The sequence below is a fragment of the Paraburkholderia sp. BR14374 genome (genome assembly GCF_040948685.1).
GTDB lineage: Bacteria > Pseudomonadota > Gammaproteobacteria > Burkholderiales > Burkholderiaceae > Paraburkholderia > Paraburkholderia youngii.
Genome location: NZ_JBFPKF010000013.1, coordinates 113,086 through 195,400 on the forward strand (window position 1 = coordinate 113,086; position 82,315 = coordinate 195,400).

General features: G+C 63.7%; 80 protein-coding genes and 1 tRNA gene (1 of these 81 cut by a window edge). 55 read left to right on the top strand and 26 right to left on the bottom strand.

Annotated features, from left to right (window positions below; genetic code table 11):
• The 15 genes from AB3X86_RS26115 to AB3X86_RS26185 form a co-directional block, all read left to right on the top strand.
• Window positions 1-622: the 3' portion of an SDR family oxidoreductase gene (locus AB3X86_RS26115; protein ID WP_176109156.1), read on the top strand. 158 nt of this gene lie to the left of the window's left edge; 622 of the gene's 780 nt are visible here — the last part of the coding sequence; the start codon falls outside the window, past its left edge; its stop codon occupies window positions 620-622.
• An 86-nt stretch (window positions 623-708) separates the two neighbouring features.
• Window positions 709-1,098, top strand: a complete 390-nt coding sequence (locus AB3X86_RS26120) for a methylglyoxal synthase (RefSeq protein ID WP_013088898.1) — start codon at window positions 709-711, stop codon at window positions 1,096-1,098.
• A gap of 46 nt (window positions 1,099-1,144) precedes the next feature.
• Window positions 1,145-2,119, top strand: coding sequence for a quinone oxidoreductase (locus AB3X86_RS26125; RefSeq protein WP_368598293.1), 975 nt, complete (start codon window positions 1,145-1,147; stop codon window positions 2,117-2,119).
• A 177-nt stretch (window positions 2,120-2,296) separates the two neighbouring features.
• Window positions 2,297-2,407: a potassium ABC transporter ATPase gene (locus tag AB3X86_RS26130; protein WP_129959723.1), complete on the top strand. Its 111-nt coding sequence runs from the start codon at window positions 2,297-2,299 to the stop codon at window positions 2,405-2,407.
• Window positions 2,407-2,499, top strand: coding sequence for a K(+)-transporting ATPase subunit F (gene kdpF, locus AB3X86_RS26135; RefSeq protein WP_085484604.1), 93 nt, complete (start codon window positions 2,407-2,409; stop codon window positions 2,497-2,499). Before AB3X86_RS26130 ends, kdpF begins: the two co-directional genes overlap by 1 nt.
• Window positions 2,496-4,301 carry a potassium-transporting ATPase subunit KdpA gene (gene kdpA / locus AB3X86_RS26140; RefSeq protein ID WP_368598249.1) on the top strand — a complete coding sequence of 602 codons (1,806 nt, stop codon included), beginning with the start codon at window positions 2,496-2,498 and terminating at the stop codon, window positions 4,299-4,301. Before kdpF ends, kdpA begins: the two co-directional genes overlap by 4 nt.
• A 94-nt stretch (window positions 4,302-4,395) precedes the next feature.
• Window positions 4,396-6,480, top strand: a complete 2,085-nt coding sequence (kdpB, locus tag AB3X86_RS26145; protein ID WP_368598250.1) for a potassium-transporting ATPase subunit KdpB — start codon at window positions 4,396-4,398, stop codon at window positions 6,478-6,480.
• A 29-nt stretch (window positions 6,481-6,509) separates the two neighbouring features.
• Complete coding sequence (kdpC, locus tag AB3X86_RS26150) at window positions 6,510-7,088, top strand: potassium-transporting ATPase subunit KdpC (RefSeq protein WP_368598251.1); 579 nt, start codon at window positions 6,510-6,512, stop codon at window positions 7,086-7,088.
• Between the two features lie 151 nt (window positions 7,089-7,239).
• On the top strand, window positions 7,240-10,089 hold the full coding sequence (locus AB3X86_RS26155; RefSeq protein WP_368598252.1) for a DUF4118 domain-containing protein: 2,850 nt from the start codon (window positions 7,240-7,242) through the stop codon (window positions 10,087-10,089).
• Window positions 10,082-10,780, top strand: a complete 699-nt coding sequence (gene kdpE / locus AB3X86_RS26160; protein WP_176109149.1) for a two-component system response regulator KdpE — start codon at window positions 10,082-10,084, stop codon at window positions 10,778-10,780. The genes AB3X86_RS26155 and kdpE overlap by 8 nt, the downstream gene beginning before the upstream one ends.
• Before the next feature lie 102 nt (window positions 10,781-10,882).
• Window positions 10,883-11,203: a quaternary ammonium compound efflux SMR transporter SugE gene (gene sugE / locus AB3X86_RS26165; RefSeq protein ID WP_368598253.1), complete on the top strand. Its 321-nt coding sequence runs from the start codon at window positions 10,883-10,885 to the stop codon at window positions 11,201-11,203.
• A gap of 231 nt (window positions 11,204-11,434) precedes the next feature.
• Complete coding sequence (locus tag AB3X86_RS26170) at window positions 11,435-12,046, top strand: DUF4126 domain-containing protein (RefSeq protein WP_368598254.1); 612 nt, start codon at window positions 11,435-11,437, stop codon at window positions 12,044-12,046.
• A gap of 101 nt (window positions 12,047-12,147) precedes the next feature.
• Window positions 12,148-14,637 (top strand): ABC transporter permease, encoded by a 2,490-nt coding sequence (locus AB3X86_RS26175; RefSeq protein WP_368598294.1) that lies wholly within the window; start codon window positions 12,148-12,150, stop codon window positions 14,635-14,637.
• 37 nt (window positions 14,638-14,674) lie between these two features.
• Window positions 14,675-15,088 (top strand): group II truncated hemoglobin, encoded by a 414-nt coding sequence (locus AB3X86_RS26180; protein ID WP_176109145.1) that lies wholly within the window; start codon window positions 14,675-14,677, stop codon window positions 15,086-15,088.
• Entirely contained in the window at window positions 15,081-15,725 is a 645-nt protein-coding gene (locus AB3X86_RS26185) for a DUF924 family protein (RefSeq protein ID WP_368598255.1), read from the top strand. The genes AB3X86_RS26180 and AB3X86_RS26185 overlap by 8 nt, the downstream gene beginning before the upstream one ends.
• Before the next feature lie 52 nt (window positions 15,726-15,777).
• Here the strand turns inward: AB3X86_RS26185 and AB3X86_RS26190 are convergent, their stop codons facing one another.
• From AB3X86_RS26190 to AB3X86_RS26240, 11 genes are all read right to left on the bottom strand, one after another.
• Window positions 15,778-17,829, bottom strand: a complete 2,052-nt coding sequence (locus AB3X86_RS26190; protein WP_368598256.1) for an ArnT family glycosyltransferase — start codon at window positions 17,827-17,829, stop codon at window positions 15,778-15,780.
• Between the two features lie 283 nt (window positions 17,830-18,112).
• On the bottom strand, window positions 18,113-18,859 hold the full coding sequence (locus tag AB3X86_RS26195; RefSeq protein WP_368598257.1) for an SDR family oxidoreductase: 747 nt from the start codon (window positions 18,857-18,859) through the stop codon (window positions 18,113-18,115).
• Window positions 18,860-18,928: 69 nt separating this feature from the next.
• Window positions 18,929-19,516 (bottom strand): TIGR00730 family Rossman fold protein, encoded by a 588-nt coding sequence (locus AB3X86_RS26200; protein WP_368598258.1) that lies wholly within the window; start codon window positions 19,514-19,516, stop codon window positions 18,929-18,931.
• A 2-nt stretch (window positions 19,517-19,518) separates the two neighbouring features.
• Window positions 19,519-20,244, bottom strand: coding sequence for a TetR/AcrR family transcriptional regulator (locus AB3X86_RS26205; RefSeq protein ID WP_013088915.1), 726 nt, complete (start codon window positions 20,242-20,244; stop codon window positions 19,519-19,521).
• Between the two features lie 282 nt (window positions 20,245-20,526).
• The gene (locus AB3X86_RS26210; protein ID WP_368598259.1) at window positions 20,527-21,210 is read right to left on the bottom strand and encodes a diacylglycerol kinase; all 684 of its coding nucleotides are present in this window, start codon (window positions 21,208-21,210) and stop codon (window positions 20,527-20,529) included.
• A 20-nt stretch (window positions 21,211-21,230) separates the two neighbouring features.
• Window positions 21,231-22,262 (bottom strand): glycosyltransferase family 1 protein, encoded by a 1,032-nt coding sequence (locus tag AB3X86_RS26215; RefSeq protein ID WP_176380857.1) that lies wholly within the window; start codon window positions 22,260-22,262, stop codon window positions 21,231-21,233.
• Between the two features lie 48 nt (window positions 22,263-22,310).
• Window positions 22,311-23,252 carry a UDP-2,3-diacylglucosamine diphosphatase gene (locus AB3X86_RS26220; RefSeq protein WP_176380815.1) on the bottom strand — a complete coding sequence of 314 codons (942 nt, stop codon included), beginning with the start codon at window positions 23,250-23,252 and terminating at the stop codon, window positions 22,311-22,313.
• 754 nt (window positions 23,253-24,006) lie between these two features.
• Window positions 24,007-24,531, bottom strand: coding sequence for an RDD family protein (locus tag AB3X86_RS26225; RefSeq protein ID WP_368598260.1), 525 nt, complete (start codon window positions 24,529-24,531; stop codon window positions 24,007-24,009).
• Window positions 24,532-24,552: 21 nt separating this feature from the next.
• Window positions 24,553-25,326: a DUF3106 domain-containing protein gene (locus tag AB3X86_RS26230; RefSeq protein WP_368598261.1), complete on the bottom strand. Its 774-nt coding sequence runs from the start codon at window positions 25,324-25,326 to the stop codon at window positions 24,553-24,555.
• Between the two features lie 16 nt (window positions 25,327-25,342).
• Entirely contained in the window at window positions 25,343-25,765 is a 423-nt protein-coding gene (locus AB3X86_RS26235; RefSeq protein WP_176109136.1) for a DUF3619 family protein, read from the bottom strand.
• On the bottom strand, window positions 25,762-26,325 hold the full coding sequence (locus tag AB3X86_RS26240) for an RNA polymerase sigma factor (RefSeq protein WP_008920621.1): 564 nt from the start codon (window positions 26,323-26,325) through the stop codon (window positions 25,762-25,764). Before AB3X86_RS26240 ends, AB3X86_RS26235 begins: the two co-directional genes overlap by 4 nt.
• A 356-nt stretch (window positions 26,326-26,681) precedes the next feature.
• On the opposite strand from AB3X86_RS26240, the gene AB3X86_RS26245 reads away from it, so the two are divergent.
• From AB3X86_RS26245 to AB3X86_RS26270, 6 genes are all read left to right on the top strand, one after another.
• Window positions 26,682-28,445 carry an acetolactate synthase 3 catalytic subunit gene (locus tag AB3X86_RS26245; RefSeq protein ID WP_368598262.1) on the top strand — a complete coding sequence of 588 codons (1,764 nt, stop codon included), beginning with the start codon at window positions 26,682-26,684 and terminating at the stop codon, window positions 28,443-28,445.
• Between the two features lie 124 nt (window positions 28,446-28,569).
• Window positions 28,570-29,061: an acetolactate synthase small subunit gene (gene ilvN, locus AB3X86_RS26250; RefSeq protein WP_018420000.1), complete on the top strand. Its 492-nt coding sequence runs from the start codon at window positions 28,570-28,572 to the stop codon at window positions 29,059-29,061.
• A 104-nt stretch (window positions 29,062-29,165) separates the two neighbouring features.
• Window positions 29,166-30,182: a ketol-acid reductoisomerase gene (gene ilvC / locus AB3X86_RS26255; RefSeq protein ID WP_008920617.1), complete on the top strand. Its 1,017-nt coding sequence runs from the start codon at window positions 29,166-29,168 to the stop codon at window positions 30,180-30,182.
• Between the two features lie 133 nt (window positions 30,183-30,315).
• Complete coding sequence (locus AB3X86_RS26260) at window positions 30,316-30,954, top strand: phosphatidylserine decarboxylase (RefSeq protein WP_115102455.1); 639 nt, start codon at window positions 30,316-30,318, stop codon at window positions 30,952-30,954.
• Between the two features lie 24 nt (window positions 30,955-30,978).
• Complete coding sequence (gene pssA / locus AB3X86_RS26265; protein WP_176109134.1) at window positions 30,979-31,848, top strand: CDP-diacylglycerol--serine O-phosphatidyltransferase; 870 nt, start codon at window positions 30,979-30,981, stop codon at window positions 31,846-31,848.
• Window positions 31,849-32,215: 367 nt separating this feature from the next.
• Window positions 32,216-33,763: a 2-isopropylmalate synthase gene (locus AB3X86_RS26270; protein WP_176121303.1), complete on the top strand. Its 1,548-nt coding sequence runs from the start codon at window positions 32,216-32,218 to the stop codon at window positions 33,761-33,763.
• Between the two features lie 126 nt (window positions 33,764-33,889).
• Here AB3X86_RS26270 and AB3X86_RS26275 read toward each other — a convergent pair whose 3' ends face one another.
• The 3 genes from AB3X86_RS26275 to AB3X86_RS26285 form a co-directional block, all read right to left on the bottom strand.
• Window positions 33,890-35,452 carry a SulP family inorganic anion transporter gene (locus tag AB3X86_RS26275; protein ID WP_368598263.1) on the bottom strand — a complete coding sequence of 521 codons (1,563 nt, stop codon included), beginning with the start codon at window positions 35,450-35,452 and terminating at the stop codon, window positions 33,890-33,892.
• Between the two features lie 109 nt (window positions 35,453-35,561).
• Entirely contained in the window at window positions 35,562-36,197 is a 636-nt protein-coding gene (locus AB3X86_RS26280) for a carbonic anhydrase (protein ID WP_368598264.1), read from the bottom strand.
• A gap of 228 nt (window positions 36,198-36,425) precedes the next feature.
• Window positions 36,426-36,977 carry a hypothetical protein gene (locus tag AB3X86_RS26285; protein WP_176380822.1) on the bottom strand — a complete coding sequence of 184 codons (552 nt, stop codon included), beginning with the start codon at window positions 36,975-36,977 and terminating at the stop codon, window positions 36,426-36,428.
• A 187-nt stretch (window positions 36,978-37,164) separates the two neighbouring features.
• Between AB3X86_RS26285 and AB3X86_RS26290 the strand changes: the two genes are divergently transcribed.
• From AB3X86_RS26290 to AB3X86_RS26435, 30 genes are all read left to right on the top strand, one after another.
• The gene (locus AB3X86_RS26290; protein WP_368598295.1) at window positions 37,165-38,472 is read left to right on the top strand and encodes a branched-chain amino acid ABC transporter substrate-binding protein; all 1,308 of its coding nucleotides are present in this window, start codon (window positions 37,165-37,167) and stop codon (window positions 38,470-38,472) included.
• 195 nt (window positions 38,473-38,667) lie between these two features.
• Window positions 38,668-38,940 carry a 30S ribosomal protein S15 gene (gene rpsO, locus AB3X86_RS26295; RefSeq protein WP_008920609.1) on the top strand — a complete coding sequence of 91 codons (273 nt, stop codon included), beginning with the start codon at window positions 38,668-38,670 and terminating at the stop codon, window positions 38,938-38,940.
• Between the two features lie 342 nt (window positions 38,941-39,282).
• Window positions 39,283-41,418 carry a polyribonucleotide nucleotidyltransferase gene (pnp, locus tag AB3X86_RS26300; RefSeq protein WP_176109129.1) on the top strand — a complete coding sequence of 712 codons (2,136 nt, stop codon included), beginning with the start codon at window positions 39,283-39,285 and terminating at the stop codon, window positions 41,416-41,418.
• Between the two features lie 145 nt (window positions 41,419-41,563).
• Window positions 41,564-42,580, top strand: coding sequence for an NAD(P)H-quinone oxidoreductase (locus tag AB3X86_RS26305; RefSeq protein WP_368598265.1), 1,017 nt, complete (start codon window positions 41,564-41,566; stop codon window positions 42,578-42,580).
• Between the two features lie 97 nt (window positions 42,581-42,677).
• Entirely contained in the window at window positions 42,678-43,454 is a 777-nt protein-coding gene (tpiA, locus tag AB3X86_RS26310; RefSeq protein WP_368598266.1) for a triose-phosphate isomerase, read from the top strand.
• A gap of 82 nt (window positions 43,455-43,536) precedes the next feature.
• Window positions 43,537-43,932 (top strand): preprotein translocase subunit SecG, encoded by a 396-nt coding sequence (secG, locus tag AB3X86_RS26315; RefSeq protein ID WP_368598267.1) that lies wholly within the window; start codon window positions 43,537-43,539, stop codon window positions 43,930-43,932.
• A gap of 112 nt (window positions 43,933-44,044) precedes the next feature.
• A tRNA-Leu gene (locus AB3X86_RS26320) sits at window positions 44,045-44,129 on the top strand.
• 158 nt (window positions 44,130-44,287) lie between these two features.
• The gene (locus AB3X86_RS26325) at window positions 44,288-44,647 is read left to right on the top strand and encodes an NADH-quinone oxidoreductase subunit A (RefSeq protein WP_018420012.1); all 360 of its coding nucleotides are present in this window, start codon (window positions 44,288-44,290) and stop codon (window positions 44,645-44,647) included.
• Between the two features lie 62 nt (window positions 44,648-44,709).
• Window positions 44,710-45,189, top strand: coding sequence for an NADH-quinone oxidoreductase subunit B family protein (locus AB3X86_RS26330; RefSeq protein ID WP_006052903.1), 480 nt, complete (start codon window positions 44,710-44,712; stop codon window positions 45,187-45,189).
• Between the two features lie 20 nt (window positions 45,190-45,209).
• On the top strand, window positions 45,210-45,812 hold the full coding sequence (locus AB3X86_RS26335) for an NADH-quinone oxidoreductase subunit C (protein WP_176109125.1): 603 nt from the start codon (window positions 45,210-45,212) through the stop codon (window positions 45,810-45,812).
• A 9-nt stretch (window positions 45,813-45,821) separates the two neighbouring features.
• The gene (locus AB3X86_RS26340) at window positions 45,822-47,075 is read left to right on the top strand and encodes an NADH-quinone oxidoreductase subunit D (protein WP_176121309.1); all 1,254 of its coding nucleotides are present in this window, start codon (window positions 45,822-45,824) and stop codon (window positions 47,073-47,075) included.
• 133 nt (window positions 47,076-47,208) lie between these two features.
• Complete coding sequence (gene nuoE, locus AB3X86_RS26345) at window positions 47,209-47,694, top strand: NADH-quinone oxidoreductase subunit NuoE (protein ID WP_013088938.1); 486 nt, start codon at window positions 47,209-47,211, stop codon at window positions 47,692-47,694.
• Window positions 47,691-49,019 carry an NADH-quinone oxidoreductase subunit NuoF gene (gene nuoF, locus AB3X86_RS26350; protein ID WP_176109123.1) on the top strand — a complete coding sequence of 443 codons (1,329 nt, stop codon included), beginning with the start codon at window positions 47,691-47,693 and terminating at the stop codon, window positions 49,017-49,019. Before nuoE ends, nuoF begins: the two co-directional genes overlap by 4 nt.
• A 128-nt stretch (window positions 49,020-49,147) precedes the next feature.
• Entirely contained in the window at window positions 49,148-51,481 is a 2,334-nt protein-coding gene (gene nuoG, locus AB3X86_RS26355; RefSeq protein ID WP_368598268.1) for an NADH-quinone oxidoreductase subunit NuoG, read from the top strand.
• On the top strand, window positions 51,482-52,546 hold the full coding sequence (gene nuoH, locus AB3X86_RS26360) for an NADH-quinone oxidoreductase subunit NuoH (protein WP_176121312.1): 1,065 nt from the start codon (window positions 51,482-51,484) through the stop codon (window positions 52,544-52,546). It begins immediately after the preceding gene.
• 15 nt (window positions 52,547-52,561) lie between these two features.
• Window positions 52,562-53,050, top strand: a complete 489-nt coding sequence (gene nuoI, locus AB3X86_RS26365; RefSeq protein ID WP_013088942.1) for an NADH-quinone oxidoreductase subunit NuoI — start codon at window positions 52,562-52,564, stop codon at window positions 53,048-53,050.
• Window positions 53,051-53,242: 192 nt separating this feature from the next.
• Window positions 53,243-53,935: an NADH-quinone oxidoreductase subunit J gene (locus AB3X86_RS26370; RefSeq protein WP_176109120.1), complete on the top strand. Its 693-nt coding sequence runs from the start codon at window positions 53,243-53,245 to the stop codon at window positions 53,933-53,935.
• A 20-nt stretch (window positions 53,936-53,955) separates the two neighbouring features.
• Window positions 53,956-54,261, top strand: a complete 306-nt coding sequence (gene nuoK, locus AB3X86_RS26375; RefSeq protein WP_176109119.1) for an NADH-quinone oxidoreductase subunit NuoK — start codon at window positions 53,956-53,958, stop codon at window positions 54,259-54,261.
• A gap of 17 nt (window positions 54,262-54,278) precedes the next feature.
• The gene (gene nuoL / locus AB3X86_RS26380; protein ID WP_368598269.1) at window positions 54,279-56,345 is read left to right on the top strand and encodes an NADH-quinone oxidoreductase subunit L; all 2,067 of its coding nucleotides are present in this window, start codon (window positions 54,279-54,281) and stop codon (window positions 56,343-56,345) included.
• A gap of 14 nt (window positions 56,346-56,359) precedes the next feature.
• A complete protein-coding gene (locus AB3X86_RS26385; protein WP_368598270.1) occupies window positions 56,360-57,850 on the top strand; it encodes an NADH-quinone oxidoreductase subunit M in 1,491 nt (496 codons plus the stop codon).
• A 24-nt stretch (window positions 57,851-57,874) separates the two neighbouring features.
• Window positions 57,875-59,347: an NADH-quinone oxidoreductase subunit NuoN gene (gene nuoN / locus AB3X86_RS26390; protein ID WP_368598271.1), complete on the top strand. Its 1,473-nt coding sequence runs from the start codon at window positions 57,875-57,877 to the stop codon at window positions 59,345-59,347.
• A complete protein-coding gene (locus AB3X86_RS26395; RefSeq protein WP_018420024.1) occupies window positions 59,347-59,643 on the top strand; it encodes a DUF2818 family protein in 297 nt (98 codons plus the stop codon). The genes nuoN and AB3X86_RS26395 overlap by 1 nt, the downstream gene beginning before the upstream one ends.
• A gap of 45 nt (window positions 59,644-59,688) precedes the next feature.
• Complete coding sequence (locus AB3X86_RS26400; RefSeq protein WP_184227623.1) at window positions 59,689-60,279, top strand: NUDIX domain-containing protein; 591 nt, start codon at window positions 59,689-59,691, stop codon at window positions 60,277-60,279.
• A gap of 294 nt (window positions 60,280-60,573) precedes the next feature.
• Window positions 60,574-60,819, top strand: a complete 246-nt coding sequence (locus AB3X86_RS26405; RefSeq protein ID WP_368598272.1) for a hypothetical protein — start codon at window positions 60,574-60,576, stop codon at window positions 60,817-60,819.
• A gap of 63 nt (window positions 60,820-60,882) precedes the next feature.
• A complete protein-coding gene (locus AB3X86_RS26410; RefSeq protein ID WP_368598273.1) occupies window positions 60,883-61,407 on the top strand; it encodes a helix-turn-helix transcriptional regulator in 525 nt (174 codons plus the stop codon).
• Between the two features lie 216 nt (window positions 61,408-61,623).
• Window positions 61,624-62,049 carry a DUF1178 family protein gene (locus tag AB3X86_RS26415; RefSeq protein ID WP_176121318.1) on the top strand — a complete coding sequence of 142 codons (426 nt, stop codon included), beginning with the start codon at window positions 61,624-61,626 and terminating at the stop codon, window positions 62,047-62,049.
• A gap of 48 nt (window positions 62,050-62,097) precedes the next feature.
• Window positions 62,098-63,294 carry an acyl-CoA dehydrogenase family protein gene (locus AB3X86_RS26420; protein WP_368598274.1) on the top strand — a complete coding sequence of 399 codons (1,197 nt, stop codon included), beginning with the start codon at window positions 62,098-62,100 and terminating at the stop codon, window positions 63,292-63,294.
• A gap of 10 nt (window positions 63,295-63,304) precedes the next feature.
• Window positions 63,305-64,432 carry an acyl-CoA dehydrogenase family protein gene (locus tag AB3X86_RS26425; RefSeq protein ID WP_368598275.1) on the top strand — a complete coding sequence of 376 codons (1,128 nt, stop codon included), beginning with the start codon at window positions 63,305-63,307 and terminating at the stop codon, window positions 64,430-64,432.
• A 34-nt stretch (window positions 64,433-64,466) separates the two neighbouring features.
• Window positions 64,467-64,925, top strand: coding sequence for a MaoC family dehydratase (locus AB3X86_RS26430; RefSeq protein WP_368598276.1), 459 nt, complete (start codon window positions 64,467-64,469; stop codon window positions 64,923-64,925).
• Entirely contained in the window at window positions 64,922-65,398 is a 477-nt protein-coding gene (locus tag AB3X86_RS26435) for a MaoC family dehydratase (protein ID WP_368598277.1), read from the top strand. Before AB3X86_RS26430 ends, AB3X86_RS26435 begins: the two co-directional genes overlap by 4 nt.
• A 99-nt stretch (window positions 65,399-65,497) precedes the next feature.
• On the opposite strand, the gene AB3X86_RS26440 is transcribed toward AB3X86_RS26435, so the two are convergent.
• From AB3X86_RS26440 to AB3X86_RS26465, 6 genes are all read right to left on the bottom strand, one after another.
• On the bottom strand, window positions 65,498-66,199 hold the full coding sequence (locus AB3X86_RS26440) for a glutathione binding-like protein (RefSeq protein WP_176121323.1): 702 nt from the start codon (window positions 66,197-66,199) through the stop codon (window positions 65,498-65,500).
• A gap of 126 nt (window positions 66,200-66,325) precedes the next feature.
• On the bottom strand, window positions 66,326-67,585 hold the full coding sequence (locus tag AB3X86_RS26445) for an acyl-CoA dehydrogenase family protein (RefSeq protein WP_368598278.1): 1,260 nt from the start codon (window positions 67,583-67,585) through the stop codon (window positions 66,326-66,328).
• A gap of 57 nt (window positions 67,586-67,642) precedes the next feature.
• A complete protein-coding gene (locus tag AB3X86_RS26450) occupies window positions 67,643-68,749 on the bottom strand; it encodes a phosphotransferase (protein ID WP_368598279.1) in 1,107 nt (368 codons plus the stop codon).
• Window positions 68,750-68,769: 20 nt separating this feature from the next.
• Window positions 68,770-69,486, bottom strand: a complete 717-nt coding sequence (locus AB3X86_RS26455; RefSeq protein WP_368598280.1) for a histidine phosphatase family protein — start codon at window positions 69,484-69,486, stop codon at window positions 68,770-68,772.
• A gap of 21 nt (window positions 69,487-69,507) precedes the next feature.
• A complete protein-coding gene (locus AB3X86_RS26460) occupies window positions 69,508-70,296 on the bottom strand; it encodes an oxepin-CoA hydrolase, alternative type (RefSeq protein ID WP_368598281.1) in 789 nt (262 codons plus the stop codon).
• Window positions 70,293-71,849, bottom strand: coding sequence for a 3-hydroxyacyl-CoA dehydrogenase (locus tag AB3X86_RS26465; RefSeq protein WP_368598282.1), 1,557 nt, complete (start codon window positions 71,847-71,849; stop codon window positions 70,293-70,295). The genes AB3X86_RS26460 and AB3X86_RS26465 overlap by 4 nt, the downstream gene beginning before the upstream one ends.
• Before the next feature lie 127 nt (window positions 71,850-71,976).
• Here AB3X86_RS26465 and AB3X86_RS26470 point away from each other — a divergent pair, with 127 nt between their 5' ends.
• Window positions 71,977-72,624 (top strand): glutathione S-transferase family protein, encoded by a 648-nt coding sequence (locus tag AB3X86_RS26470; RefSeq protein ID WP_368598283.1) that lies wholly within the window; start codon window positions 71,977-71,979, stop codon window positions 72,622-72,624.
• Window positions 72,625-72,733: 109 nt separating this feature from the next.
• Here the strand turns inward: AB3X86_RS26470 and AB3X86_RS26475 are convergent, their stop codons facing one another.
• Together AB3X86_RS26475 and AB3X86_RS26480 are read right to left on the bottom strand one after the other, a co-directional pair.
• Window positions 72,734-73,906 (bottom strand): pyridoxal phosphate-dependent aminotransferase, encoded by a 1,173-nt coding sequence (locus tag AB3X86_RS26475; RefSeq protein WP_368598284.1) that lies wholly within the window; start codon window positions 73,904-73,906, stop codon window positions 72,734-72,736.
• Between the two features lie 137 nt (window positions 73,907-74,043).
• Window positions 74,044-74,559, bottom strand: coding sequence for a putative toxin-antitoxin system toxin component, PIN family (locus AB3X86_RS26480; RefSeq protein WP_368598285.1), 516 nt, complete (start codon window positions 74,557-74,559; stop codon window positions 74,044-74,046).
• A 57-nt stretch (window positions 74,560-74,616) separates the two neighbouring features.
• Here AB3X86_RS26480 and yaaA point away from each other — a divergent pair, with 57 nt between their 5' ends.
• Complete coding sequence (gene yaaA, locus AB3X86_RS26485; protein WP_368598286.1) at window positions 74,617-75,399, top strand: peroxide stress protein YaaA; 783 nt, start codon at window positions 74,617-74,619, stop codon at window positions 75,397-75,399.
• A 51-nt stretch (window positions 75,400-75,450) separates the two neighbouring features.
• Window positions 75,451-76,617, top strand: a complete 1,167-nt coding sequence (locus AB3X86_RS26490) for a M14-type cytosolic carboxypeptidase (RefSeq protein ID WP_368598287.1) — start codon at window positions 75,451-75,453, stop codon at window positions 76,615-76,617.
• Window positions 76,618-76,730: 113 nt separating this feature from the next.
• Here the strand turns inward: AB3X86_RS26490 and AB3X86_RS26495 are convergent, their stop codons facing one another.
• The 4 genes from AB3X86_RS26495 to AB3X86_RS26510 all read right to left on the bottom strand — a co-directional run bounded on the left by AB3X86_RS26495 (window position 76,731) and on the right by AB3X86_RS26510 (window position 80,630).
• A complete protein-coding gene (locus AB3X86_RS26495; protein ID WP_368598288.1) occupies window positions 76,731-77,345 on the bottom strand; it encodes a hypothetical protein in 615 nt (204 codons plus the stop codon).
• A 174-nt stretch (window positions 77,346-77,519) separates the two neighbouring features.
• Window positions 77,520-78,194 carry an energy-coupling factor ABC transporter permease gene (locus AB3X86_RS26500; RefSeq protein WP_176121335.1) on the bottom strand — a complete coding sequence of 225 codons (675 nt, stop codon included), beginning with the start codon at window positions 78,192-78,194 and terminating at the stop codon, window positions 77,520-77,522.
• Between the two features lie 126 nt (window positions 78,195-78,320).
• On the bottom strand, window positions 78,321-79,202 hold the full coding sequence (locus AB3X86_RS26505; protein ID WP_368598289.1) for a LuxR C-terminal-related transcriptional regulator: 882 nt from the start codon (window positions 79,200-79,202) through the stop codon (window positions 78,321-78,323).
• Window positions 79,203-79,415: 213 nt separating this feature from the next.
• Window positions 79,416-80,630 (bottom strand): DUF2863 family protein, encoded by a 1,215-nt coding sequence (locus AB3X86_RS26510; RefSeq protein ID WP_368598290.1) that lies wholly within the window; start codon window positions 80,628-80,630, stop codon window positions 79,416-79,418.
• Window positions 80,631-80,901: 271 nt separating this feature from the next.
• On the opposite strand from AB3X86_RS26510, the gene AB3X86_RS26515 reads away from it, so the two are divergent.
• Window positions 80,902-82,017: an AI-2E family transporter gene (locus AB3X86_RS26515; protein WP_368598296.1), complete on the top strand. Its 1,116-nt coding sequence runs from the start codon at window positions 80,902-80,904 to the stop codon at window positions 82,015-82,017.
• Window positions 82,018-82,315 lie beyond the last annotated feature (298 nt).

Below are 82,315 nucleotides of genomic sequence, written 5' to 3' on the forward strand. Positions count from 1 at the left end.
GCAGAGCGGCGTCGAGGTGAAGGCGGTCGCATGCGACATCACCACGCCCGAAGGGCGCGCCGCCGCGCTCGCCGCCTGCCCGCAGCCGGACATTCTCGTCAACAACGCGGGTGGCCCGCCGCCGGGCGATTTCCGCGACTTCACGCACGACGACTGGATCCGCGCGCTCGAAGCCAACATGCTGACCCCGATCGAGCTGATCCGTCAGACCATCGACACGATGAGCGCGCGCGGCTTCGGGCGCATCGTCAACATCACGAGCTCGGCGGTGAAGGCGCCGATCGACGTGCTGGGCCTGTCGAATGGCGCGCGCTCGGGGCTGACCGGTTTCGTCGCGGGTCTCGCGCGCAAGGTCGCGCCGACCGGCGTGACGATCAACAACCTGCTGCCGGGTCTGTTCGATACCGACCGCATCGCGGTCACGATCGAGGCGCAGGCGAAGACGCACAACATTTCCATCGACGAAGCGCGCAAGCAGCGCATGAAGACGATCCCCGCCGGGCGCTTCGGCAATCGCGAAGAATTCGGCCGGGCCTGCGCGTTCCTGTGCAGCACGCATGCCGGCTACATCACCGGGCAGAACTGGCTGATCGACGGCGGCGCTTATCCAGGTACGTACTGAGCACGCCCGTACCGAGCCGCCGCACACGAACGACAGCCGTCACATCACAACAACGATATTCACAACGGTTTGAGGAGTCTCAAGTCATGAGCACCCGCATTGCGCTGATCGCACACGATCACAAGAAGGACGACATCGTCAAACTGGCCGGCGAATACGTCGACACGCTCGCGCGCTGCGAGATCGTGGCGACCGGCACGACCGGCGGACGCATCAGCGACGCGCACGGCCTCACGGTCGAGCGCATGTTGTCGGGCCCGCACGGCGGCGATTTGCAGATCGGCGCGCAGCTCGCCGAAGGGCGCGTCGACATGGTGATTTTCCTGCGCGACCCGATGACGCCGCAGCCGCACGAGCCGGACATCAACGCGCTGGTGCGCGCGTGCGACGTGCACAACATTCCGTGCGCGACGAATATTTCGACCGCGCGCATGGTGCTCGACGTGCTGACGCTGCGCCTGTCCGGCGAGGCGTGACCGCGCGCGTGGCCGCACCCGCATTCGTACAGATCAAGGAGACATGATGGCCAAGGCAATCCGATTCGACAAAACCGGCGGCCCCGAAGTAATGAAATGGGTCGACGTCGAGGTGGGCGAGCCCGGTGCGGGCGAGATCCGCATTCGCCAGACGGCGGTCGGCCTCAATTACATCGACGTGTATTTCCGCACCGGCCTGTATCCGCTGCCGCTGCCGGGCGGGCTCGGCATGGAGGCGGCCGGCGAGGTCAGCGCGCTCGGCTCGGGCGTGAGCGGTCTGAAGGTCGGCGATCGCGTCGCGTATGTCGCGCGGCCGCCCGGCGCGTACGCGCAGGAGCGCGTGCTGCCGGCCGCGCAGGTCGTCAAGCTGCCCGATGCGGTCAGCGACGAGCAGGCCGCGTCGGTGATGCTGCAAGGCTTGACCGCGCAGTATCTGCTGCGCCGCACGTATCGGGTGAAGGCCGGCGACACGATCCTGATTCAGGCCGCGGCGGGCGGCGTCGGCCTGCTCGTGTGCCAGTGGGCGAAGGCGCTCGGCGCGACGGTGATCGGCACGGTCGGTTCCGACGAAAAAGCCGAGATCGCGAAAGCGCACGGCTGCGATCACGCGATCGTCTATACGCGCGAAAACTTCACGAAGCGCGTACGCGAGATCACCAACGGGGCGGGCGTGCCGGTCGTCTACGATTCGATCGGCAACGACACCTTCGAAAAGTCGCTCGACTGTCTCGCGCCGCTCGGCCTGTTCGTGAGCTTCGGCAACGCGTCGGGTCCGCTGCCGCTGATCGACTCGTCGGAATTCGCGGGACGCGGTTCGCTGTTCTTTACGCGCCCGACGCTTTTCACCTATATCGCGAAACGCGCCGATTACGAGGCGATGTCGGCCGAGTTGTTCGACGTGCTGAGTTCGGGCAGGGTCAAGACGAGCATCAATCAGCGCTATGCGCTGCCGGATGTCGGCCGGGCGCATGCGGAGCTCGAAGGGCGCCGCACGACGGGGTCGACGATCCTGCTGCCGTAAAAAACTTCGCGGCCTCCGGCTGCACTACCCGACCTCCACCAAGGCCGTTTCATCGCGAGATGAAACGGCCTTTTCCGTTTACGCGATTTTTACGCGCACCCCGCGATCTTTGACCAGCCCTTTAGGCGGATCGGCATACCGTTGCATCTATCCAAAATCCGTAAATGGGGAAACAAAATGGATGTGCTGTATGTCGGGGGCCTGGCGCTGTTTGCCGTGCTGACCTTTGGGCTGATTGGCGGCTGCGAGAAGCTGATGCAGTTCCGTCGCGGACAGGGAGCGCGCTGATGACCTGGATGCTTTGGCTGGCCGGCGCGTCCACCGCGCTGCTGTTCATTTATCTCGTGTATGCGCTGCTGCGCGCGGAGGACATTGAATGAACACGAACGATGTCCTGCAGGCGAGTCTTTTTATCGTCGTGCTACTGGCCGCCGCGGTGCCGGTGGCGAGCTATCTGGGCGCCGTGATGGACGGCAGCTCACGCGTGGTGCGCTTGTGCGCACCGCTCGAACGGCTGCTTTACCGTATCGCGGGCGTCGATCCAGCGGCGGAAATGGGCTGGAAGCACTACGCGATCGCCACGGTCGCGTTCAACGTGTTCGGCGTGGCATTCCTGTACGTGCTGCTGCGTGTGCAAGGATGGCTGCCGGGCAATCCGCAGCAGTTCGGCGCGATGTCGGTCGACAGCGCGTTCAATACCGCAGTCAGCTTCGTGTCGAACACCAACTGGCAGGACTACACGCCCGAGCAAACGGTCAGCTATCTGACGCAGATGCTCGGTCTGACCGTGCAGAACTTCCTGTCGGCGGCGACCGGCATCGTCGTCGTGATCGCGCTGATTCGCGGCTTCGCGCGGCATACCGCGCAGACCATCGGCAACTTCTGGGTCGATATCACACGGGTGACGATGTACGTGCTGCTGCCGATGGCGGCGATCGTCGCGGCACTGCTGATGAGCCAGGGCGTGATCCAGAACTTCAAGGCCTATCAGGACGTGCCGACGCTGCAGACCACCACGTACGCCGCGCCGAAGCTCGACGCGCAAGGTAATCCGGTCAAGGACGCAAAGGGCAATCCGGTGACGGTCGATACGCCCGTGAAGACGCAGACCATCGCGATGGGTCCGGTCGCGTCGCAGGAAGCGATCAAGATGCTCGGCACCAACGGCGGCGGCTTCTTCAACGGCAACTCCGCGCATCCGTACGAAAACCCGACGCCGTTCTCGAACTTCGTGCAGATCTTCTCGATGCTGATCATTCCGGCGGCGCTCGCGCTCGTGTTCGGCCGCGTGATCGGCGACCGCCGCCAGGGTGTCGCGGTGCTTGCGGCGATGACGATCGCATTCGGCGTCTGCGTGTTCGGCGAAATCAGCGCCGAGCAAAGCGGCAATCCGGCCTTCACCGCGCTCAACGTCGATCAGTCGGCGAACGCGCTGCAGGCGGGCGGCAATGCCGAAGGCAAGGAAACGCGCTTCGGTATCGCGCAGTCGGGCATCTTCACGGTCGCGACCACGGCGGCTTCGTGCGGCGCGGTCGCCAATACGCACGATTCGTTGACGCCGATCGGCGGCCTGTACCCGATGCTGTTGATGCAGCTAGGTGAAGTGATCTTCGGCGGTGTCGGTTCCGGCATGTACGGGATGCTCGTGTTCGCGCTGCTCGCGGTGTTCGTCGCGGGGCTGATGATCGGGCGTACTCCTGAATATGTCGGCAAGAAGATCGAGGCCTACGAGATGAAGATGGTGTCGATCGTGGTGCTGCTCACGCCGCTGCTCGTGCTCGTGGGCACCTCGATCGCGGTGCTCACCGATGCGGGCAAGGCCGGCATCGCGAACCCCGGCGCGCATGGCTTCTCCGAAATCCTTTACGCGTTCAGCTCGGCCGCAAACAACAACGGCAGCGCATTCGCGGGTCTGACGGTGAGTACGCCGTTCTACAACTGGCTCACCGCGATCGCGATGTGGTTCGGCCGCTTCGGCACGATCGTGCCGGTGCTCGCGATCGCCGGCTCGCTCGCCGCGAAGAAGCGCATCGGCGTTACCGGCGGCACGCTGCCGACGCACGGCCCGCTGTTCGTCGTGCTGCTGCTCGGCACGGTGCTGCTGGTCGGCGCGCTGACCTACGTCCCGGCGCTCGCGCTCGGTCCCGGCGTCGAGCATCTGATGATGATCGGCGTGCAGTGACGAGTGACGCGGGGCCTGATGAACGACGCCCAACGACCGAACAGGCGCTTGCACGCGGCAAGCCCGCAAGCGCACAAGGATATTCGAGGTTTCAATGACTGAACATAACGCTACGCGGTCCATGTTCGACCCGGCGCTGCTGCGCCCGGCGATCGTGGACTCCTTTAAAAAGCTCACGCCGCGCACGCAGTTTCGCAACCCGGTGATGTTCTGCGTGTACGTCGGCAGCATTCTGACCACCATTCTGTGGATCGCCGCGCTCGGCGGTCAGGCCGAGGCGCCCGCGGGCTTCATTCTCGCGGTCACGTTGTGGCTGTGGTTCACGGTGCTGTTCGCGAACTTCGCGGAGGCGCTCGCCGAAGGCCGCTCGAAAGCGCAGGCCGCGTCGCTGCGCAGCGCGAAGAAAGACGTGATGGCCAAGAAGCTCAACGAGCCGCATCCGAAGTCGCCGATCCGCATCACGACCGCGACCGATCTGCGCAAAGGCGACGTCGTGCTGGTCGAAACCGGCGACGTGATTCCGGCCGACGGCGAAGTGATCGACGGCGTCGCGTCGGTCGACGAATCGGCGATCACCGGCGAATCGGCGCCGGTGATCCGCGAGTCGGGCGGCGACTTTTCGTCGGTGACGGGCGGCACGCGCGTGCTGTCGGACTGGATCGTCGTGCGCGTCACGGCGAACCCGGGCGAGGCGTTTCTCGACCGCATGATCGCGATGGTCGAAGGCGCGAAGCGTCAGAAGACGCCGAACGAAATCGCGCTGACGATTCTGCTCGTCGCGCTGACGATCGTGATGCTGCTCGCCACCGCGACGCTGCTGCCGTTCTCGATGTTTTCCGTCGAGGCCGCCAAGGCGGGCCATGTGGTGACGATCACGGCGCTCGTCGCGCTGCTCGTGTGTCTGATCCCGACGACGATCGGCGGCCTGTTGTCGGCGATCGGCGTGGCCGGCATGAGCCGCATGATGCAGGCGAACGTGATCGCAACCTCGGGCCGCGCCGTCGAAGCGGCCGGCGACGTGGACGTGCTGCTGCTCGACAAGACCGGCACGATCACGCTCGGCAACCGCCAGGCGTCGCAGTTCCTGCCCGCGCCGGGTTTGAGCGAAGAGGCGCTTGCCGATGCCGCGCAGTTGTCGTCGCTGGCCGACGAAACGCCGGAAGGCCGCAGCATCGTCGTGCTCGCGAAGCAGCGCTTCAATATCCGTCAGCGCGACATGGCCTCGCTGCACGCGGTGTTTCTCGCGTTCACCGCTCAGACCCGCATGAGCGGGGTCGATCTGCCTGGCCGCGAAATCCGCAAGGGCGCGGCCGATGCGGTCAAGCAGTACGTCGAAACGCACGGCGGCCGCTTCCCGACCGAAGTCAGCAATGCGGTCGCGGACGTCGCGCGACGCGGCAGCACACCGCTCGTGGTCGCCGAGAAGGGCGAGCAGGGCGCGCGCGTGCTCGGCGTGATCGAGCTGAAGGACGTCGTGAAGGGCGGCATCAAGGAGCGCTTCGCCGAGCTGCGCAAGATGGGCATCAAGACCGTGATGGTGACGGGCGACAACCGTCTGACCGCCGCCGCGATCGCGGCCGAAGCAGGCGTCGACGACTTCCTCGCCGAAGCGACACCGGAGACGAAGCTCGCGACGATCCGCGCGCACCAGGCCGAAGGGCGTCTGGTCGCGATGACCGGCGACGGCACCAACGACGCGCCCGCGCTTGCGCAGGCCGACGTCGCGGTCGCGATGAACACCGGCACCCAGGCAGCCAAGGAAGCCGGCAACATGGTCGACCTCGATTCGAATCCGACCAAGCTGATCGAGATCGTCGAGATCGGCAAACAGATGCTGATGACGCGCGGTTCGCTAACCACGTTCTCGATCGCCAACGACGTCGCCAAGTACTTCGCGATCATCCCGGCCGCGTTCGCATCGACGTATCCGGCGCTGAATGCGCTGAACGTGATGCATCTCGCGACACCGACCTCGGCGATCATGTCGGCGGTGATCTTCAACGCGCTGATCATCGTGCTGCTGATTCCTCTTGCGCTTAAGGGCGTGCGCTACCGCGCGCTAGGAGCTGCGATCCTGCTGCGCCGCAATCTGCTGATCTATGGCCTCGGCGGGATCATCGTGCCGTTCATCGGCATCAAGCTGATCGATATGGTACTGGCCGCGTTCGGCTGGGTGTGAGATTGGATGAAAAGGGAAAGAGACTCATCATGAAAAATCTGTTCCGTCCGCTGATCGTGATCTTCGCGGTGCTGACCGTGGTCACCGGACTTGCTTATCCCGCCGTGATGACCGCGTTCGGCCAGGCGGCGTTCCACGACAAGGCCAACGGCAGCCTGATCGAGCAGAACGGCAAGGTGGTCGGCTCGCAGCTGATCGGCCAGCAGTTCGACGCGCCGCAGTATTTCTGGGGCCGGCTGTCGGCGACGAGCCCGATGCCGTACAACCCGCAGAACTCCGGCGGCTCGAACCTCGGGCCGAACAACCCGGCGCTGCTCGACGAGATCAAGGGCCGGCTCGCCGCGCTGAAGGACGCGGGCACCGACATGTCGAAGCCGGTGCCGGTCGATCTGGTGACGTCGTCGGGCAGCGGGCTCGATCCGGAGATCAGTCCGGCCGCGGCCGCGTACCAGCTCGAGCGGGTCGCGCAGGCGCGCCACCTCGCGCCGAGCGACGTGCAGGCGCTCGTCGAGCGCTACACGACGGGGCGCCAGTTCGGCGTGCTCGGCGAGCCGCGCGTGAACGTGCTGAAGCTCAATCTCGCGCTCGATGAAATGAAGCGCGGTTGACGCGAAACGCAACTACAACGCATCAGCCGCGCTTGCGGTTCATCGACCAAACAGCGGCGTCCGCGTGGCGCCGCTGCGCCATTTGCGGGCCGGCGCGGGCCGTGCCAACATGCAGGCACCGCCGCTCGCACGACTATGACAATCACTGAGCATGAACCGCCCCGATCCTGACGAACTGCTCGACAAGCTGCAGCGCGACGAAGAAAAGCGCCTGCGCGGCAGGCTGAAAATTTTCTTTGGCGCGTCGGCAGGAGTCGGCAAAACCTACGCGATGTTGCAGGCCGCGCGCCGCCGCAAGGAAGAGGGTGTCGACGTGCTGGTCGGCATCGCCGAAACGCACGGGCGCGGCGAAACCGCCGCGTTGCTCGCGGGGCTCGACGTGCTGCCGCTCGCGCATATCGAGTATCGCGGCCGCAAGCTCGGCGAGTTCGATCTCGACGCCGCGCTCGCGCGCAAGCCGCAACTGATCCTCGTCGACGAACTCGCGCATTCGAACGTGCAGGGCGCGCGCCATCTGAAGCGCTGGCAGGACGTCTACGAACTGCTCGACGCCGGCATCGACGTCTATACGACCGTCAACGTGCAGCACCTGGAGAGCTTGAACGACGTGGTCGGCCAGATCACCGGCATCCGCGTGTGGGAGACCGTGCCCGATCGCGTGTTCGATCATGCCGACGAAGTCACGCTCGTCGATCTGCCGGCCGAAGAGCTGCTCGACCGCATGCGCGACGGCAAGGTGTATATGGCGCAGCAGGCCGAGCGCGCGGTGCGCAACTTCTTTCGCAAGGGCAACCTGATCGCGCTGCGCGAACTGGCACTGCGCCGCACCGCCGATCGCGTCGATGCGCAGATGCGCGAGTACCGCGCCGATCGTTCGATCCAGCGCATCTGGCAGGCGCGCGAGCGGCTGCTGGTGTGCGTGGGTCCTGGTCCCGAAGCGCCGGCGCTGGTGCGCTCGGCGGCGCGCCTCGCCGCGAGCCTGAAGGCCGACTGGCTCGCAGTCTATGTCGAAACGCCCGCGTTGCAGCGTCTGCCCGACGCGCGCCGCGCACGCACGCTGAACGCGCTGAAGCTCGCCGCCGAACTCGGCGCCGAAACCGCGACGCTCGCCGCCACCGATGCGCTCGACGCGCTGATCGGTTACGCGCAGGCGCGCAACGTATCCAAGCTGGTGGCGGGCGCATCGTCGCGCACGGGCGTGAGCCGCTGGCTGCGCCGGCCGCTCGGCGAGCGCATCGCCGAGAAGAGCGGCGATCTCGATCTCACGCTGATTCGCGTGTCGTCGGAGCGCGACGGCGGCGAACAGCGCCATCTGTTGAACACGACCGCGAACGCGTGGCGCGAGGCATTGAGCGCGGCGCGCGAGCGTCGCTCGCCGCCGCGCGCGTATGCGGTCGCGCTCGCGATCGGCGCGGCGATCACGCTGCTGTCGAGCCAGCTGATCGACCGCATCGATCTGACCAACCTTGTGATGCTGTATCTGCTCGGCGTGATCTTCACCGCGGTGAAGCTCGGGCGCGGGCCGGGTGTCGTGCTGTCGTTCGCGAGCGTCGCCGCGTTCGATTTCTTCTTCGTGCCGCCGCGCATGTCACTGTCGGTGTCCGATACGCAGTACCTGCTGACGTTCTTCGGCATGCTGCTGACATCGCTCGTGATCAGCCATCTGACTTCGAGCCTGCGCCGCGAGGCGAGCGTCGCGCGACGCCGCGAGCAGCGCACCGGCGCGATGTACGAGATGGCGCGCGAGCTCGCCGCGGCGCTTGCGACCGAGCAGATCGTCGGCATCGGCACGCGGCACGTGAGCGAGGTGTTCGGCGCGCGTGTCGCGATCCTGCTGCCCGACAGCGCCGATCAGGTCAAACAGAAAATCGAGGACCCCGACCCGGCGATCACGCTCGAAGGCGACGCGCTCGACCTCGACGTCGGCCAGTGGGTCTACGATCAGCAGAAGCCGGCCGGCCACGGCACCGACACGCTGCCGGCCGCCGCGGCGCTGTATCTGCCGCTGAAGGCGCCGATGCGCACGCGCGGCGTGCTCGCGGTCGTCGTGCGTGACGAGCGCGAGCTGACCGTGCCGGAACAGCGGCGCATGCTCGATGCGTTCGCCGCGCAGATCGCGCTCGCGCTCGAACGCGTGCATTACGTCGATATCGCGCGCGATGCGCTCGTCAACATGGAGTCGGAACGGCTTCGCAATTCGCTGCTGTCGGCGATATCGCACGATCTGCGCACGCCGCTGACGACGATCGTCGGGTTTTCATCGATGCTCGCTCAGGGGCAGCGAGGGCAGGGGCCGACCGACCCGCAATCTGCAGCGCGTCGTAACGACGAACTCGTCGATGCAATCCACGAAGAAGCGCTGCGCATGACCGCCATCGTCACGAATCTGCTCGACATGGCGCGCCTGCAGGCCGGCAGCTTGCAGCTGAACCAGCAGTGGACGCTGCTCGAGGAGACCGTCGGCGCCGCGCTGCGCGCGTGCAAGCGCGTGCTCGCCGATCATCCGGTGCAGGTCACGCTGCCCGCCGATCTGCCGCTGCTGCATCTCGACGCGGTGCTGATGGAGCGGCTGTTCTCGAACCTGTTCGAGAACGCGGCCAAATACACGGCGTCCGGCACGCCGCTCATGATCGGGGCGCAGCAGATCGACGCGGATGGCGCGCCGTTCGTGCGCGTGACGATCGACGACAACGGCCCCGGCCTGCCCGCCGGCATGGAAGCGCGCGTGTTCGAGAAGTTCACGCGCGGCGAGAAGGAATCGGCGAAACCGGGCATCGGCCTTGGCCTCGCGATCTGCCGCGCGATCGTCGAGGCGCACGGCGGTACAATCGGCGCGCTCAACCGCACGGCCGCGGATGGCCACATCGAGGGCGCGCGCTTCTGGTTCACGCTGCCGGTCAAGACGCCGCCCGACGCGCCCGAGACGTTCGATACGCTCGAAGACGAAGGCGCCCCCGCCGACACCGCCCTCAACCCGCTCACCCGACCCGCCCATGAGTGACCTGAGCATCACCGTCGTTCTGATCGAAGACGAAAAGCAGATACGCCGCTTCGTGCGCACGGCGCTCGAAGGCGAGGGCATCGCCGTGTACGACGCCGAGACCGGCAAGCAAGGGCTCGTCGAAGCGGCGACGCGCAAGCCCGATCTCGTGATCGTCGATCTGGGTCTGCCCGACACCGATGGCCTCGACGTGATCCGGGAGCTGCGCGGCTGGAGCGAGCTGCCGGTAATTGTGCTATCCGCGCGCACCCAGGAAAGCGAAAAGGTCGCCGCGCTCGACGCCGGCGCCGACGACTACCTGACCAAGCCGTTCGGCGTGTCCGAGTTGCTCGCGCGCATCCGCGCGCATCTGCGGCGGCGCAATCACGGCGGCGCGAACGAATCGCCGCAGGTGCGCTTCGGCGCGGTCACCGTCGATCTCGCGCTGCGCCAGGTCACGCGCGACGGCGCCGCGGTCCATCTGACGCCGATCGAATACCGGCTGCTCGCGACGCTCGTGCGCCACGCCGGCCGCGTGCTCACGCACCGGCAGCTGCTGCGCGATGTATGGGGGCCGTCGCATGTCGAGAGTCACCACTATTTGCGCATCTACATGGCGCATCTGCGCGGCAAGCTCGAGCGCGATCCCGCGCAGCCGGAGCATATCGTCACGGAGACGGGCGTCGGGTATCGGCTGGTGGGCGCAGTGTGAGTTCGTCCGCGAAGCCGCTCCGTTATAATCTCCCGACGTAAGGACGACCTTACGCTTCTCTCAATCATCGGGGACGGCCCCATTTTTCATGGAGCTGTTTCGATGTCCTGGTTTCTTCTGTTGATCGCCGGGTTGCTCGAAGTCGCGTGGGCGGCCGGTCTCAAAACTTCCGAAAGTTTCACCCGTTTCTGGCCGTCCGTCTTCACGGTCGTGACCGCGCTCGGCAGCTTCGCGCTGCTCGCGCTGGCGATGCGGCAACTGCCGCTCGGCACGGCCTATGCGGTGTGGACAGGAATTGGCGCGGTCGGCGCGTTCATTTTCGGCGTCGTGATGATGGGCGACGCGCTGACGGTCGCGCGCGTCGCCAGTGCGTCGCTGATCGTGATCGGCCTCGTCGGGCTGAAGCTGTCGTCGGGGCACTGACCCTCGGCTACGTCCGCCCGGCGCGCGGCCGCCATTGCCTGTAAGCCACAGCGTGGCCTCGCCGCTCTACGTTCTGCGAATCATCGTAGCTATAATGAGACGGCAACAACGTTGAGATTGTCCGCGGCCTGGCTGGCGCGGCCGGCTTGGCAAGCCTGACGGCTTCGGCGCGGAACCCCCGCTGGTTCCCGTTCGCGGCGTCCGGCAAGCACAAAGCGCGTGGAGGCGGCCATGCTTGAATCACTTTCGCTTGCAGCGGGCCTTTCATGGGGCAGCGGTCTGCGCCTCTATCTAACGGTCCTTTTGGCCGGCGTATTAGAACGTCTTGGCCTGATTCACTTGCCGAACACATTGTCCGCGCTGTCATCGCCATGGGTGATCGGCGCGGCGGCCGTGCTGACGCTGGCCGAATTCCTCGCCGACAAGATCCCCGCGTTCGACTCGCTGTGGGACGCGATCCACACTTTCATCCGCATTCCGGCCGGCGCCGTGCTGGCCGCCGGCGCGCTCGGCCACGCCGATCCGACGCTGCTGACCGTCGCCGCGCTCGCGGGCGGCACGCTCGCCGGCACTGCGCATCTTGCGAAGGCGGGCACCCGCGCGCTGATCAATCTGTCGCCGGAACCGGTGTCGAACTTCGTCACGTCGACCGCCGAGGACGGCCTCGCGGTCGGCGGGGTACTGCTTGCGCTATTCGTGCCGCTCGCGTTTCTGGTCTTGATGGTAGGCTTTCTGCTACTCGCGGCGTGGGCATTGCCGCGATTGTGGCGTGGGGTGCAGGGCGGTTTTCGCGGCATGGCCACGCACATGGTGTCGCGATTGGCGAGGAGCAGGCACGATTGAGCGAAGCACTACCAGGATCTAAGGCGGGTTCAAGAACGCGCGCCGATACGAGACCGGCGCGCCGGCTCGGCGGCATCGATCTGTTGCGCCAGGCCATGCGGATGACGGCGCGCGACTGGCGCGCGGGCGAACTGACGATGTTGCTGCTCGCGCTCGTGCTGGCGGTCGCGGCGTTGTCGAGCGTCGGGTTTCTGGGCGACCGGCTGCATCAGGGGCTCGAGCGCGATGCGCGGCGCATGATCGCCGCCGACTTCATCGTGCGCGCCGATCATCCTGTCGATCCCCAATTCGCAGCCGAGGCGCACGCCTTGGGCCTGCGCACCGCCACCACGGCGATCTTTCCCAGCATGATCAACTCGACCGGCGCGCAGCCGGCGTCGCGGCTCGCCGCCGTCAAGGCGGTGTCGCCGGGCTATCCGTTGCGCGGCGCGCTGCGCATCGCGGCGGCGCCGGGTGCGGCCGATCATCCGGCGACGTCGATTCCGGCGCCGGCCACCGTGTGGGTCGACCAGGAATTGCTCGACGCCCTGAAGCTGAAGGTCGGCGATGCGGTGAAGGTCGGCAATCGCAGCTTCACGGTCGGCGCGCTCATCACGCGCGAGCTCGATCGCGGCTTCTCGTTCGTCAACTTTTCGCCGCGCCTGATGCTGCGCGCCGACGAAGTGCAATCGACCGGCCTGATCACGTACGGCAGCCGGGTCACGTACCGGTTGTTGGTCGCCGGGTCCGACGACGCGGTCGCGCGCTTCGCGCAGTTTGCGCATGAGCACGTCGACGCCGGCAAGATGCGCGGCGTCGCGCTCGAGTCGCTGCAGGACGGCCAGCCGCAGGTGCGTCAGACGCTCGATCGCGCGGGCCATTTCCTGACGCTCGTGTCGCTGTTGACCGCGCTGCTCGCGGCGGTCGCGATCGCGATGGCCGCGCACCGCTTCATGCGCCGGCATCTCGACGGCTGCGCGGCGATGCGCTGTCTGGGCGTGAGCCACTCCGCGCTACGGGCGTTGTTCACGCTCGAATTCGTCGGGCTCGGCGTGATCGGCGGGGTGCTCGGCGTGGCGCTCGGCTATCTGGGGCATCTCGCGCTGCTGACGTGGCTCGGCGGCCTGATCGACGTGGTGTTGCCGCAGCCGACGCTGTGGCCCGCGCTCGAAGGCGTCGCGGCCGGCCTCGTGCTGCTGCTCGGCTTCGCGCTGCCGCCGCTGGTGCCGCTCACGCGCGTGCCGCCGGTGCGTGTGCTGCGGCGTGAATGGGGCGAGGAGGGCCGCACCGCGTGGGCCGCCTACGCGTTCGGTATCGTGCTGTTCGCGGGGCTGCTGATCCTCGCCGCCGGCGAATTGAAGCTCGGCGGCATCGTCGCGGGTGGATTCGCGGGCGGGTTGCTGGTGTTCGGCGGCATCGCGCGGCTCGCGTTGTGGGGCGCGGCGCGCTTGGTGCGCAGCGAACGCGTCAATGCGGGCATCGGCTGGCGCTATGCGCTCGCGTCGCTCGAGCGGCGCAGCAGCACGAGCGCGCTGCAGATCACCGCGCTCGGCATCGGCCTGATGTGCCTGTTGCTGATCGCGATGACGCGCAACGACCTCGTGCAGGGGTGGCGTAAATCGACGCCGCCCGATGCATCCAACGAGTTCATCATCGACATCCAGCCCGATCAGCGCGACGCGGTCACGCAGTATCTGGACGCGCACGGCATCGCTGGTGTGGACTTGTCGCCGATGGTGCGTGGGCGGCTCGTCGCGATCAACGGCAAGGCAGTCAACCCGGACTCGTTCAAGGGCGCGGACGCGCGGCATCTGGTGGACCGCGAGTTCAACCTGTCGTACACGACGCAACTGCCCGACGACAACCGGATCGCCGCGGGCAGCTGGTTCGGCGATACGACGAAGCCGCAGATTTCGATCGAGCAGGGTCTCGCGAAGCTGATCAACGTGAAGCCCGGCGATGTGCTGCGCTTCGACGTGACGGGCCTGACTGTCGAGGCGCCGGTGACGAGCGTGCGCAAGCTCGATTGGGGGACGTTCAAGGTCAACTTCTTCGTGCTGATGCCGCCCGTCTCGTTGCAGGACTTCCCGGCGACGTTCATCACGAGCTTCCATCTGCCCGCGGATAAGCAGTCGACGATCGACGGCCTGATCGCCGCGTATCCCAATCTGACCGCGATCGACACCGGCCCGATCCTCGCGCAGGTGCAGCGCGTGTTGCAGCAGGTGATCGGCGCGGTGCAGTTCCTGTTCGCGTTCACGCTCGCGGCCGGCGTGCTGGTGCTGTACGCGGCGCTTGCCGGCACGCGCGACGAGCGTATGCGAGAATCCGCGCTGCTGCGCGCGCTGGGCGCATCGCATCGTCAGGTGCGGGCGGTGCAGGTGGCCGAGTTCGTCGCGGTCGGTGCGCTGGCCGGCCTGATGGCGGCGGCCGGCGCGCAGGTCATCGGCTCGCTGCTGGCCACGCACGTGTTCGAGTTTTATCTGGACTTCGATCCGTGGCTGCTGCCGGCGGGCATTGGCGCCGGTATCGCGTGTGCGGGCGTCGGCGGGTGGCTGAGTCTGCGGCATGTGTTGGCGCGGCCGGCGCTGCAATCGCTGCGCGACGCGTGAGTTTTCTTTGTGATGTTTATTCGCTGTTGAGCAGGGTATGAGCGATTTGAACGACGAAGTGTCCTCGGACAAGCCGACGGCCTTCGAACTGGTGGGCGGCGAGGCGCGCGTGCGCGAACTGGTCGACCGGTTTTACGACCTGATGGATCTCGAGGCGGATTTCGCCGGGATTCGCGCGCTGCATCCGGCATCGCTCGAGGGTTCGCGCGACAAGCTGTTCTGGTTTTTGTGCGGCTGGCTCGGCGGTCCCGATCATTACATCAGCCGCTTTGGCCATCCCCGTTTGCGCGCGCGGCATCTGCCCTTTGCGATCGCGTCGAGCGAGCGCGACCAGTGGTTGAGGTGCATGGCGTGGGCGATGGAGGACATCGGCTTGCCGGAGCCTCTGCGCGAGCGCCTGCTCGGTTCGTTCTTCGAAACCGCCGACTGGATGCGCAACCGCAATGGCTGACACGCCGCCGCACGCCACCTCGGCACCGTACTCGGTCGAAGCCGACTACGCGGCGCTCGAGCCGCGTGCGCGCGAGATTCTCGACTGCTGGTTCGGCGCGCCGGGCACGCCGGAGCACGGCACGGAGCGCAAGCTCTGGTTCAAGCGCAATGACGCCGTGGATGCGATGCTGCGCGAACGTTTCGGTAACCTGATCGATGCGGCCAACGCGGGTGAGCTCGACGCATGGCAGGCCACGCCGTTGGGCGCGTTGGCGCTCGTGATCGTGCTGGACCAGTTTTCCCGCAACTGCCATCGTGGGACGCCGCGCGCTTTCGCGACCGACAGCAAGGCGCTGCAAACCGCGCAACGAATGGTCGCGAGCGGCGCCGATCGGCTGTTGCCAGGCGTGCAGCATCGCGCGTTCGCGTATCTGCCGTTCGAGCACGATGAATCGCTCGCTAGCCAGCAGGAGTCGCTGCTGCTCTTCAAACAGCTTGCGCAGGAGCCGGGCGGTGAAGGCTACTATCAACACGCGCTGCGCCACGCGAAAGTGATCGAGCGGTTCGGCCGCTTTCCGCATCGCAACGCGTTGCTCGGACGTGAATCGAGCGACGAGGAAATCGCGTTTCTGCGCGAGCCCGGTTCGTCGTTTTGAATCAACGCGGACGCGCGCGAGGCACTCGGCCGGCGCGACGCGTTGCGCGGCTTTACTCGTCGCCGTGTATCTTGCCCGCCACCGGCGTACGCACGAACACGCGCAATAGCTCATCCGAATCACCCGGCCGCGCGCCGGACCAGAACAGCCGCCATTCGCCGGCCGGCGGCCGCGCGTTGTCGCGGCGGCTTTGCTCGATCAGCCACGTGCAGGCGGTCGTGCGCGGATCTTCGCTCGGCTGATGCACGATGCCCGTGTAGTAGAAGAGCATCGGCGCTTCGGATTCGCCGAGTCCGGAGCTCGCCATGCAGTCGCCGTCGTTCCATTCGATATCCATCTTCGCGCCGAGGTCGCGGAACACCGAGCGGTAGCTTTTCGCGTAATCGAGCCACGGGAGCAGCAGCGTGCTGACGAGCCCCCAGACGAGCATCGCGCCCGCGCACCAGCTGAGCGCGCCGCGCCATTTGCCCGCGTACTTGAACGACGGCAGCAGCCACAGCCAGCCGATCGTCAGCACCAGCGCGCCGATGATCAGCGCGGGCGAAATCGGCAGCACCCAGTCGAGCGGTAGCCAGCGGCCGAGCAGATGCAGCGACGCATGGTTGCTCGCCGGATTCGTCATGGTGGACCAGACCATCCACACCAGTGCGGCCGCGCTGCCGAACAGCACGCGGCTCGTCATATCCCAGCCGGTATGCAGGCGCGCCGGCAAGCGTTCGACGCCCTGCATCGCGACCAGCGCAAGCGGCGCGATGAACGGCAGGATGTAGAGTTCGCGGACCGTCGCCGAAGTTTGCAGCACCGCGAAACCGGTGCCCGCGAACAGCATCGGCAACGCCACGCGCGGATCGCGCCAGCGCCGCCATGCGCCACCGGCGAGCGCGGCCAGCGCGAGCGGCACGACCGGAAAACCGACGCTCAGCACGGTGCGCAGCACGAACAGGTGGCTCTCGTTTTCGGAGCCGAGCTCGGCGACCGAAAAACCGAAGAAGCGCCCGACGTTGTTATCCCACAGCCATACCTTGAAGAGCGTCTCGGAGCGCAGGTAGAAGCAGATTGGCCAGATCAGCGCGAACGGCGCGCAGACGAGCGCGGCGAGGCACAGGGCGCCCGCGAAGCCGCGGCTGCGGCATGCCGGATAGAGCAGCAGCGCCGCGCAGGTGGTGGCGCCGAACACGAGCGGCACGAACAGCCCCTTGGCAAGCAGCGACACGCCGACACCCGCGCCGAACATCGCCGCGCCGCTGAGGATCGCGTGACGCCGCGTGCGGGCATCGAGCGGTTTGATCTGCCGGGCGGCCTGAGCATGCATCGGGAAATACGAGGCCGCGCCCGGGTCGTCACGCAGATGCACGAGCACGAGTTCGAACAATCCGCAAAAGCCGAGCGCGGCGCCGGCCATCAGTGCGACGTCGGTCATCATGTCGTGCACGTGCTTGACGACGACGAGCGTGCCGCCGAACAGCGCGAGCGTGCCGATCACGCGCAGGTCGAACCAGCTCGGCGCAGCGACCGCGCGACGCGCGACCCGCGCGGTGTAGTACACCGTGAGGCCCGCGAACAGCGCGCTCGCGAGCCGTGCCGCATCGTGCAGCGGCAGATAGCGGCCGAACATCCACGCGAAGCCGGTGGCGACCCAGTCGTAGATGGGCGGCTTTTCGACGAAGGGCTGGCCGGCATTGGTCGGCACGACCAAATCGCCGGTATCGAGCATGTGCTGGACGATGCCGAATGTGTAGGTTTCGTCCTGCTTCCATGGCTCGTGGCCGAGAATGCCGGGGACGAGCCACGCGCAGAGGATCGCCAGCGCGACGAACCACAGCAGCGGACGGATCGCCGCGAGCGCGCGCCAACGCTGCAGGCCACGCGTGGCGCGGTCGGCGGAAACCGCTGAGCCCGATGCGTGCGCGGTGTCGACGCTGTGGATCGCGAGCGCCGAATCTGCGGCGTCTCCAATGGCGGGCTGGACCTGCGCGCCGGCAAACGGGTGCGCGGTGCTGGCGGTAAGCGCGGCCTCTTGCGCACGGCCCGCTTGAGCGGCCGAGGTCGTGGCCGTCGCGCTGGCATTGTGCGCGCGCCAGCGCGTGGACTGCTTGTCTTGCATGGATGTCTCTGGTCAGCGTACGCGTCGGCTTTGGCCTCGTACCTATGTTTTGCTTACGTCGCCTGCAAATGCATTCGATTCGGTCGATTGTAGCGCTGCATTATTACGGAAGGTTACAGCTGCGGGGAGGCGCTCGCATTCGATGAGCGGTTGTGTCGGTTTCACGACAAATCGACGGGGATACGTGGAACGAGAGGAGGTGTGGAGCGCGGAACAAGGTGCGGCCGTAGCGGACCGCGCTCTGCGTTCAAGGCTTGCGTGTCCACTTGCACGCGACGTTCGCTCACCGGCCGCCGGCAACGTCGAACAACGCGCCCGTCACGTACGACGACGCATCGCTGAGCAGCCATACGATGGCCTCGGCGACTTCGTCGGCGCGTCCGGGGCGGCCGAGCGGCGTGGTCGCGCCCAGTTGTGCGGCGCGTTCCGGCTTGCCGCCGCTCGCATGGATCTCGGTGTCGATCAGACCCGGACGCACCGCGTTCACGCGCACGCCCTGCGGGCCGAGTTCTTTTGCGAGGCCGATGGTCATCGTGTCGATGGCGCCTTTCGATCCCGCGTAGTCGACGTATTCGTTCGGCGAACCCAGCCGCGCCGCCGCCGAAGAAACATTGACGATTGCGCCACCCGCGCCGCCGCGCTGGGTCGACATGCGCCGCGCCGCTTCGCGTGCGCACAGATAGGCGCCGAGCACGTTGACGTCGAACACGCGTTTCAGACGCGCGAAGTCCATATCGGCGAGCTGGCTCGACGGCGCGACGATGCCGGCGTTGTTGACGAGCGCATCGATGCGGCCGAAGGATTGCTGCAGCGTATCGAACATGCCGGTCACGTCGGCTTCGTTCGCGACATCGCCGGCGATTGGCAGAGCGCGGCCGCCCGCGTGTTCGACCTCGGCGACCGTCTGCTGCGCGGCGGCGAGGTCACGCACGTAGTTCACGCCGACACACCAGCCGCGCGCGCCAAGCAGACGCGCGGTGGCGCGGCCAATGCCGCGGCTGCCGCCGGTGATCAGAACAGCTTTCGTCATCGCAACCTCGTCGTTGGGGTGATGCGTGCTCGGGGTCCGCCCTCGAGTTCGAGTTCGGCGGAACGGGATTCAGATCGCGTCGCTTTGCACTGCCGCCCATTTGTCGCGTGCGGGCGGCGCGTAACGTTGCAGCTTGCCAATCAACGCGAGCGGATCGGCGTCGATTTGCAGCATGTCGAGATAGGTCTTGCGCAGGAAGCCTTCGTCGACCGTGTGCCGAAGCAGGCGGATCAGCGGCTCGTAGAAGCCGTCGGTGTTCAGCAGCGCGACCGGCTTGCCGTGATAGCCGAGCTGCGCCCACGTGAAGACCTCGAACAGCTCCTCGAGCGTGCCCGCGCCGCCCGGCATCGCGACGAACGCATCGGATAGTTCGGCCATCATCTTCTTGCGATGATGCATGTCGGGCACCACGTGCAGCTCAGTCAGGCCGTTATGCCCCACCTCCTTGCTGACGAGCAGCTCGGGAATCACGCCGATCGCGCGGCCGCCTTCGGCCATCACGGTGTCGGCGATCACGCCCATCAGTCCGACCTTGCCGCCCCCAAACACGAGCGCGAGATCGGCCTCGACGAGGGCGCGGCCGAACGCGCGCGCCGCCTGCGCATACAACGGTTTGGCTCCCATAGAAGAGCCGCAATAGACACACACCGACTTCATGCTCAACTTTCCTTCGATTCGTTGCGAGGCGCGGCGCCTTCACGCGGCGGCAAGTAGTCGTAGAACTCGCGCTTGGGCAGTGTGCCCGATACGAGGTCGTCGAACAGCTGCCGCGAGCGGCCGCGCAGATAGGGCGCCATCAGCGAGACGATCTGCACGCTGACCTGATGCAGCTCCTCGCGGATCGCTTCCTGCTCGTTGTATTTGCGCGGATTCATCACGAACTGATATGACAGCCAGTACGTGCCGATCACACCGACGTTGGTCGCGATCACTTGCATTTCCTGCGGCGTCGCGACCATTTCGCCGTCAGCGACGAGTTGCTCGCAGAACTGGCTCGCGAAGCGCACCTTGTGGCTGATGATCTGCTTGAAATGCGTCTCGAGCGTGCGGTTGCGCGCGAGCAGGTCGTTGAGGTCGCGGTACAGGAAGCGGTAGCGCCAAGTGAAATCAACCATGTACTGCAGATACGACCACATTTCGTCGATGGTCGCACGATGGTCGTCGGGGAAACGCAGACGCTTCTCGATCTCCTGCTCGAACTGGCTGAAGATGCTGTTGATGATGTCGTCTTTGTTGCGGAAGTGGTAGTACAGGTTGCCTGGGCTGATTTCCATTTCCTCGGCGATCGTCGTCGTCGTGACGTTCGGCTCGCCGATTTCGTTGAACAGCTTCAACGACAGTTCGAGAATCCGTTCGCGCGTGCGGCGGGGAGGTTTGGCTTCCATGTCGTCCGGCCCTGGTTATGCCGGGCTGGGGCGCATGGCGGCGTGCCGCTGCTGCGTGTTCCACCCGGATGCGGTTGGTATATTGAGCTCTCCCGAACCCGCCGACACGCGGCAGGCCCCCCGAAAGGGCAGGATGAGGCGATGCGCGGATACGTTTGCGCGAGCGCTTTCCTGTGAGACCGTCAAACGATTATAAACCGAGCGTTCTAATACCCAACCGCCTGCGCGGATATTCAACCTGTTGGACATGGCCCAAGCGTGCGCTTCAACCCGCATCGAGACTCAAAGCCACGCGCGAACCCAGCCGACCGCAAGTGGCCCGACGATCACCCCCCACGTCATCACACACATGCCGAGCGCGACCATCACGGCCGCGCTGCCGAGATCCTTCGCGCGGCGGGAGAGCTCGTGACGTTCGAGCGAGATCCGGTCGATCGCCGCTTCGACGCTCGAATTGAGCAGCTCGACGATCAGCACGAGCAGCACCGAGCCGAGCAGCAGCACGCGCGACACGGGATCGACGGGCACCACGAGGCCGCACGGAATCAGGATCGCGGCCAGCGTGAGTTCCTGACGAAACGCGCTTTCCTCGCGAATCGCGACGCGAAAACCGGCCAGCGAGTTTTTCATCGCGTGCCATGCGCGCGTGAGGCCGCGGTTGCCTTTGTAGGGGTTGAAGGGCAGCGGGGCGAGCGGGTCGTCGGGGCTGAGCGGTTCGTTGGGTGCATCGTGGCCCGAGTCGCGGGCTGTGTCGTGGCTGGCGTCGCGTTGCACGCCGCCCAAGACGCTAGGGCCGCCGTTGCTGGACCTCTCGCCGTTCACCCGATGCACGGTATCCGCATGCCCGCTCACACCCGGCTCGCGGACATCGTCGAACGGTTCGATGCTCGTGGTGTCGCGGCTGGACTCGACGGCGCGCAGCGCGCCGTTCGACGCGCCTTCGGCGCTGGATCTACTGCTTCGCATGGATAGCTCCGCGCGCCGCATCACGCAGCGGCGCTTTCCTCACGATACGCCGTGGCGCGCAGTGGCTTCAAATGCGCGGCGAATTGTGCGGACGCCGCTGCCCACGAAAAGCGCTCGGCCCATGCGCGCGCATGCGATCGCTCGATCTTCAGCGCTTCGAGACAGGCCTCGCGCAGATCCTCGTGCATCGCACCGGCGCCGCCGTCGCCGAGCACGTCGATCGGGCCGGTGACCGGATACGCGGCCACCGGCGTGCCGCATGCGAGCGCTTCGAGCAGCACGAGCCCGAACGTGTCGGTGCGGCTCGGAAACACGAAGACGTCGGCGGCCGCGTAGACCTTCGCGAGTTCGGCCTGCGACAGCACGCCCAGATAGTTGACCTGCGGGTAGCGCGACTTCAGTTCGGCGAGCGCCGGACCTTCGCCCGCGACCCACTTCGAGCCGGGCAGATCGAGCTGCAAGAATGCCTCGACGTTCTTCTCGACCGCGACGCGTCCCACGTACAGGAAGATCGGCCGCGCGGTGTTGAGCACCTTCGAGTCCATCGGACGGAAGATCTCCAGATCGACGCCGCGCGTCCACAGCACGACATTGGTGAAGCCGAACTTTTCGAGGTCCTGCTTGACGACGGGCGTGGGCGCCATCACCGCGAGCGATGGCTTGTGGAACCAGTGCAGAAACTTGTAGGTCGCCGCGAGCGGGATGCGAAAGCGCGCCTGTACGTACTCGGGAAAGCGCGTGTGATACGCGGTAGTAAACGGCAGCTTGTGCTCGATTGCATATGCGCGCGCGGCCATGCCGAGCGGACCTTCGGTCGCAATGTGCAACGCATCGGGCGCGAAACGGTCGATGCGCTCGCGCAGCCGGCGGCGCGGCAGCAGCGACAGGCGTATCTCCGGATAAGTCGGGCACGGGATGGTGCGGAATTCGAGCGGTGTCAGCAGATCGACCTGATGGCCGAGCGCGGTGAGTTCGCGCCGGGTGTTCTTCAGCGTGCGCACGACGCCGTTGACCTGCGGCTCCCATGCGTCGGTGACGATCATGATCTTCATCGCGTTGTTCATCGCTGCGGGCCCTGTGGAATTGGAGAGTGGAACTGCTCAGGCAGTGGCGCGGGCTTTTTGCGTGCCCTTCTGGGGCGCGCGCAACGCGGTCCAGAAGATCACCTTGAGTTCGCCTTCATAGGTCTCGACGAGAGCCGACAGACTCTCGACCCAATCGCCATCGTTGCAATAGAGCACACCGTCGATCTCGCGCATTTCGGCCTTGTGGATGTGCCCACAGACGACGCCGTCACAGCCGCGGCGACGCGCTTCGTCGGTCATCACGGTTTCGAACGACGAGATGAAGTTGACCGCGTTCTTGACCTGATGCTTCAGGTATTGCGACAGCGACCAGTACGGGAAGCCGAGCTTGCTGCGAATCCGGTTGAACCAGCGGTTCAGCACGAGGATCATCGTGTACAGCGTGTCGCCGAGATAGGCGAGCCATTTCGCATGCTGGATCACGCCGTCGAACAAATCGCCGTGCACGATCCACAGCCGCTTGCCGGCGAGCGTCGTGTGGAACGCTTCGCCGCGCACGTGGATGTCGCCGAACGCGAGGTCGCAGAACTGGCGCGCGGCTTCGTCGTGATTGCCGGGCACGTAGATGACCTGGGTGCCTTTGCGCGCTTTGCGCAGCACTTTCTGCACGACGTCGTTGTGGGCCTGCGGCCAGTACCAGCCTTTCTTCAACTGCCAGCCGTCGATGATGTCGCCGACCAGGTACAGGTACTCCGATTCGTTGTGGCGCAGGAAGTCGAGCAGATAACCGGCCTGGCAGCCGCTCGAGCCGAGATGGATATCCGAGAGCCAGATCGTGCGATAGCGATGTGGATCGTCGTGGCCGTCGTCGGAATGATCGGCGTGGGCGTCGAGTGATGGCGTCGCCGGCAGCGGCAGGCCGTGATGAGTAGAACCCGGGGCGGGCCGGAACGCGACGGGATCGACGCTCGGACCGGTTTGACGAAACAGGGAAGTCGCGGACGTATTGGGGTCCATGGCTCACGCGTCGAGTGGCGGTGCCCGTATTGGGCCAGGCGCGAGTGACTCTGCCGTGACAGTCACGAGAAGTTCTTATTACGGAGCAGCCTTGGCGGGGCCTGTTTTTTCGTTGTTCTGGCTTTTTTGGCCTTTCCTTGCTGGCTTGTCGGTCTATTAGCGTTGCCCCTGTGCGGGGCGGTACCTACTTTCTTTGCTGCTGCAAAGAAAGTAGGCAAAGAAGACAGCTCAAACCGCCAGCTCATAAGCGGGTCCCCTGGCTTGGCAGGGGTAGTGGTGCATCTGGAATCCGTACCCCGCACATTCGACGGCAGTGACAAAGCCGTCATTCATCCCACTCCGCACTGCGTGCGTCGCGGACGGGTCAGCCGGGGAAACCGGCGGGCTTGCCCGCGCAGCGGGAGCCCTCGGCTGCGCCTCGGCGATGCGCCGAAACAACGAGTGGTTTTGGAGCGGGGATTCGGCGCGCGCAGCGCCGCCGGAAGAATGACTGCCGTGTCACGAACGCGGAATGTGCGGGAGCACGGATTCCAGATGCACCACTACCTCACGCGGACCGAGGGACCCGCTTAAGAGTTAGCGGTTTGAGCTGTCTTCTTTGCCTACTTTCTTTGCAGCAGCAAAGAAAGTAGGTGCCGCCCCGCACAGGGGCAACGCTAATAGACCGACAAGTCAGCAAGGAAAGGCCAACACCGCAAAGAACCAAGACAAAAAAGCCTCACCCCGCCAACCCGCAACGCATTCAGCACGCGCGCTAGCGCACAACCTGGACCACCCGCGTCCCCGCGAGCCGATCATGCAAAAACTGCCGCTGCGGATCGAACCGCCCACTCGCGGCCCAGACCACGAACCAGACGCCAGCAAAAACAAGCGTCTGCGGCACCCGCAAGCCAAGAAGCGGATGCACCGCCAACGGCGGCAAAAACCACAACCAGGCGAGCACATACCGCGCAATCGCCCGTCCAACGGAAACCGGCCCGCCATCAGCGCCAACAACCCGTAACCGCCAGGTTTTCATCGGCAGCGTCTGGCCACCATGCGTCCAGAACCAGACGAAATACACGCCAACCACCAAGCCAATCCAGCCGGCGAGCAGGTTGTGATGCGCGAGCCCGTTACGCTGCTGCGTCAGCGTGCTGAACAGATAGCCGGCGAGAAACACCACGCCGAAGAGAATGACCGCTTCGTAGAGCAGCGCCGCCAGCCGTCGCCGGACGGTGGGCGCCGTGCCGCCGGGCGGGGCGGCGGGCAGGCTGGGAGTGACGAGCGACTGGGACACGTAATGGGCTCGGGATCGGAATCAGGAGCCGTGGAAGATCGCCGGCGCTTCGGCCGGCGACACCGGCACCGGCGTCGCCGGCACGAAGCTGCCCGCCGCCGGAATCGCGGGGGTGGCCGGCAGCGAGGCCGCGGCCGGTGCCGAGGTGCCCGGCGCGGCGCTCGCCGCCGTGGCAGCGCTGGCGCCCGCGCCGTGCTCGCGCGCGTTCACGAACCGGTCGATGCCCTTGATCTCATTGCGAGCCGACGGCGGCGCGCTGACGACGCTGGGGCGACGCTTGCGCTCACTGGCGGCGAGCCGCTCCTTCGTTTCTTCGGGCAGTTGTTGGTACGCCTTCCACGCGTTCTGGCGCGCTTCGCGCGGCAATTCCTTCGAAACCTGGTAGTTCTCTCGCGCGACGCGGCGCTGATCGGGCGTCATGCGCACCCATTCGCTCATGTGCTCATGCAGACGCTTTTGCGCATCCGGCGACATCTTTGCGTATCGCGACGCGATCTTGATCCACTTTCGCTTGCGTTCGTCGCTGAACGAATCCCACTGCGATGCGAATGGTGCGAGAGCGACATGCTCAGCGGCGCTTAGACGCGACCACGCGAGCGGGCTGTTGCTGCCGGGCAGGCCGGGCAAGTCGACGGAAAGTGCAGGGGCGGGCGCGGGCGCGGCGACGTTGACGCCGGGCGACGGATGGCCCGCCGGGGACGGGCTCGGATGAAAGCGCGGATAGGTCGCGACGAACGACACCAGTGCCGCGATCGTGCATCCGAAAACAACGGCCAGGCCGCGCTTGTAACTCACCCGAGGAATCTCCCGCTCAGTGGGCGCGTGAAAGATACGCGTTGAAGCCGTGGTCGAGATAGGCATTGAGCGGCAGGTCGTCGCTAAGCATGGCGGCATCGATATCGGCGAGTTCGGCGGTGCGCTGCTGGTCTTCCCAGTACGCGATGCCGATCAGGCTCACCACCAGCGCGGCGAGCGGCCACGCGAGCGCGAAGCGGCGCAGCGACCAGCGGCGCCGCGGCTCGAAGCCTCTCTGCGGCAACCCGGCCGGCATGCCAGCGAACGCAGGCACGAACACCGGCGCGCTGACGGCTTCGGGCTTCTTGCGCGCCAACGCGGCGCGACGCGCGGCGGCGAGCCGGTCGACGGTGGCGGGAGGGAGGCTGGCGGTGTTTTCGTCGAGCGCGCGGCGCAGTCGACGCGCAAACTCGAGTTCTGTGTTTTCGAGGGAGCTCATAGCGTGATTCCTTTCGCCTTGAGCGCTTGTGCCAGCGTGTGGGTGGCCCGGGAGCAGTGCGTTTTCACACTGCCTTCGGAGCAGCCCATTGCGGCGGCAGTCTCGGCGACATCCATATCCTCCCAATAACGCATGAGAAACGCCTCCCGTTGACGTGCCGGTAATTTCTGGATCTCGTCGTCGATCAACTGCAGGACCTGCTCGCGCTCGAGCTTCTGCTCGTTGCTCTCGGCGCCAGCCGAACCCGCCTCGGCCTCGAAGGTTTCCAGCGGGTCGAATTCGTCGTCGTCGGCGTTGCCGAGCGACGAGAACAGACTAACCCAGGTATTGCGTACTTTGGCACGACGGAAGTAGTCGTGTGTCGCATTCTGCAGAATACGCTGAAATAGGAGGGGCAGTTCGGCCGCCGGGCGGTCGCCGTATTTCTCGGCGAGCTTGATCATCGCGTCCTGCACGATGTCGAGGGACGCATCGTCGTCCCGCACGGCGTAGACCGTCTGCTTGAACGCGCGCCTTTCGACGCCCGCCAGAAAATCGGCGAGTTCCTTGTCTGATGCCATCCGTGTGGGGGTCGGCGCAGCAAGCGTGCGCGTAATCGGTCGAAAAATGTCGTAAAACTCGCGGATGCTAACAAATTTTTGCTCGGATTGGGGTGAAACCTGCTGAACCTTGCAATTGCATGACAATCACATTCTGTCCGATCGCGCGCTCCTGCGCGGGTCCTAATGGCAATATTTTCTTGACCGCGAGCGCGCCAACAGCTATCGTCGCTGGTTCGCAACATAAGTGAGTTGTCTCAATTGAGGTGTGGCCCAAGAAGCCCGCCTGTCAACTGGACGCGCCGCTTGAACCCGAGCCACAAGCCCGGCAGAGAGCACCCGATCAATTTTTTGCCGAAAATTCGAAAGGTGAATCAATGAATATGCCCAGCGCGGAATTCTCCACGTCGGATACGACCCCCCCTCACGAAGCAGACTCTATCGGCGCCACCGTGCTCATGAAGGCACTGGCCGACGAAGACGTCGAATTCATCTGGGGCTATCCCGGCGGCTCGGTACTCTACATTTACGACGAGCTGTACAAGCAGGACAAGTTCCAGCACGTGCTGGTGCGCCACGAGCAGGCCGCCGTGCATGCTGCCGACGCCTATGCCCGCTCCACCGGCAAGGTCGGCGTTTGTCTCGTGACCTCCGGCCCCGGTGTCACCAATGCCGTGACCGGCATCGCCACCGCCTATATGGATTCGATCCCGATGGTCGTGATCAGCGGCCAGGTGCCGACTGCCGCGATCGGTCAGGACGCGTTCCAGGAATGCGACACGGTCGGCATCACGCGTCCCTGCGTGAAGCACAACTTCCTCGTGAAGGACGTGCGCGATCTCGCCGCCACCGTCAAGAAAGCTTTCTACATCGCCCGTACCGGCCGTCCCGGCCCTGTGCTGATCGACATTCCGAAGGACGTGTCGAAGGCGCCGTGCCAATACGAGCCGATCAAGAGCGTGTCGCTGCGCTCATACAACCCGGTCACGAAGGGCCACTCCGGTCAGATCCGCAAGGCGGTGTCGCTGCTGCTGTCGGCGAAGCGCCCCTATATCTATACCGGCGGCGGCATCGTGCTCGCGGACGCGTCGCGTGAACTGAATCAGTTTGCCGATCTGCTCGGTTATCCGGTCACCAATACGCTGATGGGCCTGGGCGGCTACCGCTCGAGCGACAAGAAATTCCTCGGCATGCTCGGCATGCACGGTACGTACGAAGCCAACATGGCGATGCAGCACTGCGACGTGCTGATCGCCGTCGGCGCGCGTTTCGACGACCGCGTGATCGGCGATCCGAATCACTTCGCGTCGCGGCCGCGCAAGATCATCCATATCGACATCGATCCTTCTTCCATTTCCAAGCGCGTCAAGGTCGACATTCCGATCGTCGGCGACGTGAAGGAAGTGCTGAAGGAACTGATCGAGCAGTTGCAGACGGCCGAGCATGGCCCCGACACCGCGGCGCTCGCCGAGTGGTGGAAGGACATCGAAGGCTGGCGCGCGAAAGACTGCCTGAAGTTCGACCGCAAGAGCGACATCATCAAGCCGCAGTACGTGGTCGAAAAGGCGTGGGAGCTGACCGACGGCAACGCGTTCGTGTGCTCCGACGTCGGCCAGCACCAGATGTGGGCCGCGCAGTTCTACAAGTTCAACAAGCCGCGTCGCTGGATCAACTCCGGTGGCCTCGGCACGATGGGCTTCGGCTTGCCGGCCGCGATGGGCGTGAAGATGGCCCATCCGGACGACGACGTGCTGTGCATCACGGGCGAAGGCTCGATCCAGATGTGCATCCAGGAGCTGTCGACCTGCAAGCAGTACGATCTGCCGATCAAGATTATTTCGCTGAATAACCGCTATCTGGGCATGGTGCGCCAGTGGCAGCAGATCGAGTACAGCAAGCGCTATTCGCATTCGTACATGGATGCGCTGCCGGACTTCGTGAAGCTCGCCGAAGCGTACGGTCACGTGGGCATGCGCATCGAGCGCACGGCCGATGTGGAACCGGCGCTGAAGGAAGCGCTGCGCCTGAAGGATCGCACGGTGTTTCTCGACTTCCAGACCGATCCGACCGAAAACGTCTGGCCGATGGTTCAGGCCGGCAAGGGCATCACCGAGATGCTCCTGGGTTCGGAAGATCTTTAACGACGGGGCGCACGGGTAACTCCAGCGCCGGCTTCGTGATGCGCGCCTTCACAAAGGGCGAAAGCAGACGAAGCGGCGCCGCTCCGCTCGCAGACATCGACACTACATCTGGAAGAAGCGAAACATGAGACACATCATTTCCGTCCTGCTGGAAAACGAACCGGGCGCGTTGTCGCGCGTGGTGGGGCTGTTCTCGGCACGCGGCTACAACATTGAAACCTTGACGGTGGCTCCGACCGAAGACCGTTCGCTGTCGCGCATGACCATCGTCTCCGTTGGCTCCGACGACGTGATCGAACAGATCACGAAGCATCTGAACCGCCTGATCGAGGTGGTGAAAGTGGTCGACCTTACCGAGGGCGCTCACATCGAACGCGAGCTGATGCTGATCAAGGTGAGGGCGGTCGGCAAGGAACGTGAGGAGATGAAGCGGATGGCGGACATTTTTCGCGGCCGCATCATCGACGTCACCGAAAAGACCTACACGATCGAACTGACGGGGGCGAGCGACAAGCTCGACGCCTTCATCGAGGGGCTCGACTCCACGGCGATTCTCGAGACGGTCCGCACGGGCAGCTCGGGCATCGGTCGCGGCGAGCGCATTCTGAAGGTCTGACGTCGCGTTTCGCAAGGGCGGGCAACGCCGCATCACCCGGCTGTAATAACAACATTCGCAGTACCTGAATTTTCTGAATCATTGAATCTAGCCAAGGAACCGACATGAAAGTTTTCTACGACAAGGACGCCGATCTCTCTCTCATCAAGGGCAAGCAGGTCACCATCATCGGCTATGGCTCGCAAGGCCATGCGCACGCGCTGAACCTGAAGGAAAGCGGCGTGAACATCACGGTCGGTCTGCGCAAGGGCGGCGCATCGTGGAGCAAGGCTGAAAACGCCGGCCTGCAAGTCAAGGAAGTCGCGGAAGCGGTGAAGGGCGCGGACGTCGTGATGATGCTGCTGCCGGACGAGCAGATCGCCGACGTGTACGCGAAGGAAGTCCACGCGAACATCAAGCAGGGCGCAGCGCTCGCGTTCGCGCACGGCTTCAACGTGCACTACGGCCAGGTGATCCCCCGTGCCGACCTCGACGTGATCATGATCGCGCCGAAGGCACCGGGCCACACGGTTCGCGGCACCTATTCGCAAGGTGGCGGCGTGCCGCACCTCATCGCGGTTGCGCAAGACAAATCGGGCGCGGCGCGCGACATCGCTTTGTCGTACGCAGCGGCTAACGGCGGCGGCCGTGCCGGCATCATCGAAACGAACTTCCGCGAAGAAACCGAAACCGACTTGTTCGGCGAGCAGGCTGTGCTGTGCGGCGGTACCGTCGACCTGATCAAGGCTGGCTTCGAAACGCTGGTCGAAGCGGGCTACGCGCCGGAAATGGCGTACTTCGAGTGCCTGCACGAACTGAAGCTGATCGTCGACCTGATCTACGAAGGCGGCATCGCGAACATGAACTACTCGATCTCGAACAACGCCGAGTACGGCGAGTACGTGACGGGTCCGCGCATCGTGACCGCTGAAACGAAGAAGGCGATGAAGGCCGTGCTGACCGACATCCAGACCGGCGAATACGCGAAGAGCTTCATCATCGAAAACAAGGCTGGCGCACCGACGCTGCAATCGCGTCGCCGTCTGACGGCCGAGCACCAGATCGAGCAGGTTGGCTCGAAGCTGCGCGCAATGATGCCGTGGATCGCGAAGAACAAGCTCGTCGACCAGTCGAAGAACTAAGCGTCTCGACGTCACGAGGTCCGGCGCGGCGCCTTCAGCGCGGCGGCCGGACCAGTCAAAAAGCCGTCCAAGGGTGCTGAACCCTGGGCGGCTTTTGCTATCCTACGGTTTTACAAAAACACAGAAGCCATCCATGAATTACCCTCATCCGATCATCGCGCGAGAAGGCTGGCCGTTCATCGCCATCGCGGCCGTCGTTGCACTACTGGTTCACGCCTTCGCGGGGTTCGGCTTTGCGTGGCTCTTCTGGCTGATCCTGATCTTCGTCGTGCAGTTCTTCCGCGACCCGGCGCGTCCGATTCCGACGCAGGCCAACGCGGTGCTGTGTCCCGCCGACGGTCGCATCGTCGCGGTAGAAACCGCCCATGACCCTTATGCGAATCGTGAAGCGCTGAAGATCAGCGTCTTCATGAACGTGTTCAACGTGCACTCGCAGCGCTCGCCGGTCGACGGCGCGATCTCGAAGGTCGAATACTTTCCCGGCGCGTATCTGAACGCCGCGGTCGATAAAGCCTCGCTCGAAAACGAACGCAACGCGGTCGTGATCGAGATGGCCGGCGGCCAGACGGTCACGTCGGTGCAGATCGCCGGGTTGATCGCACGGCGCATTCTTTGCTACGTCCGTGCCGGCGAGCCGCTGACCCGCGGGCAGCGCTACGGATTCATCCGTTTCGGTTCGCGCGTCGACGTGTATCTGCCGGTGGGCAGCCGCCCGCGCGTATCGATCGGCGAGAAGGTGTCGGCGTCGTCCACGATCCTCGCCGAGCTGTAAAGCGGCATACAGGAGGTTGTCCGAATGGCCGCATTCAAACCGCGTCGACCTCGCAGCAGCGGACCGCTGCCGCGTCCGTTTCGTCGCAACAAGCCGGTGGTCACGGAGTCGCCGGCCGTCGACAGCCGGCGCGCGCAGCGTCAGCAATTCCTCAGAAAGCGCGGCATCTACCTGCTGCCGAACGCGTTCACCACGGCCGCGCTGTTCTGCGGTTTCTTCGCCGTCGTGCAGGCGATGAACGTGCGCTTCGAGATCGCGGCGATCGCGATCTTCGTCGCTATGGTGCTCGATGGCATGGACGGCCGTGTCGCGCGCATGACGCATACGCAAAGCGCGTTCGGCGAGCAGTTCGACAGCCTGTCGGACATGGTGTCGTTCGGTGTTGCTCCCGCGCTCGTGATGTACGAGTGGATACTGAAAGACCTCGGCCGGTGGGGCTGGCTCGCGGCGTTCGTCTATTGCTCCGGCGCGGCGCTGCGGCTCGCGCGTTTCAATACGAACATCGGCGTGGTCGACAAGCGTTTTTTCCAGGGCATGCCGAGCCCGGCCGCGGCGGCGCTGATCGCCGGTTTCGTGTGGCTCGCCACCGACAACCGCGTGCCGCTGAAGCTCGTTTGGCTGCCGTGGGTCGCGTTCGTGCTGACCATCTATGCGGGCGTGACGATGGTGTCGAACGCACCGTTCTACAGCGGCAAGGCGCTCGACGTGCGGCATCGCGTGCCATTCGGCGTGATCCTGCTGGTGGTGGTCGCGTTCGTGCTGGTGTCGTCCGACCCGCCGCTGATGCTGTTCGGTCTGTTCGTGCTGTACGGTCTGTCCGGCTACGTGTTCTGGGCGTATCAGGCGATGCGCGGCCGGGCCAATCCCGCGCGTTCGATGTCGCACGACCGGTGACGATTCGAACTTCGCTGCATCGCAGCGATATACGAAAAACGGCAGCCACGTGCTGCCGTTTTTCGTTGGCTGATGCTGTTACGAGCCCGCTTCGGAGCGCGCCGCAGGCCGCCCAGGCGTGCATTGCGTGGTGGCTGGAATGCCGCTATAGTCGTCGGATCAGTGCGTTGGCGTGGCCGATTTTGCCGGGTCGGCGAGACCGTTCGCTGCGCCGCGCCATCATGCTTGGTTCTCGCCCTTATGCGTTTTTGCGTTCCGTCCGCGCCGGCCGCGATCATCGTGATCGCCCTACCTTGCCAGCGGTGGCGCCCATCGTCCTATTCCAAAACCAAGTCCCACATCTGAACGACTCCCGAGGAGGCCCGACATGTCCGACAAACTGATCATTTTCGACACCACGCTGCGTGACGGCGAGCAATCGCCCGGCGCATCGATGACGAAGGAAGAGAAGATCCGCATCGCCAAGCAACTCGAACGGATGAAAGTCGACGTGATCGAAGCGGGTTTCGCGGCCAGCTCGAACGGCGACTTCGACGCGATCCATACGATCGCCGGTCTGGTAAAGGACAGCACGATCTGCTCGCTTGCGCGCGCGAACGACAAGGACATTCAGAAGGCCGCCGACGCACTGAAACCGGCCGATCATTTCCGCATCCACACGTTCATCGCGACGTCGCCGCTTCACATGGAAAAGAAGCTGCGCATGACGCCCGAGCAGGTCTTCGAGCAGGCCAGGCTCGCGGTGCGTTTCGCGCGCAAGTTCACCGACGACGTCGAATTCTCGCCGGAAGACGGCAGCCGCTCGGATATGGACTTCCTGTGCCGTGTGCTGGAAGCGGTGATCGCCGAAGGCGCGACCACGATCAACATCGCGGACACGGTCGGCTACGGCGTGCCGGAGCTCTATGGCCAGCTCGTGAAGACGCTGCGCGAGCGCATTCCGAACTCGCACAAGGCGGTGTTCTCCGTGCATTGCCACAACGACCTCGGCATGGCGGTCGCGAATTCACTCGCCGGCGTGCAGATCGGCGGCGCGCGCCAGGTCGAATGCACGATCAACGGTCTGGGCGAGCGCGCGGGCAATACGTCGCTTGAAGAAATCGTGATGGCGGTGAAGACCCGCAAGGATTACTTCGGACTCGACGTCGGTCTCGATACGACTCAAATCGTGCCGGCCTCGAAGCTGGTGTCGCAGATCACTGGTTTCGTCGTGCAGCCGAACAAGGCCGTGGTCGGCGCGAACGCCTTCGCGCACGCGTCGGGCATCCATCAGGACGGCGTGCTGAAGGCGCGCGACACCTACGAAATCATGCGTGCGGAAGACGTGGGTTGGACCGCGAACAAGATCGTGCTCGGCAAGCTGTCGGGCCGCAATGCGTTCAAACAGCGTCTGCAGGAGCTCGGCATCGCGCTCGACAGTGAAGCCGAACTGAATACCGCGTTCGCGCGTTTCAAGGAACTTGCAGATCGCAAGGCGGAGATTTTCGACGAAGACATCATCGCGATCGTCAACGAGGAATCGGCCGAAGCGCACGAGAAGGAGCACTACAAATTCCTGTCGATGTCGCAGCATTCGGAAACCGGCGAGCAGCCGCACGCGAAGGTCGTGTTCTCGGTAGAGGGTAAAGAGATCACCGGCGAAGCACGCGGCAACGGCCCGGTCGACGCCACGCTCAACGCGATCGAAACGGAAGTGGGCAGCGGCTCCGAGCTGCTGCTGTACTCGGTCAACGCGATCACGACCGGCACCCAGGCACAAGGCGAAGTGACCGTGCGGTTGTCGAAGAGCGGACGCATCGTCAACGGCACCGGCACCGATCCGGATATCGTCGCGGCGTCCGCGAAGGCGTATTTCTCGGCGCTCAACAAACTCTATTCGAATGCGGACAAGTTGAATCCGCAGCGCTCGGAGTAACGGGAACATGGCGCGCCGGTAGCGCGCAATCTCGACGGTGAATCGAAGGAGAAGTCCCGCGATGCCTGGCACGCGGGGCTTTTTTTCGCGGTCATCGCGCGGGTGCGATGACCCGATACGCGGGGACTACTCCGCTGTCGTGCGCCGCAGCGACCAGCCGCTCGTTGCGCGCGCCTGCTCGCGGACCTGATATCTGAGGTCGACGGTGATTCCGCGGCGGGGCGCATCCGCGACGAACGCATCCAGCAGTTCGCGCACGTCGTGATCGACGAAATCGGCGCGTGTCGCGTCGACGAGGACGGTGGCGCCATCCGGAATCTGCTGCAGATAGTGCTTGAGCGGCACTTTGCCGAGAAACGATACGTCCTTGCGAAACGACAGCAGGTAGTGATCGCCATGCTGCGCGAGCACGATCGGGCCGCGCAGGTTTGCGTACAGCGCAAACAGCATGCTGCACAGTATGCCGAGCACGATACCGATCAGCAGATCGGTGACGAGCACACCGACGACCGTGACGATAAACGGTGCGAACGGCGCGAATCCCTGTCGCGCAAGCCCGGCGAACAACGACGGCTTGGCGAGTTTGAACCCGGTGAAGATCAGGATCGCGGCGAGGCAGGCGAGCGGGATCAGGTTGATCACGCTGGTGAGCGCGAACACGCTGACGAGAAGCAACACCCCATGAACGATCGCCGAGAGCCGGCTTTTTGCGCCGGCATGCACGTTTGCGGAGCTACGCACGATCACCGCGGTGATCGGCAGGCCACCGATCGCCCCCGCGATCAGATTGCCCACGCCCTGCGCCTTCAGTTCGCGATCGGGCGGTGCGCGGCGGCGTTCCGGATCGATCTGTTCGACCGCTTCGAGGCTCAGTAGCGTTTCGAGACTTGCGAGGATGGCGATCGTGATCGCAACGCGCCATATGTCTGGATTGATGAGCTGGGCGAACCGTGGTCCGAAGTGGGCCGACACGAGCACGGCTTGCAGTGCCGCGAACGATTCGAGCGACGGCAACGCAACCCGCCGTTCGGCGGGCGGTGCCAGCGATGGCGCGACGAGATCGAGAGCGAGCGTCGCGCCGATGCCGAGCAGCACCACCGCGAGCGGCGCCGGCATGATGCGCACGACAGCGAAGCGGCGCAGCGCGCGGGTTTCCCAGCCGGCGAGGATCGCAAGCGACAGCAGCGTGATCAGCACGGCGGTCAGCGAGATTGGGCCGAGCGGCGTTGCGAGCGCCGCCGCCGGGTGGCCGGAATGAGCGGTGCCGGACAGCCCCAGCGCTACGGGAAACTGCTTGAGGATCAACAGCACGCCGATGGCCGCGAGCATCCCCTTGATCACTGGCGACGGCACGTAGGCCGCGAACCGGCCAGCCCTGAGCATGCCGAAGCCGAACTGGATGACGCCCGACAGCAGTACGGCCAGCAGGAAAGCGGAAAAGCCGCCAAGCCGCGCGATGCCGTCGACGACGATCACGACGAGGCCCGCGGCCGGGCCGCTCACGCTCAGGCGCGAGCCGCTCAGCGCGGCAACCACGAGCCCGCCAATGATGCCCGACACCAGTCCGGCAAATGGGTCGACGCCCGATGCGTGAGCAATGCCGAGGCAAAGCGGCAGCGCCACCAGAAAAACGGCCGTTCCGGCGAGCACGTCGCGCTGGAGCGCGGAGAAGGGGGTTTGAGTATCCATGGAGTCCAAAAGCGAGAGGTGGGGCGGCGAGCGACGAACAGGGGTGGCTCGATGAGGATTCCGCTGTCGGCTTCGTCCGCGGTTCGAATGGCGGGTGCGACGCGCTTCGCTAGGCCGCGCTGTGCGCGGCGGTCGGGCAGGTCATCGCGTCGTCGGCGCTGTAGCCGGAGGTGAGAACCTTGAGGCGCCCGTCGTCGAGCGCAAAGATCCAGCCGTGCACGAGCGGCGCCGGATCAGCCTCGTGCACGATCGGGCTCGCCCGTAGGTGCCGCACCTGTTCGAGCACGTTCAGCTCGGCGAGGCGGTTGACGCGATCCGATTCGGTCGCCGCGCCGTCCAGTTCCGGGCGATGCGTTTGCGCGAGCGCGCAGAGCGGCGCGATACGCCGGTTTACATGGGGCAGCGCGGGGTCCGGGGGCAGCAGCGCGGCGCGCACGCCGCCGCAGCCATAGTGTCCGCAGACGATCACATGGCCGACCTTGAGCACTCGCACCGCGTATTCGAGGACGCTCGCGACGTTGTCGTCGCCGGGATCAAACAGGTTGGCGATGTTGCGATGGACGAACAGATCGCCGGGCTCGCAATGCGTGATCGTTTCGGCGGGCACTCGGCTGTCCGCACAGCCTATCCACAGAATGTGTGGATTCTGTCCGCGCATGAGGTCGCGAAAGAATGCCGGATTGCGCGTCGCGGTTTCATGGGCCCACGCGACATTGGCGACCAGCAGGTGTTTGGGGCGGTTCATCGTAGCAGCTCCGTAACAGAGGCAATTGACCTGGCACCGGACCGGAACCGCAGTTGCGCGGTCGATCATCACCCGGTGCACGAACGGTGTTTACAATAACCTTTCTTTTGCGGAGTTGTTGACGTGAACAGGATTAAATTCTTCTTTATGCCTAGAGAATAAAAAAGCTGCCTACGGAAGGCAGCTTTTTTGAGATACCGTTCTTCGTTCGAAGATCGCGCTCAGGACTCAGAACAGGCTGCGACGGTCGGGCTCGTGCAGCGGGTCGGGGGTCTTCTGCGTGAGGCGCAAGATGCCCTGGTCATCGAAGTAGAAGCTGTACAGCATGTACCAGACGTTGTCCTCGAGATAGCGATAGGTCCAGACTTCGCGCCTCATCATCGGGAAGTACGACGTTTCGACCGGACGGCCGAAGTTCACCAGTACGTCGCTGCGCGTCCATTTGCCGATCTCGGCGCGGTAGAACTCGTTGGGTTGCAACACCTGGCGCATGTTGACGATTTTGCCGGCCGCGTCGATGTCGGCGGCGGTGGTGGTTTCGCCCATCGGTTGGGTCGGCCACATCAGGCGCTTGCCGCCGTCGGGGAGGTCGTAGGTTTCGCGCGGCGGTCCGAGCCGCGCGATCACCGTCGATGCATCCGCTCCCTGTTGATACTGCTGCCACGGCTGGGCGCAGCCGGCGAGCGCGAGCACGCTCAGGCAAACGAACGCGGCGCGCCGCAGACTCGCGCCGGCCGGGGTTGTGATAGAGGCCGCCGTGCGGTGATGGCGGTTCGACATGTATTCCTCCGATGGCGTTTGAATAGCGGTTCTTATCATCGAGACCCACCATTTTGACACGCGCCGTGGCGAAAGAATGGCGCTGCCCGAACGTGGGTCGCCTCCAAAGGAGAACGGATGCGCCGGCTTGCCTATTCCGTGCGCGTGGTTCTATGATCCGCGCTTCGAAGATTCAGGCGGGACGACCATGACGGCGGTGTGGCAACGGGCGGCGGCGATTGCGCTGACGGCGATCTCAATGGCGGCGGTGGGCGTTGGCGTGGCTCAGGCGACGAGTTCGGGGGTGAATCCGACCGGCAAACCCACGGGCGCCCCGATCCGGCTCGCGCTGATCGAAGGCATGTCCGGCCCGTTCGCGAACGCGGGCGCGGCGGTCGAGCGCAATCTGCGCTTCGGCGTCGAGCAGGTCAACGCGCGCGGCGGCGTGAAGCTCGCGGACGGCGCGCATCCGTTCGAACTCGTCGTGCTCGACAGCAAGGGCAGCGCGGAAGAAGCGCTGACGCAGATGCGCGCAGCCGCGGATCGCCATATCGGCTACATCCTGCAGGGCAATAGCTCGGCGGTCGCCGCGGCGCTCATCGGCGCGATCGACAAGCAGAACAGCCGCGAGCCGGACAACCGCGAACTGTTCCTGAACTACTCGGCCGACGACCCCGCGCTCACCAACGCGAACTGCAGCTTCTGGCACTTCCGCTTCGACGCGCACGCGGGCATGCGGATGGCCGCGCTCGCCGAGGTGATCGAGCGCGACAAGACGGTGAAAAAGGTTTACCTGCTGAACCAGGACTACAGCTTCGGCCACGACGTGAGCAGCCTCGCGCGCTCGACGCTCACGGCGAAGCGCCCTGACATCGCGGTGGTCGGCGACGAATTTCACCCGATCGGCCGAGTGAAGGACTTTGCGCCGTACATCGCGAAGATCCGCGCGAGCGGCGCGGACGCCGTGATCACCGGCAACTGGGGCAACGACCTGACGTTGCTCGTGAAGGCGGCGCGCGAGCAGGGCCTCGACACGAAGTTCTACACGTTCTACGGCAACAGCCTCGGCGCGCCGGCCGCCCTCGGCGACGCGGGCGTGGATCACGTGATCGCCGTGGCCGAGTGGCATCCGAACGTCGGCGGCGCGGCCTCCGATGCATGGTACGCGGCGTTCCGCGCGCGCTATCCGGCCGCGCAGGACGACTATCCGGTGCTGCGTATGCCACTGCTGCTCGACACACTCGCCGCCGCGATGAACCGCGCCGGCAGCGCCGATCCGACGGCGGTCGCGAAAGCGCTGGAGGCAATCCGCTTCGACAACGGTTTTCACGCATCCTGGATGCGCGCCGACGACCATCAGCTGATCCAGCCCCTTTACGTGATGCAGATGGACAAAGCCGGCGCACCCGGCGTGCATTTCGATAACGAAGGTTCCGGCTACGGCTTTCGCACGGTGCTGGCGATATCAGCCGAGCGTACGGTATTGCCGACGGTCTGTCGGATGCGACGCCCCTGAGCGACGCGCGATTCGCTTGCTAGCGCGGGCTTCGCGGCCGATGTCGGCTGTGCTACAATACGCGTCCCGTTGTTCGGCTGGGTTCTCATTCAGCTAATTCAGCCACGAACGGGGCTCAGTAAATTTTGTGAAACGGGTATCCCACGGCACGGCCTTTCTTCCGTGACCGCCTGTCCAGTTATCAAGGAAATTGACATGTCCGCAGTTGAAGCAAGCAAGAAGTCCGAAGTCGTCGCGCAATTCGCACGCGCAGCTAACGACACCGGCTCCCCCGAAGTTCAGGTCGCGCTGCTCACGACCCGTATCAACGAACTGACCTCCCACTTCAAGGAGCACACGAAGGATCACCACAGCCGCCGCGGTCTGCTGCGCATGGTGAGCCGCCGTCGCAAGCTGCTCGACTACCTGAAGGGTAAGGACGCGGATCGTTACCGCAGCCTGATCGAGAAGCTGGGTCTCCGTAAGTAATCGGCCAGTCGTTCAGCAAGATGCCTGTGTCAGTTTCGCTGATACAGGCATTTTGTTTTTGCACGGCGCGCTTCGTGTAATGCGCACCGCCTGTGCTCCGCGGCGTATGCCGGTTCGCGCGGCGTCCACGGGTAAGCGTACTAGCAGTAGCAGAGCAGTAGTAGGAAAGCAGTAACAGGAAACAAGGCCGGGCTTCAGGGCAGAGTTTTGTGTCATTCCAGCGGTTCGCGCGCGCTCGCGGTGACTCTCTGGAATGGCATAGCACGACTCTTCCCATGCGGCGCCGGCCCCGGCGTTGCCGCGCCGCTTCCGGTCCGCGCGGCATTACGATGAGGAAAAGCAATGACTATGTTCAATAAGATCGTCAAAGAGTTTAAGTGGGGGCAGCACAACGTTCGCCTCGAAACCGGTGAAATCGCTCGCCAGGCGAGCGGCGCGGTGATCGTCGACGTCGAAGACACCGTGGTGCTCGCCACCGTGGTCGGCGCGAAGACCGCCAAGCCGGGCCAGGACTTCTTCCCCCTCACCGTCGATTACATCGAAAAGACCTACGCCGCCGGCAAGATCCCGGGTGGCTTCTTCCGTCGCGAAGGCCGTCCGTCGGAGGGCGAGACGCTGATCTCGCGACTGATCGACCGTCCGCTGCGCCCGCTCTTTCCGGAAGGCTTCTACAACGAAGTGCAGGTCGTGATTCACGTGCTGTCGCTGAATCCGGAAATCCCCGCCGACATCCCGGCGCTGATCGGCGCATCGGCGGCGCTCGCGGTGTCCGGCCTGCCGTTCAACGGCCCGGTCGGCGCGGCACGCGTGGCCTACATCAACAACGAATACGTGCTGAATCCGACGCGTCCGCAGATGAAGGAATCGGCGCTCGACCTCGTCGTCGCCGGTACGGAACGCGCGGTGCTGATGGTCGAATCGGAAGCGCAGCAGCTGAGCGAAGAGGTGATGCTCGGCGCCGTCGTGTTCGGTCATGAGCAGATGCAGACCGCGATCGACGCGATCCACGAACTGGTCCGCGAAGGCGGCAAGCCCGAGTGGGACTGGCAGCCGGCCGCGAAGAACGAAGCGCTGATCGCGCGCGTCACGGAACTCGCGCAAGCCGATCTGCTCGCCGCTTACCAGATCCGCGACAAGCAGGCTCGCTCGACCAAGCTGAAGGAAGTCTACGCGGCGACCTCGGCGAAGCTCGAAGAAGAAGCGGCGGCAGCCGGTACCGTGGCGGCCGACAAAGCGTCGGTCGGCAACGTGCTGTTCGACATCGAAGCGAAGATCGTCCGTACCCAGATCCTGAACGGCGAGCCGCGTATCGACGGCCGCGACACGCGCACCGTGCGCCCGATCGAAATCCGTACCGGCGTGCTGCCGCGTACCCACGGCTCGGCGCTGTTCACGCGCGGCGAAACGCAGGCGCTGGTGGTTGCGACGCTCGGCACGAAGGGCGACGAGCAGAGTATCGACGCGCTGGAAGGCGAGTACCGCGAACGCTTCATGCTCCACTACAACATGCCTCCGTTCGCGACCGGCGAAACGGGCCGCGTCGGTTCGCCGAAGCGCCGTGAAATCGGTCACGGCCGTCTCGCCAAGCGCGCGCTCGTCGCCTGCCTGCCGAGCGCCGACGAATTCGGCTACTCGATCCGTGTCGTCTCGGAAATCACCGAGTCGAACGGTTCGTCGTCGATGGCTTCGGTGTGCGGCGGCTGTCTCGCGCTGATGGACGCCGGCGTGCCGATGAAGGCTCACGTCGCCGGTATCGCGATGGGCCTGATTCTCGAAGGCAACCGCTTCGCGGTGCTGACCGACATCCTCGGCGACGAAGATCACCTCGGCGACATGGACTTCAAGGTCGCGGGTACGGAACAAGGCGTGACCGCGCTGCAGATGGACATCAAGATCCAGGGCATCACGAAGGAAATCATGCAGGTCGCGCTCGCGCAGGCTAAGGAAGGTCGCATGCACATTCTCGGCAAGATGACCTCGGCCGTGGCAGGCGCGAACACGCAGCTGTCGGAGTTCGCACCGCGCATGATCACGATCAAGATCAACCCGGAAAAGATCCGCGACGTGATCGGCAAGGGCGGCTCGGTGATCCGTGCGCTGACCGAAGAAACCGGCACGACGATCGACATTTCAGACGACGGCGTCGTCACGATCGCGAGCACGAACAGCGAAGGCATGGCCGAAGCGAAGCGTCGTATCGAAGCGATCACGATGGAAGTCGAAGTGGGCCAGGTGTACGAAGGCACCGTGCTCAAGCTGCTCGACTTCGGCGCGATCGTGAACATCCTGCCAGGTAAGGACGGTCTGCTGCATATTTCCGAGATCGCGAACGAGCGCATCAAGGACATCAACGACTATCTGAAGGATGGCCAGCAGGTGAAGGTCAAGGTCATCCAGACGGACGAGAAGGGTCGTGTGCGTCTGTCGGCGAAGGCACTGCTGAACGACGCGCCGCAAGGCGAACCGACGCCGCAGTAAGGCGGTAACGGACAAACGGCCGGCCGTGTCATGCACGCCGGCCGTTTTTCATGCAGGATGGATTGCGTTGCGTATTCGAATCGCAGCGCTACGGCGGACGGCAGCAACGGGTAGGCAACGCAATCCAATCTTGGAGTTGACGCAGATGAAAGCGATCGAAATCACTGAATTCGGTGCCCCGGAAGTCCTCAAGCTGGCAGAGCGTCCGACGCCGCAGCTCAAGGCTGGCGAGGTGCTGATCAAGGTGGCGGCATCCGGCATCAATCGTCCGGACGTGTTTCAGCGCAAGGGCGGCTATGCGCCGCCGCCGGGAGCGTCGGATCTGCCGGGGCTGGAGGTGGCGGGCGAGATCGTCGGCGGCACGATCGAAGCGAAGAACAATCCGTTCGGTCTGAAGATTGGCGACCGCGTTTGCGCGCTGCTCGCGGGCGGCGGCTATGCCGAGTATGCGGCGGCGCCGCTTCTGCAATGCCTGCCCGTGCCGGCGGGATTGTCGGACGTCGAAGCGGCTTCGCTGCCCGAGACTTTCTTCACGGTGTGGAGCAACGTGTTCAATCGCGCGCAGCTCGGCCAGGGTGAGGGTGGCGCGAACGAAACGCTGCTCGTGCAGGGCGGATCGAGCGGCATCGGCGTGACGGCGATCCAAATTGCGCACGCGCTCGGCTTCCGTGTGTTCGCCACCGCAGGCTCGGACGACAAGTGCCGCGCGTGCGAAGCGCTCGGCGCCGAACGGGCGATCAACTATAAGACTGAAGATTTCGTCGAAGTCATCAAGTCGCTGACCAACGATCGTGGCGTCGACGTGATCCTCGACATGGTCGCGGGCAGCTACGTGCCGCGCGAACTGTCGGCGCTCGCCGACGGTGGCCGCATCGTGCTGATTGCGCTGCTCGGCGGCGCGAAGGCGGAGCTGAACCTGAACGAAGTGCTGCGTCGCCGTCTGACCGTTACCGGTTCGACACTGCGGCCACGGCCGATCGAGTTCAAGGCACAGATCGCCGCGCAATTGAAAGAGCGCGTATGGCCGCATCTCGAAGCCGGGCGCATCAGGCCGGTCGTGCACCGCGTGTTTCCGGCCACCCAGGCTGCCGACGCGCATACGCTGATGGAAAGCAGCACCCACGTCGGCAAGATTGTGTTGACTTGGGGTCCGGAGGCTTGACACCATCGGTTTGACCCGATCCACCCCACGCAGTAAAATTGCGCGTTTTGCGCGCGCCGGAGCAGGTCGGACTGGCAAGACAGGACAATACGAGACGATGTCTAATCAACAACGAGCCAAACTGGTAGTCGGTAATTGGAAGATGCATGGGCGGCTCGCCGCGAACGCCGCGTTGTTGCGGGCAGTGGTGCAGGGCGCCAATGAATTGCCGGCCGACGTGCGCGTCGGTGTCTGCGTGCCGAGCCTCTATGTCGCGCAGGCGCAGTCGCTGCTGGAAGGCAGCCCGGTCGTGTGGGGCGTGCAGGACGTGTCCGCGTTCACGCATGGCGCCTATACCGGCGAAGTGGCTGCGCCGATGGTGACGGACTTCGGTGCCACGTTTGCGATCGTCGGGCATTCGGAGCGTCGCGCGTATCACCGCGAAAGCGCCGAGCTTGTCGCGGTGAAGGCGCAGCGTGTGCTCGAGGCGGATTTGACGCCGATCGTGTGCGTCGGCGAAACGCTCGAAGAACGCGAGGCTGGTTCGACCGAGCAGGTCGTCGGCGGTCAGCTCGACGAAGTGCTCGCGAAGCTGTCCTGTCAGGACGCGGCTCGCCTCGTCGTCGCGTATGAGCCGGTGTGGGCAATTGGCACCGGCAAGAGCGCATCGGCGGCACAGGCGCAGGCCGTGCATGCGTTCCTGCGTGCTCGTCTCGCGGCAAAGGGTGCGGCGGACGTACCGTTGCTGTACGGCGGCAGCGTGAAACCGGACAACGCGGAAGAACTGTTCCGTCAGAACGATATCGACGGCGGCCTGATCGGCGGCGCGTCGTTGAAAGATCAGGATTTCCTGGCGATCTGCAAGGCGGCCGCTGCGACCAGCGTGGCGGGTTAAGCAGAGCGTCTCGACGAGGATGACTCCTTTTCGCGCAACACACCGTGTGCGGCGCGGTTAAATAAAGACTCAGGTGAGTGTGATGCTGTATTTGAAAACATTGATTATCGTCGTTCAGTTGTTGTCCGCGCTCGGGGTCATTGGCCTCGTGTTGCTGCAGCACGGCAAAGGTGCCGACATGGGCGCAGCTTTCGGCAGCGGCGCATCGGGTAGCCTGTTCGGTGCGACGGGTTCGGCGAACTTCCTGTCGCGTACCACGGCGGTGCTCGCAGCGCTGTTCTTTGCCACGACCTTGGCGCTCACTTACCTTGGCGCGTATCACGTGAAGCCGTCGGCAGGCGTGCTGGGCGGGGCGGCTACTGCACCGATCGCGGCTTCGCCTGCTTCCGCACCGGCTGCAGGCTCGGCTCCGGTGGCGGCATCGCCCGCAGTGCCGGCTTCGCCCGCGTCGGTTCCGGCAACGGGTGTGCCGAAATAAATTTTCTGTAGGCGTGCTCTTGTGCGTTGAACAATCTGTTTAAACAAGTTACAATTCAAGTCTTGAAGCGATTCGCGGGTTTTACAAGTTGTTTTCCCGGATTGCATATAGTGCCGACGTGGTGAAATTGGTAGACACGCTATCTTGAGGGGGTAGTGGCGAAAGCTGTGCGAGTTCGAGTCTCGCCGTCGGCACCAAATGTTATCTAAATGCCAGCCGCTTGCTTCGCTTCGGCTGGCATTTTCACTTCTGGCGTATGGCTGTAGGGCTTACGTCATGCGTGTTGAGGAAGTGATTTCGCGTCAGGGGTGCTATGCTCCTGACGGCACTCAGAACCAACCGATTGAGGATTGTCTTGAACCTCGCAGCCTATTTCCCCGTTTTGTTGTTCCTTATTGTGGGCACCGGTTTAGGCGTAGCACTGGTCAGTATCGGCAAGCTCCTCGGTCCCAACAAACCCGACACCGAAAAAAACGCACCGTACGAGTGCGGCTTCGAAGCATTCGAAGATGCGCGCATGAAGTTCGATGTGCGTTACTACCTCGTCGCCATTCTCTTCATCATTTTCGATCTTGAAACCGCGTTCCTGTTCCCGTGGGGCGTGGCATTGCGCGACATCGGCTGGGCCGGGTTCACGGCAATGATGATTTTCCTGCTCGAGTTCCTGCTTGGTTTTGCCTACATCTGGAAGAAGGGCGGCCTCGACTGGGAATGATGGATTAATCGCCGGTTTGCGTGGGTGGCCAGGCTTGCCGCCCCGTCTGGAGTGGAAAGCAAATGAGTATCGAAGGGGTCTTGAAAGAAGGGTTTGTCACCACTACGGCGGACAAACTGATCAACTGGACGCGCACCGGCTCGCTGTGGCCGATGACGTTCGGTCTCGCATGCTGCGCAGTCGAGATGATGCATGCGGGTGCCGCCCGTTATGACCTCGACCGTTTCGGTGTCGTGTTCCGTCCGAGTCCGCGTCAGTCGGACGTGATGATCGTCGCCGGTACGCTGTGCAACAAGATGGCGCCCGCTCTGCGCAAGGTCTACGACCAGATGGCGGAGCCGCGCTGGGTAATCTCGATGGGCTCGTGCGCGAACGGTGGCGGCTATTACCACTACTCGTACTCGGTGGTGCGCGGCTGCGACCGGATTGTCCCGGTCGACGTGTACGTGCCGGGTTGTCCGCCCACCGCGGAAGCGCTGGTGTACGGCGTGATCCAGCTGCAAGCCAAGATTCGCCGCACCAACACTATCGCCCGTCAATAAGGCCAAAGCCTCCCCACAATATGGCAAGCAAACTCGAGACCCTGAAAGCGAACCTCGAGGCGGCCTTTGGCGGCCTCCTGACGAGCGTGACCGAGTCGGTCGGTGAATTGACGATCGTCGTCAAGGCTGGCGACTACCTCAACGTGGCAAAGCGCCTGCGCGACGACCGCTCGCTCGGTTTCGAGCAGTGTGTCGACCTGTGCGGCGTCGATTACCAGACCTATGCTGAAGGCGCTTACGACGGCCCGCGTTTTGCAGCAGTGCTGCATCTGCTGTCGGTGCAGAACAACTGGCGTCTGCGTCTGCGCGTATTCGCGCCGGACGACGACATGCCGATCCTGCCGTCCGTCGTCGATATCTGGAATTCGGTCAACTGGTACGAGCGCGAAGCGTTCGACCTGTACGGCATCGTCTTCGAAGGTCACCCGGACCTGCGCCGCATTTTGACCGACTACGGTTTTATCGGTCATCCGTTCCGCAAGGATTTCCCTGTCTCCGGCTACGTCGAGATGCGTTACGACCCGGAAGAGAAGCGCGTCGTCTATCAGCCGGTGACGATCGAGCCGCGGGAAATCACGCCGCGCGTGATCCGTGAGGATCGCTATGGCGGTCTGAAACACTAAGAGAACGTCATGGCAGAGATCAAGAACTACACGCTAAACTTCGGTCCGCAGCACCCGGCAGCGCACGGTGTGTTGCGCCTCGTGCTCGAACTCGACGGCGAAGTGATTCAGCGCGCCGATCCGCACATCGGTCTACTGCATCGCGCGACTGAAAAGCTCGCCGAAAGCAAGACGTTTATCCAGTCGGTGCCGTACATGGACCGTCTCGACTACGTGTCGATGATGGCCAACGAGCACGGCTACGTGCTTGCCATCGAGAAGTTGCTCGGCATCGACGTGCCACTGCGCGCGCAATACATTCGCGTACTGTTCGACGAAATCACTCGCGTGTTGAATCACCTGATGTGGATCGGCGCGCACGCGCTCGACGTCGGTGCGATGGCGGTGTTCCTGTATGCGTTCCGCGAGCGCGAAGACCTGATGGACGTGTACGAAGCGGTGTCCGGCGCACGGATGCACGCGGCCTACTACCGTCCGGGTGGCGTCTACCGCGATCTGCCTGACGCAATGCCGCAATACAAGGCGTCGAAGATTCGCAATGCGAAGGCGTTGTCGAAGATGAACGAGAACCGTCAGGGTTCGCTGCTCGACTTCATCGACGACTTCTTCACCCGTTTCCCGAAGTGCGTGGACGAATACGAAACGCTGCTCACCGACAACCGGATCTGGAAGCAGCGTCTGGTCGGCATCGGTGTGGTCAGCCCGGAGCGGGCGCTGCAACTCGGCATGACCGGCGCGATGCTGCGTGGCTCGGGCGTCGAGTGGGACCTGCGCAAGAAGCAACCGTATGAAGTTTATGACAAGCTCGATTTCGACATTCCGGTCGGCGTGAATGGCGATTGCTACGACCGCTATCTGGTACGCGTCGAAGAAATGCGTCAATCGTGCCGGATCGCGAAACAGTGCATTGAGTGGCTGCGTAAAAATCCAGGCCCTGTGATGACGGACAATCACAAGGTGGCGCCGCCGTCGCGCGTCGGCATGAAGTCGAACATGGAAGATCTGATCCATCACTTCAAGCTGTTCACCGAAGGCTTCCACGTGCCCGAAGGCGAGGCGTACGCCGCAGTCGAACATCCGAAGGGCGAGTTCGGCATCTATCTGATCTCGGACGGCGCCAACAAGCCATACCGTCTGAAGATCCGCGCGCCGGGCTATGCACACCTGTCCTCGCTTGACGAAATGGCCCGCGGCCACATGATCGCCGATGCCGTGACGATCATCGGCACGCAGGACATCGTGTTCGGCGAAGTGGATCGCTAGGACGTATTCATCGACGCGCGTCCGCGGTTGTTGCACCGCCACCCGCGTCAAGCAAAGGAACGCCGGGTCTGTCGCAGTATCACGTGAGCGACAGGTTTTCGTTCGGTAGGAATTGAAAGAGTCGTGTCTGAATATGATCTCAGCTGAAGGCCTGAAAGAAATCGATCGTGCGGTCGCAAAGTACCCCGCCGATCAGAAACAGTCCGCCGTGATGTCGGCGTTGGCCACTGCTCAAACCGAGCATGGCTGGCTGTCGCCCGAACTCATGCAGTTCGTCGCGGATTATCTCGGCATGCCGGCAATCGCCGTGCAGGAGGTAGCGACCTTCTACACGATGTATGAGACCTCGCCGGTCGGTAAGTTCAAGATCACGCTCTGCACGAACCTGCCGTGCCAGCTCGGCCCTGACGGCGGTTCCGAAAGCGCCGCTGAATACCTGAAGCAGAAGCTCGGCATCGACTTCGGCGAAACCACGCCCGATGGCAAATTCACGCTGAAAGAAGGTGAGTGCATGGGTTCGTGCGGCGACGCGCCGGTGATGCTGGTGAACAACCAACGCATGTGCAGCTTCATGAGCCGCGAGAAGATCGACCAGCTGCTCGAGGAACTTTCGAAATGACGGCTTTACACGATCGTCACATCAAACCGCTTATTCTCGCCGGACTGAACGGCGACAACTGGCATCTCGAAGACTACGTGGCGCGCGGCGGTTATGCCCAGCTGCGTCGCATCCTGGAAGAAAAGATCGCGCCCGAGCAGGTGATCGCCGACGTCAAGGCGTCGGGTCTGCGCGGCCGCGGCGGCGCGGGCTTCCCGACCGGTCTGAAGTGGAGCTTCATGCCGCGCCAGTTCCCGGGCCAGAAGTACCTCGTCTGTAATTCGGACGAGGGCGAGCCGGGTACGTTCAAGGACCGCGACATTCTGCGCTTCAATCCGCATTCGTTGATCGAAGGTATGGCGATCGGCGCGTACGCGATGGGCATCACGGTCGGCTACAACTATATTCACGGCGAAATCTGGGAAGTCTATAAGCGCTTCGAAGAAGCGTTGGAAGAAGCTCGCCGCGCCGGGTTCCTCGGCGACAACATCATGGGCTCGGGCTTTTCGTTCCAGCTGCATGCGCACCATGGTTACGGCGCGTATATCTGCGGCGAGGAAACCGCGCTGCTCGAATCGATCGAGGGCAAGAAGGGTCAGCCGCGCTTCAAACCGCCGTTCCCCGCGAGCTTTGGCGTGTACGGCAAACCCACCACCATCAACAACACCGAAACGTTCGCGGCAGTGCCGTTCCTGCTCGCCATCGGACCGCAGAATTACCTTGAAATCGGCAAGCCGAACAACGGCGGCACGAAGATTTTCTCGGTGTCGGGCGACGTCGAGCGTCCGGGCAATTACGAAATTCCGCTCGGCACGCCGTTCGCGACGCTGATGGAACTCGCCGGCGGCATGCGCGGCGGCAAGAAGATCAAGGCCGTGATTCCTGGCGGTTCGTCGGCGCCGGTGATTCCGGGCGAGATGATGATGCAGACCGACATGGATTACGACTCGATCGCGAAGGCTGGCTCGATGCTCGGCTCGGGCGCGGTGATCGTGATGGACGAGACGCGCTGCATGGTGCGCTCGTTGCTGCGCCTGTCGTACTTCTACTACGAAGAGTCGTGCGGTCAATGCACGCCTTGCCGTGAAGGCACAGGCTGGCTGTATCGCGTCGTACATCGTATCGAGCATGGTCTCGGCCGCCAGGAAGATCTGGATCTGCTGAACTCGGTCGCGGAAAACATCATGGGCCGCACGATCTGCGCGCTCGGCGACGCGGCAGCCATGCCGGTTCGGGGCATGCTCAAGCACTACTGGGACGAATTCGAATATCACGTCGCCCACAAGCATTGCCTCGTCGGCGGCCATGCCGGCACGGCGGCGGCGCCCGAAACAGTGGCAGCCTGAGTCGCGCCGACAGATTTGGCTGACGAATAACTACCAGACGAACACCTCAACCGCAGGATTCATCGCCCGAAGCGGGCGATGAACTGGCGAACGATTGAGCGGTAACAGGTTAAGGAAGATTGACCATCATGGTTGAACTGGAAATAGACGGCAAGAAAGTCGAGGTGCCTGAAGGCAGCATGGTGATCCAGGCTGCGCATAAGGTCGACACCTACATTCCTCACTTCTGCTATCACAAGAAGCTGTCGATTGCGGCCAATTGCCGGATGTGTCTGGTCGATGTCGAGAAGATGCCGAAGGCCGTGCCCGCGTGCGCGACCCCGGTGTCGGCCGGCATGATCGTGCGCACCAAGTCGGACAAGGCGGTGAAGGGCCAGCAAGCTGTGATGGAATTCCTGCTGATCAACCATCCGCTCGACTGCCCGATCTGCGACCAGGGCGGCGAGTGCCAGTTGCAGGATCTGGCCGTCGGTTACGGCAAGTCGTCGTCGCGCTATAGCGAAGAAAAGCGCGTGGTGTTCCACAAGAACGTGGGCCCGCTGATCTCGATGGAAGAGATGTCGCGCTGCATTCACTGCACGCGTTGCGTCCGCTTCGGCCAGGAAATCGCCGGCGTGATGGAACTCGGCATGCTTGGCCGCGGCGAGCATTCGGAAATCACGTCGTTCGTCGGCAAGACGGTCGACTCGGAATTGTCGGGCAACATGATCGATCTATGCCCGGTCGGCGCGCTGACCAGCAAGCCGTTCCGCTACAGCGCCCGCACCTGGGAGCTGTCGCGCCGCAAGTCGGTGAGCCCGCACGATTCCGTTGGCGCGAACCTCATCGTGCAGGTGAAGAACAATCGCGTGATGCGCGTTCTGCCGTTCGAGAACGAAGCGATCAACGAGTGCTGGATTTCGGACAAGGATCGCTTCTCGTACGAAGGTCTCAACAGCCCCGAGCGTCTGACCAAGCCGATGCTCAAGCAGGGCGGCCAGTGGGTCGAAACCGACTGGCAAACCGCGCTCGATTATGTGGTCAAGGGCCTGAAGGGCATCGCGGGCGACCACGGCGCGAACGCGCTTGCGGCGCTGTCGAGCGCGCACAGCACAGTCGAAGAACTGTTCCTGCTCAAGCAGATCGCGCAAGCGGTCGGCACGCCGAACGTCGACTTCCGTCTGCGTCAGTCGGACTTCTCGGCTCCCGTTACCGGCGCGCCGTGGCTCGGCGGCACGATCGCCGATCTGTCGAACGTCGATGCGGCGCTCGTGATCGGCTCGGATCTACGTCGTGATCATCCGCTGTTCGCCGCGCGTTTGCGTCAGGTCGCACGCGGCGGTTCGGCGCTCACGTTGATCCAGGCCACCAACGACGACGCGATGATCCCGCAGGCGCACCGTGTGGTCGCCGCACCGTCGGCATGGCTCGAGGCGTTGGCAGGGATTGCCGGCGCGGTGGGCGAAGCGAAGGGCGTCGCACTGCCGGAAGCATTCGCCGGCACGCAGCCGACGGACGCGCACAAGCAGATCGCGAAATCGCTGACCAACGGCGCACTGCGCGTCGTGCTGCTCGGCAACGACGCGGTCCGTCATACGGACTTCGCGGCGATCCACGCCGCGGCGCAATGGATTGCCGAAGCGACCGGCGCCACGCTCGGTTTCCTGACCGAAGCGGCCAACACGGTCGGCGCGCACCTCGTGAACGCGCTGCCGGGCGAAGGCGGTCTGAATGCACGCGAAGTGTTCGAGCAACCGCGCAAGGGCTATCTGCTTTTGAATCTCGAGCCGGAATTCGACACGGCCAATCCGGTTCAAGCGCTTGCCGCGCTGAAGCAGGCCGAGATGGTCGTCGTGATGTCGCCGTTCCAGACCGGCGCCGACTATGCCGACGTGCTGTTGCCGATTGCACCGTTCACCGAAACGGGCGGCTCGTTCGTCAACGCGGAAGGCACGGTGCAGGCTTTCAACGGCGTCGTGCGTCCGCTCGGCGACACGCGTCCGGCGTGGAAGGTGTTGCGCGTGCTGGGCAGCCTGCTCGGCGCGCCGGGCTTCGAATACGACACGGTCGAAGAAGTGCGCGCAGCGGCGCTCGGCGACGGTGACCTCAGTTCGAGGCTGTCGAACCGTACCGGCGTCGCGGTGACGCGCGGCCAGGCCGTGAAGGCGGCGGAAGGCAAGTTCGAGCGTCTCGCGAACGTGCCGATCTATCACGCCGACGCGCTGGTGCGTCGCGCAGAGTCGCTGCATCTGACCGCGGCGGCCCGTACGGCGAATTCGGTCGGCCTGCCGGCTGCGCTGTTCGATAAACTGGGTTTGAAAGAGGGCGACGCGGTGCGCGTTCGTCAGGGCGAGCAAGCGGTGCAGTTGCCGGCCGTGCGCGACGCGAATCTTGCGGAGACGGTCGTCCGCGTATCGGCGGCTACGCCTGCCGGTGCAGCGCTGGGCAGCCTGTTCGGTGAACTGGTGGTGGAGAAGGCGTAAATGAGCTTGTTCGATACGATCAACTCGGGCGGCGCCCAGCTTCTCGGTGTGGCATGGCCTACGGTGTGGGCGCTCGTGCGCATCCTGGTGGTGGCCGTCGTGATCCTGCTGTGCGTCGCTTACCTGATCCTGTGGGAGCGGAAGCTGATCGGCTGGATGCACGTGCGTCTCGGTCCGAACCGCGTCGGCCCCGGCGGCCTGTTGCAGCCGATCGCCGACGTGCTGAAGCTTCTACTCAAGGAAGTGATCCAGCCTGCCCAGGCGAGCCGCTGGATCTACGTCATCGCACCGATCATGGTGGTGGTGCCGGCGTTCGCGGTGTGGGCGGTGATTCCGTTCCAGGCGGGCGCGGTGCTCGGCGACATCAACGCGGGTCTGCTGTACGCGATGGCGATCTCGTCGATCGGCGTGTATGGCGTGATTCTGGCCGGCTGGGCGTCGAACTCGAAATATGCGTTCCTCGGCGCGATGCGCGCCGCCGCGCAGATGGTCTCGTACGAAATCTCGATGGGCTTCGCGCTGGTGGTCGTGCTGATGACGGCCGGTACGCTGAATCTGTCGGGCATCGTCGGTTCGCAGGAGCAGGGCTTCTTCGCCTCGCACGGCCTGAATTTCCTGTCGTGGAACTGGCTACCGCTGCTGCCGATGTTCGTCGTGTACTTCATCTCGGGCATCGCCGAAACGAACCGTCACCCGTTCGACGTGGTGGAAGGCGAATCGGAAATCGTCGCGGGTCACATGATCGATTACTCGGGCATGGCGTTCGCGCTGTTCTTCCTCGCCGAGTACATCAACATGATCGTGATCTCAGCATTGGCTGCAACACTGTTCCTTGGGGGCTGGAGCGCTCCGTTCGGGTTCCTGTCGTTCATCCCGGGCATCTTCTGGCTCGTCCTCAAGGTTTTCCTGCTGTTGTCGGTGTTCATCTGGGCGCGTGCCACGTTCCCGCGCTACCGCTATGACCAGATCATGCGTCTCGGCTGGAAGGTCTTCATTCCGGTCTGCGTGGTGTGGCTCGTGGTGGTCGGCTTCTGGATCATGTCGCCGTTGAACATCTGGAAATAAAGGGCGGACGAACCCATGACCGCAATCCAAAACTTCTTCAAGACTTTCTTCCTCACGGAACTGCTGAAAGGCCTCGCGCTGACCGGACGCTACACGTTCCAGCGCAAGGTCACCGTGCAGTTCCCGGAAGAAAAGACCCCGATCTCGCCGCGTTTCCGCGGTCTGCATGCGCTGCGCCGGTATGAAAACGGCGAAGAGCGCTGCATCGCGTGCAAGCTGTGCGAAGCGGTGTGCCCGGCGCTCGCGATCACGATCGAATCGGAAACGCGCGCGGACAACACGCGCCGCACGACGCGCTACGACATCGACCTGACCAAGTGCATCTTCTGCGGTTTCTGCGAAGAGAGCTGCCCGGTCGACTCGATCGTCGAGACGCACATTCTCGAGTATCACGGCGAGAAGCGCGGCGACCTGTACTTCACGAAGGAAATGCTGCTGGCCGTTGGCGACCGCTACGAAGCACAAATCGCCGCCAACAAGGCAGCCGACGCACCGTATCGTTGAAGCGCTTTCCCGCTGATGCAGTAAATGCGGCAGTAAAAGCATTAACACGGCCTGCTGTCGGGTCGACCGCCGCGGCCTGAACGCCGCGGCACGGCGCACCTGTGTGGCGGTACTGGCGGTTTGCTCCGCTTTTGCCAACCACGCGTGCCAAAGAACAATGCCTGACGATGGCCTAACGATGAACCGGTAATCATGGAATTCACGACCGTACTGTTCTACATCTTCGCGCTGCTCCTCGTGGTTTCAGGGCTGAAGGTGATCACCTCCCGCAATCCAGTGGCGTGCGCACTGTATCTGGTGCTGGCGTTCTTCAACGCAGCCGCGATCTGGATGCTGCTCGAGGCGGAGTTCCTCGCGATCCTGCTGGTGCTGGTCTACGTCGGCGCGGTGATGGTGCTGTTCCTGTTCGTCGTGATGATGCTGGACATCAATCTCGACGTGCTACGCAAGGACTTCAAACGCTTCGTGCCGATGGCATCGGCAGTGGGCGCGATCATCGTGATCGAAACCGCACTGATCCTGTGGCACGGCTACGGCGCGACGGCTACCGCACTGCACGACACGGCCTCGGCCGCCGCCGGTATGGGCGACTGGTCGAACACGCGCCTGATCGGCAAGGTCATCTACACCAACTACATCTTCGCGTTCGAAATCGCGGGCCTGATTCTGCTGGTCGCCATCATCGCGGCGATCGCGCTGACCACGAGCCACAAGAAGGACAGCAAGCGTCAGAACGTCAGCGCGCAGGTCAAGGTGCGTGCCCAGGACCGCGTGCGCGTCGTGAAGATGCCGTCGGAGAAAACCGCGGCGACCATCGCCGCGGAACAAGCGGCTGCCGCGGCAGCCGCAGCAGCAGCCGACTCGGCAGCAGCCAAGAACAGCTGAGCGGACAGGAGATAGAAATCATGTTGACCCTTGCCCATTACCTCGTCCTCGGCGCGATCCTGTTTGCGATCAGCGTCGTCGGCATTTTCCTGAACCGCCGCAACGTCATCATCATCCTGATGGCGATCGAACTGATGCTGCTCGCGGTGAACACCAATTTTGTCGCGTTCTCGCACTATCTGGGCGACGTGCACGGCCAGGTTTTCGTCTTCTTCGTGCTGACGGTTGCTGCAGCCGAATCGGCGATCGGTCTCGCAATTCTGGTGACCCTGTTCCGTAGTCTCGACACGATCAATGTCGAGGATCTCGATCAGCTCAAAGGTTAATTTCAGGAAAAGCGGTTATGTCCACGATACTCAATGAAAACCTGCTGTTGGCAATTCCGCTGGCACCGCTCGCCGGTTCCCTGGTTGCAGGGCTGTTCGGCAAGGCGATAGGGCGGGCGGGTGCGCATTCGGTCACGATCCTCGGCGTCGCGGTTTCGTTCATCCTGTCGGTGATGGTCTTCTTCCAGGTGATGGACGGTGCGAGCTTCAACGCGACCGTTTATCAATGGATGTCGATCGGCAAGACGCAGCTCGAAGTCGGCTTCCTGGTCGACTCGCTGACCGCGATGATGATCGTCGTGGTCAACTTCGTGTCGCTGATGGTGCACATTTACACGATCGGCTACATGGCCGACGACGACGGCTACCAGCGCTTCTTCTCGTACATCTCGCTGTTCACGTTCTCGATGCTGATGCTCGTGATGAGCAACAACTTCCTGCAGCTGTTCTTCGGCTGGGAAGCGGTGGGTCTCGTTTCGTACCTGCTGATCGGCTTCTACTTCAAGCGTGAGAGCGCGATCTACGCGAACATGAAGGCGTTCATCGTGAACCGCGTCGGCGACTTCGGTTTCCTGCTCGGCATCGGTCTGCTGTTCGCGTTCGCCGGTTCGATGAACTACGGCGAAGTCTTCGCAAAGCGTACCGAACTCGCGGCGCTGAACTTCCCGGGTACCGACTGGGGCTTGCTGACGGTGGCCTGCATTTGCCTGTTCATCGGCGCGATGGGTAAGTCGGCGCAGTTCCCTCTGCACGTGTGGCTGCCGGACTCGATGGAAGGTCCGACGCCGATCTCCGCGCTGATTCACGCTGCGACCATGGTGACGGCCGGTATCTTCATGGTTACGCGCATGTCGCCGCTGTTCGAACTGTCCGATACGGCGCTGTCGTTCGTCATGGTCATCGGTGCGATTACCGCGCTGTTCATGGGCTTTCTCGGCATCGTCCAAAACGACATCAAGCGTGTGGTCGCTTATTCCACGCTGTCGCAGCTCGGTTACATGACGGTCGCGCTCGGCGCATCGGCTTACTCGGTCGCCGTGTTCCACCTGATGACGCACGCGTTCTTCAAGGCGCTGCTGTTCCTCGGCGCGGGTTCGGTGATCATCGGCATGCATCACGATCAGGACATGCGCAACATGGGCGGCCTGCGCAAGTACATGCCGATTACGTGGATCACGTCGCTGATCGGTTCGCTCGCGCTGATCGGCACGCCGTTCTTCTCGGGCTTCTACTCGAAAGACTCGATCATCGACGCGGTGAAGCTGTCGCATCTGCCGGGCTCGGGTTTCGCGTACTTCGCGGTGGTCGCAAGCGTGTTCGTGACCGCGTTGTATTCGTTCCGCATGTATTTCATGGTGTTCCACGGCGAGGAGCGCTTCCGCAATCCGAAGCACCCGGAATCGCCGATGGGCGCGGAAGCCGCGTCGCATGCAAATGGCGCGCACGGCCACGATGACCATGGCCATGGTCACGGCGACCACGCTCACGAGCCGCACGAAACGCCGTGGGTCGTGTGGGTGCCGCTCGTGCTGCTGGCGATTCCGTCGATCGTGATCGGCGCGATCGGCGTCGGTCCGATGCTGTTCGGCGACTTCTTCCAGCACGGCGTCGCGTTCGACAAGGTGATCTACATCAGCGAGAACCATCCGGCGCTGCATGAGATGGCCGAAGAATTCCAGGGCTGGGCGTCGATGGGTCTGCACTCGGTGTCGGGTCTGCCGGTATGGCTCGCGCTCGCAGGCGTGGTGGTCGCATGGTTCCTGTATCTGGTCCGTCCGGATCTGCCCGCTGTCATCAAGCGCGCATTCGGCCCGATCTACACGTTGCTCGATAACAAGTACTACATGGACAAGATCAACGAAGTCGTGTTTGCGCGGGGCGCTGTGGCCATTGGCCGTGGTTTGTGGAAGGAAGGCGACGTAGTCGTGATCGACGGCATCGTGAACGGCAGCGCCCGCTTTATCGGCTGGTTCGCCAGCGTGATCCGCTTCCTCCAATCCGGTTACATCTACCACTACGCGTTCGCCATGATCATCGGCATGCTGGGGCTCCTGACCCTGTTTGTAACGCTCGGCGGCAAATAAGGCGAGAGACACTCATGCACGCTTATCCGATTCTCAGCATCGCGATCTGGTTGCCGATCCTCTTCGGTCTGCTGGTCCTCGCGATCGGCAACGACGAGAACCCCGCTCCCGCGCGCTGGATCTCGCTGATCGGCTCGGTCCTGAGCTTCCTCGTCACGCTGCCGCTGATCACCAGCTTCGATTCGAGCACCGCCGACCTGCAGTTCGTCGAGCAGGCGAACTGGATCCAGCGCTTCCACATCATGTATCACCTCGGCGTGGACGGCATTTCGATGTGGTTCGTCTCGTTGACCGCGTTGATCACGGTGATCGTCGTGATCGCAGCGTGGGAAGTGATCACGAAGAACGTCGGCCAGTACCTCGCGGCCTTTCTGATCCTGTCGGGCATCATGGTCGGCGTGTTCAGCGCGGCCGACGGCATGCTGTTCTACGTGTTCTTCGAAGCGACGCTGATCCCGATGTACATCATCATCGGCGTGTGGGGCGGGGCGAACCGCGTGTACGCGGCGTTCAAGTTCTTCCTCTACACGCTGGCGGGCTCGCTGCTGATGCTGGTTGCGCTGATCTATCTGTACAACGAGACCGGCTCGTTCGACATCGCCACGTGGCAGCACGCGCAGATCGCGATGACGCCGCAGGTGCTGCTGTTTATCGCGTTCTTCCTGGCCTTCGCGGTGAAGGTGCCGATGTGGCCGGTGCACACGTGGTTGCCGGACGCGCACGTGGAAGCGCCGACCGGCGGTTCGGTGGTGCTGGCCGCGATCATGCTGAAGCTCGGTGCGTACGGTTTCCTGCGCTTCTCGCTGCCGATCACGCCTGATGCAAGCCATTTCCTCGCACCGGTCATCATCACGCTGTCGCTGATCGCCGTCATCTACATCGGTCTCGTTGCGATGGTGCAGGCCGACATGAAGAAGCTGGTCGCGTATTCGTCGATTGCGCACATGGGCTTTGTCACGCTCGGCTTCTTTATCTTCAATCAGCTCGGCGCGGAAGGCGCGATCGTGCAGATGATCTCGCATGGCTTCGTGTCGGGCGCAATGTTCCTGTGCATCGGCGTGCTGTACGACCGCATGCACTCGCGTCAGATCGCCGATTACGGCGGCGTCGTCAACGTGATGCCGAAGTTCGCGGCGTTCGTGATGCTGTTCGCGATGGCGAATTGCGGCTTGCCGGGCACTTCCGGTTTCGTCGGCGAATTCATGGTGATTCTGGCCTCCGTCCAGTACAACTTCTGGATCGCGAGTGGCGCGGCAGTCACGCTGATTCTCGGCGCGGCCTACACGCTGTGGATGTACAAGCGCGTGTACTTCGGCGCAGTCGCGAACGACCACGTGAAGAACCTGCTCGACATCGACCGTCGCGAATTTTTCATGCTGGCAGTGCTCGCCGCACTGACGCTGTTCATGGGCCTGTATCCGAAGCCCTTTACCGATGTGATGCACGTATCCGTGGAAAACCTCCTCTCCCACGTTGCGCAATCGAAGCTGCCGTTGCCTCAGTAACGACGAGCGGAGGAATTTAAGACCATGCAAAACGCCCCTATGACTGCTCTGTTGCCTGACGCATTGGTGATGTTCGCCATTGTCATCGCGTGGCTCAACGACACGTTCGTCGGCCCGGAGGGCCGCCGTACCACGTATTTCATCGCGTTCTTCTCGACGCTCGTCGCCGGGATCTGGTTCGCGGTGAATGCGTTCGACCCGCAAGTGCATTACTTCTTCGATCACATGTACGTGGTCGATCCGTTCGCCAACGTGATGAAGGCGGTGGTGTCGCTCGGCTACGCGGTGACGATCGTTTATTCGCGTCGCTACCTCGAAGACCGTAGCCTGTTCCGCGGCGACTTCTTCCTGCTCGGCATGTTCTCGCTGCTCGGCCAGATCGTGATGATCTCGGGCAACAACTTCCTGACGCTGTATCTCGGTCTGGAACTGATGTCGCTGTCGCTGTACGCGGTGATCGCGCTGCGTCGCGAAGTGGCGTCGTCGAACGAAGCGGCGATGAAGTACTACGTGCTCGGCGCGCTGGCTTCCGGTTTCCTGCTGTACGGTGTTTCGATGCTGTATGGCGCGACCGGCTCGCTGGACCTGAACGAAGTCTTCAAGGCGATTAACACGAGCCACTACGATCCGACCGTGCTGCTGTTCGGCGTGATCTTCATCGTGGCGGGCGTGGCGTTCAAGATGGGCGCGGTGCCGTTCCATATGTGGGTGCCCGACGTGTATCAGGGCGCACCGACGGCGATGACGCTCATCGTCGGTGGCGGTCCGAAGGTCGCGGCATTCGCGTGGGGTCTGCGTTTCCTCGTGATGGGCCTGCTGCCGCTGGCGGTCGAATGGCAACAGATGCTGGTGATTCTGGCGGCGCTGTCGCTGATCGTCGGCAACATCACCGGTATCGTGCAGCGCAACGTCAAGCGGATGCTCGCGTATTCGGCGATCTCGAACATGGGCTTCGTGCTGCTCGGCCTGCTCGCCGGCGTGGTCGACCAGAAAACCACGGGCGCCGCGAGCGCGTACGGCTCGGCGATGTTCTACAGCATCGTCTACCTGATCACCACGCTCGGTACCTTTGGCGTCATCATGCTGCTCGCGCGCCGCGACTTCGAAGCGGACACGCTGGAGGACTTCAAGGGCCTCAATCAGCGCAGCGCGGTCTTCGCGTTCGTGATGATGATCATGATGTTCTCGCTCGCGGGTATTCCGCCGGCAGTCGGCTTCTACGCGAAGCTCGCCGTGCTGCAAGCGACGATGAACGCCGGCCTGACCTGGCTTACCGTGCTCGCGGTGATCACGTCGCTGTTCGGCGCGTTCTACTACCTGCGTATCGTCAAGCTGATGTACTTCGACGAGCCGCAAGACAAGTCGGCGATCGTGGCGGACACGAGCACGCGCGGGTTGCTCGCGTTGAACGGCGTCGCCGTGCTGGTGCTCGGTATCGTGCCGGATCCGCTGTTGCGCGCCTGCCTGCAGGCGATCCAGCACACGCTGTTGCTCTGATGTCCGCTGCGGGCTGGTTTATCGTGCTGTTGGCGCTAGTCGGCGCCAACCTGCCGTTCCTGAATCAGCGCCTCTTCGCCGCGGTGCCGTTGAAAGCGGCGAAGAAAAGCGCCTGGCTCCGCATTGCCGAATTGATCGTGCTGTATTTCGTGGTCGGCGCGCTGGGCTTTTTGCTCGAAGCGCGCGCGGGAAATCGCTTCGAGCAGGGCTGGCAGTTTTATGCGATCACGTTCGCTCTGTTCGTCGTGTTCGCTTTTCCCGGTTTTACCTTCCAATATCTCGTCAAACGCCGCTGACGGCGTCTCGCCGTCGCGCGCGCCTGGCTGTTCCGAGGTCCGCACATGGCTGAACTTCCCAATCACGACGCCGCGCTAACCGAGACTTGTATCGACAGCAAGACGGTCCATCAGGGGCCGTTCATGACGGTCAAGTACGATACGGTCCGACTCCCGGACGGCAAACAAGCGACGCGCGAATACGTTCAGCATCCGGGCGCCGTCATGGTGATCCCCTTGTTCGATGACGGTCGCGTGCTGCTCGAAAGTCAGTATCGCTATCCGATGGGCAAGGTGATGGTCGAATATCCGGCCGGCAAGCTTGACCCGAACGAGGGCGCGCTGGCGTGCGCGGTGCGGGAACTGCGCGAGGAAACCGGCTATACCGCGCGCGAGTACGTGTACCTGACACGGATCCACCCGATCATTTCTTACTCGACCGAATTCATTGATATCTATCTGGCGCGGGGCTTGACCGCGGGCGAGCGCAAGCTCGACGAAGGTGAGTTTCTCGAACTGTTCACCGCGACCGTGGAGCAAGTGTCCGAGTGGGTGCGCACGGGCAAGATCACCGATGTGAAGACGATCATCGGTACTTTCTGGCTCGAGAAAGTGCTGTCGGGCACGTGGCCGACTGAGGCGCCCGAGACGGTATAAGTTCGCGTCAGCCCGGTAGCTGATGTAACCAAGCCCCTGTTGGTCGATGACCAGCAGGGGCTTTGTCATTGGCTCCGCCGTTTCTTTCTGGCTCAACAGAATGCCGTTTCCTATGCCATCTGGCTGGCTCGTCGCGGACCTGCCGGCCGGCTAGTATGAACCCTCCGATCACCGAGGCCATCGTCGATTTTTTGTTGGGATAGCCGACGCTACTCGTCTGAGTGATCTGGTTCCAGTTCAATCTCAGGTTGTCAATTGACAACTCGAAATTGAGCGGCTACATTGGAGGTGTCGATGGTTCGAGGAAGGCACAAGAAGAAAGAGATCGAGGCCGCATTGGCGTACGCGGAACAGCACGGCTGGCGCGTTCAGGAAGGCGGAAGAGGTCATGCGTGGGGAAAAATCTATTGCCCGTACAAAGACGCTGAATGTCGGTGCGGAGAGTTCTGTATATCGAGCGTCTGGAGTACGCCGAAGAATCCCGGCAATCACGCCAGACATCTGCGGCGCATCGTCGGCAACTGCGCGGCACGGCGCTAGTGGGTTCGTAGGGAGCAAACAGGAATCGCAATAACCTGGGCTCAACAAAGACAGGAGTAACGTATGGAATATGTGTTCACGTTGAAGTACCGCCTCGCCGCGGAAGATTGCGATGCAGACGCAATCGTCGAGCGGTTGGGCGAAGCGGGGTGCGACGACGCCACGATTGGCGTCGGGCAACCAGGCCGCCTCGCGCTGCTTTTCAGCCGTGAAGCCACGAGCGCATTCGAAGCTGTCACCAGCGCGCTCAAGGACGTGAAACGCGCTGTGCCGTCCGCGCAACTGGTCGAGGCAGGACCTGACTTCGTGGGGCTGACCGACGTGGCCGAAATGGCGGGAGTGTCGCGGCAAAACATGCGCAAGCTGATGCTGAACAACGCCATCGACTTTCCGCCCCCGGTCCACGAAGGCAGTGCGTCGGTGTGGCATCTGACCGACATCCTCGAATGGCTGACCGCGCGCGGCGGGTACGAGATTGAGATTGGTGTCGCGGATGTCGCAAAACTGGCGAAGCAGATCAATCTGACGAAGGAGGCCCGTCAGATTGAACCGCGCGTGAGTCGTCAACTCGGCAATCTCGTGGTGTAGCGGTGCGCCGCCAGCGGGCTGTAGAACCGAGCAAGTGTGGCACCGGTTAGCGCTCGGGCCGCCTTCGGCAGCACATGCCGTAAAGCGTTAAAATCGCGCACCCACGTGATATTCCGTTGCGGCAGCTGGCGGCTGTGCGTCGGCCCTAAGGTTTTACGAACGATCGTTCACAAATTTCCATTTTGCGCTAAACTGGCACGCAAGCCCTGATTCCACATGAAGGTCCTCGATTTACAGTGTCCGCATGGCCATCGGTTCGAAGGCTGGTTCGCTTCGGCTGATGACTTCGAGTCGCAGCAGTCCCGCAAGCTCGTCGAATGTCCGATCTGCGGTGCGCACGAGGTGAGCCGTTTGCCGTCGGCACCGCGTCTGAATCTATCGGGCGCGACCGACTCAAAAGCGCCGGCGGGCGTCGAGCAAATGCAGGCGCACATGATTCGCGCGCTGCGCGAGGTACTGGAGAAGACCGAGAACGTGGGCGACCGCTTCGCCGAGGAAGCGCGGCGCATTCACTACAACGAAGCGCCCGCGCGCAGTATTCGTGGTGTCACCACACCCGAGGATGCGCGTGCCTTGGTCGAGGAAGGCATCGAAGTGATGCCGCTGCCGGTCCCGGCTGCGCTGAAGGAACCACTGCAGTAGCGCGGTGGCTCCAGGCGGCTGGGTGGTGGCGGCCAGGAGACACTACGCATGAATCTGGACTATTCCCCCGTTGAAGACGCGTTCCGCGCCGACATCCGCGCCTGGCTCGAAGCGAATCTGCCTCGCGAGCTGAGCGACAAGGTTCTCAATCACAAACGTCTTTCCCGCGAAGACTTCGCAAGCTGGCACAGGCTGCTCGGCACGCGAGGCTGGTCGGCGGTCGCGTGGCCGCGCGAATACGGCGGCCCCGGCTGGGACGCGACCCAACGACATATCTGGGAAGAAGAGTGCGCACGTGTTGGCGCACCTACCGTGCTGCCTTTCGGCGTGTCGATGGTTGCGCCGGTGCTGATGAAGTACGGCAACGAGGCGCAGAAACGCCACTATCTGCCGCGCATTCTCGACGGCACGGACTGGTGGTGTCAGGGCTATTCGGAGCCCGGGTCGGGTTCCGACCTTGCGTCGCTGCGCACCCGAGCCGAGCGTGTCGGTGATCATTACGTGGTCAACGGTCAGAAGACCTGGACCACGCTCGGCCAGCACGCCGACATGATGTTCTGCCTCGTGCGGACCGACAGCGGCGCCAAAAAGCAGGAGGGCATCTCGTTCCTGCTGATCGACATGAAAACGCCGGGCATCACGGTGCGGCCCATCATCACGCTCGACGAAGATCACGAAGTCAATGAAGTGTTCTTCGAGGACGTCAAGGTGCCGCTCGACAATCTGGTCGGCGAAGAAAATCGCGGCTGGACCTATGCGAAATATCTGCTCGGGCACGAGCGTACCGGCATCGCGCGAGTCGGTGCGTCGAAGCGTGAACTGGTGTTTCTCAAACGTGTCGCGCTGAATCAGAAAAAGAACGGCAAGCCGCTGCTGCACGATCCGGTGTTTGCGGCAAAGGTCGCGAGTCTCGAAATCGAGTTGATGGCGCTCGAAGTCACCGTGCAACGCGTGGTGGCGAACGAGGCGGGCGGTCGCGGCCCGGGCCCGGAAGCGTCGATGCTGAAGATCAAGGGCACGGAAGTGCAACAGGGACTCACCGAACTGATGTTCGAAGCGATCGGTCCGCTGGCCGCGCCGTTCGACGTGCCGTTCCTCGAAGGCGAACGCGAGCACAGTCTTGCCGGTGACGACGATGCCGCGCCGCTTGCCGCGTATTACTTCAACTTCCGCAAGACGTCGATTTACGGCGGCTCGAACGAAATTCAAAAGAACATCATCGCGCAGATGATTCTCGGACTTTGAGGAGCGGCGCATGGACTTCACTTTCAACGACGAACAGCAGCAATTTGCCGATGCGCTGCGCCGCTATCTCGAGAAGAGCTACGGCTTCGAAGCGCGCCAGGCGATCGTGCGCTCGGAGGCGGGCATATCGGCCGATCATTGGGCAGCGTTCACCGAGTTGGGGCTAACCGCGTTGCCGGTGCCGGAAGCGCAGGGCGGCTTCAACGGCGGCCCGATCGACATGCTCGTGGTCATGCAGGAGCTCGGCCGTGCGCTCGTCGTCGAGCCGTATTGGGCGACCGCGGTCGGCGTCGAAGCACTGCGGCTCGCCGGAACCGGCGACGGCGAAGATGCCGCGCTGCTCGAACGGGCGGCCCAGGGCGAAGCCAAACTGGCCGTGGCGTTTCATGAGCCGCATGCCCGCTACGATCTGTTCGACCTCGCGACGACCGCGAGCGGGCAGGGCGCGCTGCACACGCTGAGCGGCAGCAAATCTGTCGTGCTGCACGGTGCGCAGGCGGACCACTGGATCGTGCCGGCGCGCCTCGATGGCGAGATCGCACTCTTCGTCGTCGCGCGCGACGCGACCGGCGTCACGCTTACCGAGTACCGCACCATCGACGGTCAACGCGCCGCAACTCTCGAATTCAACGGCACGCCCGCGCGCCGGCTCTCCGGCGAACATGCGGGGGCGGCAGCGCTCGAGCAGATCGCCGACTACGGCACGCTGCTGCTGTGCGCGGAGGCGATCGGCGCGCTCGACGCGCTCAATCACGCCACCGTCGAATATACGAAAACGCGCCAGCAGTTCGGTCAGCCGATCGCGCGTTTTCAGGCACTGCAGCACCGCATGGTCGAGATGCTGATCCACGCGGAGCAGGCGCGCTCGATCACGTATCTCGCAGCGATGCGCTACGCGAGTGAAGACACGAACGAGCGCCGTCGCGCGATCTCCGCGGCCAAGGTTCGGGTCGGCCAGGCCGCGCGTTTCGTCGGTCAACAGGCGGTGCAGTTGCACGGCGGCATGGGTGTCACGAACGAAGTGGCGGCCGCGCACCTGTTCAAACGCCTCGCGATCATCGAGACCACGCTCGGCGACGTCGATCATCATCTCGCGCGGTTTGCCACGCTGCCCGCGTTTGCGGTCGCCGAAGTCTGATCGGGCCGTTCCACCGAACCAAGGAGGTGCACTGATGAAAATCGGTTTCGAAGATATGGAAGTGGGCACGAGCCACGAAATCGGCAAGCACACGTTCACGCGCGAGGAGATCGTCGAGTTCGCGCAGAAGTTCGATCCGCAGCCGTTTCATCTCGACGAAGGCGCCGCGGCCGAATCGCCGTTCGGCGGGCTCGTAGCGAGTGGCTGGCACACGTGCTCGGTGATGATGGGCATGCTCGTGCGCAAGGTGCTGGCGGATTCGACGTCGATGGGTTCGCCCGGCATCGACGAGATTCGCTGGTTAAAGCCGGTGCGAGTCGGCGACACGATCACGATGATGAACGTCATCGTCGCTAAGCGCGTGTCGCAGAGCAAGCCCGATCGCGGCATCGTGTCGACGCGCTGGGAGGGGATCAATCAGCACGGCGACACGGTGATCACGGTGCGCTCGAACGGCATGTTCGGCCTGCGCAATCCGGGAGCGGCGGCATGACGGCGAGCGCGGCGACGATCGCCGCCTTCGACAGTGCGGACGCTCTGCGCGCGCTCGTCGGCGCGCAGCCGCTCGTCAGCGAATGGCTGAGCGTCGATCAGGACAGGGTCAACCGTTTCGCCGAGGCGACCGGCGATCATCAGTGGATTCACATCGATCCCGGGCGGGCCAAACGCGAATCGCCGTTTGGCGGGCCGATCGCGCATGGGTTTCTGACGCTGTCGCTGATTCCGGCTTTGCTCGGCAAGACGCTGAGAATCGAGCAGCGCATGGGCGTCAACTACGGCTTGAACCGCGTGCGTTTCATGTCGCCGGTGCTCGTTGGGTCGTCGCTGCGTGGGAGATTCGCCGTCGAGTCGGTGACCGACGTAGACAACAACGGTGTGCAAGTCGCGTGGAGCGTGACGCTGGAGCGTCAGGGCGGTGAACGACCGGTGTGCGTCGCGGAGTTCATCACCCGGCATTACTTCTAGCGCTCGCCCTTCGCAGATGAACTGAAAAAGCGCGAGCCGGCAGGCATGCCGCTCGCGCTTTCTGTTTGTGTCCAGTCGCGTCCGCGAGACGGCCCGGAACTAGTGTTTCGCGTACTGCGTCGCGCCGAACAGAATCTCTTTCGCCTTGTCGTCCATCAGCGGCACGCGCGCGGATGCGAGCACGTCGACGCCGCGCACGACCGCCGGCCGCGCGGCGATCTCTTCATGCCAGCGCTTCACGTTCGGCAACGAATCGAGATCGACGCCCTGATTGTTCCACGAACGGGTCCACGGAAACGCGGCGATGTCCGCGATCGTATAGTCGTTGCCCGCGAGGTAACGCGTCTTGCCGAGTTGCGTGTCCATCACGCCGTACAGGCGTCGCGCTTCGTTGGTGTAGCGATTGACCGCGTATTCGATCTGCTCGGGTGCATACACGCGGAAGTGATGCGTTTGGCCGAGCATCGGACCAAGCCCGCCCATCTGGAACATCAGCCATTGCAGTGCCGCGTAGCGCCCGGCCGGGTCGGTCGGTAGAAACTTGCCGGTCTTCTCGGCCAGATAAATCAGGATCGCACCCGATTCGAATAGCGCGAACGGCCGTCCGTCGGCGGCTTTCGGACCTTCGGAATCGACCAGCGCGGGAATCTTGTTGTTGGGACTGATAGCGAGAAATTCGGGCTTGAACTGGTCACCGGCACCGATATTCACGGCATGCACGTTGTAGGGTAGGCCCGTCTCCTCGAGCATGATATGAACCTTGTGGCCATTCGGGGTCGCCCAGCTATAGACATCGATCATCCTGGCTCCTTGTTCGTCAAAGCGGCGCCGCAAAGAGGGCGCCGCCGTTGTCGAAAATTAGAGCATAGATCGCGCGATGCTGCTTGCAGTGACCTCAACGGCCGAACTCGCTTTGGGCCGAAGCACTCAAGCCCGCGTGACCGGCATTTCCACGCGAGCCGCCGCACCCGCATCCATATGACGCGCGAGTTCGAGCTTGGCGATCGCGTTGCGGTGCACTTCATCGGGGCCGTCGGCGAAACGCAGCGTGCGCGCCGACGCATACGCATACGCGAGCGGGAAATCGTCGCTGACACCGCCGCCGCCGTGCGCCTGAATCGCCCAGTCGATCACCTGACACGCCATGTTCGGCGCGACCACCTTGATCATCGCGATCTCGCCCCGCGCGCCCTTGTTGCCGACGGTGTCCATCATGTACGCTGTCTTCAGCGTGAGCAGACGCGCCTGCTCGATCATGCAGCGCGCTTCGGCGAGACGCTCCTGCGTGACGCCTTGCGACGCAACCGGCTTGCCGAACGCGACACGTTGCAGCGAGCGCTTAGCCATCAGTTCGAGCGCGCGTTCGGCGAGACCGATCAGGCGCATGCAGTGATGGATGCGCCCCGGGCCGAGACGGCCTTGCGCGATTTCGAAGCCGCGGCCTTCGCCGAGCAGCAGGTTGGCGGCGGCCACGCGCACGTTGTCGAGCGTGATCTCCATGTGGCCATGCGGCGCGTCGTCGTAACCGAACACCGTGAGCGGACGATGCACGGTGATGCCGGTGGCGTCGGCGGGCACGAGGATCATCGACTGCTGCTGATGGCGCGGCGCGTCGGGATCGGTCTTGCCCATCACGATATAGATCGCGCAGCGCGGGTCGCCCGCACCCGACGACCACCACTTGTGGCCGTTGATCACGTAGTGGTCGCCATCGCGCACGATGCTGGTCTGGATATTCGTCGCATCCGACGACGCGACCTCCGGCTCCGTCATCAGAAACGCCGAACGGATCTGCCCTTGCAGCAGCGGTTCGAGCCACTCGCGCTTGTTGTCTTCGCTGCCGTAGCGCTCGATCGTCTCCATGTTGCCGGTGTCCGGCGCGTTGCAGTTGAACACTTCGGGCGCCCAGGGCACGCGGCCCATGATCTCGCACAGCGGCGCGTATTCGAGATTCGTCAGGCCGGCGCCGCGCTCCGATTGCGGTAGGAACAGATTCCACAGGCCGGCATCGCGCGCCTTCTGCTTCAGTTGTTCGATCAGTTCGGTGGGTACCCATGCGTTGCCGTTCTGGCGATTGCGCGCGATCTCCGCATAGAACGCCTGCTCGTTTGGGTAAATGTGCTCGTCGAAAAAGGCGAGCAGTTGTTCGCGCAACGCCTGGACCTTCGGGGTGTAGTGGAAATTCATCTGGGACCTCGCGGGTAACGGACTGCGAATAATCGGAAGCAGGGCGAGCCCTCGTGCCTAGAGAACCTTCTGCGCGTAATGCCAGGCCAGTTCGGCCATCGGCTTCGCGCGCCGGCCGGCGTCGAGCGCCTGCGCGCTCGACGCGGTACCGTCGACGGCGCGCTTCATGATCCCTTGCAGGATCGCGGCGATGCGGAACATGTTGTAGGCCAGATAGAAATTCCAGTCGCCACGAATCTCGAGGCCAGTGCGTTGGCAATAACGCTCGACGTACCGCGCTTCATCGGGAATGCCGAGCGCGGCCCAATCGAGTCCCGCGATGCCGCGGAACTGCGCCGGGTCGACATGCCACGCCATGCAGTGATACGCGAAGTCGGCGAGCGGATCGCCGAGCGTCGACAGTTCCCAGTCGAGCACCGCGAGCACGCGCGGCTCGTTGCGATCGAAGATCAGGTTGTCGAGCCGGTAGTCGCCGTGCACGACCGACACGCGCTCGTTCGTTTCGGCCGGCATATGCTGCGGCAGCCAGTCGATCAGCCGATGCATCGCGTCGATCGGTTCGGTCTCGGATGCCAGATATTGCTTGCTCCAGCGGCCGATCTGGCGCGCGAAGTAATTGCCTGGCTTGCCGTAGTCGGCGAGGCCGACCGCGGCGACGTCGACGCTGTGCAACGCCGCGATCACGCGATTCATTTCGTCATAGATTGCGGCGCGCTCGGTGGCCGTCATGCCGGGCAGCGATTGGTCCCATAGCACGCGGCCTTCGACGAACTCCATCACGTAGAACGCGCGGCCGATCACGCTTTCGTCCTCGCACAGTGCGAGCATCCGCGCGACCGGCACGTCGGTGCCGGCGAGCGCGTGCATCACGCGATATTCGCGTTCGATCGCATGCGCGGACGGCAGCAGCTTCGCGGCGGGTCCGGGCTTCGCGCGCATCACGTACGAGCGCTTTGGCGTGATCAGCTTGAACGTGGGATTGGATTGCCCGCCCGCGAATTGCTCGAGCGTGAGCGGTCCCGCGAAGCCGTCGACATGTCCGGCCAGCCACGCGGCGAGCGCGTCGTGGTCGAAACGTTGCCGCTCGTTGACCGGGCGGGTGCCCTCGAAAGCCGAGTAGTCCTGTCTGCCTGCGGGTTCGCCGGTCTGCGTGGCTTGCGCCATGTGTCTCCTCCAGTTCGGTGTCAGCTACGCTGGAATCGGATGAATTGTGCGTAGAGCATTTCCATCGTGGTGTTGCGAACGTCGCGATGCAACGGCGACGGCGGTGAATAGTTGAGCATGCGCAGCACCCAGTCGCGCGGCGCGGCGCCGACGTCGAGCGCATTGATGCAGCCGGTCGCCTGCGACAGATGACCGAAGAAGGTGCGGCCGCCCGCCGTCAGCGCGTGCGACAGGATCGCGCGATTGACGCCGCCGTGCAGCACCAGCAGCACGGTATCCCACGACGTGTCCTCGCGCAGCGCCGCGACGGCCGGGAGCACGCGATCGAACAGCTCGCCGATCGTTTCGCCGTCGAGAAAGCGCATGCTCTCCGGCACGATGCCGTCGAACACGCCGAGAAACGCCGCCTCGATATCGCTCGGCGGAATGCTGCCGAGCCGCCCGCCGCGAATCTCCTGCAATGCGGGGTCGATCTCGGGTTCGATCTGCTGACCCGTTTCGACGAGCACGCGCCGCGCGGTTTCGATCGTGCGCGGCAAGCCGCTGACGATCACGCGGTCGAAGCGCACCTGCTGCTCGGCGAACACGCGGCCCGCCGCGCTCGCCTGCTCGCGGCCGTTCGCGTTCAGCGGCACGGTTTCGGGATCGATCGCGCGGCCGGAGTCGTCGAAGTAGGTGACGTCGCCGTGACGCATCAGGAAGATGCGGCGCCGTTTCGGCAGTTGATAGTCGGGCATGTCGGGCGGCTCTCTCGTCGCTTATCTGTAAATCGGCGCGCGCTTTTCGAGGAACGCGCTGATGCCTTCGAGACCGTCGCGATGATGCAGCGACGCGACGAAGTTGTCCCGCTCGGCGACCAGGTGATCCGCGAGCGGCTGCGTGCCGGCCGCGGCGATCAGCCCTTTGATGCGGGAGACCGAATTGGGCGAAATCGCGCCGAGCTCGTCGGCCCACGCGAGCGCGCAAGCGAGCGCGGCGCCGGCTTTGGTGAGCCGGTTGACGACGCCGAGTTCGTGCAGACGCGCGGCGCCGATCGGTTTGGCTTCGATCAGTACCTCGGTGGCCAGTTGGCGCGGCAGCGACTGCGCGAGGAACCACGAGCCGCCGCCGTCGGGCGTCAAGCCGACGCGCGCGTACGACATCGCGAACTTGGCGTTGTCCGCGGCGACGATCAGATCGCAGGCGAGCGCGAGCGAAAATCCCGCGCCGGCCGCCGCGCCTTCCACCGCGGCAATGACCGGCTTCGACGACAGGCGCAGCGCCGAGATCCATTGAGCGAGCATGTCGATGCTATCGGCCTGCACGGACGGATCTTTCGCGCGATTTTCGAGCAGCCGGTTCAGGTTGCCGCCCGCGCAGAAGAAGTCGTCGGCGCCGGTGATCACGACGGCGCGAATCGACGGATCGCGCTCGACGGTATCGAATGCCTCGATGCCGGCTGCGTACATATCCGGATGCAGCGCATTGCGCGCACCGGGATTCGAGAGCGTGAGGACCAGCGTTGATTCGCTGCTGGCGGGGCGCGAAGCGAGCAGGGCGGCGCTCATGATTGGGTCTCCGTTTGAATGTCGGCGGCGTCTCGCTGGGTGAGCGAGAGGCCGAGTTGCGCGCGTCTTGCGAGCCACGGCGACGGCCGATAGCGCGGTTCGCCGAGCACGCTGTGGATGTTGCGCAGGATCGTGAGAATGGTGGCGGCGCCGAGCGCATCGCCGAGCGCGAGCGGTCCGCGCGGATAGCCGAGACCGAGCATCACGGCGAGGTCGATGTCCTCCGGCGTCGCGATCTGCTTTTGCGCGATGTCGCAGCCGATATTGACGATCGTCGCGACCACCCGCTGCGCGACGAAGCCGGTCGAATCGCGGATCACGGTGACGGGGATGCCGTCGGCCGCGAATAGCGCATGCGCGCTGTCGCGCGCGGCGCGTGTCGTGGCCGGCGTGGTCATCAGCGTGCGGCGTTGCGCGCCGACGAGCGGGAAGAGTGCGTCGACGGCGACGACGCGGCTCGCGTCGAGCGCTTCGTCGACCGCTGCAGTGGTCGCGTCGTGGCCGAACGGCGTGACGACGATCAGCGAACTGGCGGCGGGCGTCTCGCCGTCGTCGAGCTTCACGCCCGCTTTGTCGACCAGCTGCACGACGGCCTCATACGCGTCGCGATAGCGCCGGCTGACCCACACGCTTTGCGGCAGCGTGGCCGGCGCGGGTGCTTCGGCGGGAACCTGTTGTTTGCCGTCCACGTAGCGATAAAAACCTTCGCCGCTCTTGCGGCCGAGCAGTCCGCCCGACAGCCGCGTGCCCGTAATCGGCGACGGCGTGTAACGCGGTTCTTCGTAGAACTGGTGATAGATCGACTCCATCACCGGATGGGACACGTCGAGCGCGGTCAAGTCCAGCAGTTCGAATGGGCCGAGGCGAAAGCCGGCCTGCTCGCGCATGATGCGGTCGATGTCCGCAAAGCTCGCGGTACCTTCGCTCGCCACGCGCAAGCCCTCGGTATTCATGCCGCGGCCCGCGTGATTGACGATGAACCCGGGCATGTCCTTCGCGCGCACCGGCGTGTGGCCCATACGGCGGGCGAGATCCATCAGCGCGTCGCCGGCCTCGGGGTCGCTGCGCAGGCCGTCGATCACTTCGACGACCTTCATGAGCGGCACCGGATTGAAGAAGTGATAGCCGACCACGCGTGACGGATCGGTGCAGCCCGCGGCAATCGCGGTGATCGACAGCGACGACGTATTCGACGCGAGGATGCAGCGGCCGCTGACCACGGTTTCGAGCTCGCGAAAGAGCGCCTGCTTCACCTCGAGCTTTTCGACGATCGCCTCGACGATCAGGTCACAGCCGACCAGTTCGCTCACCGCCTGCACGCCGCTCACGTTGGCGAGCGCGGCGAGCGAGCGCGACTGCTCGAGCTTGCCTTTGGCCGTCAATTTGGCGAATGTCTCCGCGAGATAGTCGCGCGCGGCGCCGACGGCGGCCGCGTTGGTGTCGTAGAGCCGCACACGCAGGCCAGCGAGCGCCGCGATCTGCGCGATTCCGCGGCCCATCGCGCCAGTGCCGACGATGCCGATGGTCTCGATGCTGAAATTGCGAGAGTTCATTGAGATGCCCGACTCCATGGTTATTTTAGAATAGCACGATCGTGCAGTTTCTTGGATGATTCGATGGAAAGCCGCTGCTTCGACCTCGACGCGCGGTCTCACACACCATGACACGAGGAGACACCCGATGATCAAGCTGTGCGGTTTTGCACTTTCCAACTACTACAACAAGGTCAAGTTCGTGCTGCTCGAGCATGGCATCGAGTTCGAGGAGCACCTCGTGAAGCCGAGCCAGGACGAAGCGCTGCTCGAGCATTCGCCGCTCGGCAAGGTGCCATATCTGCAGACCGAGCACGGCGATCTGTGCGAGTCGCAGTGCATCGTCGAGTACCTGGCCGCGCGTTTTCCCGACAAGCGGATCTTCTCCGCCGATCCGTGGCAAGCCGCCAAGGAGCGCGAAATGATCTTCTTCGTCGATGTGCATCTCGAGTTGACGGTGCGCAATCTGTACAAGGAAGCGTTTTTCGGCGGCACGGTCAGCGACGCGACGAAAGTGCGCGTCGAGAAGCTGCTCACGCATCACATCGCCGGCTTCAAGCGGATCGCGAAGTTCGCGCCGTATCTGTGCGGCGAGCAATTCAGCGTCGCCGATACCGCCGGCTACGTGAGCCTGCCGCTCGTCGGCATGGCGACGCAGACCATTTACGGCCGCGATTTTCTGCTCGAAGCGGGGATCGACTGGAAGAGCTACGTGAAGACGATCAACGCGCGGCCGGCTGCGCGGCGTGTGAGCGAGGATCGCAAGGCCTGTGTCGCGGCGTCGCGTGCGTCCTGAGGGGATGACTGCGATGTCGTGAAGCGCGCATGGGTGCGAAGGACACACCCATGCTGCAAGGCGCGATGGCGAGGAACGCAGGTTCGTTCGTGGCATCGCGCAACGCATCCTAGAGCCGCGTGAGCCGTTCGAGCGCGGTAGCGAGCGTGCCTTCCTGCTTGGCGAAGCAGAAGCGCACGACGCCCGACTCGTGAGCCTCGTGATAGAACGCCGAGACCGGAATCGCCGCGACGCCGATCTCGCCGGTCAGCCATTGCGCGAATTCGGCTTCAGGCAGGTCGCTGATCGCAGAATAGTCGACGCACTGAAAGTACGTGCCCGTGCACGGCAGCAACCGGAAGCGCGAATTCGCGAGGCCCGCGCGGAAGAAGTCGCGCTTGCGCTGATAGAACGCCGGTAGCTCCACATACGGCGCCGGGTCCAACATGTAATCCGCGAGGCCGATCTGCATCGGCGTGTTGACGGTGAACACGTTGAACTGGTGCACCTTGCGGAACTCGGCGGTCAGCGCGGCGGGCGCGGCCGCATAGCCGACTTTCCAGCCGGTCACGTGGTAGGTCTTGCCGAAGCTCGACACGACGAAGCTGCGCTGCGCGAGTTCCGGGTAACGCGCGACGCTTTCATGCGGCGCGCCGTCGTAGACCATGTGCTCGTACACCTCGTCGGACAGGATCAGCACGTTGGTGCCGCGCACGATCTCCTCGAGCTTGCGCATATCCTGTTCGCGCCATACCGTGCCGGTCGGATTGTGCGGCGTGTTGATCATGATGAGCCGCGTCTTCGGCGTGATCGCGGCGGCGAGCTTGTCGAACGGGATTGCGTAGTCGGGTGCGTCGAGCGTGACGAAGACCGGCTTGCCGCCCGCCAGTTCGATCGACGGCAGATAGCTGTCGTAGGTCGGTTCGATCACGACCACTTCGTCGCCCGCATGGACCGTGCAAAGAATCGCGGTCAGCAACGCCTGCGTGGCGCCCGCGGTCACGGTGATTTCGCTGTTCGCGTCGTAGCGGCGGCCGTACAGATTCGCGATCTTGTCCGAAATCGCCTGACGCAGCGGCAGCACGCCGGCCATCGGCGGATATTGGTTGTGGCCGTCGCGCATCGCGTTCGCGACCGCGTCGACGATGCGCGGATCGCAGGCGAAGTCGGGAAAGCCCTGACCCAGGTTGACCGCGCCTTTTTCCGCGGCGAGCGCGCTCATCACGGTGAAAATCGTCGTGCCGACGTTCGGCAGGCGAGACGGAAACGTGGGGCTCGTGGGCGTGTCGTGCGGTGCGTTCATGGCGTCGTGGGCAGCGGGGCGATAAGGTGGGCCTGGTTTGTCCGGATTCTCGAACTGTGTTGCGATGGGCGAAGCCTGATTGTAGGGAATCGCGACACGCTGTGCGCGCCGCGGGCGTTACCTACGGGCGGCCGGCTTCACGCGCTGACGGCCTCGCCCCCAGCATTCTGCACGATGCCGACTTCCGCGGCGAACGATGCCGGCTGCGCGATCCTGAAGCCGAAATCGCGCGCGATGCGTTTCGCGAGCTTCAACACCGCACGGTCTTTCGACACGAGCCAGTCGGCCCGTGCCGCATGCGCGAGCTCGAGAAACTTCTGGTCGTCGCGATCCTTGCATTGGGGCAGTGGCCGGGCGTGATCGGTGGACTCGATCGGCTCGGGTGGCCCAGGCGGCTCGAACAGTTGGGCCAGCCGCGCGACCACCGCGAGCGCAGCCGCTTTGTCGACGTTGCGATGCGCGAACTGTGGATAGTCGAGCACGTAGGCGAGCTCGGCGAGGCAACGCGCGTCGATTAGCGCGGTAAGCGCGCCACTTTCGAGCGCGGCGGCGATCGGCCGCGTGTGCGGGTCGTCGAATACGAGAATATCGATCCACACATTGGAATCGAGTACGACGCGCAACGCGCCGCTTGAGGCGAGGGAACCGGGCATTCGTTACAATCGGGCTTTCGTCTTTGACCGCCAGGCACGGCGTGCCTGCAAGCCTCTATGATAATCGTTCTGTCGCCGGCGAAATCGCTCGACTACGACACCCCGCCGCACGTCAAAAAGCACACGATCCCCGATTTCGTCGACGACGCCGCTGAACTGATCAGCGGCCTGCGCCGTTTGTCGCCGCAACAGATCGCTTCGCTGATGAGTATTTCCGATCAGCTCGCGCACCTCAATTTTCAGCGTTACGCGGACTGGTCGCCGCAATTCGGCACGCACAACGCCAAGCAGGCGGTGCTCGCTTTCAACGGCGACGTGTACGAAGGTTTCGATGCGAAGTCGTTGTCGTCGGCCGATCTCGACTATGCGCAAAATCATGTGCGCGTGCTGTCGGGCCTCTATGGCCTGCTGCGTCCGCTCGATCTGCTGCAGCCGTACCGGCTCGAAATGGGCACGCGCTTCGTCAATCCGCGCGGCAAGGATCTCTACGCGTTCTGGGGCGAGCGGATCACGCACGCGTTGAATGCGCAGTTGAAGAAGAATGCGGCCACCTCGCGCGTGCTGGTCAATTGCGCGTCGGGCGAATACTTCAAATCGGTCAAGCCGAAGCTGCTCGACGCGCCAGTGGTCACGCCGGTGTTCGAAGACTGGAAGGGCGGCCGCTACAAGATCATCAGCTTCCATGCAAAACGCGCGCGGGGCTTGATGGCCCGCTTCGCGGTGGAAAACCGCCTCGATCGTCCCGAGCAGCTGAAGGACTTCGACACCGAAGGCTATGCATTCAGCGCCGAAGCTTCGAACGACTCCACTTTCGTATTTCGCCGCCGCATTGCGGAATGAGCATGCCGCTGCACTAACAAGGCAGCGCGCAATCAGGCAGGGAAGACTCTGATGACCTTATCGATTACGAGCAATTTCGACGCAGGCGCAATCGATGTGCTGTCCTGCGAGGACGCCGGCAATATTCGCCTGCGCGTGCGGCCCGACAGCCACGCCGAGTTCGCGCAGTGGTTCTATTTCCGCCTGTCGGGCGCGGCGGGCGAGCGCTGCGTGATGAGCTTCGAGAACGCCGCCGCGTGCGCGTTCGCGGAGGGCTGGCGCGACTATCGGGCAGTCGCGAGCTATGACCGCGTGAACTGGTTTCGCGTGCCGACCTCGTACGACGGCCGCGTGCTGACGATCGACCATACGCCCGATTTCGACAGCATCTACTACGCGTACTTCGAACCGTACAGCGAGGAGCGACATGCCGAGTTTCTCGGCGCCGTGCAGCAGATGCCGCACGCGTCGCTGACCGAGCTCGGCAAGACGGTCGAAGGGCGGCCGATTTCGCTGCTCACGCTCGGCACGCCGCCCGCGGACGATCCCGCCAACGCCGCGCCCAAAAAGAACATCTGGCTGATCGCTCGCCAGCATCCGGGCGAGACGATGGCCGAGTGGTTTATCGAAGGGTTGGTGAAGCGCCTCGTGGGCTGGGGAGACTGGGCGGGCGACCCGGTCGCGCGCAAGCTGTACGATCACGCGGTGTTTCACATCGTGCCGAACATGAATCCGGACGGCAGCGTGCGCGGCAATCTGCGCACCAACGCGGCCGGCGCGAACCTGAATCGCGAATGGATGGAGCCGGACGCCGCGCGCAGTCCCGAGGTGCTGGTGGTGCGCGACGCGATTCACACGACAGGCTGCGACCTGTTCTTCGATATTCACGGCGACGAGGCTTTGCCATATGTGTTCGTCGCGGGCTCCGAGATGCTGCCGGGCTTCACCGAGCGGCAGGGGCGCGAGCAGAAGGCGTTCATCGACGCGTTCAAGCATGCGAGTCCGGATTTTCAGGACAAGCATGGCTATGCGGCGAGCAAGTATCGCGAGGATGCGTTGAAGCTTGCGTCGAAGTACATTGGCAATGAATTCGGCTGTCTGTCGCTGACGTTGGAAATGCCGTTCAAGGACAACGCGAATCTGCCCGACGAACGCGTGGGCTGGAACGGTGAGCGCAGCGCGTCGCTTGGCGCCGCAATGTTGCAGGCGATTTTGCGTCACGTGGAGACGTTCGCCTGAATAAGCGGACGGCTGGACACAAAAGAAGAGGCACGCACGGAAAAAGTGCGTGCCTCTTTTTTATTGGGGCGGCTGATCGGACGGTGGCGCGGCTCGATCAGCGCCAGATGCGGTTAGCTCTTCTTCTTCGAACTCTTGTTTGCCGATTTGCTCGACGTCGTGCGCGACGATTGGCCCGAGCCTGACTTCGACGACTTCTTCGGCGTTTTGCCGCCAACCGCGTGCTTGCCTTTGCCGCTTTTGTGCTTGCCCGATCCCTCGCTGTGCGCGCGGTTCGGCGGTACCGGGTCGTTCCAGCTGAACGCGAGCATTTGCGATCCCACGTAGCCGCAGCGGAATTTCAGATCGGCGGGCTCGCCCGAGTTGTTCTGGCGCACACCGACGCCTTCGACGGTGACGATGCTGTCCACCTTGACGCGCTGCTTGCCTTCGTCGAACGAGTCGTTCCACGGCGTGACGGACGAGTGCGCGCTGTCGAACGAACTGGACGGAAATTCGACGTGGTCGAACGCGGTCGACGTGCTCGCGACGAAGTCGCCATGCGCGGCGCAGTCCGCGACGAGCGGATCCGCGTGCATTTCGGTGATAAATCTTTTGACGAGGTCGTTGTGCTGTTCGAGCTGATCAGCGAATGCGGGAGCCGCGCAGATGAGCGAGAGACTCGCTGCGCAGGCTGCCAACCGGCCGATCGCCCGCAGCAATCGGCTCGGTACATTGGTGCGATCCATCTAGTTCTTTAGACGCAAATGGGAGATGAGGCAAATAAGATGCCCCGCGCAAGGGTTGAGTTCAATGTTGCTGCAAATATTCTGTCTTGTCCTGATGGGCGTGCCCGGAAAGTCTCCAGCGACGAGGCGCTGATTATCACAGGTCCGCCGCACGCGACGCCAAAGCGCGCATTCTCAGGTGCGCGGGCCGCCCAGGCGGTAGCGCCGCACGTCGTAGGTGGTAACCCACGCCGGACGATAGACCGCGATCAGCGCGGTCGCCATGCCGGTGAACCATGCTTCGCCGGTGGCGAGCAGCAGCACGCTGAGCGCGTAGCCGACCGGCACCACGGTCATCGAACCGCCGGACACCGCGATATGGAGGCCGAGTGCAGCCGCGGCGGTGAAGGACACGGCGATGGCGGGCGAAACGAAGCCCTGGCCGAAGATGAACATGAAAAGGTTGCGCGGCAGCCACGCGGTGCAGATGCGCTGGAGCAAGGTCGACACGGCGACGGGCAGGGCGCCGTACACGAGGAACGTCAGCGCAATGCCTTGCCACGGCGCATCAAAGACAGCGGCGGCGAGGCCCGTGACCAGCGCCATCGCGATCAGGGCGAGTCCCCAGTCGAATAGCGTGACGACGAGCGTGGCGCCGAGAAGGTGCATCACGGTGCCGTCGTCGAGCCAGGCGTTGCTCGCCCACAGCACCGACACCGCGACGATTATTGCGAGCCAGACATGCTGGAGCGTGCCGTCCTGAAGTCTTTTGAAAGGATTTTTCCACAGCGCGAGCGCGATCACCATCGCGGTGGCAATCCAGCCACCGACAGCGACCCAGAACGGAAGCGGTGTGTAGAGGAAACCCATGAGTCTCATATTACTCGTTGGACGACAAAAGGTGTGAGCGGATTCCATGCCAGCCCACCCTCGACGCTGCGCGCATGCCGCTGCGGACATGCGGATGTTCTAACCGTACGCGCGGCGCGACCCGCGTCATGCGGAGTCCGGCCTGACCGACTTCCGCGCGGGCTTGCCGTGTGGGGTTTCACCGTACGAAGTGGCGGGCTCCGCGGCCATCGGCAGCGCGCTGCTGGTGTCGCCGCCGGGCAACGGATACTGGAAGCGCTCGCGTTGGCGTCGCCGGAGCGGAACCGGGCCAGGCTGCCCGCGTATGACCGGCCGCGCGCCGTGCTCGCCGTTGTTGCGCAGCACTTGCAAATGATTCGTGAGCCAGCCGTTGTAAAGCGCCACCGCGGCGGCGCGATTGGGTGCGCCGAGTTGCTGGAATATGCTCGTCAGGTGGATCTTGACCGTGCCTTCGCTAATGCCGAGCGTGCGGGCGATCATCTTGTTGGTGCTGCCCATGTGCACGCAGCGCATGATCTGCTCTTGCCGCGGCGACAGCCCGCTCGAGAGTTTGTTGCGGCGGGGCGGCGGACTTTCTTCATCGAACGTGCGGATCGTGGTGTCTGTCGGCAGCGGCGGATCGATCGCCAGCGCGCCGGGTGGCACGTAGTGACCGCCGAGCAGCACCATTTCCAATGCGCGCACGATCAGGCAGGGATCGGTGTCGCGTGGAACGACGCCGAGCACACCCTCGTCCATCAGCGCACGCACGAGCGCGGGCAAGGTCCCGTCGGTGAGCACGCTGATGCGCAGGTCGGGAAAGTGGCTGAGCAGCGCGCGAACTTGTGCAACCGACATCCAGTCCTCCCAGTCGATCACGACGAGATCCGGCCGATAACGCTTGAAAGGACGTTCGAGCAGACGCCATTCGTCGGCCTCGGTGAAGCGCGCCAGCCGGTCGATCTGCCGCAGCAAGGCTTTGAGTCCATCACGTCGTTCTGCATTTGAATTGAGAATCGCGAAGCGCATGCATGTCTCCAGATGTGTCGGGCGAAATGGCGCGACGCATCTGTGGGACTCGTGAAGCTGACTCGGTCACGGCGATGCGTCACCGTGCCTATGATGACAAATTCCCTCCGTTTTGACGGCTGTCCAAAAGGCATAAGAAAAGCGGACATTCAACAAAAAAGCCCCGTCTTTACGGGGCTTTTTCGGGATAAGGCGTGGATGTCGACGTCGAGATCAGTGGAAATGCGGTTGCGCGGGCTCGGCGTCCTCGGGCATTTCCGCGTGGACGATTTCGCCGAGCGGGTCCGCATACAGCGGCACGCCGCAGTCGTCGCAATATTCCGGCTCGAAGCGGCCCGCGTGGCGGCGCACATCCGTGATGCCGGTTTCCTTCAGCAGCGCGACGATTTCCTCTAGCGGCTCGTCCGAGCCGGTGACTTCTTCCGGCTCCTCGTCGATGCCCGCCTCGCCGTTTTCGCGGCCGTACAGCGGCCACACGACACCGTAGATCACATCGTTGCTGCCCTTGCGCGTGAAGCCGACGCGGTACTCGTCGATGCGCCGTTCACCGAAGCCGGCGACCACCGCGCGCAGATCCTGCGGCGCCGCGCCAATGGTGTCGAAAAGATAACGCACGGCGGTCCGCACAGTGTGCGGACGCACGCTTTCGTCGGCGTCGCGGCAGGCCGAGTAGTAAGCATCCGGCAGCAGACATTCGAATTCACAGCCCGGCAGCACGACCGACAGGTTCGCGCCGCCTTGCGTGGCCCACTGCTCGAGACATTGGCCGCGCTCGATCCGCGTGCCGTGCTCTTCTTCCTGCCACCGAAACATCGCTTCGCCGACGGGCGCGGCGACTACGGCAAGCAGAAAGCGCGGGTCGGCCAGAATCGGCGAGGTCTCCGGCAGTTCGCCGAAATTGAGCTTCGCGTTGCCGCCGCTGACCGCGGCTTGCGCAAGTTGCTGGGCGATGCGCCAGGTTTCGACGTGATGGCGCGGCAACTGGTCGATGCTGTACAGGAACGGAGCCATTGCCACTCGCGTGTTCGCGGCGAGCACGTGCGCTTGCAGGTGTGCGCGCAGGGCGTCGGCGGCGTCGGACTTGAGCGGGCCGGACGGGATCACGTAGCGGGTCCAGGCGAGCACGGGAGCTGCGATCAGCAGCGCTTCGTAAGACACGCCTTCATGTTCGATGACGAACGATTCGCTATGCGTTTCCGCCATGTCGGCCAGCGCACCGTAGGCATCCGGATGGTTTTGCTGCAGATGGTCGAGCGCGGCGTCCAGCGTAGTCTGGTTGGCGTTGCGCACGACTTTGGCCAGCAGCGCGTCGAGCTTCGCTTCCCAGAAGCGATCTTCGGTACGGCTGCCCGACGCGAAAAGCGCGAGCGAGAGACCGACGAGCTTGTCGGCGTCGGGAGGGAGACGTTTGGCGATTCGCGAGCGCATAAATCCAGAAAAATTGGGGGCACGGAACCTTATATTCTAGTCTTTTCCAGGCAACTATATGGCTTGGTCGGCAATCTTCGGGCAGATTCGAATTCTTTCATCTCAAAAAATGCGTTCGCCGCTGGCACGTCGCACGCGACTTTTAACGCCCTGGCCGGATGGGATACGACACCCCGGACGCCCGACTCGCTTCTATACTTACGGCGTTTAGCGGGCGCCTGACCGGCGTGTGTCATTTCATCGCCACGTCTGGCGCAACAGGAGTTCCATCGTGAAATCGGACCAATTAATCGAGCGACTAGCCGCCGTATTCGCGTTGATTGTGCTCGTGGGTGGGTCGCTGCTAGTGCTGGCGCCATTTACGACCGCGCTGCTGTGGGGCGCGATCCTCAGCTACAGCTCCTGGGGACTCTACCGGCGACTCACTGGCGTGGTTGGTGGCCGGCGCAAGCTGGCCGCGACCTTGATCGTGCTGATCATTCTAGTCGTGGTCCTCGGGCCGTTCGTCTATGCGGGTTTCGCGTTCGGCACGCATGTTCACGAGATCGTCGCGCTGGTGCAAAGACTGTTCGAGTCGGGGTTGCCCGATCTACCGCCTTGGGTGCAGCGGATTCCGCTGATCGGTTCGAGCATCGAAGCTTTTTGGGAGCGCTTGACCAGCAGCAATTCTGAGCTGATTGCGCAGTTGCGCACGCTTGCCGCGCCGGCTGGCAAGTGGATTCTGGCGGCGGCGCTGGCGGTGACGCATGGGCTGGGGCTGCTCGCGCTGAGCATCGTGCTTGCGTTCTTCTTTTATACCGGGGGCGAGGGGGCGGCTGCATGGCTGAACGCTGGCATGCGTCGAGTCGCCGGTGAGCGCGCCGAGTATCTGCTGGCGCTGGCGGGCAGCACCGTGAAGGGTGTGGTCTACGGGATTCTTGGTACGGCGTTGGTGCAGGGGGTTCTCGCGGGATTCGGTTTCTGGATGGCAGGCGTACCGGCGCCGGCGTTGCTCGGGCTCGTGACGTTTTTTCTGTCGGTGATACCGGGCGGTCCGGTCGTTGTCTGGTTGCCGGCAGCGATCTGGCTCTACCAGGTTGGGTCGACTGGATGGGCGATTTTTCTGGTTGTATGGGGTCTGCTTGTAGTCGGCATGGCGGACAACGTCATCAAGCCGATCCTGATTGGCAAGAACAGTGACATGCCCCTGATTCTGGTCATGCTTGGCATCCTCGGCGGCGCGTTTGCGTTTGGGTTTCTTGGTGTTTTCATCGGCCCAACGTTGTTGGCGGTCGCTCATACCGTGCTGCATGATTGGACGATCGGCGCATCCGGGGCGCAGACGGTGGCGCCAGAAGTCAAAACGCCAGCGATAGACGATCCGGGCCGAGTGGGAAAGGCCCCCTAAGGAAAACTCCGGGATATCACTTGCAAGTTCTGGCCGCGGCGACTAGAATTCCGCGCTTTCGTGCTCCGGACGCCGGGGCGCGGAGAGGCGGGAAGCCTTTGTTGGCGAGGGCTTCAGCGGCGTGGGCAGGTTAAGCAAGTGATAAAAACCTGTTGACGATCCGGTGAAAGTTCTCCATAATCTCGTTTCTCTGCTGCAGACGCAGCGACGCAAACGAAGCGGTGCCGGGTGGTGGTTCAGGTGCTGCGGGTTGGGCGGATCGATCTTTAAAAACTAACAGCCGATAAGTGTGGGCGCT

What these genes read in the sequence shown, in the direction of transcription:
- pssA (WP_176109134.1), top strand. Translation starts at nt 30,979, where the DNA reads ATGGCCGCATTCAAACCGCGTCGACCTCGCAGCAGCGGACCGCTGCCG.
- AB3X86_RS26440 (WP_176121323.1), bottom strand. Translation starts at nt 66,199, where the DNA reads ATGATCGATGTCTATAGCTGGGCGACCCCGAATGGCCACAAGGTTCAT.
- AB3X86_RS26245 (WP_368598262.1), top strand. Translation starts at nt 26,682, where the DNA reads ATGAATATGCCCAGCGCGGAATTCTCCACGTCGGATACGACCCCCCCT.
- AB3X86_RS26460 (WP_368598281.1), bottom strand. Translation starts at nt 70,296, where the DNA reads ATGAGCGCCGCCCTGCTCGCTTCGCGCCCCGCCAGCAGCGAATCAACG.
- AB3X86_RS26435 (WP_368598277.1), top strand. Translation starts at nt 64,922, where the DNA reads ATGACGGCGAGCGCGGCGACGATCGCCGCCTTCGACAGTGCGGACGCT.
- AB3X86_RS26205 (WP_013088915.1), bottom strand. Translation starts at nt 20,244, where the DNA reads ATGGAAGCCAAACCTCCCCGCCGCACGCGCGAACGGATTCTCGAACTG.
- AB3X86_RS26275 (WP_368598263.1), bottom strand. Translation starts at nt 35,452, where the DNA reads ATGGATACTCAAACCCCCTTCTCCGCGCTCCAGCGCGACGTGCTCGCC.
- AB3X86_RS26180 (WP_176109145.1), top strand. Translation starts at nt 14,675, where the DNA reads ATGAGCGATTTGAACGACGAAGTGTCCTCGGACAAGCCGACGGCCTTC.
- secG (WP_368598267.1), top strand. Translation starts at nt 43,537, where the DNA reads ATGCTGTATTTGAAAACATTGATTATCGTCGTTCAGTTGTTGTCCGCG.
- AB3X86_RS26155 (WP_368598252.1), top strand. Translation starts at nt 7,240, where the DNA reads ATGAACCGCCCCGATCCTGACGAACTGCTCGACAAGCTGCAGCGCGAC.
- kdpE (WP_176109149.1), top strand. Translation starts at nt 10,082, where the DNA reads ATGAGTGACCTGAGCATCACCGTCGTTCTGATCGAAGACGAAAAGCAG.
- AB3X86_RS26130 (WP_129959723.1), top strand. Translation starts at nt 2,297, where the DNA reads ATGGATGTGCTGTATGTCGGGGGCCTGGCGCTGTTTGCCGTGCTGACC.
- AB3X86_RS26370 (WP_176109120.1), top strand. Translation starts at nt 53,243, where the DNA reads ATGGAATTCACGACCGTACTGTTCTACATCTTCGCGCTGCTCCTCGTG.
- AB3X86_RS26185 (WP_368598255.1), top strand. Translation starts at nt 15,081, where the DNA reads ATGGCTGACACGCCGCCGCACGCCACCTCGGCACCGTACTCGGTCGAA.
- AB3X86_RS26240 (WP_008920621.1), bottom strand. Translation starts at nt 26,325, where the DNA reads ATGGCATCAGACAAGGAACTCGCCGATTTTCTGGCGGGCGTCGAAAGG.
- AB3X86_RS26190 (WP_368598256.1), bottom strand. Translation starts at nt 17,829, where the DNA reads ATGCAAGACAAGCAGTCCACGCGCTGGCGCGCGCACAATGCCAGCGCG.
- AB3X86_RS26195 (WP_368598257.1), bottom strand. Translation starts at nt 18,859, where the DNA reads ATGACGAAAGCTGTTCTGATCACCGGCGGCAGCCGCGGCATTGGCCGC.
- AB3X86_RS26235 (WP_176109136.1), bottom strand. Translation starts at nt 25,765, where the DNA reads ATGAGCTCCCTCGAAAACACAGAACTCGAGTTTGCGCGTCGACTGCGC.
- ilvC (WP_008920617.1), top strand. Translation starts at nt 29,166, where the DNA reads ATGAAAGTTTTCTACGACAAGGACGCCGATCTCTCTCTCATCAAGGGC.
- AB3X86_RS26270 (WP_176121303.1), top strand. Translation starts at nt 32,216, where the DNA reads ATGTCCGACAAACTGATCATTTTCGACACCACGCTGCGTGACGGCGAG.
- ilvN (WP_018420000.1), top strand. Translation starts at nt 28,570, where the DNA reads ATGAGACACATCATTTCCGTCCTGCTGGAAAACGAACCGGGCGCGTTG.
- yaaA (WP_368598286.1), top strand. Translation starts at nt 74,617, where the DNA reads ATGATAATCGTTCTGTCGCCGGCGAAATCGCTCGACTACGACACCCCG.
- kdpB (WP_368598250.1), top strand. Translation starts at nt 4,396, where the DNA reads ATGACTGAACATAACGCTACGCGGTCCATGTTCGACCCGGCGCTGCTG.
- AB3X86_RS26260 (WP_115102455.1), top strand. Translation starts at nt 30,316, where the DNA reads ATGAATTACCCTCATCCGATCATCGCGCGAGAAGGCTGGCCGTTCATC.
- AB3X86_RS26405 (WP_368598272.1), top strand. Translation starts at nt 60,574, where the DNA reads ATGGTTCGAGGAAGGCACAAGAAGAAAGAGATCGAGGCCGCATTGGCG.
- AB3X86_RS26510 (WP_368598290.1), bottom strand. Translation starts at nt 80,630, where the DNA reads ATGCGCTCGCGAATCGCCAAACGTCTCCCTCCCGACGCCGACAAGCTC.
- AB3X86_RS26120 (WP_013088898.1), top strand. Translation starts at nt 709, where the DNA reads ATGAGCACCCGCATTGCGCTGATCGCACACGATCACAAGAAGGACGAC.
- sugE (WP_368598253.1), top strand. Translation starts at nt 10,883, where the DNA reads ATGTCCTGGTTTCTTCTGTTGATCGCCGGGTTGCTCGAAGTCGCGTGG.
- AB3X86_RS26500 (WP_176121335.1), bottom strand. Translation starts at nt 78,194, where the DNA reads ATGGGTTTCCTCTACACACCGCTTCCGTTCTGGGTCGCTGTCGGTGGC.
- nuoK (WP_176109119.1), top strand. Translation starts at nt 53,956, where the DNA reads ATGTTGACCCTTGCCCATTACCTCGTCCTCGGCGCGATCCTGTTTGCG.
- AB3X86_RS26385 (WP_368598270.1), top strand. Translation starts at nt 56,360, where the DNA reads ATGCACGCTTATCCGATTCTCAGCATCGCGATCTGGTTGCCGATCCTC.
- nuoL (WP_368598269.1), top strand. Translation starts at nt 54,279, where the DNA reads ATGTCCACGATACTCAATGAAAACCTGCTGTTGGCAATTCCGCTGGCA.
- AB3X86_RS26215 (WP_176380857.1), bottom strand. Translation starts at nt 22,262, where the DNA reads ATGAAGATCATGATCGTCACCGACGCATGGGAGCCGCAGGTCAACGGC.
- AB3X86_RS26210 (WP_368598259.1), bottom strand. Translation starts at nt 21,210, where the DNA reads ATGCGAAGCAGTAGATCCAGCGCCGAAGGCGCGTCGAACGGCGCGCTG.
- kdpA (WP_368598249.1), top strand. Translation starts at nt 2,496, where the DNA reads ATGAACACGAACGATGTCCTGCAGGCGAGTCTTTTTATCGTCGTGCTA.
- AB3X86_RS26480 (WP_368598285.1), bottom strand. Translation starts at nt 74,559, where the DNA reads ATGCCCGGTTCCCTCGCCTCAAGCGGCGCGTTGCGCGTCGTACTCGAT.
- AB3X86_RS26410 (WP_368598273.1), top strand. Translation starts at nt 60,883, where the DNA reads ATGGAATATGTGTTCACGTTGAAGTACCGCCTCGCCGCGGAAGATTGC.
- AB3X86_RS26340 (WP_176121309.1), top strand. Translation starts at nt 45,822, where the DNA reads ATGGCAGAGATCAAGAACTACACGCTAAACTTCGGTCCGCAGCACCCG.
- nuoE (WP_013088938.1), top strand. Translation starts at nt 47,209, where the DNA reads ATGATCTCAGCTGAAGGCCTGAAAGAAATCGATCGTGCGGTCGCAAAG.
- AB3X86_RS26505 (WP_368598289.1), bottom strand. Translation starts at nt 79,202, where the DNA reads ATGCGCTTCGCGATTCTCAATTCAAATGCAGAACGACGTGATGGACTC.
- AB3X86_RS26175 (WP_368598294.1), top strand. Translation starts at nt 12,148, where the DNA reads ATGACGGCGCGCGACTGGCGCGCGGGCGAACTGACGATGTTGCTGCTC.
- AB3X86_RS26395 (WP_018420024.1), top strand. Translation starts at nt 59,347, where the DNA reads ATGTCCGCTGCGGGCTGGTTTATCGTGCTGTTGGCGCTAGTCGGCGCC.
- nuoN (WP_368598271.1), top strand. Translation starts at nt 57,875, where the DNA reads ATGCAAAACGCCCCTATGACTGCTCTGTTGCCTGACGCATTGGTGATG.
- nuoG (WP_368598268.1), top strand. Translation starts at nt 49,148, where the DNA reads ATGGTTGAACTGGAAATAGACGGCAAGAAAGTCGAGGTGCCTGAAGGC.
- AB3X86_RS26420 (WP_368598274.1), top strand. Translation starts at nt 62,098, where the DNA reads ATGAATCTGGACTATTCCCCCGTTGAAGACGCGTTCCGCGCCGACATC.
- AB3X86_RS26455 (WP_368598280.1), bottom strand. Translation starts at nt 69,486, where the DNA reads ATGCCCGACTATCAACTGCCGAAACGGCGCCGCATCTTCCTGATGCGT.
- AB3X86_RS26170 (WP_368598254.1), top strand. Translation starts at nt 11,435, where the DNA reads ATGCTTGAATCACTTTCGCTTGCAGCGGGCCTTTCATGGGGCAGCGGT.
- AB3X86_RS26330 (WP_006052903.1), top strand. Translation starts at nt 44,710, where the DNA reads ATGAGTATCGAAGGGGTCTTGAAAGAAGGGTTTGTCACCACTACGGCG.
- AB3X86_RS26220 (WP_176380815.1), bottom strand. Translation starts at nt 23,252, where the DNA reads ATGGACCCCAATACGTCCGCGACTTCCCTGTTTCGTCAAACCGGTCCG.
- nuoH (WP_176121312.1), top strand. Translation starts at nt 51,482, where the DNA reads ATGAGCTTGTTCGATACGATCAACTCGGGCGGCGCCCAGCTTCTCGGT.
- AB3X86_RS26415 (WP_176121318.1), top strand. Translation starts at nt 61,624, where the DNA reads ATGAAGGTCCTCGATTTACAGTGTCCGCATGGCCATCGGTTCGAAGGC.
- AB3X86_RS26400 (WP_184227623.1), top strand. Translation starts at nt 59,689, where the DNA reads ATGGCTGAACTTCCCAATCACGACGCCGCGCTAACCGAGACTTGTATC.
- AB3X86_RS26495 (WP_368598288.1), bottom strand. Translation starts at nt 77,345, where the DNA reads ATGGATCGCACCAATGTACCGAGCCGATTGCTGCGGGCGATCGGCCGG.
- kdpC (WP_368598251.1), top strand. Translation starts at nt 6,510, where the DNA reads ATGAAAAATCTGTTCCGTCCGCTGATCGTGATCTTCGCGGTGCTGACC.
- nuoF (WP_176109123.1), top strand. Translation starts at nt 47,691, where the DNA reads ATGACGGCTTTACACGATCGTCACATCAAACCGCTTATTCTCGCCGGA.
- nuoI (WP_013088942.1), top strand. Translation starts at nt 52,562, where the DNA reads ATGACCGCAATCCAAAACTTCTTCAAGACTTTCTTCCTCACGGAACTG.
- AB3X86_RS26290 (WP_368598295.1), top strand. Translation starts at nt 37,165, where the DNA reads ATGACGGCGGTGTGGCAACGGGCGGCGGCGATTGCGCTGACGGCGATC.
- pnp (WP_176109129.1), top strand. Translation starts at nt 39,283, where the DNA reads ATGACTATGTTCAATAAGATCGTCAAAGAGTTTAAGTGGGGGCAGCAC.
- AB3X86_RS26280 (WP_368598264.1), bottom strand. Translation starts at nt 36,197, where the DNA reads ATGAACCGCCCCAAACACCTGCTGGTCGCCAATGTCGCGTGGGCCCAT.
- AB3X86_RS26450 (WP_368598279.1), bottom strand. Translation starts at nt 68,749, where the DNA reads ATGGCGCAAGCCACGCAGACCGGCGAACCCGCAGGCAGACAGGACTAC.
- tpiA (WP_368598266.1), top strand. Translation starts at nt 42,678, where the DNA reads ATGTCTAATCAACAACGAGCCAAACTGGTAGTCGGTAATTGGAAGATG.
- AB3X86_RS26335 (WP_176109125.1), top strand. Translation starts at nt 45,210, where the DNA reads ATGGCAAGCAAACTCGAGACCCTGAAAGCGAACCTCGAGGCGGCCTTT.
- AB3X86_RS26445 (WP_368598278.1), bottom strand. Translation starts at nt 67,585, where the DNA reads ATGAATTTCCACTACACCCCGAAGGTCCAGGCGTTGCGCGAACAACTG.
- AB3X86_RS26465 (WP_368598282.1), bottom strand. Translation starts at nt 71,849, where the DNA reads ATGAACTCTCGCAATTTCAGCATCGAGACCATCGGCATCGTCGGCACT.
- AB3X86_RS26475 (WP_368598284.1), bottom strand. Translation starts at nt 73,906, where the DNA reads ATGAACGCACCGCACGACACGCCCACGAGCCCCACGTTTCCGTCTCGC.
- AB3X86_RS26200 (WP_368598258.1), bottom strand. Translation starts at nt 19,516, where the DNA reads ATGAAGTCGGTGTGTGTCTATTGCGGCTCTTCTATGGGAGCCAAACCG.
- AB3X86_RS26430 (WP_368598276.1), top strand. Translation starts at nt 64,467, where the DNA reads ATGAAAATCGGTTTCGAAGATATGGAAGTGGGCACGAGCCACGAAATC.
- AB3X86_RS26125 (WP_368598293.1), top strand. Translation starts at nt 1,145, where the DNA reads ATGGCCAAGGCAATCCGATTCGACAAAACCGGCGGCCCCGAAGTAATG.
- rpsO (WP_008920609.1), top strand. Translation starts at nt 38,668, where the DNA reads ATGTCCGCAGTTGAAGCAAGCAAGAAGTCCGAAGTCGTCGCGCAATTC.
- kdpF (WP_085484604.1), top strand. Translation starts at nt 2,407, where the DNA reads ATGACCTGGATGCTTTGGCTGGCCGGCGCGTCCACCGCGCTGCTGTTC.
- AB3X86_RS26305 (WP_368598265.1), top strand. Translation starts at nt 41,564, where the DNA reads ATGAAAGCGATCGAAATCACTGAATTCGGTGCCCCGGAAGTCCTCAAG.
- AB3X86_RS26285 (WP_176380822.1), bottom strand. Translation starts at nt 36,977, where the DNA reads ATGTCGAACCGCCATCACCGCACGGCGGCCTCTATCACAACCCCGGCC.
- AB3X86_RS26425 (WP_368598275.1), top strand. Translation starts at nt 63,305, where the DNA reads ATGGACTTCACTTTCAACGACGAACAGCAGCAATTTGCCGATGCGCTG.
- AB3X86_RS26490 (WP_368598287.1), top strand. Translation starts at nt 75,451, where the DNA reads ATGACCTTATCGATTACGAGCAATTTCGACGCAGGCGCAATCGATGTG.
- AB3X86_RS26470 (WP_368598283.1), top strand. Translation starts at nt 71,977, where the DNA reads ATGATCAAGCTGTGCGGTTTTGCACTTTCCAACTACTACAACAAGGTC.